Origin of the sequence: uncultured Chitinophaga sp., from assembly GCF_902168175.1 — a bacterium.
Taxonomy (GTDB): Bacteria; Bacteroidota; Bacteroidia; order Chitinophagales; family Chitinophagaceae; genus Chitinophaga.
Genome location: NZ_CABHOU010000021.1, coordinates 115343 through 230685, shown reverse-complemented (window position 1 = coordinate 230685; position 115343 = coordinate 115343). Strand labels below are relative to the sequence as shown.

93 protein-coding genes and 2 tRNA genes (2 of these 95 running past the window's edge) are annotated in these 115343 nt (G+C 47.6%); 59 read left to right on the top strand and 36 right to left on the bottom strand.

Translation table 11 applies throughout. The features are described from left to right. A protein-coding gene (locus QZT80_RS03070) for an OmpA family protein (protein ID WP_295117473.1) crosses the window boundary here: on the bottom strand, positions 1-199 show its 5' end (the start). It extends 920 nt beyond the left edge of the window; the window shows 199 of its 1119 coding nt (coding positions 1-199); its start codon is at positions 197-199; its stop codon lies beyond the left edge, outside the window. A gap of 90 nt (positions 200-289) precedes the next feature. Then, the gene (locus QZT80_RS03065) at positions 290-844 is read right to left on the bottom strand and encodes a hypothetical protein (protein ID WP_295117471.1); all 555 of its coding nucleotides are present in this window, start codon (positions 842-844) and stop codon (positions 290-292) included. 67 nt (positions 845-911) lie between these two features. On the opposite strand from QZT80_RS03065, the gene QZT80_RS03060 reads away from it, so the two are divergent. The 7 genes from QZT80_RS03060 to QZT80_RS03030 all read left to right on the top strand — a co-directional run bounded on the left by QZT80_RS03060 (position 912) and on the right by QZT80_RS03030 (position 12447). Beyond that, positions 912-2759 carry a sensor histidine kinase gene (locus QZT80_RS03060; protein ID WP_295117469.1) on the top strand — a complete coding sequence of 616 codons (1848 nt, stop codon included), beginning with the start codon at positions 912-914 and terminating at the stop codon, positions 2757-2759. A 96-nt stretch (positions 2760-2855) separates the two neighbouring features. Continuing rightward, on the top strand, positions 2856-3491 hold the full coding sequence (locus QZT80_RS03055; protein ID WP_295117467.1) for a response regulator transcription factor: 636 nt from the start codon (positions 2856-2858) through the stop codon (positions 3489-3491). A 220-nt stretch (positions 3492-3711) separates the two neighbouring features. Continuing rightward, positions 3712-4299, top strand: coding sequence for a sigma-70 family RNA polymerase sigma factor (locus QZT80_RS03050; protein WP_295117466.1), 588 nt, complete (start codon positions 3712-3714; stop codon positions 4297-4299). A gap of 72 nt (positions 4300-4371) precedes the next feature. After that, positions 4372-5523: a FecR family protein gene (locus tag QZT80_RS03045; RefSeq protein ID WP_295117464.1), complete on the top strand. Its 1152-nt coding sequence runs from the start codon at positions 4372-4374 to the stop codon at positions 5521-5523. A 246-nt stretch (positions 5524-5769) separates the two neighbouring features. Beyond that, positions 5770-9030 carry a TonB-dependent receptor gene (locus QZT80_RS03040; protein ID WP_295117461.1) on the top strand — a complete coding sequence of 1087 codons (3261 nt, stop codon included), beginning with the start codon at positions 5770-5772 and terminating at the stop codon, positions 9028-9030. 11 nt (positions 9031-9041) lie between these two features. Further along, a complete protein-coding gene (locus QZT80_RS03035; protein WP_295117459.1) occupies positions 9042-10487 on the top strand; it encodes a RagB/SusD family nutrient uptake outer membrane protein in 1446 nt (481 codons plus the stop codon). Between the two features lie 10 nt (positions 10488-10497). Continuing rightward, entirely contained in the window at positions 10498-12447 is a 1950-nt protein-coding gene (locus QZT80_RS03030; RefSeq protein ID WP_295117457.1) for an FAD-dependent oxidoreductase, read from the top strand. Between the two features lie 110 nt (positions 12448-12557). On the opposite strand, the gene QZT80_RS03025 is transcribed toward QZT80_RS03030, so the two are convergent. From QZT80_RS03025 to QZT80_RS03015, 3 genes are all read right to left on the bottom strand, one after another. After that, the gene (locus QZT80_RS03025; RefSeq protein ID WP_295117454.1) at positions 12558-13493 is read right to left on the bottom strand and encodes an ornithine cyclodeaminase family protein; all 936 of its coding nucleotides are present in this window, start codon (positions 13491-13493) and stop codon (positions 12558-12560) included. A 65-nt stretch (positions 13494-13558) separates the two neighbouring features. After that, a complete protein-coding gene (locus QZT80_RS03020) occupies positions 13559-14383 on the bottom strand; it encodes an acyl-CoA thioester hydrolase/BAAT C-terminal domain-containing protein (RefSeq protein ID WP_295117450.1) in 825 nt (274 codons plus the stop codon). Positions 14384-14446: 63 nt separating this feature from the next. Next, entirely contained in the window at positions 14447-15022 is a 576-nt protein-coding gene (locus tag QZT80_RS03015) for a Crp/Fnr family transcriptional regulator (protein WP_295117448.1), read from the bottom strand. A gap of 159 nt (positions 15023-15181) precedes the next feature. Between QZT80_RS03015 and QZT80_RS03010 the strand changes: the two genes are divergently transcribed. Continuing rightward, positions 15182-16180 (top strand): helix-turn-helix transcriptional regulator, encoded by a 999-nt coding sequence (locus QZT80_RS03010; protein ID WP_295117445.1) that lies wholly within the window; start codon positions 15182-15184, stop codon positions 16178-16180. Positions 16181-16192: 12 nt separating this feature from the next. On the opposite strand, the gene QZT80_RS03005 is transcribed toward QZT80_RS03010, so the two are convergent. Both QZT80_RS03005 and QZT80_RS03000 read right to left on the bottom strand, forming a co-directional pair. Next, positions 16193-16753 (bottom strand): hypothetical protein, encoded by a 561-nt coding sequence (locus QZT80_RS03005; protein WP_295117442.1) that lies wholly within the window; start codon positions 16751-16753, stop codon positions 16193-16195. 145 nt (positions 16754-16898) lie between these two features. Further along, positions 16899-18158, bottom strand: coding sequence for a hypothetical protein (locus tag QZT80_RS03000; protein ID WP_295117439.1), 1260 nt, complete (start codon positions 18156-18158; stop codon positions 16899-16901). A gap of 122 nt (positions 18159-18280) precedes the next feature. On the opposite strand from QZT80_RS03000, the gene QZT80_RS02995 reads away from it, so the two are divergent. The 8 genes from QZT80_RS02995 (at position 18281) to QZT80_RS02960 (ending at position 31879) form a co-directional block, all read left to right on the top strand. After that, positions 18281-19459: a hypothetical protein gene (locus QZT80_RS02995; protein ID WP_295117437.1), complete on the top strand. Its 1179-nt coding sequence runs from the start codon at positions 18281-18283 to the stop codon at positions 19457-19459. A 1025-nt stretch (positions 19460-20484) separates the two neighbouring features. Then, positions 20485-20634, top strand: a complete 150-nt coding sequence (locus QZT80_RS02990; protein WP_295117434.1) for a hypothetical protein — start codon at positions 20485-20487, stop codon at positions 20632-20634. 221 nt (positions 20635-20855) lie between these two features. After that, positions 20856-22226 carry a sulfatase gene (locus QZT80_RS02985; protein WP_295117432.1) on the top strand — a complete coding sequence of 457 codons (1371 nt, stop codon included), beginning with the start codon at positions 20856-20858 and terminating at the stop codon, positions 22224-22226. A gap of 88 nt (positions 22227-22314) precedes the next feature. Then, positions 22315-22911: an RNA polymerase sigma-70 factor gene (locus tag QZT80_RS02980; RefSeq protein ID WP_295117430.1), complete on the top strand. Its 597-nt coding sequence runs from the start codon at positions 22315-22317 to the stop codon at positions 22909-22911. A gap of 60 nt (positions 22912-22971) precedes the next feature. Further along, on the top strand, positions 22972-24021 hold the full coding sequence (locus QZT80_RS02975; protein ID WP_295117427.1) for a FecR domain-containing protein: 1050 nt from the start codon (positions 22972-22974) through the stop codon (positions 24019-24021). Positions 24022-24204: 183 nt separating this feature from the next. Then, positions 24205-27594, top strand: a complete 3390-nt coding sequence (locus QZT80_RS02970) for a SusC/RagA family TonB-linked outer membrane protein (RefSeq protein WP_295117424.1) — start codon at positions 24205-24207, stop codon at positions 27592-27594. Between the two features lie 11 nt (positions 27595-27605). Further along, positions 27606-29072: a RagB/SusD family nutrient uptake outer membrane protein gene (locus QZT80_RS02965; protein WP_295117421.1), complete on the top strand. Its 1467-nt coding sequence runs from the start codon at positions 27606-27608 to the stop codon at positions 29070-29072. A 53-nt stretch (positions 29073-29125) separates the two neighbouring features. Beyond that, the gene (locus QZT80_RS02960) at positions 29126-31879 is read left to right on the top strand and encodes a hypothetical protein (RefSeq protein ID WP_295117418.1); all 2754 of its coding nucleotides are present in this window, start codon (positions 29126-29128) and stop codon (positions 31877-31879) included. Between the two features lie 55 nt (positions 31880-31934). Here QZT80_RS02960 and QZT80_RS02955 read toward each other — a convergent pair whose 3' ends face one another. Continuing rightward, on the bottom strand, positions 31935-32666 hold the full coding sequence (locus QZT80_RS02955; protein WP_295117415.1) for a hypothetical protein: 732 nt from the start codon (positions 32664-32666) through the stop codon (positions 31935-31937). Positions 32667-32893: 227 nt separating this feature from the next. Between QZT80_RS02955 and QZT80_RS02950 the strand changes: the two genes are divergently transcribed. The 9 genes from QZT80_RS02950 (at position 32894) to QZT80_RS02910 (ending at position 46731) form a co-directional block, all read left to right on the top strand. After that, positions 32894-34084 (top strand): TlpA disulfide reductase family protein, encoded by a 1191-nt coding sequence (locus QZT80_RS02950; RefSeq protein ID WP_295117412.1) that lies wholly within the window; start codon positions 32894-32896, stop codon positions 34082-34084. 312 nt (positions 34085-34396) lie between these two features. Beyond that, on the top strand, positions 34397-35014 hold the full coding sequence (locus tag QZT80_RS02945) for an RNA polymerase sigma-70 factor (RefSeq protein ID WP_367112846.1): 618 nt from the start codon (positions 34397-34399) through the stop codon (positions 35012-35014). Next, on the top strand, positions 35007-36134 hold the full coding sequence (locus tag QZT80_RS02940; protein WP_295117406.1) for a FecR family protein: 1128 nt from the start codon (positions 35007-35009) through the stop codon (positions 36132-36134). The genes QZT80_RS02945 and QZT80_RS02940 overlap by 8 nt, the downstream gene beginning before the upstream one ends. Positions 36135-36196: 62 nt before the next feature. Beyond that, entirely contained in the window at positions 36197-39835 is a 3639-nt protein-coding gene (locus tag QZT80_RS02935; protein WP_295117403.1) for a SusC/RagA family TonB-linked outer membrane protein, read from the top strand. Between the two features lie 24 nt (positions 39836-39859). Continuing rightward, a complete protein-coding gene (locus tag QZT80_RS02930; RefSeq protein ID WP_295117400.1) occupies positions 39860-41350 on the top strand; it encodes a RagB/SusD family nutrient uptake outer membrane protein in 1491 nt (496 codons plus the stop codon). 22 nt (positions 41351-41372) lie between these two features. Continuing rightward, positions 41373-42188, top strand: a complete 816-nt coding sequence (locus QZT80_RS02925; protein WP_295117398.1) for a hypothetical protein — start codon at positions 41373-41375, stop codon at positions 42186-42188. Between the two features lie 97 nt (positions 42189-42285). Next, on the top strand, positions 42286-44424 hold the full coding sequence (locus QZT80_RS02920) for a carboxy terminal-processing peptidase (protein WP_295117395.1): 2139 nt from the start codon (positions 42286-42288) through the stop codon (positions 44422-44424). A 59-nt stretch (positions 44425-44483) separates the two neighbouring features. After that, positions 44484-45668, top strand: a complete 1185-nt coding sequence (locus QZT80_RS02915) for a TlpA disulfide reductase family protein (RefSeq protein ID WP_295117392.1) — start codon at positions 44484-44486, stop codon at positions 45666-45668. A 79-nt stretch (positions 45669-45747) separates the two neighbouring features. Next, positions 45748-46731 (top strand): TlpA disulfide reductase family protein, encoded by a 984-nt coding sequence (locus QZT80_RS02910; RefSeq protein WP_295117391.1) that lies wholly within the window; start codon positions 45748-45750, stop codon positions 46729-46731. Positions 46732-47013: 282 nt separating this feature from the next. On the opposite strand, the gene QZT80_RS02905 is transcribed toward QZT80_RS02910, so the two are convergent. The 3 genes from QZT80_RS02905 to QZT80_RS02895 form a co-directional block, all read right to left on the bottom strand. After that, positions 47014-47400, bottom strand: coding sequence for a hypothetical protein (locus tag QZT80_RS02905; protein WP_295117389.1), 387 nt, complete (start codon positions 47398-47400; stop codon positions 47014-47016). A 60-nt stretch (positions 47401-47460) separates the two neighbouring features. Next, a complete protein-coding gene (locus QZT80_RS02900; protein ID WP_295117388.1) occupies positions 47461-47859 on the bottom strand; it encodes a hypothetical protein in 399 nt (132 codons plus the stop codon). Between the two features lie 343 nt (positions 47860-48202). Beyond that, complete coding sequence (locus tag QZT80_RS02895; RefSeq protein WP_295117386.1) at positions 48203-48685, bottom strand: group II truncated hemoglobin; 483 nt, start codon at positions 48683-48685, stop codon at positions 48203-48205. A gap of 276 nt (positions 48686-48961) precedes the next feature. Between QZT80_RS02895 and QZT80_RS02890 the strand changes: the two genes are divergently transcribed. After that, the gene (locus QZT80_RS02890; protein ID WP_295117384.1) at positions 48962-49513 is read left to right on the top strand and encodes a dihydrofolate reductase family protein; all 552 of its coding nucleotides are present in this window, start codon (positions 48962-48964) and stop codon (positions 49511-49513) included. A gap of 572 nt (positions 49514-50085) precedes the next feature. Here QZT80_RS02890 and QZT80_RS02885 read toward each other — a convergent pair. From QZT80_RS02885 to QZT80_RS02875, 3 genes are all read right to left on the bottom strand, one after another. Beyond that, a tRNA-Leu gene (locus tag QZT80_RS02885) sits at positions 50086-50171 on the bottom strand. A 61-nt stretch (positions 50172-50232) separates the two neighbouring features. Continuing rightward, positions 50233-50305: transfer RNA gene (locus QZT80_RS02880), tRNA-Gly, on the bottom strand. 142 nt (positions 50306-50447) lie between these two features. Further along, the gene (locus tag QZT80_RS02875) at positions 50448-51302 is read right to left on the bottom strand and encodes a hypothetical protein (RefSeq protein WP_295117382.1); all 855 of its coding nucleotides are present in this window, start codon (positions 51300-51302) and stop codon (positions 50448-50450) included. A gap of 147 nt (positions 51303-51449) precedes the next feature. Here QZT80_RS02875 and QZT80_RS02870 point away from each other — a divergent pair, with 147 nt between their 5' ends. Genes QZT80_RS02870 through QZT80_RS02855 form a run of 4 tightly spaced genes read left to right on the top strand, consistent with a single transcriptional unit; the run spans position 51450 to position 54466 of the window. Further along, positions 51450-52466: a DUF3667 domain-containing protein gene (locus QZT80_RS02870; RefSeq protein ID WP_295117380.1), complete on the top strand. Its 1017-nt coding sequence runs from the start codon at positions 51450-51452 to the stop codon at positions 52464-52466. 9 nt (positions 52467-52475) lie between these two features. Then, a complete protein-coding gene (locus QZT80_RS02865) occupies positions 52476-53255 on the top strand; it encodes an enoyl-CoA hydratase-related protein (RefSeq protein ID WP_295117378.1) in 780 nt (259 codons plus the stop codon). 29 nt (positions 53256-53284) lie between these two features. Continuing rightward, positions 53285-53917: a carbonate dehydratase gene (can, locus tag QZT80_RS02860; protein ID WP_295117376.1), complete on the top strand. Its 633-nt coding sequence runs from the start codon at positions 53285-53287 to the stop codon at positions 53915-53917. Between the two features lie 27 nt (positions 53918-53944). After that, the gene (locus tag QZT80_RS02855; protein WP_295117374.1) at positions 53945-54466 is read left to right on the top strand and encodes a hypothetical protein; all 522 of its coding nucleotides are present in this window, start codon (positions 53945-53947) and stop codon (positions 54464-54466) included. Positions 54467-54509: 43 nt separating this feature from the next. Here QZT80_RS02855 and QZT80_RS02850 read toward each other — a convergent pair whose 3' ends face one another. Continuing rightward, the gene (locus QZT80_RS02850) at positions 54510-56786 is read right to left on the bottom strand and encodes a Tex family protein (protein WP_295117372.1); all 2277 of its coding nucleotides are present in this window, start codon (positions 56784-56786) and stop codon (positions 54510-54512) included. 250 nt (positions 56787-57036) lie between these two features. Between QZT80_RS02850 and mazG the strand changes: the two genes are divergently transcribed. Both mazG and QZT80_RS02840 read left to right on the top strand, forming a co-directional pair. Next, the gene (gene mazG / locus QZT80_RS02845; RefSeq protein ID WP_295117370.1) at positions 57037-57813 is read left to right on the top strand and encodes a nucleoside triphosphate pyrophosphohydrolase; all 777 of its coding nucleotides are present in this window, start codon (positions 57037-57039) and stop codon (positions 57811-57813) included. Positions 57814-57816: 3 nt separating this feature from the next. After that, complete coding sequence (locus QZT80_RS02840; RefSeq protein ID WP_295117368.1) at positions 57817-61566, top strand: HAMP domain-containing sensor histidine kinase; 3750 nt, start codon at positions 57817-57819, stop codon at positions 61564-61566. Between the two features lie 2 nt (positions 61567-61568). Here the strand turns inward: QZT80_RS02840 and QZT80_RS02835 are convergent, their stop codons facing one another. Next, positions 61569-62255: a YggS family pyridoxal phosphate-dependent enzyme gene (locus QZT80_RS02835; RefSeq protein WP_295117367.1), complete on the bottom strand. Its 687-nt coding sequence runs from the start codon at positions 62253-62255 to the stop codon at positions 61569-61571. Positions 62256-62428: 173 nt separating this feature from the next. Between QZT80_RS02835 and QZT80_RS02830 the strand changes: the two genes are divergently transcribed. Further along, the gene (locus tag QZT80_RS02830) at positions 62429-63574 is read left to right on the top strand and encodes an acyl-CoA dehydrogenase (RefSeq protein ID WP_295117365.1); all 1146 of its coding nucleotides are present in this window, start codon (positions 62429-62431) and stop codon (positions 63572-63574) included. A 67-nt stretch (positions 63575-63641) separates the two neighbouring features. After that, complete coding sequence (locus QZT80_RS02825) at positions 63642-64589, top strand: arginase (protein WP_295117364.1); 948 nt, start codon at positions 63642-63644, stop codon at positions 64587-64589. Here the strand turns inward: QZT80_RS02825 and QZT80_RS02820 are convergent. Next, a complete protein-coding gene (locus tag QZT80_RS02820; protein WP_295117479.1) occupies positions 64586-65581 on the bottom strand; it encodes a DUF3810 domain-containing protein in 996 nt (331 codons plus the stop codon). The genes QZT80_RS02825 and QZT80_RS02820 overlap by 4 nt on opposite strands. A gap of 91 nt (positions 65582-65672) precedes the next feature. Between QZT80_RS02820 and QZT80_RS02815 the strand changes: the two genes are divergently transcribed. Next, positions 65673-66551, top strand: coding sequence for a fructosamine kinase family protein (locus QZT80_RS02815; RefSeq protein ID WP_295117363.1), 879 nt, complete (start codon positions 65673-65675; stop codon positions 66549-66551). A gap of 117 nt (positions 66552-66668) precedes the next feature. Here the strand turns inward: QZT80_RS02815 and QZT80_RS02810 are convergent, their stop codons facing one another. After that, entirely contained in the window at positions 66669-69092 is a 2424-nt protein-coding gene (locus QZT80_RS02810) for a PAS domain-containing hybrid sensor histidine kinase/response regulator (RefSeq protein ID WP_295117362.1), read from the bottom strand. Between the two features lie 224 nt (positions 69093-69316). Here QZT80_RS02810 and QZT80_RS02805 point away from each other — a divergent pair, with 224 nt between their 5' ends. From QZT80_RS02805 to plsX, 3 genes are read left to right on the top strand one after another with little or no spacing between them, the layout of a single operon-like run. Next, complete coding sequence (locus QZT80_RS02805; RefSeq protein WP_295117361.1) at positions 69317-69853, top strand: DUF177 domain-containing protein; 537 nt, start codon at positions 69317-69319, stop codon at positions 69851-69853. A 32-nt stretch (positions 69854-69885) separates the two neighbouring features. Further along, complete coding sequence (rpmF, locus tag QZT80_RS02800; protein WP_295117360.1) at positions 69886-70080, top strand: 50S ribosomal protein L32; 195 nt, start codon at positions 69886-69888, stop codon at positions 70078-70080. A gap of 48 nt (positions 70081-70128) precedes the next feature. Then, complete coding sequence (gene plsX / locus QZT80_RS02795; protein ID WP_295117359.1) at positions 70129-71076, top strand: phosphate acyltransferase PlsX; 948 nt, start codon at positions 70129-70131, stop codon at positions 71074-71076. Positions 71077-71173: 97 nt separating this feature from the next. On the opposite strand, the gene QZT80_RS02790 is transcribed toward plsX, so the two are convergent. Together QZT80_RS02790 and QZT80_RS02785 are read right to left on the bottom strand one after the other, a co-directional pair. Then, positions 71174-71365, bottom strand: coding sequence for a hypothetical protein (locus tag QZT80_RS02790; RefSeq protein WP_295117358.1), 192 nt, complete (start codon positions 71363-71365; stop codon positions 71174-71176). 13 nt (positions 71366-71378) lie between these two features. Continuing rightward, on the bottom strand, positions 71379-71840 hold the full coding sequence (locus QZT80_RS02785; protein ID WP_295117357.1) for a hypothetical protein: 462 nt from the start codon (positions 71838-71840) through the stop codon (positions 71379-71381). 175 nt (positions 71841-72015) lie between these two features. On the opposite strand from QZT80_RS02785, the gene QZT80_RS02780 reads away from it, so the two are divergent. After that, a complete protein-coding gene (locus QZT80_RS02780; RefSeq protein ID WP_295117356.1) occupies positions 72016-73272 on the top strand; it encodes a TlpA disulfide reductase family protein in 1257 nt (418 codons plus the stop codon). A 67-nt stretch (positions 73273-73339) separates the two neighbouring features. Here the strand turns inward: QZT80_RS02780 and dcd are convergent, their stop codons facing one another. After that, positions 73340-73876 (bottom strand): dCTP deaminase, encoded by a 537-nt coding sequence (gene dcd, locus QZT80_RS02775; protein ID WP_295117355.1) that lies wholly within the window; start codon positions 73874-73876, stop codon positions 73340-73342. Between the two features lie 85 nt (positions 73877-73961). On the opposite strand from dcd, the gene QZT80_RS02770 reads away from it, so the two are divergent. From QZT80_RS02770 to QZT80_RS02735, 8 genes are all read left to right on the top strand, one after another. Next, entirely contained in the window at positions 73962-74579 is a 618-nt protein-coding gene (locus QZT80_RS02770; RefSeq protein WP_295117354.1) for a 4'-phosphopantetheinyl transferase superfamily protein, read from the top strand. 36 nt (positions 74580-74615) lie between these two features. Then, the gene (locus QZT80_RS02765) at positions 74616-75122 is read left to right on the top strand and encodes a shikimate kinase (protein WP_295117353.1); all 507 of its coding nucleotides are present in this window, start codon (positions 74616-74618) and stop codon (positions 75120-75122) included. Then, positions 75115-75501: a DUF423 domain-containing protein gene (locus tag QZT80_RS02760; RefSeq protein ID WP_295117352.1), complete on the top strand. Its 387-nt coding sequence runs from the start codon at positions 75115-75117 to the stop codon at positions 75499-75501. The genes QZT80_RS02765 and QZT80_RS02760 overlap by 8 nt, the downstream gene beginning before the upstream one ends. 5 nt (positions 75502-75506) lie before the next feature. Then, entirely contained in the window at positions 75507-76925 is a 1419-nt protein-coding gene (locus QZT80_RS02755; RefSeq protein WP_295117351.1) for an alpha/beta hydrolase, read from the top strand. A 44-nt stretch (positions 76926-76969) separates the two neighbouring features. Further along, positions 76970-79606, top strand: coding sequence for a DNA translocase FtsK 4TM domain-containing protein (locus QZT80_RS02750; RefSeq protein ID WP_295117350.1), 2637 nt, complete (start codon positions 76970-76972; stop codon positions 79604-79606). A 126-nt stretch (positions 79607-79732) separates the two neighbouring features. Further along, positions 79733-80398: an outer membrane lipoprotein carrier protein LolA gene (locus QZT80_RS02745; RefSeq protein WP_295117349.1), complete on the top strand. Its 666-nt coding sequence runs from the start codon at positions 79733-79735 to the stop codon at positions 80396-80398. Between the two features lie 179 nt (positions 80399-80577). Next, positions 80578-81984, top strand: a complete 1407-nt coding sequence (lpdA, locus tag QZT80_RS02740) for a dihydrolipoyl dehydrogenase (RefSeq protein WP_295117348.1) — start codon at positions 80578-80580, stop codon at positions 81982-81984. 108 nt (positions 81985-82092) lie between these two features. Further along, a complete protein-coding gene (locus QZT80_RS02735; RefSeq protein WP_295117347.1) occupies positions 82093-84285 on the top strand; it encodes a S46 family peptidase in 2193 nt (730 codons plus the stop codon). Positions 84286-84517: 232 nt separating this feature from the next. Here the strand turns inward: QZT80_RS02735 and QZT80_RS02730 are convergent, their stop codons facing one another. Together QZT80_RS02730 and QZT80_RS02725 are read right to left on the bottom strand one after the other, a co-directional pair. Further along, positions 84518-85414, bottom strand: a complete 897-nt coding sequence (locus QZT80_RS02730) for a class I SAM-dependent methyltransferase (RefSeq protein ID WP_295117346.1) — start codon at positions 85412-85414, stop codon at positions 84518-84520. Positions 85415-85519: 105 nt separating this feature from the next. Further along, entirely contained in the window at positions 85520-87067 is a 1548-nt protein-coding gene (locus QZT80_RS02725) for a methylmalonyl-CoA mutase (RefSeq protein WP_295117345.1), read from the bottom strand. A 130-nt stretch (positions 87068-87197) separates the two neighbouring features. Here QZT80_RS02725 and QZT80_RS02720 point away from each other — a divergent pair, with 130 nt between their 5' ends. Then, positions 87198-88121: a M23 family metallopeptidase gene (locus tag QZT80_RS02720; RefSeq protein ID WP_295117344.1), complete on the top strand. Its 924-nt coding sequence runs from the start codon at positions 87198-87200 to the stop codon at positions 88119-88121. Here the strand turns inward: QZT80_RS02720 and QZT80_RS02715 are convergent. The 6 genes from QZT80_RS02715 to groES form a co-directional block, all read right to left on the bottom strand. Beyond that, entirely contained in the window at positions 88118-88660 is a 543-nt protein-coding gene (locus tag QZT80_RS02715) for a hypothetical protein (protein ID WP_295117343.1), read from the bottom strand. The two genes, QZT80_RS02720 and QZT80_RS02715, sit on opposite strands and share 4 nt — an antisense overlap. Positions 88661-88747: 87 nt before the next feature. After that, a complete protein-coding gene (locus tag QZT80_RS02710) occupies positions 88748-90196 on the bottom strand; it encodes an L-serine ammonia-lyase (RefSeq protein WP_295117342.1) in 1449 nt (482 codons plus the stop codon). Positions 90197-90625: 429 nt separating this feature from the next. Then, the gene (locus QZT80_RS02705; RefSeq protein ID WP_295117341.1) at positions 90626-91126 is read right to left on the bottom strand and encodes an FKBP-type peptidyl-prolyl cis-trans isomerase; all 501 of its coding nucleotides are present in this window, start codon (positions 91124-91126) and stop codon (positions 90626-90628) included. Between the two features lie 41 nt (positions 91127-91167). Beyond that, positions 91168-91665 (bottom strand): FKBP-type peptidyl-prolyl cis-trans isomerase, encoded by a 498-nt coding sequence (locus QZT80_RS02700; protein ID WP_295117340.1) that lies wholly within the window; start codon positions 91663-91665, stop codon positions 91168-91170. Positions 91666-91793: 128 nt separating this feature from the next. Continuing rightward, positions 91794-93431 carry a chaperonin GroEL gene (gene groL, locus QZT80_RS02695; protein WP_295117339.1) on the bottom strand — a complete coding sequence of 546 codons (1638 nt, stop codon included), beginning with the start codon at positions 93429-93431 and terminating at the stop codon, positions 91794-91796. A gap of 65 nt (positions 93432-93496) precedes the next feature. Continuing rightward, positions 93497-93787: a co-chaperone GroES gene (groES, locus tag QZT80_RS02690; protein ID WP_367112847.1), complete on the bottom strand. Its 291-nt coding sequence runs from the start codon at positions 93785-93787 to the stop codon at positions 93497-93499. Between the two features lie 271 nt (positions 93788-94058). On the opposite strand from groES, the gene nusB reads away from it, so the two are divergent. The 4 genes from nusB (at position 94059) to coaE (ending at position 96537) form a co-directional block, all read left to right on the top strand. Next, a complete protein-coding gene (nusB, locus tag QZT80_RS02685) occupies positions 94059-94949 on the top strand; it encodes a transcription antitermination factor NusB (RefSeq protein ID WP_295117337.1) in 891 nt (296 codons plus the stop codon). 48 nt (positions 94950-94997) lie between these two features. After that, the gene (locus tag QZT80_RS02680; RefSeq protein WP_295117336.1) at positions 94998-95441 is read left to right on the top strand and encodes a DUF1573 domain-containing protein; all 444 of its coding nucleotides are present in this window, start codon (positions 94998-95000) and stop codon (positions 95439-95441) included. Between the two features lie 27 nt (positions 95442-95468). Further along, entirely contained in the window at positions 95469-95828 is a 360-nt protein-coding gene (yajC, locus tag QZT80_RS02675) for a preprotein translocase subunit YajC (protein ID WP_295117334.1), read from the top strand. A gap of 112 nt (positions 95829-95940) precedes the next feature. After that, entirely contained in the window at positions 95941-96537 is a 597-nt protein-coding gene (gene coaE / locus QZT80_RS02670; RefSeq protein ID WP_295117332.1) for a dephospho-CoA kinase, read from the top strand. On the opposite strand, the gene QZT80_RS02665 is transcribed toward coaE, so the two are convergent. The 3 genes from QZT80_RS02665 to QZT80_RS02655 all read right to left on the bottom strand — a co-directional run bounded on the left by QZT80_RS02665 (position 96538) and on the right by QZT80_RS02655 (position 99811). Continuing rightward, positions 96538-97731, bottom strand: coding sequence for a pyridoxal phosphate-dependent aminotransferase (locus QZT80_RS02665; protein WP_295117331.1), 1194 nt, complete (start codon positions 97729-97731; stop codon positions 96538-96540). It lies immediately after the preceding gene. Between the two features lie 111 nt (positions 97732-97842). Beyond that, positions 97843-98586: a DUF4397 domain-containing protein gene (locus tag QZT80_RS02660; RefSeq protein ID WP_295117329.1), complete on the bottom strand. Its 744-nt coding sequence runs from the start codon at positions 98584-98586 to the stop codon at positions 97843-97845. 25 nt (positions 98587-98611) lie between these two features. Beyond that, the gene (locus QZT80_RS02655) at positions 98612-99811 is read right to left on the bottom strand and encodes a serine hydrolase (RefSeq protein WP_295117328.1); all 1200 of its coding nucleotides are present in this window, start codon (positions 99809-99811) and stop codon (positions 98612-98614) included. A gap of 210 nt (positions 99812-100021) precedes the next feature. Between QZT80_RS02655 and secDF the strand changes: the two genes are divergently transcribed. Beyond that, positions 100022-103198 carry a protein translocase subunit SecDF gene (gene secDF / locus QZT80_RS02650; protein ID WP_295117326.1) on the top strand — a complete coding sequence of 1059 codons (3177 nt, stop codon included), beginning with the start codon at positions 100022-100024 and terminating at the stop codon, positions 103196-103198. Between the two features lie 238 nt (positions 103199-103436). Here secDF and QZT80_RS02645 read toward each other — a convergent pair whose 3' ends face one another. Beyond that, on the bottom strand, positions 103437-103754 hold the full coding sequence (locus tag QZT80_RS02645) for an iron-sulfur cluster assembly accessory protein (protein WP_295117324.1): 318 nt from the start codon (positions 103752-103754) through the stop codon (positions 103437-103439). 106 nt (positions 103755-103860) lie between these two features. Here QZT80_RS02645 and QZT80_RS02640 point away from each other — a divergent pair, with 106 nt between their 5' ends. Continuing rightward, positions 103861-106653, top strand: a complete 2793-nt coding sequence (locus tag QZT80_RS02640) for a hypothetical protein (RefSeq protein WP_295117322.1) — start codon at positions 103861-103863, stop codon at positions 106651-106653. Positions 106654-106696: 43 nt separating this feature from the next. Here the strand turns inward: QZT80_RS02640 and QZT80_RS02635 are convergent, their stop codons facing one another. The 3 genes from QZT80_RS02635 to QZT80_RS02625 form a co-directional block, all read right to left on the bottom strand. Further along, complete coding sequence (locus QZT80_RS02635; RefSeq protein ID WP_295117320.1) at positions 106697-107170, bottom strand: hypothetical protein; 474 nt, start codon at positions 107168-107170, stop codon at positions 106697-106699. A gap of 50 nt (positions 107171-107220) precedes the next feature. Continuing rightward, complete coding sequence (locus tag QZT80_RS02630) at positions 107221-109854, bottom strand: valine--tRNA ligase (RefSeq protein WP_295117318.1); 2634 nt, start codon at positions 109852-109854, stop codon at positions 107221-107223. A 557-nt stretch (positions 109855-110411) separates the two neighbouring features. After that, entirely contained in the window at positions 110412-111434 is a 1023-nt protein-coding gene (locus QZT80_RS02625) for a low specificity L-threonine aldolase (protein ID WP_295117316.1), read from the bottom strand. A 313-nt stretch (positions 111435-111747) separates the two neighbouring features. Between QZT80_RS02625 and QZT80_RS02620 the strand changes: the two genes are divergently transcribed. The 5 genes from QZT80_RS02620 to QZT80_RS02600 all read left to right on the top strand — a co-directional run. Continuing rightward, a complete protein-coding gene (locus QZT80_RS02620; RefSeq protein ID WP_012793808.1) occupies positions 111748-112605 on the top strand; it encodes an RNA polymerase sigma factor RpoD/SigA in 858 nt (285 codons plus the stop codon). A gap of 124 nt (positions 112606-112729) precedes the next feature. Further along, complete coding sequence (locus QZT80_RS02615) at positions 112730-113608, top strand: DUF4249 domain-containing protein (RefSeq protein WP_295117307.1); 879 nt, start codon at positions 112730-112732, stop codon at positions 113606-113608. Between the two features lie 36 nt (positions 113609-113644). Next, positions 113645-114595, top strand: coding sequence for a thioredoxin-disulfide reductase (gene trxB, locus QZT80_RS02610; protein WP_295117305.1), 951 nt, complete (start codon positions 113645-113647; stop codon positions 114593-114595). A 57-nt stretch (positions 114596-114652) separates the two neighbouring features. Then, on the top strand, positions 114653-115003 hold the full coding sequence (locus QZT80_RS02605) for a dihydroneopterin aldolase (protein WP_295117303.1): 351 nt from the start codon (positions 114653-114655) through the stop codon (positions 115001-115003). Between the two features lie 39 nt (positions 115004-115042). Further along, positions 115043-115343 carry the 5' portion of a hypothetical protein gene (locus QZT80_RS02600; RefSeq protein WP_295117301.1) on the top strand. The gene runs 455 nt beyond the window's last position, so 301 of the gene's 756 nt are visible here — the first part of the coding sequence; the start codon lies at positions 115043-115045; its stop codon lies beyond the right edge, outside the window.

Below are 115343 nucleotides of genomic sequence, written 5' to 3'. Positions count from 1 at the left end.
AAACAATGGCGCCATTGGCGTTGGTGTTCCAGTTTACGGGCAGTTCACCTACGGCATCGGAAGCAAAATCTTCGGCGTAGATCACTTTCTCGCCGGGCACGAAATCGAACTTGGAATACGTTTCGATCCGCTGCGCTGGTACCGTGTCAACTGGCTGCCATAAAGCGGCAGCCAGGGAGAGCATAATGAATGTTTGCATTGTATTTGGGGTTATACGATGCAAAGCTACCATCCACCGGCCCCTCAAACACCGGTAAAACGACTAAAATTGAAAATTCAGTGGTTCTACTTAATACTGGTCGGCATCAATGGAAAAGGAACCGGATATATCTCCTTTATATTCGGGTTGCTCTTCCACCCAGTTCAGCAGGAACTCGAAGCAGGGCTCCAGGTCTTCCCCTTCTTTTAACTGCCCGCCCAGCACACTCACTTCGTACCAGCCATTTTCCAGTTCTATCGTAGCCCGCTGCAGCCTGGCAATGTTCAGCGGCGACTCGCTGGTGAAACGCCTCAGATAAGGCATGGTAAACAAGTATATACGCCCGTGCTGTACACGCAGGATATAACCGTCTTTCCGCAGCTGCAGATCGTTGCCATCCTGCTCCAGTACAGGCGTACCCGATAAGTTGAAGATGATGGTGTAAGGATAATTGTTGACCCTGGCAAGCGGTATCATTATGCCCTGTTGCACCACCCGGTCGCCGGTTTCTTCTGTAGTAAACTCGGTCAGCAGGTCGTCGGGCAACTGGTGTTGCTGTTTATAGTCCAGCAGCAGTTGGGTGTCGGCCAGCAGGAAGTAGTCTACCAGGTCGTTCAGAATTTCATTAAACTTGTAAATAGCCATACGCGAATTTATTTATTATTTTTACGCCCCCGGTTCTCCCCGCCAAAAAACCGGCCCCCAACGGAACATGAAATTATATGCCACTTTAATACTCCTGTTGTTCGCCTCATTACGGGCAACCGCACAGTCGCCCAAACACGTTGATACGTTATTGCAACAGGCGCAAACTTATGCTGCCAAAGGCAATACAGACTCTGCCGAAATCGTTTTTCGCCAGGCCGGTGCCATGGCTAAAAAGCTGGACTACACCGATGGCTTATTCGAATATACCGGTAAATACGCAAACCTTTTATACATACAATCACGCTACCAGGAAGCGATGGACGTCAGTCGCCAGCAGCTCGACCTCGCCCAGCGCACCAACAACAAAAAGAAAATAGCACAGTCGTATAACAACATCGGTTTGCAATACCAGTCGCTGGGCGACCTGCGCACGGCGGCCGACTATTACATTAAAGCCCTGCAACTTTCCGAAGAACTGAGCGACCCCGTGAACCAGCAGAAATACAACACCAACCTCTCATCGGTGTTTTACGACATGCGCGATAAGGAGAAGAGCCTTTATTACGCCCGCAAAGGCTACGAGGTAGCTGTGGCTATTAAAGATACCGGCCGCATCACCCGCAGCCTCATTAACGTGATCATTAGTGAAGTGCTGAACGAGGATTTTACGGCGGCCATTGCACACTCCCGCGAGATTATCGATATGGGCAGCAAGGCCGATCCGGATGCATTGATGACGGCTTACAACAACCTGGGAGATATTTACCACCGGCTCAAAAAATACAACGAAGCGCTGGTAAACTATCGCCGGGCCTTGTCGCTGGTGCAGGAAACCGGTGCGGATGGCTATACTTCCTATATCTATTTCGGCATGGCCAATTCCTATACCGGCTTAAAAGACTATTTAAAGGCAAATGAGTATTTTAAGCTGATGGGTGATTGGGCGGAGCGGGAACTGCCGAAGGCCGATCTCCAGGATTATTACAAATTAGGAGCAGAGCTGAAAGGCGCATTGGGCGAATACAAAACGGCGCTCGACTTCTCCAACAAATACACCGTACTGCACGATTCCATTACCAACGCCAGTACACAAACCGCCGTACATGAAATGGAAACCCGCTACCAGACGTCGCAAAAGGAGAAGGCCATTGCACAGCAGAAACTGAAAATAAGCGATCAGCTAAACGAAATAAGCAGGAAAGATAAGTGGATATGGTTGTCGGTATCGGCAGTAATCGTGTTGCTGCTGGTGGTGTTGGTCATCTGGTTCAGTTATCAGCAAAGAAAAAGAACGGCCGCCATCGAACGAACGAACCAGTTATTACAGGCCAGCCTGAGCGGCGAAGAAAAGGCACTTTCCAAAACGGCCAAAGAACTGCACGATGGTGTGGGAAGTATATTAGCGGCCGCAAAAATGCACCTCTACACGCAGGAAGCCGAAGTAACGCAAAAGGTAATAGGGCTGGTAGATACGGCTTTACAGGAAGTGAGGCACATCTCCCATAACCTGTCGCCTGAAGTGGTGTTGTCAGGCGGACTGGAATACGCCGTGCGCAATTACTGTTCGCGTGTGAGTCACCCCGGCCTCACCATTGAATGTTACACCATGGGCGACCTGCCCAAAATGGGGCCCGATACAGGATTGATTATTTACCGGGTTGTGCAGGAAGCATTAACCAATATCCTGAAGCATGCTGGGGCTACACAGGTGATCGTGCAATTAAGTTACGACCGCGGACTGCTATCCGTAACGATAGAAGATGATGGTAAAGGCTTCGATATGCAGGAGGCCAAACAAAACGGCATTGGCATCGGTAATATGCACACCCGTGTGCAGTTACTGAAAGGCAGTTGCCAGGTAACCTCCGCGCCAGGGCAGGGTACTACGGTGTACTTCGAGGTAATGGTATAGTCGTAATTTTAGAAAATCAGTAATTCTACTTAGCTCCTACAGGCGGCTGTAATGCTTTACAGTATTATCTTTGAGGATAATAAACCCCTATAGCAAATGGCATGGAAAATTGGTATAGCCGATGATCATATCATGATCATTAAAGGCTTCGAGAGCATGCTGCAACACCTTGGAGACTGTACATTCATTTTTGGGGTGCTGAGCGGCACAGAGCTACTATCACAACTTGAGCACGAAACACCAGACATTTTATTGCTGGACATTAACATTCCCGGTATGAGCGGGGTGGAACTTTGTAAGATTATTTCTTTTAAGTATCCCGCTGTAAAGATCATCGCCCTCACCAGTCACGAGGAAACGATGTACGTAAAAAAGATGATGCGCAACGGCGCCTCCGGTTACCTGCTCAAAAGCATCGACCCGGAAACCTTTACAAATGCCATCCGTACGGTGATGGGCGGCAACCAGTTCATCGACATCCGCCTGCAACAGATTATGCTGGCCGAATCGATTTACGGCAGGAAACAAACGCCGGGCATGGTACTCACCAAACGGGAAGTAGAAGTGCTGGTGATGATCGCGGAGGAACAGTCGAACCAGCAGATAGCCGACAAGCTGTTTATAAGCCTGCGTACGGTAGAAACGCACCGCTTTAACCTGATACGTAAGCTGGAGGTGAAGAACACGGCAGGGCTGGTAAAGGAGGCCTATTTACGCGGATTGGTAAAATAAACGCCCTCCGCAACGTCTGAATTTGCGGCCAAATAACCGTTAATACCCGCCGTAACGCAAACCAGCGCCTCCGGAACTACCGGCGTAACATGATAAAAAGAGGGTCGCATAACAGGCAGCCCTCTTTCTTTTTTACGAACGGAGGTATTTCCCATCCAGTTTTTTATTACTTTTATCTAAGCAGTAGAAACAAAACGTACAGAACTCCCGGCCCAACAGTATGCAGAAAATTCCACATAGTGAAAGCGAATTGCTTTGCCAGCTTGCAGCTGGCAGCGAGCAGGCTTTCCAGGTAATTTTCGAACGCTACTGGGACGCTATCTACTCCACCTCCCTGTTATTGACCAAGTCGCCCGCCATGGCCGAAGATGTTGCCCAGGACGTGTTTACCATGCTCTGGGAAAAACGTGTGCAAATGGCCCAGGTGGAGAAACTGGAAGGATTTCTGTTTGTGGCCGCCCGCAATACCATTTATACCCGTTTGCGTAAAATAGCGTCCGGTAATGCTTACCGGCAGTATTTGCTTCATTGCTTTAGTGAGGGGGTGGCGGACGGGCAGGCGGAGTTCCGGGAACTGGAACAATCTGTACTCCGTGCCATACAACAGCTACCTCCCCAACAGCAGAAAGCTTTTAAGTTAAGCCGCTTCGAGGGTATGCGCCACGAGGAAATTGCCGTAACCATGGGCGTTTCGCGCATTACCATTAAAAGTTACATCGTACAGGCCATTGCCAGCCTCCGTAAAGCATTACCTAACCATGCCTCCGGCGCCCTCATCACCTTCTGGGCCTTTATTTTCCTGCGCTAAATATTTTTTTTAAGACAGGCACCTCCTATGCCGGGAGTTGCGCGTCTTTATGTTGTACCCGCAATTCACGTTATGGACCAACAAACATTTTCCAACTTACTGGAACGGTACCTCAGCGAAGACCTGAGCCGGGAAGAAGCCGCACTGCTGCTCGATTCCCTGCAGGACGATGCTATGCGGGAGCAATGGCAGGCTGCCCTCGATAACCTGCTCGCCAATAAATCCCTCCACGGCCTTTCCGATCCGGCACGTATGCAGGCCATCCGCCAACGCATCGTGAAGCCTAAAAAATACAGTCTGCTTAAGAAAATGGCGCCTTACGCCACTGCGGCCGCGGTATTAACAGCGGTTTTCACGTACGCCTACCGCTCTACCGGGCCTAAAAGCGTACAGGCTGCCCGTACCACACCACTTCACAACGTAACGCCCGGCGGCAATAAAGCCGTACTCACCCTCGCTGATGGCAGCCAGATAGCACTGGATAGCGCCGGTATGGGCGATATCGCCAGTCAGGGTAGTGTGCGGGTTATCAAACTGGATAGCGGTCAGCTGGCTTACAGGGCGCCTGGCAGCAACGGGGAGAGGCCCCCGGAGTTTAATACCCTGGCCACGCCGCGCGGCGGACAGTTCAGGGTCGTATTGCCCGATGGTTCCAAAGTGTGGCTGAACGCCGCTTCCTCCTTACGTTTCCCTACTGCATTTACCGGTAACGACCGCCTGGTGCAGCTCTCTGGTGAAGCCTACTTTGAGGTGGCGAAAAATGCCCGGCAGCCGTTTAAAGTGATGGTAGATGATCTGGCAGTTCAGGTACTCGGTACCAGTTTTAATGTAAAAGCATACAAGGAAGATGGAAAGATAAATACAACCCTGCTGGAAGGCGCTGTGAACGTACAACACGGGACACAGGTAATTCTTCTTAAACCCGGCCAGCAGGCGACTATGAACGATATTAACACGTTATCGCTGAAAGAAAATGTAAACATGGAAGAAGTGGTGGCCTGGAAAAATGGCTACTTCCAGTTTAACCACGAACCGCTAAAAGGGGTAATGGGACAACTGGCCCGCTGGTACGATGCCGAGGTGACCTATGAAGGTAAAGTACCCGAAAGAGAGTTTGGAGGGCAAATTGCCCGCAGCAGCAGCATTACCGATGTATTAAAGATGCTGGAGTTGAGTGATGTACACTTCCGCGTAGAAGGGAAAAAAATTATAGTGACACCATAGTTATTAGTTTCTGAAAAACGCAACGTTATGTAAAAAGATCAACGCACGCCCATAAAATGAAACCGGACCCGATGGCCGTCGGATCCGGAGGAAATTAGGGCAAACCAGCTGTTTAAATTGGTATCTCCACGTCCCTGGCTAAAGCCAGGCAGGAATTCTTTACCCTAACAAACCAAAATTATGCAATTTAGTTTTATTCATGCGCGGTATTTAAAACGGCGAAAATTAGCCCAAACACTGCTTGTTATGAAGATCACAGCCATTATTTTATTATCCGCATGCCTGCAGCTCAGCGCCAGGAGTTACGCCCAAAGCGTTACGCTGGCAGAGAAGAACTTGTCGCTCGAGAAATTGTTCCGCCACCTGGAAAAACAAACAGGGTACGGATTTTTCTATGATCATAAGCTGATAGACAAGGCGCCGCGTATATCCGTGAACTTTAAAAATATGCCACTGGAGAAGGCGCTGGACGAAGCGCTGAGGAACCAGTTGCTCACTTATTCTATAGTCGGCAAAAATGTAGTGATAAAAACAAAGGAGATGTTCCTGGCGCTGGGCCCGGTGAAGGTGTTGGTGCAGGATACGATGGTAACGGCTACTGGCAAGGTTACGGACGCCCAGGGTGTCGCTTTGCCAGGCGCTACCGTAGTCGTAAAAAACACGAATAACGGTACCGCTACCGATGCCAGTGGTAACTTTAAACTCCGGGTGCCGCGCGGTGCGCTGCTAACAGTGTCTTACCTGGGCTTCAAAACCCAGGAAGTGCAGGCGGCCAGCGATCAGGCGATCAACATCCTGCTGGAAGAACAAATGAACACTGCCGACGAGATCGTGGTAATCGGTTACGGTACTGCCAGGCGAAGTGACCTTACAGGTTCTTTATCGCAGGTAAAGGCGAAAGACCTGGCCTCTTATCCTTCCACCAACGTAATGCAGGCCCTGAACGGTCGCGCGTCGGGTGTGAGGGTAATGCAGAACGGTGGCTCTCCGGGTGGTGCGGTAAGTATCCGCATCAGGGGTACTAACTCTATTTTGGGTGGTAACGAACCGCTGTATGTAATTGACGGTTTTCCTTACAATGGTAATCCTACCTTTTTGCAGAACTCCGATATCGCCAGTGTGGAAATATTGAAAGATGCTTCGTCTACTGCTATCTACGGTTCCAGGGGCGCAAACGGCGTAGTGATGATCACCACCAAAAGTGGTCGTAAAACCGGTGGTACTACGGTAGACGTTGAGGCTGGGTATACTACTCAGTCGGTGACAAAAAAGATGGACCTGATGAATGCCCAGCAGTACGCACTGTTATATAATGAGCAGGCAAAAAACGACGGACTGGCGGCTTACTTTACACAGGCGCAGATCGACAGCCTGGGTGGCAATGACGGTACCGACTGGCAGGACCAGGTGCTGCGTAATGCGCCTATTTACCAGTTAAGCGCTACGGTGAACGGCGGTTCGGAAAAAACAAAGTTCTCCCTTTCCGGCGCGGCTTATCTCCAGGATGGTATTATTAAATCCAGCGATTACAAACGATACAGCCTCCGTGCTAACATCGATCATGATATCAATAAAGTAGTATCCGTGTCGATGAATACGATCCTGACACGTATAAACAGTGCAAGACAGAACTCGGGCCTGGGTAACAGGGGCAGTGATCTTATCTCCGCGATGCTGATGGCACCACCTTCTTTGTCGCCTTACCTGCCCAATGGCGCGTATCGCAGGCTGAACAATGCTTATCCTTTTATTTCCAATGTAATTGTAAACCCGCTGGTGTTCATCAACGAGCGCAGGGATGATATTAAGGGCGACAGGGTGTTTGCCAATGGTGCTGTTACCATTAAGCCGATAGAAGGCCTTAGCATCAAGATATCCGGTGGCATAGAAAATATCAACGACCGGGTGGATGCTTACTCGAACATCGAACCTTCTACCGACTCCCGCGGTTCTGCCTCTGTGTCTACCACGCAGCAAACAGGTTTCCTGAACGAAAACGTGGTGAATTACCAGAAGGTGTTCGATAAAAAGCATTCTGTTTCTGTAATGGGTGGGTTTACTTACCAGGATAATGTGACCACTACGCTTGGTGGTTCGGGCATTGGTTTCTTAAGTGATGTGACCGGAACGGGTAACATCGGAAGTGCTGCTACACCAGGTGTTCCCAGCAGCGGTTACTCTAAATGGGTGCTGCTGTCGTACCTGGCCAGGGCGAATTACGGCTTTAATGATAAATACCTGTTCACTGCCAGCATCCGCCGCGATGGATCTTCCCGTTATTCGAAGGAAAACCAGTGGGAGAATTTCCCTTCTGCGGCCTTTGCCTGGAAAGCGTCTAACGAACCTTTCCTGAAGCAGTCTACTGTTATCTCTGATCTTAAGCTGCGCGCCAGCTACGGGTTGTCCGGCAATACGGGTATCAGCCCTTACCAAACACTCACCCAGTTGGGTTCCAGCAATGTGATTTTTGGAGATGCGTTGTATGTAGCGTTTGCACCTAACACCACTTTACCCGGCGATCTGAAATGGGAAATTACCCGCCAGTTCGACATCGGCGCTGAAGTAGGCCTGCTGCACGACGACTTACGCATCACCATGGACTACTATCATAAAAGAACGGTGGACCTGTTGAACACTGTGAGGTTGCCAAGATCTACCGGTTACGAAACTACCGTGCAGAACGTTGGCGAGGTGGAAAACAAAGGTATTGAACTGGGCATAGATGCAAACATCCTGAAAAATGAAGTAACCTGGAATGTGAACGCTAACATTTCTTTTAACCGTAACAAGGTGATAAAACTTTATGGCGGACAGGATATTTACGGCGCTGCATTTTACACCGGTTCTCTTAACGACGTGGTAAACCTGCTGCGCGAAGGCCAGCCGATGGGCGTTTTCTACGGTTATAAAGAATCGGGTTATTCCGCTACCGGCACCCTGCAGTACGAGGACATTGTGAAAGACGGTACGATTACGACAGCAGATAAAACTTACATCGGTGATCCTAACCCGGATTTCATTTATGGACTGAACTCTGTACTGGGTTGGAAAGGGTTTGAACTCACGTTGTTTATCCAGGGTTCTCAGGGTAACGACATCTTTAACCTGAACAAGGCATCTTCACTGGATTTGGGTATGGGACTGAACCTGCCCAAAGAAGTATTTACCAATCACTGGACACCGGAAAATCCGAATGCGAAGTATCCGAAGATCAGCAGGACGGTAAACGGTAACCTGTCCGACAGGTTTGTGGAGGATGGTTCTTACCTCCGCTTTAAGAATATCCAGCTGGCGTATAACCTGCCGGTGAAAGAAAAGGGCTGGAAAGGTTTCAGATCGGCACAGGTATACGCCAGTGCGCAGAACTTTATCACCTTTACCAAGTACTCCTGGTACGATCCGGAAGTGAACGCGTATGGTGGAAGCAACTCCATCAACCAGGGTATCGATTATGCCATTTATCCAACCAGCAAGTCTGTTACTTTCGGTATCAGGTGCGGATTCTAAATTACTTACACATGAAACAGTCTATCTTCATCATACTTGCCGCATTACTGCTCACTTCCTGCTCCGATATGCTGGAAGAGAGTCCTAAGTCTATTGCCGCAGAAAACTTTTACAACACCCCGGCCGAAGTAGAAGCCGGCCTGAATGCCATTTATACACCCATCCGCGCAGGCGGTACCCTGGGTGCGTTATACGAATGCCAGCAGGAAATATATACAGAATACATGATCGGCCGTGGCAGCCATGCCCCGCTGAACGACTACGCTGGTCTGGATAATACCAACATCACGCGTGTAGGAGATATGTGGAGTGCCTTTTACCAATCTATCCGTAACGCCAACATCGTGGTAAAACGGGCCCCTCTGGGCAAACAACTGACGCCAGCGGAGGTACAGAAATATGTGGGTGAAGCGCGGTTTATGAGGGCATTGTGTTACTTCTACCTGGTGCGTAACTGGGCGGGCGTACCCTTACGTACAGAAATTACCATGGATTCTATCAACCTGGCACGTTCATCAACAGAGGCAGTATACAATTATATTGTAGACGATCTTTTGTTCGCAGAACAAAACCTGCTGGACGCACCCCGTTTAGTAGGTACACCTTCCAAACTGGTGGCCAAAGCGGTGCTTACCGATGTATACATGAACCTGCACCAGTACGATAAAGCACGTGATAAAGCGCTGGAGATTATTACCACTAACAAGTTCTCCCTGGTACCCGTTACGGTAACGGCGGATTTCGAAAAGCTGTTTGGCGCCGATATAAATGGTACTCCTGAAGAAATATTTTACCTGAAGTATGCGCGTATGCCGGTAGGACAGGGCTTTCCGTACCTCGACTACTGTTACTATCCCAACTCCGGTTATTATAAAGGCAATGCTTACTACACGTTTTACGCCGATTCGGAAACGAATTCTTTCATGAAAGCCTGGGATAAAAACGATTTGCGTTATAAATTCAACTGGTATTCCCAAACCTTTGGTCTTGGCCCTACCACTATATTGTTGAAGAAGTTTACCGATAAAGATGCGCAGTATGCCGCCAACGACTACCCTGTATACCGGTATGCCGACATCTTATTATTTTATGCAGAAGCGGTAGCCCAGGCCGAAAGTGCTCCTACAGCCGATGCGATGGAGAAATTGAATATGGTACACCGCAGGGCTTATGGTAAACCCGCTACTGTACCCGATGTTGCAACAGATTTTAACCTCGCTGATTATGCAGGTAAGCAGACGTTCATAGATTTGGTGGTGAAAGAAAGAGGATATGAAAACTGCGGAGAAGCCAAACGCTGGCTCGATCTCAAACGTCTGGGTATTGCACAACAGGTGGTGAAAGCGGTGAAAGGAAAAGATGTAGCAGCCCGCCACATGCTCTGGCCCATTCCACAGGCAGAAATCAATTACAATAAAGCAATAGACCCGGTAAAAGATCAGAACCCTGGTTATTAATCCACTATTTATGAAAATGAAACTATTAGTCGGCCTCCTGCTACTCTCGGGCAGCATGATGGCACAACAGGTAAAACAAGTTGATATTTGTGTTTACGGAGGATCTTCAGCGGGTGTGATAGCAGCGTATACGGCAAAGAAGATGAACAAAACCGTGGTAGTGATCGAACCCGGCAAACGCCTGGGTGGCCTCACTTCCGGCGGACTCGGCTACACTGATATCGGTAACAAGTATGCCATCACTGGTTTGTCGCGCGATTACTACCGCCGCATCGGTAAACACTACGGCAAGTTTGAGCAATGGATATTCGAACCCAGCGTAGCGGAACGTACCTTCCATCAGTATGTGAAAGAGGCAGGCCTCGATATCATCTATGATCATCATCTTACCAGTCTTAAAAAAGAAAATGGAAGGGTAACCGAAATACAGGCAGGTGATGTAACCGTGCGCGCCAAGATGTTTATCGATTGCTCGTACGAGGGCGATCTGATGGCGAAGGCTGGCATTTCTTACATCGTAGGCCGTGAGGCAAATGCTGATTATAATGAAACCTATAACGGCGTGCAGATGCTGGATAAACACCAGTTTCCCGATGGTGTTGATCCTTACAAGGAGCCGGGTAAACCTGAAAGCGGCCTGGTATGGGGCATCAGCAGTGCAAAACTGGCCCCGCAGGGTAGCGGCGATAAAATGGTACAGGCCTACAATTTCCGCATCTGCCTCAGCGACGATCCTAACAACCAGGTACCCATCACACAGCCTGAAGCTTACGATCCTTCGAAGTACGAGCTGCTGATCCGTTACATCCAGAAAAAGACACCCGGCGATCTTTGGGGTTTCCTGAAGTTCGACCTGATGCCGAATCATAAAACAGACATCAATAATAACGGGCCGTTTTCTACCGATATGATCGGTATGAACTACGATTATCCCGAGGCTAGTTTTGAAGAAAGAGAGAAAATCTTTAAACAGCATGTGCTGTACACGAAAGGTTTGCTCTACTTCATCGGCCACGATCCCCGTATGCCTGAACACCTCCGTAAGCAGATGCTGAAATGGGGTTATCCAAAAGATGAATATACCGAAAGCGGTAACTGGTCGCCACAAATGTATGTACGTGAAGCCCGCCGGATGGTAGGTGCTTACGTAATGACACAGGCGAACTGCGTAGGTAAAGAAGTGGTAAAAGACGGTGTGGGTATGGCCGCATATACCATGGACTCTCACAATACCCAGCGCGTGGTGGTTAACGGTATGGTGAAGAATGAAGGAGATGTGCAGATTGGCGGTTTCGGTCCTTACCCCATCGCTTACCGCTCTATCATCCCTAAAGCGGAAGATTGTAAAAACGTATTCGTACCGGTTTGCCTGTCGGCCACCCACATTGCCTACGGTTCTATCCGTATGGAGCCCGTGTTCATGGTGTTGGCACAATCATCTGCCGTAGCCGCAGCCATGGCGATCGATAGCAAAAAAGCAATACAGGATATAGATGTAGCCAAACTGCAGGAGCAACTGCGCCTGAAACCTTTGGCCACCAATGCTACTGCTGAAATTTTGGTAGATAACGACGATAAAGCGAACGTAGTAGTAACCGGCGACTGGAAAAGGGAAACCAAAGGCGCTTACGGTCCTTCCGTATTACACGCGAAAGATGGTAAAGCAAGTATCCGTTTCGTGCCGCAGGTAGTACGCACCGGCAATTACCGGGTGTATACTTATGTGCCTAAACAGGCAGGCCTCTCCGCCAAAACAATGATCAATATCTCTTCAAACGGTAAAGTAACGCCTGCATCTTATACTGCCGAGTCAGTAAAAGTGGTAGGACAAACTTCCGGAGAGTGGGTAGATTTAGGTGTGGTGAAACTGGAGAAAGGGAAGAAGTCGTACGTGGAAATTACGAACGATGGTGCTAATGGCGTTGTGGTGGCAGACGCGGTGTTATTTATGCCGGAGTAGTTATAGTGTTTTTTATAGAGATGGCCGGGCGTTTGCCTGGCCATCTTTTTTTGCGTAAAACAATAAGGGCCGTACGTGAGTGCGGCCCTTACCATTTTATCAGCATAAAACTATTTAACCTTGTTATACACCAGCAACGCCGCCGTCAAATCTTCTATCGCCAGTCCCATCGACTTGAACAACGTGATCTCATGCGCTGCGCTTCGGCCATGATGTTTGCCTGAACACAGTTCCACTATGTCTGCCTCCACATCTTCTGCCTCTATTAATCCATTTTTAATAGGTTCACCTAACTCGCCTGATTCGTGTAGGGCACCTGCACGTGAATCTACGAACAGTGAGCTGCTGAGAATTACCTGGTCGTCGGCCTCACGCATGCCGGGTTTGTAAGAGCCTACCAGGTCGAGGTGCTGCCCCGGATGCAGCCATTCGCCATGGATGATGGGTGTTTCGGCCATGGTGGAGCAGGATATCACATCGGCTGCTTTAACGGCTTCTTCGAGGTTGGTCACTACTTCTGTTTCGTGGCCGCTTTGCTGCAACAATGCCTGCATGTCGCGGGCGCGTTCTTCATTACGGCCCCATATCATCACCCGTTCATAATTCCTTACGCTTTTGTGTGCGGGCACCATGTGGCGGGCCACTTTGCCCGTACCGGCCACTAATAAAGTCTTGGCATCCTTCGCGGCCAGGTAATCTGCTGCCAGCGCAGAAGTACAGGCTGTTCTGATAGAAGTGAGCATGGCCGCGTTCATCATGGCCAGGGGCACGCCGGTGCGGGCGTCCAGTATCGTGTAAAGGGCGTGGATGGAAGGTAACGACTGGCTGGCATTGCCGGGCGCTACGATCACCTGTTTAATGCCCATATATTCGTTGTTCCACGATGGCATCAGGATAAGGGTATTATCAATGCCGCCAGGCAGGGAATAGAAATGATGGTGCCGCAATGGCATCGTGAATTCGGAAGAAAACATATCCCTCAACGCTGCAATAAGCGAAGGGCAGTCGAGCGACTTTTCGATGTCGGTGTTACTGATCTGAAGCATGCCCGCAAAGATAGTTTTATTTTTCACCCGGTATTTAACAAGGACTGCCCGGTTTTTAACCTGCCTTACCGCGCTTTAAAGTGCTGGTCTAAAAATTTATAGACCGTATCAAAATGTTTTAACGGCTCGGCATGTTTGCCGTCGTAAGCTATATGCCTGGCATCTTTCCGTTTCAGTTGCTGTATCATCTTTTCGCACATCGGGGTGGATGGACAAATCTCATCGCTTTTGGCAGACAGCAGTAATACCGGGCCTTTGATATTTTGCACAGGTATTAACGCCGTACGCTCGGCTGCGGTATCCTGTAGCATAGCCTCAAAAGCGCCCCTTAAATCGCGTTTCATCAGGAATGGTACGGAGGCTTCGTTTACCGGAACAAACGGCAGGTCGCGGCCTTTAAACGTCCAGGCGGGTGTGCTGAAGTGATCGGTGTGACCGGGAAAGGTAACATGGCTGGGAACGATGGCTACCACGCAACTGATATCCGGATAATAGCTGGCCAGCAGTAAGGCGAGGTCGCCGCCGCGGGAACCACCGATGATGGCGATTTTACGTTTGTTGATGCGTGGGTTGGAAGCGGCTTTAAGAATGGCATCATGCACCGCATCGATGGAGATGCGGTTGAGTGTATCCGGTGTACCGGGCGCGCCGAAGTAACCGAGGGCCAGGAAGGCGTAACCTTTGGCGAGAAAGGTGTCGCGGGTAGCCTTCCAGTGATCACTGCTCCAGGCATTGCCGCCTTCGGAGCCGCCAAGGCCTACGAGCAGCGGCTGGTTGTCGCCGGGGCCGCTGTATAAAATGCTGTTTACCTGCGGTGTTTGAAGGGTTTGCTGGGCGGAGAGGCCGCCGGTGCAGCAAAGAATTGCAATAAGACTGATGAAAAAGCGCATGGATGATATTTTTTAACAAAGCTCTGCGTTTTCAGTACGCGATTATTTGATATGGATCAAAAACTACTTTTCGGCCCTGATGCGGCTTAAGGTTTCCTGCGTAATGCCCAGGTACGAAGCGATCATGCCCAGTGGCAGCCGGTGGCAGATGTCGTGGTACACGCTGCGGAAGTGTTCATATTTCTCTTTGGCCGTTGTAAACCGCATCGATGTAATACGCTCCATGAAATGCCCGAACAGTATGCCCATCGTGAGCCGCGAGTACCTGTCCATTTCGGGGAAATGGTCGAAAAGATATATGAGGTCGCGCACCTGCAGGCAGTACGTATCCGTATCTTCCAGCGCATCAATGGAGTAAATGTCTTGCTGCTGCTGCATAAAACTGCGGGGCGAATTTACCCACTCGCCCTCGGCACTAAAATATTCACTGATCTCTTTTCCATCTTTCTCAAAAAAAACTCTCACCAGCCCCTTTTGAATAAAGTGACTTTCACTGCAAACATATTTTGCATCGTGCAGTAACTGACCTTTCTTAAACGACCGGATGCGGATGCGGCTTTCCAACTCCTGCCGCAGCGGAGTGGAGAGGGGAATGTATGTTTCGAAGTGTTGGAATAACGGGTTGAGGGTGGATGACATGTACTAAAGTTATGGGAAAGTTTTGTGTTGCGGAAATGTAGTTATATACATAGAATCAGGGAATATTTTGCTAAATAATTAGCAATACTTATCTTAGTAGTAGCCTATTATTATTTAAACCGTTTTGGCAGTTTATTATAAACACCAAAACTGAACTACATGGAATTTGTATTGCCATCACATCAGGAAGATGTGGCAATTGATTATTTACCGTCACCACACAGAGATCCGGCATTAATAACCTATATACCCGCTAAGGTAACCAGCGGCCCCTTTGGTGCCATACTGCACCAGGAGGAAGAGGGCACGCATAGCGGGTATTTTCGCGATCATATCCGGCTCGACGAGCCGAAGACGCTGTATTATATCATCGCTGAACCCACGGTGCTGATCTCCTATGTTATCAAAGGTAATCCTACCTGCCTGGTCAAGCCACGAACGCTTCCGGAAAACACTTATCACCTGTATTATTTACCTGCCGGCCAGCATGGATTAAGTTTGGCCGTTGGGGAATACACGTTATGCCATTTTGCACTAAGCCTGAAAATGCTTTCGGATATGCAGCAGGACTGCGCGGAAATTGACGCAGTAACGAAACATTTGGTAACTACCGCGACAGAAGGCGTGAGGCAGGTATCGCTGCCTGTCAACAGGCACGTATACAACGTATTTGAACGGCTGCGGAAAAATAATTTAACGGGCTGGGTGCGTAAGGTGGAAGTGGAAAAACAGATTTGTGAACTGATGAAAGAATACGCGGGCGCGGTTAAAAAAACAGATAAACATTTTAAGTCGAAATACAGGACTGGTGCTGTGGATAGCCAGGTACTCTCTGAAATAACACTGTCGTTAACCCGCGTTGGTAACCCACAGGGCGCCGTTAAAAAAATGTCGAAAAAGGCGGGTGTTGGTTACCGGCATGCCTGCGACGAGTTCAGGGTAAAAACGGGTATTACGTTAAAGGATGCCAGACCGCTGGCAAAAATCGACAAAGCGCGGGAATTATTGTTAACTACACGGTTACGGGTGAAAGAAATTGCCCTGGATGTTGGTTATGCTAACCCCAGCATATTTACCGCCACCTTTAAAAAAGTAACAGGCTATAAACCACTCGAATACCGAAAAATAAACCGGGGCCCACATGAGCCCCGGTCCTGAAACTAATAAGCCTTACAGCAACACTTCTTTCGTGATAGCATTGCCTGGCAGGTCTTTCACGGTTACTACCACCCTGGTGCCGTTCGGTGCCGGGTTTTCGGTAGTAGCGGTGTAGCGGTAACTGTTCTTTGAGTACTCCTGTGCGGCTCCGCTTTCCAGCAAATCGCCGTTGGGATTGAACAATTCTACGATCACCGAATCGATCTTAACATCGTCCTGGGCCAGCACTACTATCTGGCCTCCCGGGACCCCCGTATAGTTAAGACTCCTGACCAGTTCCACCATGGGTACTGAAAGGAAGTCGTTAATGGCGGCCTGGTAGATATTACCTTTTTCTCCCACCGCCATCACGTAGGGTTCCTGGTTTTCCGGGGTCGACATAATCCATTTACCCCAAAGTGTAGCCTCTGTAAAACGGTCCTGTACCTCCTGTTCTTTCTGGGTCAGCTTACGTTCTTTTTTAGGCTTTGCGATCGTGATCGTTGTTTTGCCATTTCGTTGAGCGTACACGATTTGCTCGTCGAATTTTCCGCTTGCACCATGTGTGGTGGCATTGAATTTTTTCTGATACATTGTTAAAAGTTTTTAAAGTGATATAATTAAAATAACACTTCAAAGGTGGCGGATTTGATCGGGGAAAAATGTCGTTTTGGGTAGAAAAAATGTCGTTTTGGGTAGAATTTTGGGGAGAGATAAATGTTGCTTCCGGGAGATGGGCCTACTTCATTTCGTGCGCATTACCATTAGCGGTAAACCTCGTGTCTTTCACCGCAGCAGCGCCATTAAACCTGTATTGTACACCCACAATAGCAGTGGGTTTATTCGGAAACGTTAATGTATATGCTGGCCGATCATTAACGTAAATACTGACCTTACCTTTAACTGCTTCTACCCTCAGTGTTGTCCATTGCGTAAGGTCGCAGCCGAATCCCGAAAGATCGGCCGATTTGCTTTGTATCCACGTTCCGCAGTAATAGAGTGACAGGTCGCCCACGCATGACTTCGCAGCCAGCGGAATAAAGATCATATCGTCTTTACACTGTATCAGCACCTGGCTGGCGTGGCAGGCGTTACGGCCATCGTCAAAGGTGTTTTTAACGGTGGTTTCAAATACAAAGTTGTCATTCATTAACTCGCCCATGTCGCGCTGGTTAAAGAAACGCACTTTCGGCACCGGCGATGTATGAAGGTATGGGGCCAGCATGGCGTCGGTTACTTCAATAATGCCGTTTTGTTCGTATTCTTTTTTGGGAAGATAAACGGGGAAGGGCTCTTCTTCCAGCAAACATAACCAGCCCGCAGTCGTAATCCATATATCCTGTGTTTTTACTACCTGGGTATCGGCTATCAGTTTTGCTTTAAAGAAACCGGGATAATAATAGATGGCCGAGTGTGCATGTTTATCGGCCGGTACCTGCACCTTGCGCGACATATCCCAGGTTTGCACGATGAACAGGGAGTCTGGTTTAGCGTTCGCGGTGTAATTAAATACCACTGAATTCGGTACGCCCTCTGCTATCATTTTATTAGCGCTGAATTCGAATTGGGCAGGTGTATAGGCCTTACGGCTTTTACCGGCAAACTGGAAGATCACTAGTAAACAGGCAGCCAGGATAATGCTGCCCGCCAGACTGGTCCATAACCATTTCGGCTTTTTGGCGGGAGGAAGAGGAATGTTAACCGTCGTTTCTAACACCGCTTCGCCGGGCTGTGATTTAAACGCCAGCCAGTCGGCATGCCCGGCAAACTGCGCCAACGTATTAAGCGTGCTAAGCGTAGGCGCACTGTCATATTTCAACCGCCCGAAAATTCGCTTGAGGGTAGTAACGCTAAGGCGCACGTCCGTACGCTCGAAAATAGCGTCCGACAATTTGTTAAAGTCGTAGGGCGTCCAGTCGCTGGCGGCGCCTCTGTCAAATACTTCCCCGATTTGTTTAAGCAATTGGGACAGGTAAAATGCCTCGCCGTTGTTATTCATTATCAATGTTTAAGATAGTTGGCGCCAGCTTGCACAGCTTTGGCGCGTACTTGCACCACACCCGAAACGATAGCCGGTTTAACTTACCGCCATCACTTCTAAAGTTAAAAAAATTACGCGCTATGACATTGATTTTAAAGAAAACATCCATCTCGCTGCTGTCGTTGTTCCTGTTTACGCTGGGTACTGTTGCGCAGCAAAAAGCTAAAGTTATCAACGTGCCCATGGAGCCGGCGTACTGGCAGTACGACCCTGCTGCCGGCATTAAATTTATCATGCACAAGGGTGTTAAGGCCGTATATGTAAAAGCGGGCGAACCCCTGCTGCTAAAGGACCAGCAATTTTCGGACGGCACTATCGAATACGATGTGGAATTTGGTTTTGGGTTTCCTGGTATTACCTTTCACCTGTCGGCCGATGGTAAAACGGGGGATAACTTTTACCTGCGCTATTTTAAAGATGCGGCTCCGGCCAAACGCACTACGCTGCAATATACCGCGATGGTCGATAGCACCAATCTGTGGGACCTCGCCGACGAATACCAGGCCGGTGCCCGCCTGAACATCCCGGGCTGGAACCATATTAAACTCGTGGTATCCGGCAAACAAATGAAGGCTTACGTAAACGATATGACCCGTCATGCCCTGTTAGTACCATCGCTGGAAGGCGGGGTGAAAAACGGTGGCATTGCTTTTTCGGGCGGTGAGATCACCATCGCCAATATGGTGATAAAACCGGGAGCTGTGGAAAACCTCGACCCCTCACAGGGGTATATCCCTGTGTACAATGATACCCGTTACCTGCGTAAATGGCAATGTAGCCCGGCCATCGAATTCCCTTTCGGAAAAGAAATAGCGGCACCCTTGCCTTACCTCGGCGGCAAACTCATTTGCCCCGAATACCCCGATAGCTCCACCAAATGGACACCCCTCGTTACCGAAGATCGTGCGCTGCTAAACCTTACTCGTGCTTTAGGCGGTACGCCCTTTAAAACCCGCCGCCTGGCCTGGGTAAAAACCACTATTGAATCGGACAGTGCGCAGGAGCGCAACTTACACCTGGGCTTCAGTGATGAAATCTGGCTATTTGTAAACGGACAGGCGGTATATGCCGATAAGAATCATTTCGGATCACCGGGACAGAAGTTTCCTTCCGGAAGGTGCACGATTGAGAATACAGTAGTGAGGCTGCCGTTGCAAAAGGGTAGGAACGAGGTACTGATAGCAGTTGCGAACTACTTTTACGGCTGGGGCATAATTGCCCGGCTGGATGAGATGGAAGGTGTTCGTTTTCCTGAATAAATACGCATGCAGGTACATGTATATGTTCCACCATGGTTTCGTTATCGGGCAGGTCCATCGCCCTTACTTCAATGCGACAGGCGGTGGATGACACAAACCTGCTGTCAAAGTCCCACTCATCGCTGTTGCATCGCTGCACGGCCGCACCGCTTTCGAGCAGGTCGCCTGCCTCATTATAAATCTTCACCGTCACCGATTTCACCATAAAGTTATCGGTGGCGGTAATGGTAATCAGCTGCTCATCTACCTGGATGTCGTCGATTTCCGGCGCCTGATAGAAGTCGGAAATGGCCAGGTTCTGCACGTTCCTGGGGCCGGATAGTTTGGTTTTGTAGTAGTCGGTCAGCTCCGGTATCACGGCTACCAGCTTGGCGTACACCCCTGCCTGGCGAAACTTCTCCTGCGCCGCCAGTTGCTTTTTCGTCCCCTTATTGCCCCGCTTCGGCGGATGTTTGCAGATCAGTACCTGCCCGTAGCGGTGGCGTACCACTACCTGTTTATCGAAGCCGCCGGTGGCCCCGGCTAATATGGCATTGTATTTTTTCTGTAGCATGTTTTTTTTAATACAAATCTCCGGAAACAGGCTCGCAGAAAATGTCGTTTTGGGTAGAAAAAATGTCGTTTTGAGTAGAATTTTAGGGGCGGGGGCTATACGAATGCCGGTCAAGTGCCGGTCGAGTGCCGGTAGAATAAGAGGGCCGGAAGGGATGGAAGCTTTAACGGAAATGATTAACTTCAGGTATGACCGATAAGTTTTCGACCGCTGTCAATATCCGGTGTACCCCCACGTTACTTTGGAAAGCCCTCACGCATCCCCCGTTAATGAAACAATGGATGGGCGATGAGCATATGAAGATCAGCATAGAACCAGCTGGCAAACCGGTACGCCTATTTTTATCCGTGGTTTCCATCACGGCATTTTTGAAAACAAGGGTGCCATTCTTCAGTATGAAAAGGAGCGGGCCCTGAGTTATAGCCACCTCAGCTCTGTATCACGGCTGCCCGATGTGCCTGGCAATTATACTGTGCTCGAGTTTATTATCACGCCTTTTGAAAGCCATACGGAGCTGGCACTCTATATCAGCAATTTTCCTACGGATGTGATCCGTAAACACCTGGAGTTTTACTGGCGTGGCACGATGGGGAAGATCAGGGTGTTGCTGGAAGGACATTAATCTTTTAAAGCCCCCGAAATATCTTTCTCCATATCCGACAGGGCGGCATCGTTGGTGTTCGTGAGGATCACAATGAACTGATCTTTCTCTCGCAGTGGTGGATGTTAGCGGGTGGCCGATAGTCATAGATGTGAAAAAGCATACAATCAATCCCCTCCACGTATTATATTTACCGCGGGGATCATCATATCCCGCGCATCCACCACGTGAAAAATGATCGTATGAATCTATCTTATCTGAAAGGAATGGCAACGGCTTTTACCCTGCTGTTCGCCGCTGCCCCGCTTGCCGCTCAAAAAAAACGTCCTAACGTCGTGATCATTATGGCCGACGACCTTGATACACGCCAGTTAAGCTGCTATGGAGGTAAAAACATACGCACCAAGTACATCGACCAGCTCGCGGCAGAGGGACTGAAGTTCAACCAGATTTATGCTTCCCATGCCACGTGTGTGCCTACACGCGCTTCGCTATTCACTGGACTTTACCCGGTAAGGCATGGCTCTTTCCAGAACCATAAACCTGTTTATAATGATGTAAAGAGCGTGGCGCATTACCTGAGCGAACAAGGGTACAAAGTAGGTTTAACAGGGAAAGATCATATGACCAAACCGCAATCTATATTCCAGTTCGATATCATCGAAGGCTTTCAGCCCAACTGTGTATCGAGCAACGATGAATATACATTAGCCGGGATAGAGAAATATATGACGGCGGGCGATAAACCCTTCTGCCTGTTCGTGATGAGCATCAATCCGCACAAACCCTGGGACACCGGCGACCCTTCTGAATTTAAGGCCGGCCAGCTGGTATTACCTCCCAATATGGTAGATACTAAAGAAACGCGCGAGCAGTACTGTAAGTACCTGGCGGAAATCCGCAGGCTGGATAACCAGGTGGGCGATGTGATGGGTCTGCTGAAGAAAACAGGGCTGGATAAGAACACTATCTTCATTTTCCTGGGTGAACAAGGCCCGCAGTTTCCCGGTGGTAAATGGACGTGCTGGGATTACGGACAGAAAAGCTCCATGATCGTACGATGGCCGGGTGTGGCCAAACGTAAAAAGACCACGGAGGCCATCGTGCAATACGAAGACATCACCCCAACCCTGGTAGATATTGCCGGCGGTGTGCCTGATGCCAGGCTCGACGGCAAAAGCTTCCTCTCTGTGATCAAAGGTGTTACCAAATCAGCCCGCCCCTACGCATTTGGTATGTACAACAACATCCCCGAAGGCCCGGCCTACCCAAGCCGTAATGTGCGCGACGACCGCTATAAATTAATCCTGAACCTGACGCCGGACAGCACCTACGCGATCAAGTGGTATAACAATCCGGGCGATTTGGGTGTGTGGAGTTCCTGGCAGGAAAAGGCGAAAACAGACAGGAAGGCAGGCATGCTGGTGTACCGCGTGAGCAACAGACCTGCAGTGGAGTTTTACGATATAAGAAAAGATCCCTACGAGCTAAATAACCTGGCCGACCAGCCGGCTTATGCCAGGTACGTAAAAGAATACACAGCGGTACTGAAACAGTGGATGGAACAGCAGGGCGACAAAGGGGCGGAAATAGACCGGGTTTACAAGAAATAATACACCGCGTATTTTCCTTTTCAAAAAAAAGTGTACTTTGATAAGGGACACAGATTTCACGTTTATCTATCCAAATTAAATAACCTTTTTGCTAAATACGCCACGTAATACAAATGAGGAGCCGCAAGTAGACCTTCGTCTGATCGCGGACGGTGACGAACAGGAGTTCCGCCGCTTGTTCCGGTATTACAGTCCGCGCCTCAACCAGTTTGCCTGCTCCATCGTTAAAACCAACGAAGCAGCAGCGGAGATAGTAGACGATGTATTTATCCGCTTTTGGAAACATAGGGAAAAGGCGTTGGCGATCGCCAATCTTCGTGTATACCTGTATGTAGCGGTCAAAAACGGTTCCTTAAATTACCTGTCGGCCAAAGCCCAGCGGCAGATCACCGAACCCTTTGAACATTTTGATATCGAGCAAAGCCGCGATCAGGCGCCCGACCAGAAGATGATCAGTGCGGAGATACAGGCGAAAATAACGGCCGCAGTGGAATCCCTGCCGCCCCGGTGCAAAATGATCTTTAAACTGGTGAGGGAAGACGGGCTGCGGTACAAAGACGTGGCCGAGATACTGAACCTCACGGTAAATACCATAGACGCCCAGATGGTGATTGCTGTGAAACGCATCTCCGAAAAGGTACAAACCCACTTTACCGCATTTCCCCAAAAGGCGGTTAAAAAATAATTTCCCTTTCTTTTAAGGTCATCTCTTCAATTTCTTGTCTTTATCATTAACCAAGGTTCAATGGATAAAGAAAAAATTACCCGGCTCATAGCCAGGAAACTGTCCGGGGAGGCCACTCCTGAGGAAATAAAAGAGCTGGATGACCATCTAAGGGAGCATCCGGAAGATGCCTATTTCCTTTCTATAATGGACGATTACTGGCCGGGTGCGGTGCCTTCCCTCAAAGATGGTGATGCGGACGGAGAAGCCCATTTTCAGCACATATTAGCCACTGCCGCCCGGGAAGAGGACGAAGTGCCGGCTCCACAGGAAAGCCGGCGTTATTACCTGCGCAAAACGCTGGCAGCGGCAGCCGTGCTTACGGGCCTGGTTTGCGGCGGCTGGTGGTACTTCCGTAACAAGCCTGCGGCGGAAACATTAATGACCGAAACGGTGGCCAAACCCGGGGCAAAGTCCAGGGTGTTATTGTCTGACGGCACCATAGTATGGTTAAATTCAGGCAGCCGCATTGTGTATCCTACACGTTTTAGTGACTCTGTAAGGGCGGTGGAACTGGAAGGAGAAGCCTATTTCGATGTCGCTAAAATGCCCAATCGCCCGTTCCTCGTTCGTACCCGCGATCTCCATGTGCGCGTACTGGGTACCGTATTCAACATAAAATGTTACCCCGACGATCTGCGGTCGGAAGCCACGCTGATCAGCGGTGCGATACAGGTATCCAAAACAGGAGAAACCCAGTCGGCATTGTTACTGCATCCGCATGAAAAAGTAGTAGTAGACCGCCAGGCCGTTGCTGTGGCAGCCAATACACCTGCACAACCTTCCATGGTGATCAAACATATTAAAGTGAGCATACCCGACACCTCTATGGTGGAAACCGCCTGGGTATACAATAAACTGGTGTTTGACGGAGAAGATTTCCGGGAGATCGCCACGGAAATGGAAAGATGGTATAATGTAAAAATAACGATCAATGATCCCGCGGTGGCTGCATACAGGTTTCACGCGAAGTTTGAGAATGAGCGGATGGAAGAAGTGTTGGAAGCCCTGCAACTGTCATTGCCCTTCACTTTTAAAATCAATAACAATGAGGTAAATATCTACAAGTAACAACCAAAAAAATCGGGAAATGCTGCAAACATTCCCCGACGAGTCTAATGTATCAGAAACCTTTCCGATCGGCAAAATCTACAGGTTTCTTCTTTTTTAAACCGTAAATCCAAAGTTATGAAAAAAAACGTACCTCCTGCCCGGGGAGTTATGACGTCACGTCTGCTTAAATTCCTGCTATTTATGAAGCTTTCCGTGTTAATAATCCTGTTTACCATTACCCAGGCAAGTGCCGAAAAGGTATTCAGCCAAACCATCACAGCCAGCTTTGAAAAGGCGGAACTTCGCACTGTGCTTACTGCGATAGAGAAAAAAGCCAAAGTGAGGTTCATCTATAACTACGATCTTAACCTGCTGACCAGGAAGATAGATTTTGCCGTAAAGGACGCCAGCCTCTCCGATGCGCTCGATAAACTGTTTGAGAATTCCGGTTTGCGCTACCGTAATATGGGTAACAACATGATCGTTATTTCTGCCGGCCGGGGCGTGGAATCGCTGGTGCAGGCGCAGGTGCCTGTAAGCGGTGTGGTTACCGACGACAGGGGGCAGCCGCTGCCTGGTGTGAGCGTAAACGTGAAAGGCACTTCTCTCGGTGTTATGACCAATGAAAACGGGCGTTTTACCCTGAACGTGCCCTCTGCCAACGATACTTTGCTGTTTACTTATATCGGCTTTTCTTCACAGCAACGGGCACTGGCAGGCCGCACATCACTGAACATAACTTTGGTGGCGTCGTCCAGTAATTTGAGTGAAATGGTGGTGATAGGATACGGTACCCAGAAGAAACAAAACGTAACCGGCGCTATTGCATCCGTACCGATGCAGGAGATCCGCGATATGCCGGTGTCGAACGTAGCTACGGCACTGCAGGGTAAAATAGCCGGTGTGGTGGTGCAACAGAACTCGGGAAGTCCGGGCCGCACACCTGCTATCAAAGTAAGAGGTTTCGGTTCTATTTCGGCAGGTACCAGCCCGCTGATCGTAGTAGATGGCAACATTGTTTCCTCTGCTGTGTTCGGGTTATTTGATTCGGAAGAAATCGATAAGATCGATGTGCTGAAGGATGCTTCGTCTGCCGCCATTTACGGCTCCCGTGGCTCCAACGGCGTAATACTCGTAACCACTAAAAAAGGCGTGTCCGGTAAAGCCCGCATGAGCCTCAATGTATACACCGGCTTCCAGCAGGTAACAAAAAAACTGGACGTATTGAATTCGCAGGAGTTTGCGGAATTCGGCAAGGAAGCGGCTAACAACGCTTATCTCGACAACGTGCCCGGTGCGCAAATCACGGACCCGAACAGTGTAAGGCCTTCTAACTACCTGCGTTACCGTTATCCGCGCGGCGACCTGTTTGACTGGTTCAATTATGATGACCCGGCTAAAGTAGCCGCGCTGCCCGATTACAACTACCAGGACCGGATCTTCCGCACGGCACCGATTAGCAATTACCAGTTCTCCGCGATGGGCGGTTCCGAAAAGGTACAATACTCCGTAAGCGCAGGTTACCTGTCGCAGAAAGGTATTATTAAAAAATCAGCCATGGACCGCTATACCCTGCGGGCGAATATCGACATCAGACCTACGTCGAAGTTATCGATGGGTGTGAATATCAATCCATCCTACAGGATAACCGACGAAGTGCGGTCGGACGGGCACTGGGCAGATGGCAGTATTATCAATGCCGCACTCTCGGCTATGCCTATGGCACCCATTTACAGCGATAACGGCGCCTATTCTTCCCAAACCGCACTGGCCGCGATGTACAACTTCCCCGGTATTACCAACCCGGTGGCTAATATCACTGAGTATAACTCCAAATTCCACCAGATTAACCTGTTATCGAATGCCTGGGCCGAATACAGCTTTCTGCCGAATTTAAAATATCGCCTGTCCGGTAACGCCAACCTGTACGCCAACCGGAGGAACGCTTACGTTACTTCCAAAATGCCGTTGAACCAGCAGTTGCCGCCTACCGCCGCAGTGGGTTCCAACTTTTCCGAACAGGGGGTGAGCTGGCTGGTGAACCAGGTATTGAGTTATAATGTATCGTTCCGCGAAGTACATAACCTGGAAGTACTGATCGGCACGGAGTCGAACAAACTGCAATACCAGAGCGCCAACGCGGGCGGCGGCATCTTTGCTAACGATATCGTACAAACGCTGAATGCGGCAGGACAACCCACCTCGGTGAGTTCGCAGATTACGGAGAACGCTACCGTATCTTACTTTGCAAGAATAGACTATAACTATAAGGCCAAATACCTGTTGAAGTTATCGGTACGCCGCGATGGTTCTTCTATTTTCGGCCCGGATGAAAGGTTTGGTACCTTCCCCGCTGCCTCTGTTGGCTGGAGGGTGACCGAAGAATCGTTTATGAAAGATATTCCCGTATTGTCTGAACTGAAGCTGCGCGTGAGCTACGGCCTGTCGGGCAACAACTCCTTCAGCAACTACTATCCGTATGTGGGTAGCGTGGGCACCACCAACTATGCTTTCAGCGACAACCTCGTAACCGGCCTGGCTATTAACTCACTCGGCAACTCTGGCCTGAAATGGGAACGTAACCAGCAACTGGACCTGGGTTTTGACCTGGGGCTGTGGCAGAACAGGCTTACTTTCTCCGCAGACTATTACGACCGTGTTACCAGGGATTTGCTGTTGTCGGTGAACGTACCCACCCTTACAGGATTTGGATCCGCGTTTAAGAACATTGGCCGCATGAATAACAAAGGTTTTGAATTTAGTGTAAACAGCTACAACTTCACAGGAGCTTTCACCTGGAACACCAATGCCAACCTCTCGTTCAACCGGAACAAAGTACTGGCGCTCGGGCCCACCGGCGATCCGATCCTGAACGGCAGTGGCGTAGGCGAAACCAACATTACCATGATTGGTCACCCGATCGGTAGCTTCTATGGTTACGAGCAAATTGGCATTTTCAAAGATGCGGCAGACCTGCATACCAGTCCGCACGACAATACCACGCGCCCCGGTGATGTGAAGTACAAAGATGTAACCGGCGATGGCATTTTAGATGCGAAAGACAGGACGATCATCGGTAATAACCAGCCCGATTTTATTTACGGTTTGAACAACAGCTTTTCTTACAAGGGTATTGACCTCGCCATTTCCCTGCAGGGTACACAGGGCGGACAAATCCTGAACCTGAGCCGCCGTTTCTTCGACAACCTGGAAGGCGGTGGTAACAACCTTGCGATTGTAAAAGACCGCTGGCGTTCGCCCGAAAATCCGGGTAACGGTAAAGTGCCGAGGGCCAATGCGCGCACCACAGGTAACAACAACGCCGTTTCTTCCCGCTGGGTAGAAGACGGATCCTACCTGCGCATTCAGAACATCAGCCTTGGCTATAAACTCCCGGCAGCGATTGTAAACCGTCTGAATTTACAGGGGATCAGGATCTATGCATCCGCACAAAACCTGTACACCTGGACCAAGTACCTCAACTTCAATCCTGAAGTAAGTAACTATGAAGGGCCGCTCACAGGTGGTGTAGACTATGGCAGCTATCCGCTGGCGAAAACAGTAACATTCGGTATTAACATTGGTTTCTAAAATTGATCCTCATGAAATTTAATCATCTCACGATATACAAGGCAGCGTTTATTGTAATAGCGCTATCATCCTGCGGCAAAGGGTTTGTAGACCTGAAGCCCATTTCTTCCATTACCACCGGTAACTTTTACCAGACAGAAGAAGATTTCAAAAACGCTGTTAATGGCGCCTATGCCGCCCTGCGCTCGGGTGGCACTTATGGTGGCGACAGTTATATATTTGGCGAAGTCCGGTCCGATAACTCCATGCCGGTGGCCTCTGGTTCTGTAACCGATCAGGATGAATTCGACCGGTTCTATATCCGCACGACCAACCCTTACATCAATAACCGCTGGAGCAACAGTTACACCGCCATTGCCCGCTGCAACGCCATCCTGGACCGCATTGGTGCTATCACCATGAGTGATGCGTTAAAAGACAGGTATATTGGTGAAGCCAAGTTCCTGCGCGCCCTTTATTACTTTAACCTGGTACGTACTTTTGGAGATGTGCCCCTTGTGCTGAAAGAAATTACCAATCCGGATGAAGGATACGAATATGGCAGGGCACCAAAGGCAGATGTGTATGCACAAATAGAAAAAGATCTCACCGAAGCAGAAGCAGCATTGCCTCCAAATTACACGGCGGCGGCAGACATAGGCCGTGCTACAAAAGGCGCCGCCAAATCTATCCTGGGCCGTGTATTGCTGGCACAGAAGAAGTTTGCGCCTGCTGCCATCCAGTTAAAAGCAGTGATCGACTCGAAAGTGTACGACCTGGTGCCAGTGTACGCTGATTTTTTCAAAGTAAATAACAAGAAAAATATAGAAGCTATCTTTGATGTGCAATACAAATCAGGTGGCGTAGGACAGGGGAATGGATGGCCCAATTCTTTTGCACCGCAGAACTCCGGCAATGCGGTAATTATGTTTGGCGGCGGTGGTAACAACATTCCCAGCGACGACCTGATAAATGCCTATGAAGCCGGCGATGCGCGCAAAGCTGCCACCGTTGCCACGTCTTACGTAAATGCAAGTGGAGCTACTATTCCGGGCAACTTCGTAAAGAAGTATTTCGATGTGCCGGCCCTTGCCAATGATAATGCCAATAACATTCCCATCATCCGTTATGCAGATGTGTTGCTGATGTACGCAGAGTGTTTGAACGAGGCCAGTTATGTACCAGATGGGGATGCTTTCGATTACCTGAACGACGTGCGCGATCGTGCCGACCTTGACCCGCTTACCGCCATAGAAGTACCCGATCAGCAGTCGTTCCGCCTGGCTATAGAGCAGGAGAGGAGAGTAGAATTTGCATTTGAGAACCTGCGCTGGTACGACCTTGTAAGGACGGATAGGGCCATTACGGTGATTAATGGAAAAGCAGCACAGATCAACCTGGTAAACCCGGTGACCGAAAACAACCTCGTGTTCCCGATCCCGCAGAGCCAGGTGGACATTAATAAAACAAAGATTACGCCCAACGAGGGGGCCAACTAAATACCGAATGCCTGCCAGTATGAAGCTGGCAGGCATTTAATCAACCTTTCACTATGACGATAATAGCACGGTTAAGCCTCTGCCTGGCACTTTTACTTACGATTGATATTCATGCACAGTTAAAAGTTCCCGATACCGCCAAATTGAATGGCAGTCACGATCTTCGCCTACCTTCCTGGGGCCCATATTCCAAAAAGTACGCAGGCATTTCTCACATCCCTGATATAAGAAGCGGTATGCGCTTCGACTTTTCTGTGTTGCCAGGCTATTATCGCAACAAACTCCTTGTACCCAACGTACGTTTCGAATCGCAGTACTTTCCCTGGAACGTGCAGCGCGACCTGCGTACGATTACCTATCGCTATGAGCTGGAGTGGAAAGACCAGGTATACACCGACGTTACTTACACGCTGGTAGATACATCGTCGGTACTGGTTTCCATGCGTTGTGTCAATAATACCGCATTGCCACAGAATCTTTCGCTCAATCTTATTGCATCAATTGAATACCCCGATAACTATGGGGAGCGGAAGTTGACGTATGGCGAAGGGACTACATGGTACAATGCAGTGGATTACCGCAACATTTCGTATGCGCTCAGGCAACCCGATACCGATCTTGTTTACGATGGATGGATGCGCGGAGAAGTGCGCAGTGCAGGCCTTATTAACGGCCGTGGAGTTGGGAAGGATTTTGGCAGGCGGGCAGGTGATAAGATCGATTATGATGTGCGTATCCCTACAGGTATGAAAAAGGGCAGGCTGCTTTTTGTTTATAACCTGAAGAACGCGTCGGCATCTGCGGTGCAGCTTTCCGGGCTGGTAAACCAGAAAATAACTTTCAAACAAAGCGATACACTTGCCGTGCTGGATGTTCCATTTGAGGTGACTGGTGTTGATCGGCAACGTTTAAGTCTTACGTCCCTCGGTGGTGGCGGTTTATTGTTGAACGGGTTTGTGATTACAGGCGACCAGTCGGCCCATCCCTTCACCATCGCGCCAGCGCCCATGCTTAAAACACCTGCCACCGAAGAAAACCCCGCTGCCCGTCAACTGCTGCTGAAATACCAGGACGTTCCATCGTATTACGGTATTACCTGGGACGCGGAGCCATTCAAGGTGCGCAGCATAAAGAATGATGAACTGGATATCTTTTTACGGAATGAAACCCATAACCATGTGGCCAAAGTGCTGAATGGCAATGGGAGAGGAGATTATGCCAACGTGTTTATCCGTCCGGTAGAATTAGCGCCGTTCTCCTCGCAAACATGTACCGCCCTGCTCAGCAGCGGCGCGCGTGAACAGGTACTGACCGTTCTGAAACAAAACACTCCGTTAAAAACACATTTCGCCGCACAGCTGAACGATACCGTGCAAAAGGAACAGGGAATACTGGCCGCAGGGGAGCAATATCTTTTCAGCCAGAACATGCTTAAAAGCACCTTACTATCGAATGTAGTATACCCGGTGTATACACAAAACCAATACATCCGCCATTTTACACCCGGCAAGTGGTGGAACAGCCTGTACACCTGGGACCTTGGCTTTATTGCGCTCGGTCTTTCACAGGTAAATCCTGAGCTGGCAGTCGATTGCATCAATGCCTATCTAACACCGCCTGGTAGTCAGTCCGCATTCGTTCATCACGGCTCACCCGTACCAGTGCAGATGTACGCGTTCCTGGAGCTTTGGAATAAAACACAGTCGAAGGAGTTGCTCAGTTACTTCTATCCCCGACTTAAACAATACTATGAATTCCTGGTAGGCCGTCATGGGAGTTCTTCCACCAATACTTTATCCTCCGGCCTGTTAAAAACCTGGGATTACTTCTATAATTCCGGTGGATGGGATGACTATCCTCCGCAGGTGGGCGTGCATAACAAGGGGCTCCAAAAACAGGTAACACCTGTAATCACCACCGCCCACGCCATACGGGTGGCCAAGATACTGAGAATGGCTGCACGTGCGCTGGGCAAGGCGTCAGACATTAGAACATATGACGGAGATATCAGCAGGCTGGGCGCCGCGTTGCAAAAGTATTCGTGGGACGGGGAGGCTGGTTATTATTCCTATGTTCAGCACGACAGTGCCGGGCGGGCTGCCGGATTTTTCAAAGACCCCGTATCAGGTGCCAACTTCAACATGGGCCTCGATGGCGCGTACCCGTTAGTATCAGGCATATGTACACCTGCTCAGCAGCAAACACTGACAGATAAGATATTTTCATCCACCCATATGTGGAGCCCCTCCGGCATTTCCGTAGTAGATCAATCCGCCCCCTACTACCGCACCGATGGTTACTGGAACGGCTCCGTATGGATGCCCCACCAATGGTTCGTCTGGAAAACCATGCTCGACATGGATAAAGCCGACCTGGCCGGCAAAGTAGCCGTCAAAGGCCTCGACGTATATAAAACAGAAACAGACGCGTCCTACTACACCTTCGAACATTTCCTAGCCGCTTCCGGCAGGGGCGCTGGCTGGCACCAGTTCTCCGGATTGTCCACCCCAGTGCTGGCCTGGTTTGCCGCCTATTACAAAATAGGCACAATCACCCCCGGTTTCGAGATATGGATCAACGAGCAGTCGTTCAACGAAGGTTTTACATCTTACAATGCAAACATTTCATTCGACCAGGCAACGCCGCCGCACAAACGTGCGATGCTGGCGGTAATGGACCCTTCGTTTGCGTACAAAGCACGGTTTAACGGTAAGCCTGTCGTGGTAAAAAGTATGGGTAAAGGAATGTTGGAGATCACGTTACCTGCGACGAATGAAACCGGGACATTGGTAATTTCACAGTTATAACAATAGATGGAAGGCTGTATCGTGAGGGGTCAGCCTCTCCTCTATATATGCGATATTAAGTCAAGGGCAATGCTGCAAACCACCTTGCAACCGGATCTAAGAACGTTAAAGGGATTTCGAAGATCAGGATGGAATACACAATGATGTCGATCACCAGGAATGAAGGAAATAACCATCTTCCGCTTTTTTGTTTCCTTTCAAGAACAACCAGGGTTGTGAGCAAAGATAAAATAAGGAACATGGCAGCGAAAGCAGCTACAGGTCCCATATCTTTGAATATCATATGGTTAAAAAAACGGAACAGCGCAGGCTCTATAAACACCAGGCCAGTAATGATCATGGCCCGTGCGTGAATCTGGACATTTTGGCGATACCTGATCGCTATAACAAATGCGATGATCAACAACCAAAAATCCCTGAAAGGAAAAAGCATCATATCGAAACTTATTTTATCCGGGGGCACCGCGTTCAAAGCGCTGTGCAGTATCAGCAATACCGATAACAACATCACGGGCATCAAAATATAAGAAAGTTTACCAAGCCGCTTGTGAAGATGCAGCTTCTTGTTACGGACCAATATCGGCTGGATGATCAGCAGAGAAACCCATAGCACCATCATCACCGCATGAAAATGGAAATAGAAAGAGGTGTCATTTATTCCGGTGACGAACTTCGAAAAGTAAGATTGCCAGAAGCCTAAAAAAGCCAGTATAAGTAGCGCGATGAAGAAATAACCCGACTTGTCGAAAGTCATTTTTTTAATTGGGGATGTTTTAACTGCTTCCATGATATAAAGAAAAGTTGATAAAACTAATTTACTGGTACAAAAAGCCGGATACATCAACATTGCTTACCGGTGGGGCATAATCAAAATAATGAAATTAATTGGAGATACAAATTCATGCGTATAAGTTGGACTGCCCAACAGTTCGTTTACTCATACTCGTAACAGGCACAATTATTTTGATATAATATCTACGAGTAATTCGTAGATTGTTGTCCTAAATAATCACCATGATAAGAAAGATTACCATCCTGTTGTTAAGCATACTAACCTATTTTCAATCGTTCTCCCAGATCAAAGCCGGGGAAACCGCACTCCCGCTCAATATCACCCACTGGATCAGCAATGTGCCGGCCGACAAAAACCTTAAGGGGAAGTTCCTGGTCATTGATTTCTGGGCTACCTGGTGTGCGCCATGTATTGCCGGGGTGCCACACTTCAATGAGATTGCGGATCATTACAAGCAGGATAAGCGCCTGCGTTTCCTTTCCCTCACCGATGAAAATGAGGTCAAAGTGAAAAAGCTGCTCAGCAAAGTAACATTTACCACTGCCGTAGTTTCCGATACCACCGGCAAAACATTCGACAATTTCGGTATCCAGTTCATTCCCTTCTGTGCACTCGTAGACGATCGCATGGAGGTGCAGTGGGCAGGAGCTGCCTATGAACTTACGGAGGGCATGGTAGCCGACTTCCTGGCCCGTAAAGAGGTAGTTGCACCTCCCTCAGACGATCTGGCCGTTCGCACTACACCCATCTATGATTCTTTAAAAGTCGCATTCCAGGCCGTGCAGAATAATGCGGATATTAAAGAGTATTTCAGTGTTGGGCCACTGGAAAGCGTTCCATATGGTGCTAGTAGTTTTTATATACGTCCAGGTGAGTTATATAATGAAACCAGGGTGGGCATCAATACCCAACAGGTTTTTGCCCAACTGATGAAGTTGAGCAATATACAGGTAGTATTACCAACCGCTATAGCCAACTCGTACATCTCCTATTGTTACAAAAGCATAACGAAAACAGAGGCCTCCCACGTACTGGACACCCTGATGAAGAATTTCGAACTAAAGTGGGAGACCCGCGACAGTCTGTTAGAAGTATTAACATTAGAAGTAACGGATACAACTAAACTGTTAACCAACCTCGCTGACCCTCAGGCGGAGCTCAGTAAGATGAGTGAAGGCGATGGCGTTGTTTCGCTGGAAAATCAGCCCCTTTCGGCTATGGTTACACCATTGCAGGAGCCGTTTCCCGGGCTGGTCGTCATTAAGAATGGCGAACGATTCCACAGCCGGAAGTTCAATCTGACGATATTCACTAATGACCTTGCTAAGTTACGGGAGTCGTTGGCCCCGATGGGAATTACGGCTAAGCGCGATATGCAGAAGCAGAAGGTTTATTATTTGCGGTATAAGTAACGTAGTGTTAGAAAAATAGGTTTGGGGCTGACCAGGAAGCAATGGTCGGCCCTTTTTTGGGCATATATGCGTTTAAAGCCATTTCTGCCCTATTCCGACGTTGGTGTGATCATTAAAAACCCTTGTCCATAGTTAGTTTGAGAAAAAAAGTAGATTTTTTTGAAAAAAACACCCATTCCCCTTCACCCTTTTTTCACCTTTTTCCGCCTGTTGTTTAACAACCAGGTAGAACGACGGATTGTCATGTGGAATAATATGTAGAAAATTATCAGGTAATTGTCAGCACTCATGTGCATAGCCAGCGGATAGCCGATGAACGTAATAAATCCGGAATATTTCATACTTTGTACAGCTGAGAAACACAGCACAAAGGCACTTATGCATCAACCAAGATCAAGTGAGGTTGTTTCCTTTGAGGAACAATTCAGGGTTCATTATATGTTATTGTGCACGGTGGCATTTTATATCGTGGAGGATAATAACGCTGCGCGCGACATCGTGCAGGACTTTTTCCTGTACTGCTGGAATAAGCGAAATGATATCAATATTACACACGATTTTAAAAGTTATGCCGTACGTGCCGTGAAGAATGCTTCGCTCAGTTACCTCGAGAAGTCTGGGAAGGTACAGCTGGAAGAACTGACGGTAATTGAAAAGCTGACCGGATATTTTCCGCAGGAGGAAGGAGACGAACAGGATTCGCGCAACGCCGCACTATGGGCAGCCGTTTCCAGGTTGCCGGAGCAGCGTCGTAAGATCTTTTTGATGAGCAGCCAGGAAGGCCTCCGCTATAAAGATATCGCCGCCAACCTGGGTATTTCCATCAACACCGTGAAAACGCAAATCAAACTTGCTCTGCAGTTTTTGCGCAGCGAATGTGGTTGGATGATCAAATTGTTAGCTCCCCTAATTTGTTTTTTTTATGCTTGAGAATAACGACGATAAAAATATTGATTGGGATAAGCTGACAGATCTGCTAGACGGGCAAAGGCCCCTTGCGGATTTAACAGAAGAAGAGTTACGTATAGTGGCCGCTGCGCGGGAAATGAAAGCTCGCATGGCCCAGCCGGGCGTTTCTGTAGAAGACGGTTGGCAGCGATTTGATGCACAAAGGAGAAAAGGACGTGTGGTGCGGATGACTAAGCTGGCTGCTGCGGCAGTTGTAGCAGTGGCCATTGGTGCGGGCATCTGGATGATGCAGCCTGCGAAACAAGGTACACAACCGGTGCAACTCGCCAACGCGAGGCCTTCGGGCAAAGTAAAGCTGAAACTGGGCGATGGCCGCAGTATCACTTTAGGCGGAGCGTCACAAACGATACAGCATGGCAACGAGGCCACGATTCAGGCTGGCAGCACATCGCTGGCCTATGCGGGCGGCAAAGCCGATGGGCCGGTAGTTACGATGGATACGCTGGATGTGCCAAGGGGCCTTCAGTTTAGCCTGAAACTGGCGGATGGAACGCAGGTATGGCTCAACTCCGATACGCGACTGAGTTACCCGGCGGTTTTTGCAGGCAAAACCCGCGAGGTATACGTAGAAGGGGAGGCGTTTTTTGACGTAACAGCCAATGCTTCGCGACCGTTCATTGTACACGCAGGCAATAATGCCCTCAAAGTATTAGGCACCTCTTTCAATGTAAACACATTTGAGGAAGCTATTACTACAACACTCACTTCAGGACGTCTGCTGGTGGCAGCAGATGAACAACAGCAGTTGCTCAATCCCGGTGAACAAACCAGTTATAGTGGCGGACTGCTGGGTAAACAAACAGTAGACACGCATATTTACACGGCCTGGAAAGACGGCGACCTCTTTTTTGAAGACGCCACGCTGCTGGATATCAGCCGCTACCTGGCCCGCAACTATGATTATAATATCGAATTTACAGATACATCACTGAAATCGCTAAAACTTACGCTGGATTTGCGCCGGCCCGCAGACCTGCAGGATGCGCTGGAACTTATTCAAAAAGGCTTAGGCAATATCAGCTTTAGTGTGCATAACAAAACGGTACAGATCAGTAAGCTGTCCGGCGGGAAGAATCAATAATAAACAGAGGAAACTCTCAACCAAAATTTGCACGAGTAACTACTAAAAATCAGCATTCGTATATGATGAAACGTATGGGTTTAATCTTTCTGCGGAAAGACAGGATGTTCCATGCCCCGTTATTAAGATTTGTATTGCTGCTCGGCTTTTTGCTGGCTGCAGGCAACGGTTTCGGGCAAAACGGAGGAGTGCTTTCCCAGAAAATCACCTTCAGGGCTAATAAGGCGTCTATAAGTAATGTGCTGAAACAGGTGCGTAGTCAGACGAAGGTGCGGTTTACTTACAACAGTGAGTTAGTCGGCCGTCAGCAGCCGGTTACCATCAACGTTACAGAAGTTACGCTCCGCGAGTTTCTGCAACAACTGTTATCTAACACGGGCTTGCAGTTTGCCGAGGAGATGGGTGGTATTCTTATTTATGAAAAGAAGGAGGAGACCATTGCTCCCGGTAGTAAGTTAACAGTGGTAGTGCGCGGCCGTGTTGCCGATGAAAAGGGCGATCCGCTCGCGGGTGTAAGCATCCGCGGGCTGGAGTCGCAGGAGATGACCACTACCGGCGCGGACGGACTATTCATGTTAATGGTAAATGAAAAAGAAACGGTGAGCTTTTCCCTGATCGGCATGAAAACCTACGCGTACAAAGCGCTGACCACCAACAATTCGTTACTGCAAATTAAAATGGACCCGCAGGTAAGCGACATACAGGAAGTCGTGGTGAACGGGTACCAGAAAATCGATCCCCGGTTATCAACTGGCTCTTACCTGAAACTCACGGCCGCTGAAATATTACAACCCGGCGCACCTTCCATCGACAGGATGCTGCAGGGCAAAGTGCCCGGTCTGATGATCCTCAACACTTCGGGCGGGGCTAATGCCAAACCCACCATGCGCATCCGCGGTACCTCCACCATCATGGGGAATGCTGCGCCGCTGCTTGTGATAGACGGTATGATCCGCCCCGATCCTGCAAAGATCAATCCTGCGCAGCTCACCAATATTATGAACGACGCAGCTTCATCCAACTTCGACATGCTGGGCAATGCCTTCAGCGGTCTTAATCCCTTCGATATTGAAAGCGTGAACTTCCTGCGCGATGCAGCCGCCACTGCTATTTATGGTACGCGTGCCGCCAATGGAGTGATCGTGGTAACCACCAAACGTGGAAAGGCCGGTAATACGCAAATTACTTACAATGCCAACGCATCATTCCAGTCGAGACCCAGCTATCGTAATCTGGAACTGATGAACTCTAAAGAAAGAATATTGCTGACGAAGCAACTGATCGACGATAATGTACTTTTTTTAGCCACCACCAGTGGTTTTGACGAAGAGTATTCTTACGCCGGCCTGCTAAGAGCAATGTATGGCAGAAGAATTACAGAAGACGAGTTTTATCAGAAAGTAGGCGAACTGGAGACAAAAAATACCGATTGGTTCGGTGAATTATTTCGTAACCAGATCAGCACGCAACATTCATTGAGTATGAGCGGGGGCATAGGAAAAACAACTTATTATTTGTCTGCGAACTACGGCGCTAATAATGGTGCCGCAAAACTGGACGGTAATAAAAAGTACGGCGCCAACCTGAATATACGCACCGAAGTGGGTAAAAGAATAACCCTGGATGTTAGCCTTGCCAGTAATGTACTCAACACGACCGGCTATTATGGAACTGTAAACCCGCTTACCTATGCATTGCAGACCACCAGAACGATAGATGCCGATCAAATGTACCCGATTGGCAGGCAGGCGGCTTTGGGAACCAGTACCGCAGATCTTACGCAGTACCCCAACCTGTATTATTTCAATATGAACAACGAGATCGCGCATTCTGAAAATAATGCCGCTCAACGTTCTACCACCTTAAACGTTTCGCTGGACTATAAGATCGGGAAAGGGTGGTATTTCAGAAATTTATCCAGCATCATATACGATAATATGAATGGGTTTACGGCGGCCGATGAGCAAACAACGGCTATGAGCCAGATAAGAAGCTGGGCTTATGGCGACACGCCAACGCCTTTTCAATTTCAAGTTTCGAAGTTGCCTGCCGGCGGTATTGCCCAGATGACCACGCAAAGCAACAGGACCTGGAGCACGCGTAACAGTCTGGATTATTCAAGATCGCTTTTTAAAGATCGTGACCAACTGAACTTTACCCTTGGTAATGAAATACAAAGTCATTTTTCTGAGAGTTTCCTCTCCATACAACCAGGATACTTCCCTGAGCGTGGAAAGGTTTTTTATGCAACAGACCTCTCCCGCCGCGAACTAAGCAAAACCAGGCTCCTGGAAGAATTAAATAACACGGTATCTTATTACGCTACGGCCGCTTATAGCCTGATGAACCGTTACGTGCTCAGTGGTACAATAAGGTCGGATGGATCTAACCGCTTCGGGCAGTATTCTAAATCTAAATTCCTGCCTAACTACGTAATATCCGGCCGTTGGAATACGGAGGCCGAAAAATGGTTCCCTACCAACGGGCCATTGAGTGGTATGCAGGTAAGAGTTTCATGGGGTACACAGGGCAACCTCGTAGAAGACGTGGGCCCCGACCTGGTGGCTACTTACGAGGAACAGGGTAATGCCACTTCAATATCCGTGGTGCCGCTCCTGCGTATCAAATCGCTTCCATATCCCGATCTCAGGTGGGAGAAAACCTACCAGCTGAACGTGGGTACCACCCTCGCTTTTTTTAACAACAGAGTAAGACTGGGATTTGAATACTATGATAAAAAATCGGTGGATGTACTGGAGAATGTAAAGATTCCCTATGAGTACGGGCAGAATATGATGTACAGGAACGGCTCTGAACTCTATAACAAAGGAGTGGAAGCGATGCTTAACATGGATCTGATCAGGAAGAGAACTACTACCTTGAGCGTCACGCTGAATACCAGTCGGAACCTCAACAGGAAGGATGAAAATAATGTGAGTGATGATTACTATTCCTTATTTACTGGCGCGGGAAGCCTGGCCGGAAGACCTGTGAGCGGTTTCTATTCTTATGTCTTTAAAGGATTGAACCATAACAGTGGCCTGCCAATGTTCGATAAATTGGACCGTGCTACTAAAACGACGGATCCTAACGAATTCCTGGTTTATTCCGGTCAGCGGCAGCCGAAAGCCAGCGTAACAATGATACCAACCTTCCGGTATAAATCGTTTACCGTCAACATGCTGGTTTATGTCAGCCTCGGCAGCACCAAACGCCTTAATACACCATTTGTTCAGACCAACTCCACTAATAATGTCCCGGCGCCCTTTGCCAACGTAGGCAAGGCATACCTCGACAGGTGGCGGAAACCAGGGGATGAAGCACACACGAATACCCCGGTTCTTATCGATCGGGTACCAATGTCCGAATATCTCCAGATCCCTTATTACGCAGGGGAAACGGTCTATGGGTATAGTTATGATATCACGGTGAACCCGATGACGGCCTATGCCAGTTCTGACTACTTCGCCGTTAAAAACAACTATCTCCGTTGCAATTATATCAACCTGGGGTACAACGTGCCCGGTAAAAGGCTTATGGGTAGTGGAATTAAAAACCTGGTGGCGGGATTTACCGTCAATAATCCTTTCGTCATTGCCAACAGCAGGCTGAAAGGACAAGATCCAGAAATCGACGGGGTAGGAACAACCGCTTTGCCCATTACCCGGCAATATGTGTTAAGCATAACGGCAGGATTTTAATAATACTCTTTTCAATCATTCTATATGAAGAAATTGATTTTAATAGTTTTGGGGGTATGTGGTCTGGCATCCTGCAAAAAGTTTCTGAGTGAATACTCACAATCAGATGTAAAACCTAAAACGACTGCCCATTATGGTGAAATATTGCAGTCCGATGGTTATCCCGGTCGCCTGGAAACATTGCAGGCCTGGGCTATTTTCCTGGATGATGATGTGGAAAGTTATAGCGGCCCTACGTTAGCAGGTAGTGGCCTGGAGCGCCAGCCATCCAGTATTTACCAATGGCAGCCGAATATGTCGACCCGTGCCCCGGCCGATGGCTTCGGAGCGAGTTTTAATACCTGGGCCAACTACTACGAGTTACTGCTTGGCGCCAATGTGGTATTGCAATTTATTGATGATGCAGAAGGCCCCCGGGAGGAAAAGGACCGGCTGAAGGGACAGGCGCTTACATTACGGGCGTTCTACCATTTTATGCTCGTAAACTTCTATGCCCGTCCTTACAACGATTCTACTACCACGCCAGATAAAATACCAGGCATTCCCATCAGGACATCTGCTAACCTTTCTGAGGCATTGCTGACCAGAAATTCGGTGAAAGAGGTATACGATCAGATTGGAAAAGACCTGGATACAGCAGTTTTGTTGCTCGATAAATATAAAATCGTTGAGAAAAAGACAGTAATCTCGCATGTAGCTGCTCACCTGCTGGCTAGCCGCGTGGCGCTTTATACTGAAAACTGGGAAAAGGCCATTTTTCATGCAGACAAAGTGTTGGCAGCCTCTCCTCAGCTGATGGACCTTAATACCTGGGGTGGTTTTCCGAATCCTGAAGAGAAGCCGCTGGTAGGGCCGTCTAACGTAGAAAGTATCTGGTGTTATGGTTCTTACCTGGAGAAAACAATATCTCCGTTTGCCGAGGCTTATGACATCTCGCACAGCCTTGCAAATACATTTGACCCGACAGATCTGCGAAGCCTTACAGGTTTCTATGTGAATCCTCCTGAATTTAAATTTCTGTTTGCACCCGATTTTACGCAACAGAAGGATCTGCCTTCTTACGTGACTTCAAAAATGGACTACCTCAATTCATGGAGAAGTTCAGAAGCCTACCTCAACAGGGCTGAAGCATATATTCAGTTGTATAAAAAAAACGGAGACGCAAATGCAGCCGCCCAGGCGCTGAAGAGCCTCAATACCCTCCGAGCCAACAGGATAGAACGCAGTGCCTATCAGGACTGGACAATGATGCCTGCCGATCAGCTTTTGCAGCAATGCCGGGAGGAACGCCGGCGGGAATTATACCTTGAGGAAATGCATCGGTGGTTCGACCTGCGCAGATATGGGATGCCTGCTATTACACACGTGTACCGGCCCGACGAGCTTACAACCCTGCAGTACGTACTGGAGAAAAGAGACTTGCAATATGTGATCCCGATCCCGCAGGAAGTAATGGAGCGTAATCCCAGGCTAACACAAATACCGCAACTCACAGGCGAGCGTTCACCGAAATAACCATCACATTTAAAAGCGTTTTATGAGACTATATTTTTTGATGATCATATCGGTGGTGATGCTGTCCTGTAACAAGGAAGCAGCGCTTACGCCATCAGACTTCGGCAAGTTATATACCCTTCCGCAGGGAAATAACAGCTATGACGATTCCATAATGGCCTGCTATAACAAGTACCAAACTTATATTTTGTACAAGTTCACTCAGCAGGACTACGTCTATAACTACATCGAGCTGAAAACAGACAGCGCGTTTGTGGCGAACCCGTTGTATATCAGTGCGGCGCTGCGTTTCCTGCATACGGAATTACTGAATGTATATCCCGAAAGTTTCCTGCAAAAAACAATGCCTTTTAAGATTTTGCTGGCCGCTTACCTTGGCTCGGGAACAAACAGAAATCCGAAAGGATTTGCCAGCACAATCAGTATGCTGGCCATAGGGTGGGCAGATAGTGCACTGGCCCAAAAAACACCTGCAGAACTTAAACTGCTGCGGGGCTATATGCATCGCTATTATAATGAAAGAGCTTACCGGGTAGATTTAGTGAAAGTGCCCGCAGAATTTGCCGCACTGGCACCCGCGCTCTACGGCTCTGTTAATGCCGCTAACAAGTATAGTTTGGGCGTACTGGATCCGCACGGCAATGACTTAAACCTGGCCAGCGATTTCCTGAGTTATATAGAAGTTATTACCAGCCAGAGCAAGGCGCAACTCGAAGCGGGCATCCTGCGTCCTGCAGTGGATACCAAAGGACTGATCAGGAAGAAATATAACATAGTGCTCAACTATTTCCAGACAGGATTTGGTGTGGACCTGCAGGCAATTGGTGAGCGGCCTTAATTTCCGTTCATCATTTTTCCGCCATCACCTTCACCCTTTTTTTAACTTTTTTCGCCTGTTGAATACACACTGATTATTTCGATTTAATTCTTTGCATATGAATAAGCTTAAAAGAGGTAAATATCTCTTAATGACCGCGTATGCCCTGTCGGCAGGGTTTTATGCCGCCGCGCAGTCGCCCGAAGATCCGAAAGCAGTGCCTGCCTATCGCGGTGCCGTGATCAGTTCCATGATGGACAGGATAGAGCAAAAACATTTATATCCAAAGCCGGTTGATGATACATTCTCGGCAAACGTGTGGAAACGTTTTCTGTCTACACTCGATCCCAATAGTGACATCCTGTTACAGGAAGATGTGGACATGCTGGCAGCCTATAAAACGCAGATCGACGATCAGTTGCGCGCTGGTAAGCCCGATTTCTTTGAAGCCGCCTGGAATGTCTATCGCAAACGTCTTATGGAGGCGGAGGTGGATTATAAAGAGTTGATCGCCCACCCATTCTCCTTCGATAAAAAGGAAACGGTAAAGCACATTCGTAAAGAGGAAGCGTTTTCAGTTGACAAAGCAGCAAGAAAAGAATTGTGGCGCAAACTGCTGAAGTATTACGTGCTTCGCAATTACATGGAGATTTCCATCGCTGCCGACAGTGATGCACTGGCAAAGTCCTTCAACAGGGAAACCGAAGTTAAGGCACGCGCTAAGGTGAAAAAATATTACGATGATATCTTTCACGATGCGCAGTCCAAACGTACGGCTGATGAAAAATTCGACCTGTTTATGAACGTAGTGGCCATGGAGTTTGACGCACATACGATGTTCACCGGTCCTAAAGATCGTACGTTCAACGAGATGATCAATAAGCGCTACTTCGGGCTGGGTATAGAACTGGAGAATAAGGAAGGCGAATACTATGTGAGGCGCCTGTTGCCTGGAGGTCCTGCCTATATGAGCGGCGTCGTAAAAGAGAGTGACCACATCTTATCCATTTCAAATGCCCAGGGTGAAATGATGTCGATAAGCGGTATGCCTAATATCGCGGTAGTGAATATGATTCGCGGCGAGAAAGGTACTTCTGTAAAAATGCAGCTGCAACAGGCGGGCGAGCAGGCCAGAACCGCAGTGGTGAGAAGGGATGAGATCATTGACACGGAAAATAAAGCGAAAAGTGCGGTAATCGAGAAGAATGGTAAACGTTTCGGCTTTATCAGGCTGAACGATTTTTACTTCGACGAAACCGGCAATCCCATGGAAGGATCTGCTGCTGATATATCCCGTGAACTGACTAAGTTGAGAGACGAAGAAGTAGAAGGCATTATCCTTGACCTCCGCAGCAATGGCGGGGGGGCGCTGAACGAGGTTGTTAAAATGTGTGGTAGCTTTTTGCCCGGATCGGCCATATCATGGCTCAGAGGCAAAACGGCACTTAACAGATATGGTACCGCTAATGCCCAGGCATTTTATACAGGGCCGTTAACGGTGATGGTAGACGAGTCAAGCGCATCTGCATCGGAAATTTTCGCAGCGGCTATCCAGGATTATAAAAGAGGGCTCATCGTAGGTACAAAAACCACTTTCGGTAAAGGTACCGCCCAGCAAATGGTAAACCTTGGTAAATTGGGAGATTCCACCCGGGGTACCGAAGACGTACGGTATGGCAGTATGCGCCTGACTATAGAGAAGTTTTACCGCACCTCCGGCAGCTCAACCCAGCTTAAAGGCGTTAGCTCCGATATAATAATGCAAAGCCGTATGAACTGGCAGTCTGTAATGGAAACGGATTATCCTTCCGTAATGTCATATGACAGTGTGAATGTATTGCCATATATACCAGTAAAACCTACCACTGATTTTGCTGCCGTTATTCAGAAAGCCCAGGCGCGTATTGCGGCCAACCCAATGTATGCAGGTGTAGAAGAAGCTAATCGCCGGTTGAAAGCACTTACGCAGGAGCCGGCTGCGCTGGACCTGGAAGGCTTTAAAGCACAACACCGGCAATGGTACGATAATACCAAAAAAATACAGGCGCTGCGCGAATTGCCTGCTGATAAAACGCTCCAGGTGATGCTCACCACAAATAGGAATATTAATCCGTTACTGCGGAACGATGCGGAAAGAACCAAAGTTAACAAGGACTGGTTACAGAAGATCGCAAAAGACGTATACGTGGCGGAAACAATTTCCATACTGGAAGATATGATTGCGAACCCTGTACCAGCAACAATAGAAAACAAATAGGAACTGTATCACTTTCACCTTACAGGCCGATACGCTTGTAAATAAAAAATGGATTAACAATGAAGAAAGTATTTGTAGGCATACTCTGCCTGAGCAGCACGGTCGCTTTAGCCCAGGATAAAAAAACAAAATTCAGTACACAGAAACCTGAACCCGCAGCGGTGATCACTGGCTGGCTGGAGCAGGCGCCCAATGACTCTATCGTGGCGCTGTATGAACCTTATTCGGGCGACACGGCCTCTGCCATCATTAAAGATCATAAGTTCCAGTTGCGCATGCCGATGAGCAAAGGTGGCAGCATGTACATTCTGCAGATTGGCAACAACATCGAAAAGACCGGTATGGTCCTTTACCTGGAAGATGGTAAAATGGATATTAAAGGAAAGGGGGATAATTTTAAGACGGCTAAATTTTCCGGGGCCAAATACGTGAAGGAATGGCAGGAAGTAGGTGCTATTACAGATCCCTTCAGCGGGGATGGTAAAAAGCTGGCGGACCTTGAAAAAAGATACCATGACGCCGTCGCCGTGGGCGATGAGGATGTATCTTCCGCGTTAAAGGAGCAAGCCAATGTTGTGGACGCCAGGATGAAAGACACATTAAAAAGGTGGATAACCGCACACCCTAATTCTGGTGTTTGCGGCTATATCCTGACAGCTTATTTTTTAAACGATAAAAAATTCATTGACTCTGTATACGACAAGCTGGGTGAGCACGCGCAGATGCAAAGAGTTATGCAACGTTATAAAAAGCCGGGCTTAATAGATCCTTCGCCAATTTCAGTAAAAATGGGCGATGATGTGGCCCCGGAAACACTTGGAAAGGTGAAAAAAGGAGCGCCTGCGCCTGACTTTGAAATCAAAGACCTTGCCGGTAATACAGTGAAGCTTTCAGACTTTAAAGGCAAGTATGTGTTCATCGATTTTTGGGCCAGCTGGTGCGCTCCCTGCATCGCTCAGGTTCCACACATGAAGGAAGTAAATGAGAAATTTAAGAATAAGAATTTCCTATTCATGGGCGTGTCGTTGGACACTAAACATGAGGGCTGGGAAAAATCGGTTAAAAAGAATGAGCTTAACTGGTTGAACGTTTCTAACCTGAAAGGCTGGGCAGAGCCGGTAGCAACGTTGTACGGCGTTCGCGCCATTCCATCCAATGTATTGATTGATCCTGATGGAAATGTAGTAGCAAATGATCTGGCCGGCGATGCACTGATCAAGAAACTGGAAGAATTACTTAAATAGTTAATGGTCAACCTTCGGCAACAGCACATTTTACGTGCTGTTGCCTTTTTTTTGCTTACCGGTTAAATTGTAAATCAATATGAAACGCATCATACAACTTTTACTGTCGCTGATGCTGCCACTATGCAGCTTTGCCGGCGATGGATTTATTATCAAAGGAAAGGTAACCGGCATTATCAGCGGGTATGTATCTGTGATAGTAAATAACCGTGCGGATGGTTCACCAGTGCATCCACCAATGCCGGAAAAGGTACGTATTGTAAACGGCGAATTCACATATGCCGGCACAATAGACCGGCCCGATTGGGTGACACTGAAGATCAGTACCAAAAGCATACCGGTATTATTGGAAAATGTCAATTACGAGATTAATTGCAGCTTTGATTCCCTTAAGGCAGACAAACTGAAAGGCGGTTTGATGAATGATCATTTTCAGGCTTACCAGAAAAGTTTGAAGAAACCGTTGGAGTACGTACTGGAACATCCCGATCTGGAATTTTCGGCCTGGATGGCTTACTTCTATCTCACGTCGCTGGAAGATTGTACGATGGCGGAAAAGGCATTGTCATTCCGCGCAAAAGCCAGTCCCAATGGTCAATTATTTATGTACAGGATGGAGACTTTCAGAAAAACGGCGGCAGGTACAACTTTTCCGGCCCTGAAAATGACAGGTACGGATGGTAAGGCGTTTAATGTCGCCGATATGAAAGGTAAGGTAGTGGTGCTAGATTTCTGGGCGTCGTGGTGCACGCCATGTATTGCTTTTATTCCGAAGTTGCGTGAGCATTACAGGAATTTTAAAGACAAAGACGTAGTATTCGTAAGTGTTTCGGTAGATGATGATGTGCGCAAATGGCAAAACGCCATGGCAGAGCAGGCGATGGAATGGAACCAGGTATTGGCCGACGGTGCATTCAGAAAAGGTGAGGGAATTCAGCAGATGTTTAACATTTCCAGCATTCCATATGTGATTATAGTAGACAGGCAAGGTAAAATCGCCGCTTCGCTGGATTACATCGGCAAAGAAACGCTGAAAGATGTGTTAACGAAGCTTATTCAGTAAATGTAAATTCGATAATTGAAACGCGGGCCTTTTTACAACTTAAACTGCCTGTAGTATTCAAGTTTTTAAAATAAAAGGCTTCCGCGAGGGAAGCCTTTTTATTTTGCTCACAATCCCGGCATACCGGATTAATGGTGTATTTGCTGGATTTAGTGATCTTCCAGACTGATTGTCTGGTTATATGCTTTAGTTAGCAAACTGCTTTGCGAACTTCACGAATGGGAGTAAGTGCGCGTTAAAAAGCAGGCATAAACTTCACGTTCCATGCCTGCTTTTTTACAATCATGTGTGGCCAGTCATGTAGCACTGGTTCATCGTGTCGATGTAAAAATAGTATAACACACCGCCGATGTTGATGTTGTAAGTTACAAAAGGTGTGAGCGGGGTGGCCGGTACCCAGTAAGTGTTGGTTACTGTTGTTGGATTAAAGTACTGCGTGTTCCCCTGGAACGTAAATGCTACAGGGCCTAATCCGGGCAGGCTGAAGTTCGTCCAGCTCAGGGTAACTACACTGCCGGCCATAAAACTGATGTGCCAGTCGATGCCGCGGGGAAAGTCAATAAATGCAGCGCTTTTTGTTGTAACCGGTGCTGATTTGGCGTGAGCAAAGGACGTATTGCTAACCGCCAGGCACGCAAGCACCGTCATAAGGGCAAGGGTCTTTTTCATTCTTGGCTGGATTTTAATCTGTAAGGAAATCTTCTTCTGAAGTCAATGGAAATGCCGGGATCAAGTATGGCCGGTAATAATGCAGGGACCTGAACCGCTTGACGGCAACTGGAAATAATAGATCACGCTGCCAATGGACAGTGAGTACGTAACACCGGTGGTAAGCGTATAGCCAGCCCAATAAATGGAAGTGGTGCTTGTAGGTGCAATGTACTGTGTACTACCCATGAAGGTGAACGTCACAGGGCCTAGTCCGGGCCAGGTCAGGGTGGGCCATGTTAAAGTAACCATTTGCGTGCCTGACATGTACCCGATCGTCCAGTTGATGTCGCGCGGGAAATCGAGCACTCTTTTAGCCGCAACTTCGGTTGCTGCAGGTTTAGGTTTGGAGGGAGCAAAGGACATATTGCTCATCGCGATGCACGCCAGTGCCATCGATAGGATAAGGGGTTTCTTCATACGTGGTGAGTTTTTAATGTACCTCGAACTTAGATCAATTATCCGGATATCGCATACACGAAATAACATTATCCATGACTATGATAAAATTGTCCACAAGGTCTTCAGGGAATACTTTTTAGATCCTATACTGTATTATGTTTGGGTGATCTGTGCACGACATTTATTGAACGGGGCGCGATAGTTTAAAGAGTATATTTTAGATGGGAATTGACAATTTTTTCCTTTCTTAGTCGGTCTGTTTAGTGGCGTTGAAATTGTTTCGTTTGTTAGTAAGCGTTAGCCATACAATAGCCTCCGGTATGCCGAAATTACTGTTGATAATCTGTAGGGTTATTTATTGTTACTCACCGGTATAGGGCCCACCGGGTACGCCCCAGCCCCATTCAGGCATTGGCATCTGTTCGTCTCCGTTCACCGAATCAAATTGTGAGTTAATGACTGCGATACGCGTGCCCCATTCCAGATAGGCCAGAAAAGCCGAACGAAACTCCGGATCGTCTGGAAGAATCAATTCGTCGGCGGTTTCCAGCAGAAGTTCCATCCAACGTTTACGATGCTCTTGCGTTAAATGTTTGGAAAGATGTTTACTGATCATCTTAAAATGGCTGCCACCTTCTTCACTATACAGCTTGGGGCCTCCAAGAACTTCCGCAACAAAATGTGCTACATGTTGCCGGTGTTCTGGCGACATGTGCCTGAACACTGGTTCTAATAATGGATCTTGCAGTACTTTATCATAAAATTTGCTGAATAACTGTTCAAAAGCAGGCATGCCGCCGGCCCATTCAAATAAAGTAGGTACAGATGTGTTTTTAGATTCCATATATAGCGGGGCTTTGTACTAAAATAGTGATAATCCGCTAATTTGACTGTGTCAATCTGATGTTTCAGTGCCCGCGTGTTTCTTTTGGTGATACTCCTCATTTGACACGGCTTTTCAGAAGATGGTATATCGGGCAATACGAGTCTGTAATTGCCAATCACCCGCGATGATATTATAACACTTACGGTAAAGACCCCTTTTTTGTCGCGGAATACCCTCATAATATTTACATCATGGCTTATTTTTGGCTTATAGTTGTAACAAAAACCAGTAAAAATGAGAACTGTAACATTCGGCATGAACATTAGTATAGATGGCTACTGCGACCACACTCTTTTTAGTCCTCGTGAAGATCTTCATGATTATTTTACAGAAATGATGGACGGCGTTGACCTGTTCTTTTTTGGCCGTGTCATGTACCAGCTCATGTTTCCCTATTGGAGTGATGTTGCGAAGGATCAATCTGGCACAGCCAGTGAAAATAGATTTGCCCAACGGATTAGTGCTATCGACAGAGTTGTTGTGTCGCGATCATTGGACAGAGGAGACGAAAAAACGCGTATTGTTCGTGGCAACCCTGCGGCAGAACTCCTGAAACTGAAGCAGCAACCCGGAGAAAAAATCTCCGTTGACAGTGTAAGTATGCTTCCAGAGCTGATTGCAGCAGGCCTTATCGATGAATTTAACCTCGTTGTCCATCCGGTGATCTTGGGAAAAGGACGGCAATTATTGGATGCGAACAGCCTTCAGGATAAACTTGATCTTAAGTTAGCCGATACTATAAATTTCAAATCCGGTTGTGTAGCGCTTCATTATGTGAAGCAATAAAGGGAGTAGGGGAGGCGGAACGCTGGCAATTTGTTGTATTTATTTCACTTTGTGATAGCTGATGGTAATAAACTGATGTAAAACAAAAAAGCCCACCTTTCGATGAGCTTTCTTCTATTGTAATTTCTGTGTACCCGGGATAGGGGCATTATTTGACCATTTGATGGAAGCTTTTTTAAGCATTACCTCTTTTATTAATGCCACTTAAGTCAGCTTCTATCTAAGTTTAACCGCATATCTTTTACGAACATATTTACTTATAAAAGAGTTTAGTCCGCTACCATGAATTGCCAAGGTCTTCATTTTTTCTACTTCACTCATGCCAGGAGTTGAATAGTCGTAGCGATAAATTGACCCATCACGAAACTGTACATTTATAGACGCTGCGCCAATTTCGAATGCTAATACGCCGGAGTCGCCGCCAAGATTCATATACGATTGCATACTTTTTTACTTAGAAGAGAATGCAAAGCCTAAAAATGGGTGAGTTTATCAACAATCGTTGATGTAAGGAAGTAGGGAACAAACGAAATAAAAAAAGGCCTCCTTCCGGAAGCCTTTTAATTTCTGTGTACCCGGGAACGGAGTCGAACCGTCACTCCCCTTGCGGAGAACAGGATTTTAAGTCCGGCGTGTCTACCAATTCCACCACCCGGGTGTACCAGAGTAAATGTAAACAAAAAATCCAAACCGACATTCAGTTTGGATTCTCCATTTAGAGCGGAAGACCGGGCTCGAACCGGCCACCCCGACCTTGGCAAGGTCGTGCTCTACCAAATGAGCTACTTCCGCATTATTCTGTAAGAACTTTCCCTTTTACTCCAAACCGTTTCGCTTGTTTTTCATTGGGATTGCAAAGATAATGATTGTTTTGAATTGACAAACTTTTTTTCAAAAAAAATAGAAGGGTTCGTTAGAACCCCTCTACTGTAAGCTATTTGGCATACTCGTAACGGTAGCTGATCATACCCAGCAACTCGTTTCCTTTCGCATAACATTCTTCTTTCTGTGGCAAACCTTTCGCATCATAGGTGTACTTCCAAACGGTGTAGTCGGAAGTGGTTGCATTGATGGTGGTCATCTGCTTTAACCTGCCCTGCGCATCGTACTCAAAAATGTAGTCGGGTAGCATACGCTTTTTGGATGGCTGATAACGTAATACATCTGTAAGGCGGCCCTGTGCGTCGTAATTGTAGTAAAACCGCTGACCACGGATGTATTTGCCGGTTTCCAGCTCCTCCGTTACCCGACCTGCTGTGTCCAGCTTGAACAGCACCAGGGTAGAGTCGGCCGATTTGTTCTTGCGCCGTACCATCTGTACCGGACGAAGGCTAGAATCGTATTGGTAGTTGCGGGTTTCGGTCATTTTGAACTTCTCGTCCCGGTCCTGCGACTGGGTTTCGATGCCCACAAGCGTTTCGTTTACGTAACGGTACAGGGTGGTGTTGATGCTGCTCTCAGTACTGTCCACTATTTTGTTGAGCAGGCCTTTGGGGCCAAAGGTGGAAGTAAGGATAGAAAGACCAGTGGCGCGGCTTTTCGTAACAGAACGCATGTTCCGGAAATTGCCCGTGATGGTGCGTACACACATAAAGTCCGCATCGCGGTTAAGGCTTGCGTCCAGGCTTTGCACGGTTTGGCTGGCCACATTATTGGCCTTCAGTACCTGCATATTGGCCACGGTTTTCTGGGTGTTATAGATGTCCTGCAAATAATACTGGGCCTGTGCCCTGTTCACCGTTATTACCGCAAATGTTAGCGCCAGCAGCGCAAAGCCTCGTTTTTTCATGAGAATAAGTGAAATGATGCACGTTTTATATAAACAAAAATACTAACGTTCTAGCTAATTCAAAACGTATACAGCGCCTGCAATTACCGAAATTTTAAAATATCTTTAACCGATTTTCAATAATTCAGCCCAGAATCTACCGAGTTTATGAGTGTTCATCACCTGAGAAAAGATAAAACATGCCTCAATTGCGGCCAGGAAGTGCGGGAACGCTATTGTACCCATTGCGGTCAGGAAAATACCGAACCGCACGAAACTTTTGGTCACCTGGTGAGCCATTTCTTTCAGGATGTTACCCATTATGACTCTAAAGCCTGGATCACTATCCGCGATCTGATGCTGAAGCCGGGGCTGCTTACAAAACTATATATGGCCGGGAAAAGGCAGAGTTTTGTAAACCCGATCAGGATGTACATATTCACATCGTTCGTGTTTTTCCTGGTGCTGGCTTATATTGGCCCGCACTACGACCCTTATGAGATGCGTTTGCCTGGCGAAGACACTGTACGGGTGGCTTACGAACAATCTTTGGTGACGATCGACGAGCGGGCAAAGGATTCTACAGTTTCGCTGAAGGGTGGTAGTTCCGTTACCAGTTTTTCTGTAGACACTACTTTTACCGGTATACTTAGAGGTACGATCGGTAACCCTAAAGAGGCGGTGAGGCGGTACGACTCCCTGCAGGCCACAAAACCACTGTCCAAAAGAGACGGTACTGCCGGAAGGTTCTTCGCTCGCTCAACGCTGTACATGAATGGTAAGTATGGCAGCAACGCACCGCGTGTTATGCTGGATAAACTCCAGCATAATATTCCCAAACTGATGTTCATTTTGCTGCCTTTATTCGCATTGTTCATGAGCTGGATGTATCGTGGTAAAAAGTGGTTTTTTGCCGATCATGCCATTTTTACAATTCACCTCCATACGTTCCTGTTCCTATTGGGAATTCTCGCTTTCCTGTTCGACCATCTGTTTCACACGAACTGGTTCTCGTTCTTTGCTTGGATCATCTCTATCCTTTACTTTGTACTGGCGCTTAAAAAGGTGTACGGCCAATCCACGGGCAAAACGATCCTGAAGGCATTTCTAATATTCGTGACCTACTCATTTAGCATACTGTTGATTATTGTTTTGTATGTACTCAGTATCTTAGCATTACTTTAAAATTGAAACATGCGCCCCGAACTGATAATTGTACACCAAAACGTTGCGCCCCACGTTGCGCACATCAGCCTTAACAGGCCAAAGGAATTAAATGCGCTCAATCTCCAGCTGATGGGAGAATTACGTGATGCACTGAAGGCATTGGATGCCGATGACGAAGTACGAGTGATCGTACTCAGCGGAAACGAAAAGGCATTCGCGGCCGGGGCCGACATTAAAGAAATGTCGAACAAATCGGCTATCGATATGTTAATTACAGACCAATTCAGCACCTGGGACACGATCAAAAAAATAAAGAAACCTATTATAGCTGCGGTTAGCGGATTTGCGTTGGGTGGTGGCTGTGAGCTTACCATGTTATGCGATATGATTGTAGCCAGCGAAACAGCACGGTTTGGCCAGCCTGAAATTAAAATCGGCGTAATGCCCGGCGCTGGCGGTACACAGCGGCTTACAAGGGCGGTGGGCAAAGCCCTGGCCATGGAAATGGTACTCACCGGAAGGTTCATTACTGCGAATGAAGCACATAAAGCGGGATTAATCAACAAAGTAGTACCGGTTGAATTATATTTGCAGGAAGCTATTAAGCTGGCATCGGAAATCGCCACATTAAGTCCTCTCGCGGTCAAAATGGCCAAGGAGGCTGTGTTGAAATCTTTCGATACTTCTCTCGAGGAAGGCCTGCACTTTGAACGAAAGAACTTTTACATGTTATTTGCTTCGGAAGATCAGAAAGAAGGCATGCAGGCTTTTACAGAGAAGAGAACACCGGTGTTTAAAGGCCGGTAGAACCGATTTATCAAACTAAAAACTTTCCCATGCACCCTTTTGATGAATTGCTCGAGAATAACAAAAAATGGGCCCATGAAAAAGTAACGCTGGACCCCGATTACTTTAAACGCCTTTCGGAACAGCAGGCGCCTAAATTCCTCTGGATAGGTTGTTCCGACAGTCGCGTACCCGCAAATGAAATTACAAATACGGAGCCCGGCGAAATTTTCGTACACCGTAATGTGGCGAATATGGTAGTACACACCGACCTGAACCTGATTACGGTTATGGAGTACGCAGTAAACATCCTTCAAGTCGAACATGTGCTGGTAGTAGGCCACTATGGCTGCGGTGGGGTGAAAGCCGCGCTTACGAACCACAATTACGGCATCATTAACCGCTGGCTTAAACATATTAAAGATGTGTACCGCTTCCACCGCGATGAAATAGACGCAATTCCTACGGAAGAAGGCCGCACTGATCGCCTGGTAGAACTGAATGTAATTGAACAGGTCATGAACCTCGCCAAAACAACAACGATCCAGGAAGCCTGGCATAAAGATAAACGCCCGCACCTGCACGGATGGGTGTACGGATTAAAAGACGGGCTAATCAACCCGGTATTCCACATGGAACCAGGTTCGCATATTGACCCGATTTTTGAATACAAAATGGAGTAATTTCATTTCCCCCGAAATACTATTCCCATGAAGAAATTTATGTTGATGGCGGTGTTGTTGCAGGGTAGTATATGCATCTCCTGTACAAACAAGTCTAAAAAGGAAACCGCGCGGCGACGCCCTGATTCTGTAACAATGGTTAGTACCGATACAATGATTCAGGCAACAGATACTAACGTAGTTGCAATGCCAGCGCAATCCTGGGGTGCTTTTGAGACCTTTAACGGCAAGTACGCGCATGATGTGAGTCTGTTTGATCAACCGCCTTTAAAAGACCGGTTTAAGCGGCTTTTAGGGAAAGATGCGAAAGCGTTCCTCGACCGGCACCAGGTAACACCGCCGATCGATATTGAAAATGCAGTTTTATTTACCGAAGGCTGTCGTCCGCACGACTGTACCATTGAAGAATCGGCCCTGGTGGTAGACTTGAAAAAAGATGAGGTGTATGCAGGAATAGCGGTAAAAAAACAAGTGAGGATGTTTAGTGAGAAGGGCGATACCGCCTGGCCCGCGAAGCTGTTGGAATGGAAGAATAAATTTTCTGAATAAAATAAAAACGCCGGAACGCTAAGCTCCGGCGTTTTTTATCTGCCTAATCGAACTTTTTCTTTAAGGCCAGCAGTTTGGCCTGGAAGTCGTTCAACGGCGCCTCTTTCTTCGGCTGTTTGTTGTTATTGTTTCCTCCGCCACGGTTATTATTCTCCCTGCGCTGACCGCCGCCACCTGATTGTGCAGGCTCGCTGTCTTTCATGGAAAGAGAAATACGTTTACGGGCTATATCTACTTCCAGTACTGTTACCATTACTTTTTGGTTCAGTTTTACTGCTTCGCTCGGGTTGCTCACGAATTTGTTCGAAAGGTGTGAAATATGCACCAGTCCGTCTTGTTTAACACCGATGTCTACGAAAGCACCAAAGGCTGTGATGTTGGTCACTACGCCTGGCAGTTGCATCCCCGGTTTCACGTCTTCCATCGATTTAATACCTTCTGCATATTCAAAGATAGATATCTCATCACGAGGGTCGCGGCTGGGTTTATCCAGTTCTTTCATGATATCCTCGATAGTAAGCAGGCCTACTTCTTCGTTGATGTATTCTTTCGGGTTGATCTTCCTGCGAAGTTCTTCGTTCGCTATCAGGTCTTGAACGGTACAGTTTTGTTTGGTGGCCATTGCCTCAACCACTACATAACGTTCGGGGTGTACTGCAGAGTTATCCAGCGGGTTATCGCCATTTTCAATACGGAGGAAGCCTGCGCACTGTTCAAAAGCTTTATCGCCTAAACGGGTTACTTTCTTCAGTTCCTTACGGTTCTTGAAAGCGCCGTTCTCTTTACGGTATTTCACAATGTTTTCTGCCAGGGAAGGGCCGAGGCCGGAAACGTATGCCAGCAGATGTTTGGAAGCGGTGTTAAGGTTTACGCCCACATTGTTCACGCAGCTGATCACCACGCGGTCGAGGCTCTGTTTCAACTGACTCTGGTTTACGTCGTGCTGGTACTGACCTACGCCTATCGCTTTCGGATCGATCTTCACCAGTTCTGCCAGCGGATCGATAAGCCTGCGGCCGATAGATACGGAGCCGCGCACGGTTACGTCGTGGTCGGGGAATTCTTCGCGGGCTACTTCGGAAGCTGAGTACACAGAAGCACCGCTTTCGTTCACCATAAATACGATCACCTTTTTACCGAAGTCGATCTTCTTCACAAATTCTTCGGTTTCGCGGCCTGCGGTACCATTACCTACGGCAATAGCGGCCGTATCGTATTTCGCCACCCATTTCTGCAAAAGGTGTTCTGCATCGTCGCGTTTATAATTCTTTTCAAGCGGATAAATCACATCGTTGTCCAGCATGTTGCCCTGATCATCCAGTGCTACCACTTTACAACCGGTACGATATCCGGGATCGATGGCGATAACAGCTTTAGGGCCGAGAGGCGCTGCGAGCAGCAACTGGCGGAGGTTGTCGGCAAATACATCGATAGCTTCGGCATCTGCACGCTCTTTGGCCTGGGCGCGGAACTCGTTTTCGAGTGATGGACGTAACAGGCGTTTGTAAGCATCGGTGCCGGCTTTCGCCATCTGCTCGCCGGATGGTGTATTTCTTTTTTGGATGAACTGGTCATTGATAATGTCCAGCGCATCTTCCTCTACCGGTGAAATGGTACCGTACAGGAAACCTTCGGCCTCGCCGCGCAGGATAGCCAGTACACGGTGCGAGGGGATAGAGGTGATATCTTCATTGAAATCGAAGTAGTCTTTGTATTTCACGCCCTCTTCTTCTTTACCTTCAATCACTTTAGCCGCGAATTTGGAGGTATTGTTAAAGAGTTTACGCATTTTATCACGCAGTTCTGCATTTTCGTTCATGCGTTCTGCGATGATGTCGCGGGCGCCCTTAAGCGCATCTTCGCCGGTAAGTACCTGCTCGTTCAGGTAGGTTTTGATAATCTCATCCAGCGCTCCGGTTTCCTGCTGGTCCATAATAAGATTGGCCAGTGGTTCCAAACCTTTTTCGATAGCCGCCATTGCGCGGGTTTTACGTTTCGGTTTGTAGGGGAGATAAATGTCTTCCAGCTCATGCAGCACCCAGGTTTGCTCAATCTTCTCCAGCAGTTCCGGCGTCATTTTATCCTGCTCGGTGATGGTCTTAATGATAAAAGCGCGTCGTTCGTCTACTTCCTTATAACGCTTCTGAAGGTCTTCGATCTTTGCAATCTGTACCTCGTCCAGGCTGCCGGTCACCTCTTTACGATAACGGCTGATGAAGGGCACGGTAGAGCCTTCGGCCAGCAGGTTCATGGTGTTCTCCGCCTGCTTCTTCGCAATTCCCAGTTCTGAGGAAATCAGGTCGATGTGTGTCGCGTTCATAATAATATCAATAAGTTATTCAATTTTTGGGTAGAAGGAAGATGGTTTAAAGCATTTCCTCCGGGCCGCAAAGCTAATTAAATTGGCTTATCTGCCAAGAAAAAGAAATTAACAGTTTTTTACATATCGGCAAGGCCCGGAATTTGCTATAAAACGCGCATTATCAAAGGATTTCCTATCTTTTCGCCAGGAAACAAAATTTGCCCGGCAAATACTTTGTATTTTGCCGCCTATTCCTAATATCGTGTGCATGGAAAATAAACACTCTTTTGCCAGCCTGCTGGAAATTATGAACGACCTCCGGGAAAAATGCCCCTGGGACCGTAAACAAACGATTCATAGCCTCCGGCAGCAAACCATCGAGGAACTTTACGAACTCACCGACGCCATTACCGGATCGGATTGGAAGTCGATTCGTGAAGAACTTGGCGACCTGCTGCTGCACATTGTTTTTTATGCAAAGATAGGGGCAGAGCAAAATCAGTTTACCATCGATGATGTTATTAACGGTATTTGCGAAAAACTTATTTCCCGCCACCCGCATATTTATGGCGATGTAAAAGTGGAAAACGAGGAACAGGTAAAGCAGAACTGGGAAAAACTGAAACTGAAAGAGGGCAAAAAATCTGTGCTAAGCGGCGTTCCCGGTTCGTTACCGGCCCTTGTTAAAGCGATGCGCCTGCAGGAGAAAGCCAAACAGGTGGGTTTTGAGTGGGATAACACTGGTCAGGTACTGGATAAGGTGCGGGAAGAGATGGAAGAATTGAAAGAGGCAATGGTAACAGGCAATCAGGACGAAATAGAGGAGGAGTTTGGGGATGTAATGTTCTCGCTCGTGAACTACTCGCGCTTTTTAAAGATAGATGCCGAAAATGCGCTGGAGCGTACCAACAGGAAGTTTATCCGTCGGTTCCAGCAAATGGAGCAGCTGGCGGAAGAACGTGGACTTAGCCTCCACGACATGTCGCTGGAGCAGATGGATGGTTTATGGAACGATATTAAAAAAACGGAAAAAGGACAATTATAAACTTTGGCCAGGTTCGACTTTAAAGAGATACGGTTTTTCTTCCTGCGTAATGGTTATTTACTGATCATTGCCGCATGGCTGTTCACTTTTTCCTTTCTCTTCAATAATTTCTGGTCTTACTATTCTTCTGAAGAAGGTGTTCGGCAAACTTTACAAAGCAGTATCCATAGCAGGCAGCGCGCGTTCGACCGCATTGCTGCTGATACGGCGCTGATACCCAAACTCCTGAACCGCAGTTACTCCGAACAGGATCTGCAGCGCCTATACCACAAAAACCTGTACTTCTTCGCCTTCGATAACCGCGGCGGCGAATCGTGGGAAACCTTCTGGAGTACTAACACTGTTAAGCCACAGGACCTACCCAACAATCCGCGCCCCGGCAGTAGTTTCGTAAAGCTGAATAACGGCGATTATGTAATGACCTGTAAAGAGGTGGCGCCGGAACAGTTCCTGGTAGGACTTATTCCTGTTAAAATGGAATACCAGATAGAAAACGATTACCTGGTAAACAGTTTCTTCAAAAAGCCCGCCATTAGTGACGAATATTCCATACATACAAGCGGTCCGGGCAAGCCTGTGCTGAGTTACGATACGAACCGTATTCTTTTTTATCTCTATCACGATATTGGCGGCACTGGTTACCCACCCAGTTGGATCAGTATAGCGTTGTGGTGTATCGGGTGTATATGTATGCTCATTTTCATCAACCAGTTTGCGACGTTGCTGGCCCGTAAAGTAAGCCCGTTGTGGGGATTTACGTTTCTGCTGGTGGTTGTGGTTTGCGCCCGTATCTTCACTTATATCTACCCTTTTCCAATAGATCTGCGTACCCTGCAGCTTTTTGATGCAACGATCTACGCGCGCGATGACGTATTTCGTTCCCTGGGCGACCTGTTGCTCAACGTAATGCTCACTTTCTGGCTCATCCTGTTTTTCAGGGAGCATGTAAGGACTATCAAACCACCCGCTGTAAAAGAACCCTGGCAACTCTGGCTCATTATTATCCTCTCCGGTTTGCTGATGTTCATTGTAGGCCAGTTCTATTCTGATCTCATACAATCACTGGTAGCCGACTCGCAAATCTCCTTTGATGTAACTAACGTATTCGGCCTGGATGAATATAGCGTAGTGGGCTCGATAGTATTGGGCTTTATCGCCATTAGTTTCCTGTTCTTTTCCCAGATTGTTAACTACCTGCTAAACCAGCTAACCGATTTTAATTATCGCAGTAAGTACTTGTTCCTGGCTATTGTTGGGCTGATATGGCTCGCCGTTAATATTTACAATAACGAGCGTGTGTACGACGTGGCGTTTATGACCTGGCTGCTCGCCTACGTCATCCTGCTCGACCTGCTGGCGCTCCGTTTTGAAGATACGCCATCGTCGGTGCCTTTCCTTTTCTGGATGCTGGTAATGACCGTTACAACGTCTGCCGTACTGGTATATCATAACAACCAGAAGGAGCGGGGCAACCGTGTAAAAGTAGCCGAAAAGCTGTCGAAACGTAAGGATGTTGCGCTGGAGTCGTACCTGAAAGACGTGAATGAGAAGTTGTCGAAAGATGCGATGGTGCAGGCGTTTTTCAGGTTCCGGACCCGTGCCGCCAAAGATGATCTCAGGCAGCAACTCGATCAGAAATACTTTACCGGCTCCTATAATAATTACCGTATTGATCTGTATACATTTGACCAGAATGGCACACCGCTTTTTAATGATAATGCTGAAACGATCGATGAGTTTGACAGTTTTAAAAGCCGTACGGAGAAGCCGCTGATTGCCGATAAAAACCTGTATTACGAAGAGCGCAGTTTTAACGATTATAGTTACATCGGAACGCGGGAAATACGAGAGGACTCTATCTTGTTTGGTTATATACGTTTTGTACTCACCCCGCTGGTGGCCCAACCGGAAAGACCTTTTCCAAGTTTGCTGGTAGAGGGTATTAAAACGGGTGAAAACGATATTAGTTCTATCTATTCTTACGCCGTATACGATAAAAATGTACTGGTAAATAACAATAACGATTACCCTTTCCCTGTAAAGCTGTATGGTACTGACATTCCAATGTTGGTGGATAATATGATGTACAAGGACGAAGATGGTTATTCCAGGTTCTATTATCGCCCGACACCGGAGAAGCTGGTAATCATTGTAAAAAAGGACCGTAGTTTTGTAGAGTTCGTGACGCTGTTCGCTTATATGTTCTGCCTGTTCCTGATCATTATTGCCATCTACGCGGTATTCGATTTGCTGATAAAGGCCCGCATGAGGCGCAGTCAGTTAAAGGCATTACTGAACATCAACATCAGGAAAAAAGTACAGGGCACCATTATTTTCGTGGTGGTGTTTGCCTTTATTGTATTGGGTGTAACAACCATCCTGTTCTTTATCAACCGTTACCAAACGGAAAATGCAGAAAGGCTTAGTAAGAAAATAAATGCTGTTGCCCACGACCTGCAGGCTGTGTTTCAGCATAGGTTGGAGTTTGATGAGATGGAGATGATCTACGACTCATTGTATCGCTCTGTAAACAAGCTGGCCGAGAATCATGATGTGGACCTTAACCTCTACGACCGCGACGGCAACCTGCGTCTCACTACGCAGCCACTGTTAATCGAAAAGGGCCTGATCGCGCCGAAGGTCGATCCTATGGCCTATTTCCAGCTTACAAGGCTTAATAAAATTCAGTTTATTCAAAATGAGAAGATAGGGAAGATGTCATACCTGTCCGGATACATTCCTATCCGCGATGGGGCCAATGTACTGGCTTATCTTAACGTACCTTCTTTCGCTACCGAAACAGAATTGAATAACCAGATATCCAACTTCCTGGTGGTGCTTATCAACTTTAATGCCCTCATCCTGCTAATTGCCGGGTTGCTGGCGCTGTTTATTACCAATACCATCACCCGCTCGTTTTCTCTCGTTACCAATAAACTTCGTAGCGTAAACCTTGGGCAGCATAATGATGAAATTGAATGGGAGAAAGATGATGAGATAGGCGTTTTGGTGAGGGAATATAACAAGATGGTGCGCAAACTGGAAGTAAGCGCCGCCAAACTGGCTAAGAGCGAGAGGGAAGGGGCCTGGAGAGAAATGGCGCGGCAGGTGGCGCATGAGATCAAGAACCCTTTAACGCCGATGAAGCTGAGTATTCAGTACCTGCAACGTGCCATCGCCAACGATTCGCCCAATGTGAAAGTGCTGTCGCAAAACGTGGCCAATACCTTGGTGGAACAAATCGAACACTTATCTAACATCGCGTCAGACTTCTCCGCATTCGCTCACATAGGGCAGTCGAATAGTGAAGAGATGTTGCTTAACGAGTTGTTGTATTCTCTTACAGGTCTTTACCAGGGTCAGCCAGGTTGTGAAATAATTTATGAGCAACCTGAAATGCAGTACCAGATTTTTGCCGATAAAACCCAAATGAACCGTTTGTTCACCAACCTGTTGCAAAACGCGATACAAGCTATGCCAGAAGGTAAGCAGGACGGTCGCATTACTATCGGCCTCACGCCTTCCAAATCGGGCTACGTAACAGTAAGTGTGCGTGATAACGGCCATGGTATTCCGGAAGAAGTGCAGCCTAAAATATTCGTGCCCAACTTCACCACAAAATCTTCAGGCACCGGTTTGGGACTGGCTATGTGTAAAAATATAGTGGAACAGGCCAGGGGGGAAATATGGTTTGAAACCGAAGTTGGCCTGGGTACCACGTTTTATGTAAAGCTGCCGCTGATAGAGGAGTAGCGTCACTTGTTGTAGTTGCGCGCACCAAACAGCATGCTGCCAATTCTTACCAGGGTAGCACCGGATTCCAGTGCCAGTTTATAGTCGCCGCTCATGCCAATAGACAATTCTTTAAACGAGTCTTCGTTGGCGAAATGTGCCGCTTTTATACGTTCAAATAATTGTTTAAGCTGATGAAATTCTTTGGATATCTGCGCTTCGTTATCCGTATTGGTGGCCATGCCCATAAAGCCGCAAATGCGTACGCCGGCAAACTTGTCCGGCGATTGGGCTAAGGTGGCGAGCAGTTCATTCAACTCATCTTCGTTCAGTCCGAATTTGGTCTCCTCTTCCGCAATATGGATCTGCAACAGGCAGTCGATCCTTCGTTGGTTTTTAATTCCCTGTTTACTGATCTCCAAAAGCAGCTTACCGCTGTCGATACCATGTATCATACTCACAAACGGCGCGATGTACTTCACCTTGTTCGATTGCAGGTGGCCAATGAAATGCCATTGTATATCGCCCGGCAATACCCCTTGTTTCTCCAACAGCTCCTGCACATAGTTCTCCCCGAAAATACGTTGTCCGGCATTATACAATTGCATAATATCGGATGCAGGTTTGATTTTGGAAACGGCTACAAGGCTTGCGCCAAAGGAGGAAAGTTCGCCGGTGATGTGTTGATATGCGGATAAGTTAACTGCCATAATACCGCAAAAATAAAGGAATTGCGGTATTTGAGGCGAAGGGCTATGGATTCATTCAATAATTTTAGAGGAATGATGGATAACATTGAATTTTACGCATAGCATTTTTTTACATGCCTTTTTATAAATAGGTTTGTAAACACCACAATCCCCGTTATAAAACATTTTACGGTATGAATTTTCAATTAACTGAAGAACACCTGATGATTCAAAAAGCAGCGCGTGACTTCGCTGTAAGTGAGCTTTTACCCGGAGTGATAGAACGTGATGAAAAGCAGCAGTTTCCGGCCGAACAGATTAAAAAACTCGGTGAGCTTGGTTTTTTAGGGATGATGGTCGATCCGAAGTACGGTGGTTCCGGTATGGATACCGTTTCTTACGTTCTGGCCATGGAGGAGATCTCGAAGATAGATGCTTCTGCCTCTGTGGTAATGAGTGTAAACAATTCCCTGGTTTGCTGGGGACTCGAAACTTTCGGTAACGAAGAACAGAAACAAAAATACCTGGTGCCCCTGGCAAAAGGCGAAGTAATTGGCGCCTTCCTGCTCAGCGAGCCCGAAGCTGGTTCTGATGCCACCTCGCAACGCACCACTGCTATCGAAGATGGCGATCATTACATTCTTAATGGCACCAAAAACTGGATTACCAACGGCAATTCTGCCAGCACTTACCTGGTTATTGCACAAACGCATCCGGAAAAAGGCAGCAAAGGTATCAACGCCTTTATCGTAGAAAAAAACTCGCCCGGTATATCTATCGGTGCAAAGGAAAATAAACTGGGTATCCGCGGCAGCGACACGCATAGTGTGATGTTCCAGGATGTTAAGGTGCCAAAGGCTAACCGTATTGGAGAAGATGGTTTCGGGTTTAAATTTGCGATGAAAACATTAGGTGGCGGCCGTATTGGCATTGCTTCGCAGGCGCTTGGTATTGCGAGCGGTGCTTACGAACTGGCACTCAAATACTCCAAAGAACGTAAAGCCTTCGGAAAGGAAATTTGTCAGCACCAGGCCATTCAGTTCAAACTGGCCGATATGGCCACCAAAATCGAATGTTCCCGTTTGTTATGCCTTAAAGCCGCTTTCCAGAAAGACAACCATCTCGATTATACGCTGGCCAGTTCTATGGCCAAAGTTTTCGCCTCTGAAACTGCCATGTGGGTAACCACAGAAGCGGTGCAGGTACATGGTGGTTACGGCTATGTAAAGGAATATCATGTTGAACGCTTAATGCGCGATGCGAAGATTACACAGATATACGAAGGTACTTCTGAAGTACAGCGTATAGTCATTAGCAGGGCTATCCTGGATAACCGTTAATTAGCAAATCCATAATGTGCCACTGTACATATAGTTTCAGCTAATTGGTGTAGATTGCCAATATATTATGAAGAATATTAAGATAATAGAAGTGAAGTCGGAAATCGGCGCTGGTACCCGTGGGGCAAGCCTTGGGGTGGATGCGATCAAGATTGCGGCGCTCGATTTCATGAGCAACTTCTTCGTGCATTTCCCATCCGAGGAAATTGAAACGGAAAATAAACTGTTATTTGAACCCATCGAATCTCCTTTTGCTAAACGCATAAAGGGTACTATCAACATGTACGAGCGGGTAAGCAAAAGTGTGTACGAAACCGTTAAAGCCAACTGGTTTCCGGTGGTGCTTTCGGGTGATCATAGTACTGCCGGTGCTACCATTGCCGGTCTTAAATTAGCCAAACCCAAGGCGAAGTTAGGGGTGATATGGATCGATGCACATGCGGACCTTCATACGCCTTATACCACACCTTCCGGTAATATGCATGGGATGCCCATCGCTACTGCTATTGCGGAGGATAATTTAGATTGTAAGGTGCACGAGCTGGATGAGAACACGACGAAGTTGTGGAATCAGCTAAAAAATATAGGAAAAATCGCTCCCAAGGTGTTGCCCGAAGACATAGTATTCATCTCCCTTCGCGATTATGAAAAGGAAGAGGAACATCTTATTAAGAAGTACGGGATGAAGGTGATTTCCACCAACGAGGTACGCCGCAAGGGCCCGGAAGCGATAGCCCGCTCCGTGTTCCGCTACCTCAGCGATTGTGAACAGATTTATGTCTCTTTTGACGTAGACAGTCTTGATGCGTCTATTTCCAGGGGAACGGGTACGCCGGTGAGCAATGGGCTGCGTGAGAGAGAAGCGCAGGACCTCATCTCCAAATTCATGCAGCATCGTAAAATTTGCTGTTTCGAGATAACAGAGGTAAATCCTACACTCGACCGCGAGAACCTGATGGCCGAAATAGCGTTTGATATCCTGCAGCGTAGCGTTAACGTGTTGCTGTTGAACTAATTTTTCCTGAAGTAGGCGATGAGCCAGCCAACTACTTCGCTGTAACTGCGAATACCCTTTTCCTGGTGGTTGGCTTTCAGGTACTGGTCGTACACCGCGGCCGAGTAATCGTCGATTGGTCCCTGGAACTGGTCATAGAATTCCATCAACCTGTAATAGTCTTCCCGCACAAGTGGATTTGCTTTTTGCCAGATCAGCCGGGTAAGAGAGGGATCTCGTCTGGCCAGGTGCCGGATGCTGTATAAAAACATCTCAAAGTTAGCTGCATACCGGAAACGTACATCATTGGCACCCGAAGCTACAAGGTAGCCAACGAAATTTGCGTCTTCTTCAGGCGCATATCCTAGCTGGTGAGCAATTTCATGACAAGTGGTAAAGGGCTGTACAAAGGCCGGCACCGTGGTATTCACCTGGGCCTCGTTCGTAAAAGGGTTGAGATAACCCGTTACGCCGATATAATTCATCCACCTGCCAAATAACGTAGCCTTCACCGATTGGTTTTTATAAAGTAAGGCGGGCCATTGCTCTTTTGCCCTTGCATAACCTGCTGTGGCCATATGGAAAAGTTGTTTGTCAGAGAGGGCGGGCATGTGGCGTACTGCATCACAGTCGCGGTTTACCAGCTTTAGCAGCGTATCGCTCAGCAAATAGAGGTCAGCCCGGACGTATTTTTCTGGCACATTCAGCTCAATGTCATCGGCCAGCGTTTTACGCTGATAGTTAACACCCCAGAACAAAAGGAATACGAAGTAAATGGTTAACAGTGCATTAATTCCCTTAAGAAATTGAAATAGCAGCAGTTTCCACTTTCTTTTTATGGCAGTATATATTAGTTTTGAGAAAAAAATAATGGATGCTATCACCCATGTTATATAAATTACATCGCCTATGCTAAAGGGAATTAGGCCCAGTGCGCGCCTGAGGAATGTGCTGAGAGGAGTATACCACCTGTGAAAATAAAAATCCGAGAAGCCCGAGCTCACTGTCAACATCCCTTTTATCAGTACAATTAAAAGTACCGTCAATGCTATCTGGAAAATCTTCTTTTTTATCCTGGAACCGGCCTCCAAGTCATTATCAAACATGATCGACGAAGTTTTACAAAGAGAATTATCTACCGTACTATCCGCACAACTGAGAGTGAAAATACAGATTAATCAGTCAGAAAGGATACACGGAGGAGATATAAATGAAACTTACCGCATTCAAACGAACGAGGGTACCTGGTTCCTTAAGCTCAATGATGCCCGTCGTTATCCTAATATGTTTGCCCGTGAATTTGATGGTTTGCGGGAGTTACGGAATAAAAAAGTAATTGCCGTACCGCAACCTCTTTGTACGGGCGAAGTAGCCGGTCGTGCTTTTCTGGCAACGGAATTTATTAGCAAAGGGATGGCGCAACAGGATTTCTGGGAGAACTTTGCGGGGTCTGTGGCACGTTTGCACCAGCAAACGCAACCGTTTTACGGGTATAAGGATTCCAATTACATTGGTTCTATTAAACAATATAATACGCCTTATAAAAGCTGGCCGGTGTTTTATGCTTTTAACCGGCTGATGCCGCTTACGCGCATGGCATATGACCAGCAATCGTTATCACCGGCTGATAAAGAACAGATTGAGCGCCTTTGTAAACGATTACCTGAATTATTCCCCGAGGAGCCGCCAGCATTGTTGCATGGTGATCTGTGGTCGGGCAACTTTATGGTAGGGGCTAACGGTAAGGCCTGTATTTTCGATCCCGCTGTCTACTATGGTCACCGTGAAATGGATATGGCCATGACCCGACTTTTTGGCGGCTTTGATACCCGTTTTTACTACACTTACCAGGCCATTATGCCGCTGGCACCAGGCTGGCAGCAACGTATAGGCTTATGCCAGCTTTACCCGCTGCTGGTACACCTCGTGCTTTTTGGTGGCAGCTATTACAACGATATAAAGGAAATACTGCAGGGATTTTAGCGCATTGCTTAAAAAGCAAAACGTGCCAAAGGGTGAGTGTTTCACCCCGGCAACGTTTTTTAAACAGTATCTTAAGGAAAGACGTGGGCCAACAGGAAGGCTTAGAGAAGCCTCTGTTTATTCGTTTACCTTAATAAAGTCCTGCATTTTGCGAAGTTCTTCCTCTACTATCGGGAAAAACGTGTTTACTTCACTCACTACCTCGTCCAGCAGTTCCGGAAGTTTATCCATTCCGTTGTTATGGCGCAGCAAACCTTCCAGTGTTTCCATTTTGGCGGTTACCCAGGTAAGGCCCACCATAGAAAAGTTAGGTTTAATTTTGTGTACCTGGAAACGTAACTGCTCCCAATCCTGAGCGGCCGAGATCACGTCCAGCTTTCTCATTTCCTCCCTTATGTTAAGCACAAATATCTCGAATAGGTCTACGGCATAACCGATATTGCTTTCATAGAGAGTGTTGAGGTATTTTACATCCAGTCCCGAATGGAACTCATAGCCGCTGATGTTTTGTACTTCCATTATTAGTTCAGTTTCGTCTTCGTTCAGATATTTATTAAGCACCTGTAGTAACTGGTCAGGTGTATAAGGTTTGGTGAGTATGTCGGTAATACCAATTGACCGGGCGAGGTTGATGGTACTGGGCATTGCGGCAGCAGTGGTCGCAATTACCGGCGTTGCTACATTAGGTTTATCTTCGTCTTCACGGATCTTTTTCGCGAGTTCGAATCCGTCCATACCCGGAATGCGGATATCCATCAGTACCAGGTCAAAATGTTTCGAATTAAGGAAATATAGTGCATCGTGCCCATTGGTAGCCAGCTGGTAATCGACTTTGTACTTTTCCAGTAAGCTGATGATGTACTTGAGGTTCATAGGGTTATCCTCTACCACCAGTACTTTGGAGGTGCCAAAATCAATCTTCGCATATTTGTTATCCGGCTTCTCAGGCATACCTGGGCGTATCGGTTTTCTAGTATCAACAAACGGCAAGTTAAAACAAAAGCAGGTATGATAAACGGGATCATCTTCAATACCGATCCTGCCCCCCTGTAATTCTACAAGTTGCTTCGCTATGGCTAGTCCCAAACCGGTTCCGCCATATTTTTCCCTGATGCCTTTTTCTGCCTGCTTATAGTTCTGGAATACTTCTTCCAGTTTGTTTTTCTCTATCCCAATACCTGTATCGCATACCTTAAACTGCAACCAAAGTACATTTGCCTGAACGTTTTCTAATTCTACTTTCAGGGCGATCTCGCCTTCGCGGGTAAACTTTTCAGCATTACCCAAAAGGTTCATCAGCACCTGGTTCAGGATCATATCGTCGCCCATTAACAGCGTGTTGAGTCTTTTATCGAACTGAACGGTTAATTTAATGGGGCGTTGGGCCAGTTTATGCTGAAACGAATCTCTCATGGAATTGACCAGTTTTGTGAGGTCGAACTCCCTGGGGTTCACTTCCAGCTTGCCGGCCTCAATTTTCGAGAGGTCCAGTATATCGGTAATGAGGCCGTGCAGGATATTAGATGAGTGTTTCAGTATCTTTATATACTCCTTTTGCCCATCACTCAGATTTGTTTCGTCTAACAGGTGGGTCATGCCGATGATGGCATTTAAAGGTGTGCGTATTTCATGGCTCATGTTGGCCAGAAATTCCTTTTGCGACTTTTGTGCCTCTTCCGCGTTCTGTTTGGCCCGCTCCAGTTCTTTCTGTAGCTTTTTTTGCTCTGTGATGTCCATATGTATACCTACGCCGCCAACGGTGTTACCATCGCGATCGTAGAGGTTGCCCGAACTGGCAAGTACCCATTTCCGGGATCCGTCTCTCAGCACAATTTCAATATCATATAGTGTAGGAACATCTTTTTCAATGCGTTGCCGGCGCAGCCGCCTCGCTTTTTCACGGTCGCGTTCGTCTGGTACGAACAGGTCAGTAATGTTTTTGCCGATCACTTCCTCCTTCGAATAGCCTGTTAGGCGGGGAAAACTGTCGTACACCTTGGTAATGTTCCCGTCCAGGTCGGTTTCACATACCGCTGCGTTCAGGTTATCGAGGATAATACGGTACTTTTCATCTGTCCGCTTCACTTCTTCCTGCCACTGGCGATGTTTGGTTACATCTATTACCTGCCAGATGCAACCGCGGTATATATCATTGTCATAAACCGGAACATAACTCACTTCCCGTATATGTCCTGTTTTAAATACTACCTCCCAGCCAAAAAGCGGTTTTTCGCGCAGGCGTAATTCTTCCATTTTATCCCTGAACAGGTCCGGTTCCACTGTTTGGTCGCTCAGGAGTTCTACCAGGGTGGAAAATGGAATATTCAACTGCTGGTCGTTAAGCGGACTGTTTTCAAAATATGCTGAGAATACCTCATTTACCCAAATAAAATGATGGCGTTCGTCCGATACCAGTACGCCGGCATTGGTGTTATTAAGAAAAGTGGAAAGGGGGAGCGCAAAAATAGAAGGCAGTTCCTCCCGGGTTAAGGCGGAGGTACGGCGCTTTTCAACTCGTTCTATTCTCGCTTTTGACGTCATACGTTTTTCGGGACAGGGGGTATTTGAGGATTTCATAAGAAAATACCAGGAAATTTATAGCATTGCTAAGGTTATTGGTTTCTCACAACTCGCTAACAGTAAATATCTGATATTTTTATTTATTTTTTTATATAAATCTCCTAGACAATCAACAAAGTTAGGAAATTTTTGCTTTTGCAAATATTTGTATACCTTTGCATCCCTCTTAAAGTGAGGATTTTGTTATGAAACAGCTCCGCGAATTCGATATTGCCTTTGTAGGACTGAAGCCCGGAGTTCATACGTTTCAGTACCAAATTACGGATAGTTTCTTTGAAAACTACGGTCCGCAGGATTTTACGAACTGTAATGCCACTGTGAAGTTACAATTTGATAAGAAAAGTAACTTTTTTATGTTGAAGTTTGAGGTAGGAGGTTCTGTTACAGTTACTTGCGACCGGTGTGGCCAACCTTTTGAGATGCAATTGTGGGATGATTTCGACCAGGTAGTAAAACTGGTAGAAGCACCCGGAGAGTTGCAGGTAGATGAAGATCCGGAAGTTACCTATATAAGTAAGACCGAATCTCATTTCAATGTGGGAGGCCTGATCTATGAGTTCATCAATCTTAGTATACCTATGCAGCGTATACATCCGGTTGATAGTGAGGGGAAAAGCAGTTGCGATCCCAAGGTACTGGAGATGCTTGATAAAATGAACTCCCAGGAACAGGATAAGACAAACCCGATCTGGAAAGGATTGGAAAAATTTAAAGACAATTAATTAAACAAGGACAAATTTAAAAATTAAATAAGATGCCAAATCCGAAACGCAGACACTCCCAGCAAAGATCAGCTAAGAGAAGAACGCACTACAAGGCTTTCGCTGATACGCTTAGCACAGACAGCGCTACTGGCGAAGTTCACCTGAGGCACCGTGCACACTGGGTAGAGAATAAACTGTACTACAGAGGTAAAGTTGTACTGGAAAAACAGGCCAACACTAAATAAAAAATTTTACTATTTTTACACCCGAGCTAACAGACAAATTATAGTTGCATGAGAATCGGGCTTGACATGATGGGAGGCGACTTTGCCCCCGTTGAAGCAGTAAAAGGAGTAAAATTATTTTTAGAGAACGTTGCCTCAGATGCGCACCTGGTTTTAATAGGGGACGAGCAAGTCTTGTTGCCATTATTGACCGATGCGGGTCTGGACCAATCACGATATTCAGTTGTTCATTCATCCCAGGTCATTGGGATGAATGAACATCCTACCAGAGCGCTTAAGGAAAAGCAGCATTCTTCCATCGCTATCGGCTTCCATCTCCTTCAGAACAAAAAGATAAACGCTTTCATCAGCGCGGGTAATACCGGAGCAATGATGGTGGGTACTTTTTATTCTATTAAGACGATCGAAGGTATCCTGCGTCCAACTATCTCTACCATATTGCCGCGTCAAGACGGAACTTATGGATTGTTGCTGGATGTAGGCATCAACGCCGACTGTAAGCCGGAAAACCTGGTGCAGTTCGCCATTCTCGGCTCTCTTTACTCTAAACACATCCTGAAAGTAGATTCGCCTAAAGTAGGCCTGTTGAACGTAGGAGAAGAAGAAGGAAAAGGGAATCTGTTGGCGCAGGCCACTTATCCGTTGCTGAAAGAGAACGATCTGGTTGACTTCGTTGGTAATATCGAAGGAAGAGATTTGTTCACACGAAAGGCAGATGTGGTAGTTTGCGACGGCTTTACCGGTAACGTGGTACTCAAACTGGCAGAATCCTTTCATGGGATTGCCAATTCGAGGAACATTAAAGATGATTACTTTGATAAGTTCGACTTTGAACGCTATGGCGGTACTCCCGTTCTTGGTGTTTCCGAACCGGTAATTATAGGTCACGGAATATCTGAAGGCCCGGCCTTTAAAAATATGATCCAACTGGCTCAACAAATGATCGAAAGCAAGCTGCTGGAAAAGATTAAAGAGAGTTTTGTAGTTGTGAAATAAACAGCAGGCCCTGCCTAATAATAACGTATTGACCGCTCCGGAGTTCCGGGGCGGTTTTTTTATATCAACTTAGTTTGCGCATCAATCTATCTTTTCTTTAGTTTGGATTAGCAGGTGACGTCATTTCTGGTACACCAACTTTTTTCAGGAACGCTCCTGCATCCCGATGCTTTTTGACAAAGTATGGATATAGTCTGTAATCAGGCATAGCCGCATTAATAGGAACATTTTCCTGCATCAGGCTTTTTATCAACTTTTCCTTTCTATTCGAACGCATTGTTACCTCCATGTTCATAACTAATTTAACCAATTTTTCTTATAACTAAAAACGCTTCAAAGTTAACACCGGGTCTAAAATCTGTCCATCTGCCGTTCGCCCAGCCTTTCACCCAAAACATGCTTTTTATCTCCGCCCAGTGCATATTTAACCCCATTTGATATAGCCTGGTTCTGGCAGGTGTGCTGCCCATTGCCATAATTACCGGACTTCCATGTTTGACGCAATACAATATAATTGTTGACGCAACGGTCGCCAGCACTTTATCCCGGTCGCTATTATTTGATCTGCTATAATCATCAAGATCATTTTTGTCGTTGTTCCAGTCACCGAAAGCGATGTTTACAATTTGTCGTCCATCCGGTGTCTTAATTTGTGTTGGCTGATAGGTGATTACTTTGGGCACAACTCCATTCGGACCTGTGCTTTTAAAGGTAAAAACGTGGTAATTGTATCCAGCCTGAAATTCATATCTGTCAAGATTCATTTCTCCGGGTTAATTCAAACAATGACCAAATCTACCCCGTTTTTTAATTCCATGTTTCTCACTTTGCCATCTGCGGTGTATAGATGTCGCAAGCGTATTTTTTGACTGCACCGTGACATTACATCAGTCTATACGTTCGGTAGAGTATGTCGCTGTTTTCACCTACTTTTGCTAAATGAAAAAGATACTTTCGCTGGCCGTGCTAACCGCAGGCCTTTGGTCTTGTAAATCATCAGCACCGGCATTACAGAATGGGGCCTGGCAAGCCCGTCTTCACAGGGCAGACGGGGCAAACATCGTATTCAACTTTGAAGTAACAGATAGCGCGGAAAAAAAGGTCCTCCATATAATAAACGCGAAAGAGCGTTTGCTGGTCGACAGTATCCGCCAGGAGGGCGATTCGGTATTTATCAGGATGCCATTTTTCGATTCTGAATTTAAAACCGCCCTGCAACCTGACGGCAGCCTTAAAGGCCAGTGGATCAGACATCTCGCTAAAGAGGACGTAGCCATTGAATTCAGCGCCGAGCCGGGTAAACGGGAACGTTTTAGCGCTCCTGCCTCATCACAGCTCAATATCAGCGGCCGCTGGCCTGCCTATTTTACTTCGCCGGAAGGCAGGGACAGCTCCTTCGCCATCGGTGAATTTTCGCAGCAGGGAAGCCGCGTAACTGGTACTTTCCTTACCAGCACCGGCGATTACCGTTTCCTGGAAGGTGTTATTGCCGGCGATACCCTTAAACTCTCCACTTTTGATGGCTCACACGCCTACCTGCTCACCGCCAAAGTGGAAAACGATTCTACGATCTCCAATGGTATTTTCTATGCAGGCATATCTGGCAGGGAAATCTGGACGGCACGTAAGGACGACAGAGCGGCGTTGCCCGACGAAAGATCACTTACCACCGTAAAACCCGACTCCACCCGGCTCGACTTCCGCTTCCCGGATATTAATGGTAACCAGGTGTCCATCCGCGACGACCGGTTTAAAGGAAAAGTGGTGATCGTACAACTGGCCGGCTCCTGGTGCCCCAACTGTATGGACGAAACGGCTTACCTCAGCGAATGGTATCGGAAAAACAAAGATCGTGGTGTGGAGATCGTTGCGCTGGCGTACGAACGCACTACCGATGAGGAGAGATCGCGAAGGGGTGCATTGAGCTTTATTAAACGTTTTAACCTGGAATATCCGGTGTTGCTTACCGGCGTAACACCTTCTGATAAGGAGCGTACCGAAAAAACGCTCCCACAGCTTACGCCTGTCAAAGGATTTCCGACGACTATCTTTTTAGATAAAACAGGTAAAGTAAGAGAAGTGCATACTGGTTTTAACGGCCCTGGCACCGGGGTACATTACGAGGAGTTCCAGCAGAACTTTAACCGGCTCGTAGATCAGCTGCTGGCGGAAAAGAGCCCTGAAGGTATATTGTAATTGAATCGCATAAAAAAGGAGAAAGGCGTACAACCTTTCTCCTTTATATTTTAAAATGAGCGAACGGTTAGAATACGTTCTTCCACATCATACTTTCCACTGGTTTCTCCGTACGGCCATTATACTTGGCATTCCCTTTCTTGTTATAAAAGGTTTCGATGTCGCCTTCCACTGCGAAGTAGATCAGCTGGCCAATAGGCATTCCCGCATAGATACGTACCGGTTGCGCGCAGGATATTTCCAGCGTCCAGGTATTGCAAAATCCTACATCGCCTTTGCCCGCAGTTGCGTGAATGTCGATACCGAGCCTGCCCGTACTGCTTTTTCCTTCGAGGAAAGGCACGTGGGCGTGGGTTTCGGTATATTCGGCCGTAACGCCTAAATAAAGTGTGTTTGGCTGCAATACAAAACCATCTGCAGGTATCTCGAAATGGTCGATTTCGTTGTGTTCACGGGCATCCAGTACCCTGTTCCTATACGTGGCCAGGTATTTACCCAGGTGCACGTCATAAGAATTAGTACCGAGGTATTTTCGGTCATAAGGTGATATTACTATCGTGCCCTTTTCAATTTCCTCGAGGATACGCTTATCCGACAAGATCATACTGGAACGTTGTTTTGGTTAGTTTTAGGTGATCGGGTTAATATTAATTCTATTACTTTTGATCACTTAATTAATGGGGCAAGATATGCCAATAATACGTACCATACAAATTGATGAGGATACAAAGCTGGGCGTGTGGAAAATTGGTGAACAAGAGGCCTTTTTCCGCTCGAAAGTAGCGATAGAACCCGAAATTCATCACCCGCACAAACGTTTACAGCATTTTGCGGGCCGCTACCTGTTGCTGGAACTGTTCCCGGATTTGCCGGTAAACGATATCCGCGTCATGGAAAGTCGTAAGCCCTACCTTCCGGATCACAGCTATCATTTCTCGATTTCCCATTGCGGCGACTATGCAGCGGCGATTGTAAGCCGTAAAGCGGCTGTAGGGATTGATATTGAGCTGGCCCAGCCGAAAATCGAAAAGATATCACATAAGTTCCTCGGGCCGCAGGAACTGGCGTTTATTGACCCGGTAAGGTCTTTGCTGCACAAATCGGTTTGCTGGTCGGTAAAGGAGGCGGTATACAAATGGTACGGGTTGGGAAGTGTCGATTTCAGGGAACATATGCAGTTGCAGCCGTTTCCTTTTATGCCGGCGGGAATGCTGACCTGCGATTTTCTTAAACCGGATAAAAACACACGCTTATATTTGCACTACCTCATGGACGGCGAAATGTGCCTTGCATGGGTGGTGGAATGATATATGTCATTGGACAACTCCATAAAACTATTCAACTTGAGAGTATTTCTGTTAGGCTTCATGGGAGCCGGTAAAACATACTGGGGAAAGCAACTTGCCGAACACCTGCAATTGCCCTTTTTCGACCTGGACGAGGTGGTGACGGAGCGCGAAGGGATGTCGGTAAGCGATATATTTGCGGCCAAAGGCGAAGATAGCTTCAGGCAGATGGAGAAAGATACATTGCGCGAACTGGTGAAAGAACAGGAGAAGTTTGTGATCTCCTGCGGCGGCGGCACCCCATGTTTTCACGATAACATCGGGTTCATGAACGATTCAGGCACTACCATCTGGCTAAACCCTTCTGTTGATGTGATGGTAGACAGATTGAAACGTAAACGCGGCAAACGGCCGTTGTTAAAAGACTTGTCTGATGAGGAACTGACGGCATTTGTAGAAAAGAAACTAATGGCGCGTGAACCGGTATATGAGCAGGCCAAGGTGATAATTGTGAGTGATGATATAACACTGGAAACATTTGAAAAACATTTGAAAGATGCATAAGACTTTTCTCGTTTGGGGCGCATTGTTAGGCGCATTGGCTGTGGCTTTCGGCGCATTTGGCGCACATAAACTTAAAGAACTGGTACCTCCGGAAACAGTGAGTACCTTCCAGACTGGCGTTACCTACCAGTTTTACCATGTATTTGGTTTGCTGGCTATCGGCATCCTGTACGCTAACTTTCCCGGCCCGCTAATGACCTGGGCTGGCAGATGTTTCCTGTTAGGTATACTGCTTTTCTCCGGATCATTATACCTGCTTACCATTTTTAAAGCAACTGAAACCGTTGGTATGAGCAAGTTTGGCATCATTACTCCATTCGGTGGTTTGTTCTTTATTGCCGGCTGGATTTGTATGTTGCTGGCATTCATCAAAAAGTAGTTGATATGCATTTTACCCGTTTCTCTCTTTTTATATTGATTTTTTGTGCGGTTTCTGTTGGTGCAAGTGCGCAACAGCGTGATATTACAGGCGACTGGTATGGCGTTTTTATGAAGGCCCGCGCCGTGCTGGTTATTAAGGATAATGCCGGCGACCTGCACGGTGTTTTTAAATCGCCTGACCAAACAGCGCAGGAGTTTAGGATGGATACGGTAAGTATTAAGGGAGATACACTTTCTTTCGTTGTTAAATCACTTTCGCTCCGCTATTTCGGTGTGTGGAAACAAGATTCAGCTGAGTTTGAAGGCTACTTTTTACAAGGTGGTCAGCAATTGCCGCTTAACTTTTCACGCAAAAAACTGGATAAGGAGGATATGGTGGCGAAGCGGCCACAGGAGCCTAAACCGCCGTTCGATTATGAGATAGAAGAGGTGCAATTCAGGAATACGAAAGATTCGGTAACGCTGGCAGGCACTTTTACTAAACCTCGCGGCGCAGGTAAGTTTCCGGCAGTGTTGCTGATAACCGGATCGGGCCCGCAGAACAGGAACGAAGAGATATTTGATCATAAATTATTCTGGGTGCTGGCCGACCAGTTTACCCGTAACGGCATTGCGGTTTTACGTTACGACGATAGGGGCGTAGGCAAATCAACCGGCAACTTCGCCAAATCTGACGTATACGACTTTGCAAGAGATGCCGCAGCCGGTTATGAATGGTTGTTGCAACGTGCCGATGTAGATAAAGCCAGGGTTGGTTTGTTAGGGCATAGTGAGGGTGGAATTGTGATACAGGTGATTGCAGCTGAGAACAAATCCGTCGCATTCCTCGTGTCTATGGCGGGTGTTGGGCTTGATGGCGTAACCTTGGGCGCAAAGCAAAACTATGCCGTGAACTTGTCGTCCGGCATGCCCGATTCACTGGTGAAGAAAATATCTGTAGAAAATACGCGTTATCTGCAATTACTGGCCTCAGAGAAAAACGTGGACAGTTTAAGAAGAAAGGCGGTACCGATGATCAACAGGATGTACGATATACTACCTGCCCAGTATCGCAGAGGCCTTGAACGGCCTGCATATACGTTTCAGGTAATTACAGGCAGTACTACACCGTCTATGTTATCATTGCTGCGGTTTAAACCGGAATTGTATCTTCCGAAAATCAAATGCCCTGTATTGGCCATTAACGGAAGCCGCGATATTCAGGTGAGTGCAAAGGAAAACCTCGAAAGCATTAGTAGCCTGCTGAGGGCAGGAGGGAATAAGGATGTAACGGTACGTGAGTTCCCCGGCCTTAACCATCTTTTCCAGGAATGTAAATCCTGCACTGTGGCAGAGTACGCAAGCCTGGAACAAACCATATCGCCCGAAGTGCTGGAAGTATTAACAAAGTGGATACAACAGCATACTGGCCTGCAGAAATAAAAAATCGCCGAATGCCGGGCAATAGTTAATTTTGGTACCATATTATGGCAGGAAACAAACTGAAAACCGAAAAGAAAAAAGCAGATAAAAAACCGCAAGCCAAACCAGATCCAGATGTGCTGAAGCCGGATAAAGAACCGGAAGTGAAGATGAAGGAACTGGTAAAGGATGAACGCACCCATAAAGTTTTGGGCGTTACAATGCTTTTACTCTCCCTTTATTGTTTTATCGCCTTTACCTCGTACCTGTTTTCCTGGGAAGAAGACCAGGACAAGGTGTTTCGCTATTCTGCCCGCATCCTATTCAGCGATGATGTGGAAGTAGATAACCTGCTGGGCCGCCTGGGTGCGTTCGTATCACATTGGTTTTTCTACAAAGGTTTTGGACTGGCTTCATTCCTTTTTTGCTACTTCTTTTTCATTTTAGGTATAAACTATATTGTTGGCCGTCGCGTATTCCGCGTATGGCGCAACATCAAGTATATTTTATTCGGACTGCTGTTCATCAGTACCGCGCTGGCCTTTGTATCCGGGAAAGCAGCTTTTCCCTGGGGCGGCGCTATGGGTACTGCAATTACCAAATGGACGAGTGGTTTTGTTGGTAAGGCTGGTATGGGGCTCTTGCTGCTGGTGGCCGGTTTAAGCTGGCTAATCTGGAAGTTTAACATCGACTTTAAAATGCCGGAACGCAAGCCTAAAGTAAAGCCTGTTAAGGCCGGGCAGGATGGCGCTACTTTACATATTGATGAAGAGGTAGAACCGGAAGAAGATAAGATCGCGGACGTGCCTTTACGTAAAAACGGCCTGCGTGAAGATGGGACTAATGGCATCACCGTAATTCAGCCTATGCAGGAAGAGGACTACGATCAGGGACTGCAGCTGGTAGAACGTGAAGATGCGGGAGTGATGGCGGAGCATATCACCTATATCCCCCCAATTGCCCCTCCTTTGCCGGAAATGCCGCTTGTGGAAGAACCGCTGGAAGAGGATGAGCCGCCATTTGATATGACGGAAATTACCAAACCGGAGGAACTGGAAATACCACAGGAACCGGCAAACCGTAAGAACCGCAATGTTCCCGAAGTTACTTTTGAGATCAAAGCACCTGTAGAAGAAACACTGCCGGATGAAGATGTACATGTAGGTCCATTGCCGGTACGCGAGCATGTTACAGCAGATCCTTACGAGCCTACGCTCGATCTGCGTGACTACCAGTATCCTTCGCTGGAAATGCTGGAAAATCATGGTTCTGATAAAATCGTGCAGGATACCGGTGAACTGGAAAAGAACAAGAACCAGATCATTGATACGCTGAAGAACTACGATATCCAGATCCAGAAGATCAGCGCTACGGTGGGTCCTACCGTGACGCTTTACGAAATAGTACCAGCCGCAGGTGTGCGCATCTCCCGTATCAAAAACCTGGAAGATGATATCGCACTAAGCCTGTCGGCCCTCGGTATTCGTATTATTGCACCTATTCCGGGCAAAGGCACCATCGGTATTGAAGTGCCGAACGTGAAGAAAAGTATTGTATCGCTGCGAAATATGCTGGCGTCGGAAAAGTTCATGAACAGTAACATGGACCTGCCGGTTGCCATTGGTAAAAAGATCGATAACGAGAACTTTATAGCCGATCTGGCCAAGATGCCGCATTTGCTGATGGCAGGTGCTACCGGCCAGGGTAAGTCAGTGGGTATCAATACACTACTGGTTTCGCTGCTCTATAAAAAGCATCCTTCTCAACTTAAATTTGTATTGGTTGATCCTAAAAAGGTAGAGCTTTCGCTATATAAACTCATCGAAAAGCACTTTTTGGCCAAATTGCCGGGTGAGGAAGATGCAATTATCACTGATACTAAGAAAGTAATTCATACTCTTAACGCCCTCTGTATTGAGATGGACGTGCGTTATGACCTGCTGAAAGAGGCCGGTACACGTAACATCCGCGAGTACAATGGTAAATTCACCGCCCGTAAGCTTAACCCGCTAAAAGGTCACCGTTACCTGCCATTTATCGTGCTGGTGGTCGACGAGTTCGCTGACCTTATCATGACAGCAGGCAAGGAGGTGGAAATGCCTATCGCACGTTTGGCCCAGTTGGCCCGTGCAGTGGGTATTCACCTGATCATTGCCACCCAGCGCCCATCCGTAAACATTATTACCGGTACCATTAAGGCGAACTTCCCCGCCCGTATAGCGTTTAAAGTATCCTCAAAAGTGGATAGCCGCACTATCCTGGACATCGGCGGTGCCGAGCAGCTGATAGGGCAGGGCGACATGCTGATCAGCTTTAACGGGGAACTGGTGCGTTTGCAGTGTGCCTTCGTAGATACACCCGAAGTGGAAAAAGTAGTAGAATTCATTGGTGAACAGCGCGGTTACCCCGATGCCTTCCTTTTGCCCGAGTATGTGGATGAAAAGGATATGGAAGGCAAGGACTTCAGCCTGGCCGATCGCGATCCGCTGTTCGAAGAGGCGGCCAGGGTAATCGTTCAAAATCAGCAGGGATCCACTTCCTTGCTCCAGCGACGCATGAAACTGGGCTATAACAGGGCCGGACGCCTTATGGACCAGCTGGAAGCCGCGGGCATAGTAGGCCCCAACCTGGGTAGCAAGGCCAGGGAGGTGAACGTGAAGACCGAAAGCGACCTCGAGGAAATTCTTAATGATTTGTTATAATTCCGCATATTGCGTCTGCTCATTTCTTCTTTTGGCCGAAAAAGCGATTTTTGCATTCCATTAAACCTATCAGGCACAACATTTGTCTTATACCTTAAAACCTAATAACTGTTATTAAAATTCAAGATGATGAAGAAATCGATACTTATAGGCGCTCTTTTGTGTGGAATGGTATCTGTAGGCACAGCTCAGTCAAAGGGTGGTCAAAACGACCCTAAGGCGAAGGCGGTACTCGACGGAGTGAGCAAGAAATTCAAATCACTTACTTCTGTAGTGGCTAATTTCATACTTAAGATAGAAGGTTCGAATAACAATGTATCTGATACTAAAAAAGGTACTGTTTATCTGAAAGGCGCTAAATACAAAGTAGCACTGGACGGTCAGGAAATTATCAGTGATAACAAAACCTCCTGGACGTACACCAAAGATGCTAACGAGGTAACTATCAATACTGTTGACCAGAGCGCGGGCACGATGACGCCGGCCAAACTGTTCACCAATTTCTATGATAAAGATTACCTGTACCGCCTGGATGCTGAAACTACAGAGAAGGGTAAAGTACTCCAGAACATCGAACTTACTCCTACAGACAAGTCTAAATCTATGTTCAAGGTGCTGGTATCTATCGACAAAAAGAACCAGACAATTGCACGGATGAAGATGTTCGAAAGAAACGGTAATAAAGTAACTTACGAGATCACCAACTTTACGCCAAACGCCAGTGTGAATGAAGCTACGTTTACATTTGACGCTAAAAAATACCCCGGTGTAGAGGTTGTAGACCTCCGCTAATAAAGAGCTTTTCGCATAAGCAAAAGAACAAAGCCCATTGATCTGAATACGTTTAGATCAATGGGCTTTTTAGTGCCCGGAAGGCTCTTGAAATCAGGCCTGTAGCCCTATGGAAACGTATGCATATAACTTCCGCATTTTTCACTACCTTTGGCAAGTTTAATTAAAAATCCAACAATATGGCATACGACGTAATCGTAATTGGAAGTGGCCCTGGCGGCTATGTGGCCGCTATCCGTGCTTCGCAGCTGGGACTTAAAACAGCTGTGGTGGAGAGGGAAAGCCTGGGAGGCATCTGTTTGAACTGGGGTTGTATTCCCACAAAAGCGTTGTTGAAATCGGCACAGGTATTTGAATATATTCAGCACGCCAAAGATTACGGTATCTCCGTAAGCAGCGCTGAAACGGACTTTGCAGCGATTGTTAAACGCAGCCGCGGTTCTGCCGATAAGATGAGCAAAGGCGTGCAGTACCTCATGAAGAAAAACAAGATCGATGTACTTTCTGGTAATGGTAAGCTGAAAAGCAAAACCCAGGTAGAAGTGACCGATAAAGACGGTAAAGCTACTGTACACGATGCTAAATATATCATCCTCGCCACCGGCGGCCGCGCCCGCGAACTGCCTAACCTGAAAATGGACGGCAAAAAAGTGATCGGTTACCGCGAAGCCATGGTACTGCCTCAGCAGCCTAAATCCATGATCGTTGTTGGTTCCGGCGCTATCGGTGTTGAGTTTGCCTACTTCTACCACAGCATTGGCACTAAAGTGACCATCGTTGAGTTCATGCCGCGCATCGTTCCGGTAGAAGACGAAGACATCTCTAAAGAACTGGAAAAGATCTACAAGAAGAAAGGCATTGAAATAATGACCAATGCTTCTGTAGAAGCGGTTGATACATCTGGTGCAGGCGTTAAAGCGAAAGTAAAAACGGCTACCGGCGAAATCACCCTCGAAGCAGACATCGTACTGAGCGCAGTAGGTGTTAGCGCTAATATCGAAAACATCGGACTCGAAACTGTAGGTGTTAAAACCGACAAAGGACGGGTGCTGGTTGATAAATACTACGCAACCAACGTTAACGGCGTATTCGCTATCGGCGATATCGTTCCTGGTCAGGCACTGGCGCACGTGGCAATGAAAGAAGCGATCGTTTGTGTGGAAGCTATCGCGTACAATGAGAAGAAATTCCATCACAAACCAGAGCCGGTTGACTATAACAACATCCCTGGCTGTACTTACTGCTCTCCTGAAATCGCTTCTGTAGGTTATACCGAGAAAGCGGCTAAAGAAGCAGGTTACGAAGTGAAAGTGGGTAAATTCCCCTTCTCTGCTTCTGGTAAAGCTACCGCCGCAGGCGCTACTGAAGGTTTCGTAAAAGTGATCTTCGACGCTAAATACGGCGAGTGGTTAGGTACACACATGATCGGTGCTAATGTTACCGAGATCATTGCTCAAACTGTTACTGCACGTAAACTGGAAACTACTTACATCGAGGCCCTGGATGCCATTATGCCGCATCCAACCATGAGCGAAGCTGTGAAAGATGCGATCGAAGTAGCTTACGGCGAAGCAATTCACCTGTAATACTTACTAACAGATTATATAAACAGCCGGGCAGCATTTGTTGCCCGGCTGTTTTTTTTCTTTAAATTGCTCTTTTTACACCAAACATCAACACGTATGTTGCAACGAATGATAAAGTGTGCAATGCTTCCGGCCTTGTTCATTTTGATACAGTCCCGCGCCATGGCCACCGAAGGTATGTGGCTACCACATCTCCTCTCCAACATGAATGAAAAAGAAATGAAGGGGATGGGGATGAAGATCAGTGCGGCGGACATCTACAACGTAAACAAAGGCAGTTTAAAAGATGCTATTGTTAGCCTCGGAGGCTTCTGCACGGCGGAACTTATCTCTTCCCAAAGTTTGTTGCTTACCAACCACCACTGCGGTTATGCGTCTGTTCAAAGCCATTCGTCGGTTGAGCATAATTATCTTGATAATGGCTTTTGGGCCAAAAGCAGGGAAGAAGAGCTGCCCAATAAAGGCCTCTTCGTCACTTTCATCGTACGTATTGAGGACGTAACGCTCCAGGCCATGCAGGGCATTAACCGCAGCACCCCGGAGAAAGACAGGCAGAAGCTGATAGATGCCAATATCGCGAAGATCAAAGACAACGCTAAAAAGGAGCAATTCCAGGAAGCGCTGATCAAACCTTTCTTTGAGGGCAACCAGTTCTACCTGTTTATTACGGAAACATATAAAGACATTCGCCTGGTAGGTACACCACCATCTTCGATAGGTAAGTTCGGATCTGATACGGATAACTGGATATGGCCGCGTCATACAGGCGATTTCTCGCTGTTTCGCATCTATGCTGGTAAGGATAATCGTCCGGCCGAATATTCTAAGGATAACGTGCCTTTAAGGCCCAAACACTTTCTGCCGGTATCGCTGGACGGCATCGCTGAAAACGATTTTACGATGGTGTTCGGTTTCCCGGGTCGTACGCAGCAATACCTGCCCTCCGAAGCGGTAAAGCTGACCGTAGAAGGGCAGGACCCCGCCAAAGTGAGCATGCGTGATGCTTCGCTGAAAATTATCGACGGTTTTATGCGCCAGGATGAGAAGATCAAAATACAGTATGCCGCCAAGTATGCCAGCACGGCAAATGCCTGGAAGAAATGGATAGGAGAGATGCAGGGCGTGCAACAAACAAAAGGTATAGAACGTAAAGTTACCTACGAAGGCGAATATACCAAACGCCTGGAAGCCAATACCACGCTGAAAGCGAAGTTCGATGGCGTACTCGACTCCCTTAATACGCTGTACCGCGGGTATGCGCCTTTTGCCATTAACCGCGATTACTACGCGGAACTGACCCGCAATGTAGAACTGCTCTCCGTTTCGGATAAGATCATTACACTGATGAATGATGTGCGCGAAAAAGGAGAAGATCAATACCCGGCATTACGCGACAAACTGGTGGGCAGCCTGGAAAGCTTTTATAAGGACTTTAGTCCCAGGGTAGACCGCGATGTAGCGGCAGCCCTGCTCGATATTTACTTTAAAGAAGTGCCCACACGTTATATTGGCGGAGAGGCCGTACAGATATGGATGGAAACGAACAAAAGTGGTAAAGTTACTGCTGATAAATACTACAGCAACTCCGCCCTTATCACCTACGATAAATTAAAAGCCTTCCTGAATCAGCCTTACCGCGACCTCAACACCGCGTTATTCAAAGACCCCGTAACGCGCTTCGGTATTGCCTTACGCAATGGCTTTATCCAGAACGTGAACAACCCGGCAGTAGCCATTAACAATGATATTATGAGGTTACAGCGCGTATACATGCAGGCGCAGATGGAAGTGATGGACAACAAACGTTTTTATCCCGATGCCAACAGCACGCTGCGCATCACATACGGCAAAGTAAGCGGCTACAAACCTGCCGATGCTAAAACCTACGACTACTCCACCACACTCGACGGTGTTATGGAAAAGTATAAACCAGGGGATTATGAGTTTGATGTACCGGAGAAGTTACGGTCGCTGTACGCACAAAAAGACTATGGTCAATATGGCGTAAATGGTAAGATGCCCGTATGTTTCATCGCCTCTAATCATACTACTGGCGGTAACTCCGGGAGTCCTGTACTGGATGCTTATGGCAACCTCGTGGGCCTTAATTTCGACCGCACCTGGGAAGGTACGATGAGCGATATTAACTACGATGCGTCCATTTGCCGCAACATTATGGTCGATATTCGATATGTACTGTTTATCGTTGATAAGTTTGCCGGGGCCAAAAACCTGGTGGATGAGATGAAGCTGGTGCATCCGAAGAAAGCGGCGGTGAAGCCCGTGCAGAAAAGAGCTTAGTGTAAGATATATATTTGTGAACGGAAAGGTCGGTGTATACACCGGCCTTTTTTATTGATGAAGGATATAGGATGCCCGGGGAGCAAAAACGCAGCTGATCCTGGCTAAGTAGTTCGGTGTGTACACCGTCTATCATTCACCGCACCACGCTATCTGCCTCAATGAAAAGCCTGCCCCAACAGCAAGCGCACTAAAAGCAAAAGGGCCGGTTCGTCACCAGCCCTTCCATATCTTAAGAAAACTTACATTCATACACGATCGAACTACACACATCTACATTCCGCATTGCCTTACTGTACGACCGGAAACCATTCCAGAACCCGCCAATTAGACCGCTACCTCCGTTCTTGTATTTCTCACTTAACAAACTCACATAAAACGCATCAAATACCATCGGATGCTTTTTTACGATGCTGATGCCATGCGCCTGCAACATATTTTGCATAGAGGCAGGGGAGAAGTGGTAAAGGTGACGCGGAACGTCATACGCTGCCCAATACTCGCCATAATGCTGCGCATCTTTGGAGGTATAGTTCGGCACAGCGATGAGCAGGGCGCCGCCTGGTTTAAGTACGCGTTTGATCTGTTCGAGATAACCGTGCAGGTTGTGTACATGTTCCAGCACATGCCACATGGTTACCACATCAAATTGTTGCGCTTGTAATGTAAAAAGCTCGTCGGACGGCAAAGCGTTGAGCTTGTACAACGCTTCGGCATTGGCCCGCGCGTCCGCATCGGGTTCCAGGCAGGTTACCTTCCAGCCTGTTTGCTGCATATAATGCGCAAACGCACCGGTGCCGGCCCCTATGTCCAGCAAACTGCCTTCCTTGAGCTTTACGGCCGATTTTACCCAGTTCTGTTTGGAACGGAGCGTAATCTTACGCGCGCTGTGGTACAGGCGGTTTACAATACCTTCTTTGGTTTCTGAATGGGAAATATATTCTTCCGACTTGTAATACGCACCAATGTTGGCGCCATCGGGTACATGCTGCGTAAAACGGCCGGTGCAGTGCGCACAATGCCATATTTCGAAATCGGATTTCGACACGGTGTAATCCTTGGCGCTCAACGCCTGGTTAACTTTGTCGGACCCGCATAAGGGACAGTGTTGGTAAAAAATACGGCTCATGTTGCTTGTTCCGGTTTACTGAAGCCTAAGGCCGAAAGACCTATGGTCATGACCGGCGAAGTTAATTGTTGCAATCCGTTTTTAGTAGATGGACTGGTTATTTTTTTAGCGGTATTCGCCCCATACTTTACGAAGGGTATCTGAAATTTCGCCAAGTGTGCAATAATGTTCTACCGCTTCTATCACCAGCGGCATCAGGTTTTCGGTCGTTTTAGCGGTGGCTTCTATCCGGGCCAGCAGCTGTTGCGCCTTGTCATTGTCGCGGCGCTGGCGCAGCGAGGCCAGTTTTTCGGACTGTATGCGGCGAATGCTGTCGTCTACCCGAAACACTTCCGGTGCTTCTTCCTGCTGTACGGTGAATTTGTTAACACCCACGATCACTTTTTCTCCGTTTTCTATCTGCTTCTGGTAAGTGTAGGCGCTACGGGCTATCTCGTCCTGTATAAATCCCTGTTCAATAGCGCTCACCGCACCTCCCATCGCATCTATCTTATCTATCAATTGTTGTGCCTTTTGTTCTACTTCGTTGGTCAGCGCCTCTACGTAAAACGATCCTGCCAGCGGGTCCACCGTATCGGCCACCCCACTTTCAAAGCCCACGATCTGTTGCGTACGTAACGCTATACGGGCGGCGGCTTCTGTGGGTAGCGACAATGCTTCATCGTACCCATTGGTGTGCAGCGATTGTGTGCCTCCTAAGGTGGCGGCCATCGTTTGTATGGCTACCCGTACGATATTATTGTGCGGCTGCTGCGCTGTTAACGTGCTGCCGCCTGTTTGTGTGTGGAAACGTAACATTTGTGCCTTCGGATCGGTGGCGCCCAGCTCTTTTGTAATGTGCGCCCACATGCGACGGGCGGCGCGGAACTTGGCCACTTCTTCAAAAAGGTGATTGTGTGCGTTAAAAAAGAAGGAAAGACGTTTTGCGAATACGTTGATGTCGAGTCCCTTTTCCTGTGCCGCTTTCAGGTAAGCCTTACCATTGGCCAGCGTAAAAGCGAGTTCCTGCACGGCATTGGCCCCGGCTTCGCGTATGTGATAGCCGGATATGGAAATCGTATTCCATTTCGGCACTTCGCGGCTACAGAAGTCGAAGATGTCGGTGATCAGGCGCATGGAGGGTTTGGGGGGGTAAATGAACGTTCCCCTGGCTGCATATTCCTTTAAGATGTCATTCTGAATAGTGCCCGATATCTTTTTGATATCGGCGCCCTGCCGTTTGGCCAGGGCTATGTACAACGCCAGCAGTATGAAGCCCGTGGCGTTAATCGTCATAGAGGTGGAAATGTTTTCGAGCGAAATGCCCTGGAACAGTATTTCCATATCTTCCAGCGAATCGATGGCCACGCCTACCTTTCCTACTTCTCCCTCTGCCATGGCATGATCGCTGTCGTACCCGATTTGTGTGGGCAGGTCGAATGCCACACTTAGGCCCATTACGCCCTGACTTAACAGGTAATGATAACGGCGGTTGCTTTCTTCAGCGGTGCTAAAGCCCGCGTATTGGCGCATCGTCCAGAGTTTATCACGGTACATGCTGGCATGTACACCCCGGGTAAAAGGGAAACTGCCGGGCATTTCTTCCATCGGTACAGGTGTAGTGTACAGTGGTTGAATAGCGATACCGGAATCTGTTTTTATCATTTTTTCCATAATATAAGCTGTTTACAATGTTACAATTATTTTAGCCATCTGGCTAAACAAGCACGGCACAGTTTATGCCGCTGTTAACATCCAGTTTACATTGAATACGATAATTTGTGATAAAATTCGAAGTCCGGCTATGATTAACTATGTTCTGTTGTCTATTACCATTATCCTGGCCCTATACAGTTTACGCCTCGTTTACACCGCTTCCCGAAAGCCCTTGCCAGATGCGGGTTTTCAGGCTGCGCTTTCACTGGCTTTAGGTTTGTTTATTTATCTTTACGGCACCTGGGTATACCTGAGTATTTATATCCGATATGGTTTTGGTATCCTCTATTTATTACTGGCATTGTACGCGTTGTTACGCCGCCGGAAAGATCAGCCCTCGGGTAAAAACCTCGCTACCTGGCGTAAAGTGAGCCTTAGTTTTTTTACGGTGCTGATGCTGGTGCTTAATACCCTGTACTTCACCGGCACTACCGGTACACCCGATACGGTAAACATTGCTTTCCCTTTTAAAACCGGCCGTTACTTCGTACTACAGGGTGGTAAGGGTTTACCGAGCAACTTCTTCCACTTTAGTATTCGCGGTGCCATTTACGCGATGGACATTGTGCAGCTGACCAAATACGGAGGACGCGCCAGTAGCGTGTTTTCGCACAATCTCAGCGACTACGCCATTTTCGGTGATACCGTGTATGCACCCTGCAGCGGCCGCGTGATACGCGCCGAAACTGATAATCCCGATAACATTCCACCTAACATGGAACGCGGACCTAAGAATACGAATATGGTGGTGATAGAAACCGATACCTATACAGTATTTCTCGCGCACCTGAAAAAGGGCAGTGTGATGGTAAAAGAAGGCGATGTAATAGGGCAGGGGCAACCACTGGGATGTGCAGGTAATTCCGGCTTTAGTGCCGAGCCTCATCTGCACATCCAGGTGCATGCCAGGGAAGAGGGCAAACCCTGGTACCGCTCCAAACCGTTATACATCCTGTTTAACGGGCGGGGATACCTTTTTAATGAAGTGATTAATGCCGAAAAGGGCTACTAATTCATCAGCTTTTTAGCTTCAGCATTGATAATACGGGCAGCTATATCTGCGGGCGATTCGCCGGCCTGCAGGAATATTTCCAGGATACCTTTGTTCAGGGTCATACCGGGCGCATCGGCTGGCAGTTTGCTGGCCACCTGAATAACTATGGAGGTAACCTGCTCTTTAACCGTTTTTACGGCTTCCCAGGCCTCGGCCGATACATAGATCTGCTGGGAAATGTTATGCTCGAATTCCGCCTTAATGGTCTGTATAAGACCAATCTGCATGTCCGACACGGTAAGCCCCTGCTGGTAAACACGGGTAATGAGGTTTTGAGGGGTGATGCGCTCTACAAAAAGTACGATCCTTTCGTAAGCCTGCAACTGTAATGGCAACGCCGCATTCGCAACACCGCTTTGTGATGCCGGGCCGGGATTACTTTTTTCTCCCTTGTCACCTTTGTCCTTCTTTAATAAATCCTTGATAGTAACGTAAACTAACACAATAGCACCGATGGTGATGACTGCGTACAATAGGTCTCGACTGGAAAAGTTCATTGTCGTATTAATTTTAACGGCACAAACATAACAAGTAATTATTATATTTTCTGCACTTATCCTGAATGATTAAAGAAAAATATTTTCTTAACACTCTGGAAGACTGATCGGTATGTTTACTGCCAGGCCGCCATCGGACGTTTCTTTGTATTTGGAGTTCATGTCCTGGGCGGTGTCCCACATGGTCTTCACCACGGCATCGAGCGATACTTTTGCCAGTTCGGGGTTGCTTTGCAGGGCCAGTTGGGAGGCCGTGATGGCCTTGATGGCACCCATGGTATTGCGTTCGATGCAGGGGATCTGTACCAGTCCGCCGATAGGATCGCAGGTAAGGCCGAGGTGGTGTTCCATTGCAATTTCTGCTGCCATTAGTACCTGCCGTTGCGAGCCGCCAAGGCATTCGGTAAGGGCCGCCGCTGCCATAGCCGATGATACGCCTATCTCTGCCTGGCAACCACCCATGGCGGCCGAAATAGTGGAGCGTTTTTTAAAGATGCTGCCTATTTCGGAAGCCGTAAGCACAAAGCGGAGGATCTTTTCGTCCTCATATCCGTCGCAGAAGGTAATGTAGTATTGCAACACGGCTGGTATAACACCGGCAGCACCGTTTGTAGGGGCAGTTACCACGCGGCCGAAGGAGGCGTTTTCCTCGTTCACGGCTAATGCGAAACAGCTTACCCAGTCGAGTGTATAGGCAAAGTGACTGCCACCTTCGCGGATGGCTTTTACCCAGCTTTCGTAATCGTTGTAAGTTCTGCCTTTGAGCAGTTTGGTGTTAAGCGCCGCCGCCCTGCGTGCTACCTGTAAACCACCGGGTAACTCGCCGGAGGTATGGGAGCCACGGTATATACACTCTTTCATCACGCGCCAGATGTTCATCACACCTTTACGTGTTTCTTCTTCAGGCCTCCAGGCTATCTCATTTTCCATCACCACTTCAGAAATGGAATAGCCGGTTTTAATACACCATTGCAGCAACTGGCGTGCAGTGTCTATAGGGAAGGGCAGGTCTACCTGCATGCCCGAAGCATTTTCTTCTCCCTCTTTTACCACAAAACCGCCGCCAATAGAGTAGTAGGTCGATGCGATCTGCTCCCCGTCCGCCATCGTTACCAAAAACGTAAGGGCGTTGGGGTGGAACGGCAGCGATTCTTCGTACAGGAAGTCGATATCTTCTACCGGGTCAAAATCTATTTCATGTTTGCCCGCCAGCACCAGTTTCTTCATCCGCCGGATGTCGGTGATCTTTGGGGTAATGTTGTTTACGTTGAAAGTAACCGGATCGTCGCCGGCCAGGCCGAGCTGCACGGCCACATCGGTACCGTGTCCGTAACCGGTTTTGGCGAGTGAACCGTAAAGCAGCACCGTAACGTGGGTAATGTTAAAAAGCTGTCCTTTCCCCTCCAGCTCGTGCAAAAAGCGCATAGCCGCCCGCCATGGGCCAAGCGTATGTGAACTGGATGGTCCTACACCAATCTTAAATATATCGAAAACCGAAATGCACTCGTGCGCCACAATAATGAGTTTAGTCTTCAAAAGTAAGGAAAGATAAGGGATAGCTGTTTTTATCCCCTTCACCAAATGACGAATGCGTGAGAAAGTTAATATGGGACAGGCAGCAGTTCACTCCCCAGCCACCGTTGTGTCACACTCTTCAGCGGTTGTTCAACATTGGGCTATGTTTAATTCTTCCATAGCGCCAGGGTCACTTTCTCCGGGGTCGGGAAGGGGATAGTACGGTCGTGGTGGCCTGATCTTACCCTAACTTTCCGGCATTTGTCCGCATTTGTTCGACTCCCCCCAATTTTTGCTCCTATGGCTGTGTTCGTAAAGAGGAGGGATAGTATGTACTCTTCTGTATCCAATACATAGGCACTATTCATCCGCGGACATCTACGGCCCTGTTCGCCTCAATAAAAAAGCACTCCGCAATGGAGTGCTTTCTACAATATTATATGTTGTTAATTAGTTCAGGTAAACCTCCACTAAAGTCATGTCGAAAATCAACACCGAGTTGGCGGGGATTTTCGCGGAAGAACTTTGGCCGTAACCTAAGCCGGAAGGAATGATCATCAATACGCGGCCGCCCTGGGTGGTTTTGCGTAAACCGTACTGCCAGCCTTTCACCAGTTGCATGAGCATCGCACCATTTAAAGTGGAGGTGGAGTCGCCGGTGGTGTCAAATATAGTTCCGTTCATCAGTTTACCAGTATACGCTACCTTCATTTTAGAAGTCAGTTTCATGGTATCGGTACCGGTGCCGGGCGTCAGTATTTTGTAGTACAGGCCGGTGGAGTCGCGGATCATGCCTTCGATATTGGCGGTGTCGATGTAGTTTTTAATGGCTAACTCATCTTTCGCTGCTTGTTCCGCTGCGTTAAACTTCTCCTTGTCCTCTTTTTTACAGGCTGTTACCAACAACACCAGGCAAACTGCGGTCAGGCTTAAAAAGTGCTTCATCTTCATGTGTACGTTATTGAAATTGAGAATAAAAGTAAGAATTTCTGCTAGTCTTTGAAGTCAACGAGGTCTATTTCGCAAACAAGCGGTGAATTAGGTGGTACCAGGTTGCTGATACCGGCACTGCCGTAAGCGAGCGCAGAAGGAATGAAAAGCATGATCCGGCCACCCTTTCCGATTTTTGGGATCCCTATTTGCCAACCGGGAATATGTTCTTTTAACATGCGGCCGTCAAAATTGGTGGGTAAGCCCTGGGAAGATTGTACCACTTTGCCGTTGAGCAGTTTGGTGGTAAATATCACGGTAGGGACGGAGGTCGGTTTAATGGATTCAACGGAACCTGTTTTCTGGATGCGGTATTTCAGGCCCGAGGGATCGCGCCAGATGCTATCGATGTTTTTTTCGGTAAAATAGTTCCTGAACAGCGAATCCTCCTGAAGGTTTTGTACAATGCCATCGAGCGCTTTCTCAGACGTTTCCTTGGTACAGGCAGTAAGTGCCAGTATTGAGCAGAGTATTGTTACAATTGCAGATCTTATCATCATAATTAAAAACCGGCTGGTGGTGTTACAGGTAAAACGGTTGAGGCTGGGCAAAGTTACAGGTGGCAGGGCATAAAAAAAAGAGGCTGCCTGTCCGGCAACCTCTTTCATATGGGAATTTCCGTATTTGACTAGTAATCCATACCCATACCACCAGCGCCTGGGTGAGCGTGGCCACCTGCAGCTTTAGGTTCTGGTTTGTCGGCGATCACACACTCAGTGGTTAACAGCATACCTGCGATAGAGGCAGCGTTTTCCAGTGCAATGCGGGTCACTTTAGTAGGATCGATAACACCTGCAGTGAGGAGTTTCTCGAAAGTTTCAGTGCGGGCGTTGAAGCCAAAGTCACCTTTACCTTCTTTCACTTTCTGAACAATGATAGAACCTTCGAGACCACAGTTAGCGGTGATCTGACGGAGAGGCTCTTCTACGGCGCGTTTAACGATCTGGATACCAGTCGCTTCGTCTTCGTTGGAACCTTTCAGTTTCTCCAGACCTTCGATAGCACGGATGTAAGCAACACCACCACCAGGAACGATACCTTCTTCAACGGCAGCGCGGGTAGCGTGGAGCGCGTCATCAACGCGATCTTTTTTCTCTTTCATTTCTACTTCAGTAGCAGCACCAACGTAAAGTACCGCAACACCGCCGCTCAGTTTAGCGAGGCGCTCCTGTAATTTTTCGCGGTCGTAATCAGAAGTAGTTACTTCGATCTGAGCTTTGATCTGACCGATACGGCTCTGAATGTCAGCTTTTTTGCCTTTACCACCTACAACAGTAGTATTGTCTTTATCGATAGTGATAGATTCTGCGCGGCCCAGGTAAGTCAGGTCGGCATTCTCCAGTTTGTATCCTTGTTCTTCGCTGATAACGATACCCGCAGTAAGGGTAGCGATATCCTGCAGCATTTCTTTCCTTCTGTCGCCAAAGCCAGGAGCTTTAACAGCAGCAACTTTCAGCGTACCACGCAGTTTGTTTACCACCAGGGTAGCCAGTGCTTCACCTTCCAGGTCTTCAGAGATGATCACCAGGGGAGCGCCCTGCTGAGCAACTTTCTCCAGGATGTGCAGGATGTCCTTCATCGTGCTGATCTTCTTGTCGTAGATCAGGATATAAGGGTTCTGCAGTTCAGCCTGCATTTTTTCGCTGTTGGTAATGAAGTAAGGAGACAGGTAACCGCGGTCGAACTGCATACCTTCTACCACTTCTACAGTAGTGTCGGTACCTTTCGCTTCCTCAACAGTGATAACACCATCTTTGGTTACTTTCTTCATTGCTTCTGCGATCAGTTTACCAATAGCTGCATCGTTGTTTGCAGAAATGGTAGCAACCTGCTCGATCTTTTTATTATCGTTACCTACTTTTTCAGACTGTTTCTGGAGGTTCTCAACAACTGCTTTAACAGCTTTGTCGATACCACGCTTCAGGTCCATTGGGTTAGCACCTGCAGCTACGTTTTTCAGGCCTTCGCCGATGATTGCCTGAGCCAGAACGGTAGCAGTAGTAGTACCATCACCTGCAATATCTGCAGTTTTAGATGCTACTTCTTTCACCATCTGAGCACCCATGTTCTCGATAGCGTCTTCCAGTTCGATTTCTTTAGCTACAGTAACACCATCTTTAGTAATGGAGGGAGCGCCGAATTTCTTTTCGATCACTACGTTACGGCCTTTGGGGCCCAGGGTAACTTTCACCGCATCTGCCAGGGTATCTACACCCTTCTTCATCTTATTGCGGGCGTCGATGTTGAAGAAAATTTGTTTTGCCATATAAATGGAATTGTACTTGTTTTTTTAAAGTTTGTTGTTCAGTTGTTCTTATACCGGAATGTAAATTAAACTACAGCCAGGATGTCAGATTCACGCATGATCAGGTAATCTTCACCTTCGAGGCTGATTTCAGTGCCGGAGTATTTGCCGTAAAGAACAGTATCGCCCACTTTAACGGAAACTGGTTCGTCTTTTTTACCAGGACCAGCTGCGATTACAGTACCTCTCTGCGGCTTTTCTTTAGCCGTATCCGGGATGATGATGCCGCCTGCTGTTTTTTCCTCTGCTGCTGCGGGTTTAACGATTACCCTGTCAGCCAATGGTTTAATACTTAATTTAGACTTAGCCATGGTTATTGTAGTTTAAAAAGATTGTAAGTTTAGTGCGATTCCAATTAACGAGAATTATGCCAATAGCCCTTTTGGGTCAAAATTGCAGGTTGCGAAGATAAGTAACTGGCAACAGACTGTCAATAATGTCAATTTTTCAGTTAAGTGGCAGCGCGCCTACCTGGAATGGCAGTGTTTGGCAGGCGCCCGGAACAAATTTCGGCATGTCCTCATAAAAACGTAGATTTGCCGCCATTTTGCATGCATGATTAGTAGAAGAAACATTAGAGTAAAGGTAATGCAGACGCTGTACACCCTGGACACCATGGAACAGGTTAAGCCTGGTACAGCCACAGGTCTGCTGAATGAGAAGTTGGACCAGACAAGCCAGGTATTTACTTACCTGCTGTACATGGTAACACAGGTGGCGCAATATGCCGAAACCGACGCTCAGACGCGCTCGTCCAAGCACCTCCCTTCGCAGGAGGACCTGAACGTAAGCACGAAGATCGCCGGTAACGAATACCTGTACCAGATCATTAATGACACGGGGTTTAAGGTAAACCTCGATCACTGGAAGCTTAAATACATTCCAGACCAGGAATTGCTGCGTAAACTGTATAACTCGCTGGCCGATACGGATACTTATAAAGCATACATCGCTGAAGAGGGCCGTAACAAAGCCACCGAGAAAAGTATCCTGGAGTTCATTTACCGCGAGATACTCAGCAAAAGCGAGCTTTTCCTCCAGCATATGGACGATAGCTTCCTTAACTGGGGCGACGATGCTGAAATGATGAACCTCCTGATCGGCAACTACTTCGCCAAACCACAGCTGTTCAACTTCCTGCAGCTCATCAGCAAAGAAAAGCTGGAATATGCCAGAGAACTGCTTCGCACGGTTATAGATAAAAAGGAATACTGCCTGGAGTTGATCAAACCCAAACTTCAGAACTGGGATTCGGACCGTATTGCCTCTGTAGATATGCTGCTGATGGAAATGGGCGTATGTGAGTTCCTCTATTTCCCGACGATCCCTACAAAAGTGAGCATCAACGAATATATAGACCTGGCCAAAGCCTATAGCACGCCGCAAAGCGGGCAGTTTGTGAACGGTATCCTGGATAATATTCTGAAAGACCTGGAACAGGCCGGACAGATCCAGAAAACCGACCGCACAAAAAAATAGGAAAGCTCAGGGGAAAAGCTATTTTTACGTCAAACTCCCGTATTGTATATGAAGAAATTGTTGTATATCCTGGCATTAGGCATACTAACAGCGTCCTGCAATAACCAGGGCAAAACAGAGGAAAAGCAGGGCGGAGCAGCACTTTCGGCCGGCGAAAATAAAGGCGAACTGCCAGTTATTACTTTCGAAAATGCGGTGCATGATTTCGGGAAGATCCAGGAAGGCGAAGTAGTGGAATACTCCTTCAAATTCACTAACACTGGTAAAGGCAGTCTGCTCATCCGCAACGCTTCCGCCACCTGCGGCTGTACCATCCCTGAATGGCCTAAAGAGCCCATCAAACCAGGAGAAAGTGGTTATATGAAAGTGGTATTTAACAGTAAAGGCAAACCGGAAGGTTTTACTGAAAAGGAAATTACTATCGAAGCAAACACCGAACCTCCGTACGTGAAAGGACCTAAAGTTCAGTGTACGATCATTAAAAAAGCATAAATCGTAAAACAATAAACACACAATAAGATGTACATTAATTTATTAAACTCACTGCTGATGGCTCCTCCCGCTGGTGGGTCAGGTGGCGGAAGCAGCGTTATGAGCTTCGTTTTTATCGGCGGTATGGTGTTGGTAATGTGGTTATTCATGATCCGTCCTCAGACTAAAAAAGCTAAACTGCAGAAACAGTTCGGTGAAAGCCTGCGCGAAGGTGATAAAATCGTTACTATCGCAGGTATCCACGGTAAAATCACTAAGATTAACGATATCGAAAAAACTATCGTGGTAGAAATCGCTGTTGGTACCAAAGTTACCATGGAGCGTTCTGCTATCAGCATGGAGTACTCTCAGGCGCTTAACAAGCCTGAAGCTGAAGTTAAAAAGTAATTCGTTTAACGATATTATTTACAAGGCCTGTTCAGTTGATGAACGGGCCTTGTGCTTTTTGGAATATTCCATGTTAATACCGACATTACAAACGGAACAAGACACTTAAGTTATGATGATTATCGGCCTTACGGGTGGTATCGGATCAGGAAAGACCACTGTTGCCAGGATATTTGAGTTACTAGGCATCCCCGTATATTACGCAGACGATCGTGCGAAAGTACTGATGACACAGGACGAAGCCCTGGTGGCCAGTATAAAAGAGGCTTTCGGTGAAAAGGCATACCTCGAAAACGGAGAACTGGACCGGAAGTATATCGCCAATATCGTATTTAATGACCCGGAAAAATTACAACTTCTTAACTCGTTTGTACACCCCGCCACTATCCGCGATTCGCTTGCCTGGGCAAAGGAACAGCAAACGCCTTACGTATTGCGCGAAGCCGCACTGATGTTCGAAACAGAAGCGTTTCATCATGTAGATAAGGTGATCTGTGTGTACGCGCAACAAGCGCTCCGTATTCAACGCGTAATGAAGCGCGATAATGTTACCCGCAACGAAGTGTTGGCCCGCATGCACAAACAGATCGACGAAACGATCAAGATGAAATTATCCGATTTCGTGATCTTCAATAACGAGCAACAGTCTGTGATCGGCCAGGTAATGCAACTGCATCCCAAACTGCTTGATCTGGCAAAACAGCAGTAATTACTGTAGTTTTTCCAGGCCCTCTTTCAGTCTTTTTAAACCTTCTTTTAGTTTGTCCATGGAAGTAGCGTAGGACATACGCAGGCAGTCGGGCTGTTCAAACGCGGCACCGGTAACCAGCGATACGTTTGCTTTGTGCAACAGGTACATGCAAAGCTCGTCGGCATTGTTGACGGTAAAGCCTTCGGCCGATTTGCCGAAGAAGGCACTCACGTTCGGGAACATGTAAAACGCGCCATCGGGTTCGTTTACCACCAGGCCTTTAATTTCTTTCATGGCATTGTACACAAATGCCCGGCGGTTGCGGAATTCTGTTACCATAGCATGCGCTGTGTCCAGATCGCCTGTAAGCGCTGTTACTGCTGCTTTTTGGGTGATGGAGCAGGTGGCGGAAGTGAACTGGCTTTGGATTTTATCAGCCGCTTTGGCAATGTGCAGCGGAGCAGCCAGGTAACCCAGGCGCCAGCCGGTCATTGCAAACCCCTTACTAAGGCCGTTAATAATGATCGTGCGCTCCTGCAGGTCGCCAATGCTGGCAATACTGGTGTGTTTGCCAACGTAGTTGATGTACTCGTATATTTCGTCGGAAAGAATGTAAACCTGTGGATGTTTTGCAAATACTGCTGCCAGCGCTTCCAGTTCTTCTTTAGAATAAACGGAACCGGTAGGATTGCAGGGAGAGGAGAACATGAACAGCCTGGTTTTAGGCGTGATGGCTGCTTCCAGTTGTGCGGGCGTAATTTTATAAGTGTTCTCGAAGCTGCAGGGAATAAATTTAACCACACCCTGGCAAAGTTTTACCAGTTCGGAGTATGTAACCCAATATGGAGTAGGGATGATCACCTCATCACCCGGATTGATAATGCTCAGTACAGCATTCGCAATGCTCTGTTTAGCACCGGTAGATACGACGATCTGCTCTGGTGTATAAGTAAGACCATTGTCGCGCTGCAGTTTTAATGTTACCGCTTTCTTTACTTCGGGATAACCGGCTACGGGAGTGTAGTGTGTAAACCCTTCATCTATCGCCTTTTTAGCCGCCTCGCGTATATGCGCCGGCGTATCAAAATCGGGCTCGCCGATACTAAGGTCTACGATGTCTATTCCCTGTGCCTTCAACTCACGGCTCAGTTTGGCCATTTTAATCGTCTGCGGTTCGGATATCCTCGAAAGTCTTTCTGCTAGTTGTAACATAGAATTATATTTTGGCTGGATTGACCGCGGCAAACCTACATAAAAAAACCTTGAGGAAAAAGAAAAGGGAGCATAAGCATGCTCCCTTTAAGTATCTGTATAATATTAAGCCTAGTTCAGGTAATATGGATTGTGCCAGTAAACAGACAATGCAACTTTACGCGGATCAGTGCCGGCTATATTCACCAGGCCACTTAAATAAATGGTGTATACATTACCATTTGCTACCTGGTCTGTTTTAGATGCAATAACGGTAGTACCATCTGCCGCCCTTGCCTCGAATTTAATAGCGCCGGTGTTGGCCGCTGTGTAGGAACGGTAGCTGCTGCTGCCCACGAAGTCGGCGTAGGTACGGTTAGCATGTACTTCCACGTCGTTTACGAAGAACCTTACAATGCCGGCATCCGGGCTAAGGTGGAAGAAGCGGATGTTAGCTTTGGTAGTTTCAATACCGGTGTAGTTTTCGATAAGGTTTGCCAACTGAACAGAGCTGTCAGTGCTACCTGGTGAGTAGTTGTTATACAACACCAGTGTATGCCATGCCAGGGTGTCATACAAAGCCAGGTCAGAATCCAGCGTGCTGTCGGAGCCGAATTTTCTGAAGCCGAATTCCTGTGTACCCGGATCTATCTGCAATAAAGCGTATTTGCCGGAAGCAAAAGCGCCAGTGGTTATCTTTTTTGAATTCTGATATACGTCTACAGAACCTGGGTGTACAGCCGCGTTTAACAGGGCCAGTACAGCGTAGGGTTTAGCAGGAGCGTTGTCTCCTTTTTTAAGACAGGAGGTTAGTCCTGCTGTCATCAGTGCGGCTACTGCCACCAGCGTCCAGAGTCGGTTCGTTCTTTTTAGCATGCTCTCTTGTGGTTTATGGTTTATTTTATTGTTTTTCATAATCAACTTTATAACGTGAAAGGTCTGGTTTGTATTTTCTTTCCCTTTTTAATTCTTGCTGGTAAACTACTTCGCCCAATGCTTTGAGGAAAGGCTCACCCACCGTTTTAAAGTCATATTTGTCGTCGCCTATTACCCCGTCGCGATTTACGTAGATGGTGGCAGAGAGCAGGAATTCTACATGATTGTCGAAGTCTGCAATGTAGGCCACATCTGTTAAAAATCCGTACGCCCAGCCCGGTTTGTTAAAAATCCTCAGTCCGGCGGGCACCTTTGCTGCTTTATCGGCCCCAAACAGCAGGAATTTTACATATGTGTGATGAAATTCCGATGTATCGTAAGCCGGGTAACGCGTTTCAGTTGGCAACTGCGACATATAACGGTACAAAAACCGGTAATCGTCTTCCATTAAACGGAAGCGGGCGGCAGAAGTTACATTTTCCGGAAAAATAATGCTTTTCAGCATCTGGTGCAGGTCGGGCAGGGTGAGGCGGTTGCGGAGGCTAAAGTCGAAAGGAGTGCTTACTAACTGGCCGTTTTTCATATGACCTTTGCCAACGGCATCGTTGCGGAGCGGAAAGGCCAGGCTGCTGTAGCGCTCGGGCTGTATGTACAGCAATTTGCCCTCTTTTTCGAAGCGTACGCCGTTGGTATGGCGGTTGGCTTCGGGACTAAGCTGCGGCATGTCAAGCCGGTGGCGGATTTGCGCGTCGGTGTAGCCCTTTTTCCAGAGGTTTTCATTCAGTTCCTGCTGACCAACAAATTCATACAGCCGGTTGGCTGCGTCATTATCGCTTACCAGGAATATCTTTTTGATATAATGCGCTATGGAGGGCATGCCGTTTTCGGCGGTAGAATCGGCCGTGACGGCGGTATTGACGTTTGGCAGACCATCGGTAAACATGGTCGTGTATTTTGTCAGGCCGGGGATGCGGAGATCGTTGATTTTCTCCAGGGCGGCCAGCGCAATCGGCATTTTGACGGTAGAGGCAGGGTAGAAGTACCGCGCTGTATCTACATCGTAGCGGAATTCCGTAAAATGCGGCTGGTTGTGTTCGTCGCGGTCGATGCGGGTATAAATTACCTGCAGCCGGTACTCCGCCGGACTGTCCAGAACGGGTTTCAGGCGGGGATCGCTGCGTAATATTTTCGCAAAAGATGCGTCCTCAGGGCTGTTTTTTCGCATATTTTTCGTAGTATGGCAGGCTGCCGCCAGTAAAAGTATAGTTGCAAAGCAAGCATGACGGTATGGCATAGAAAAAATTGTTACGGTCAAAATCCATTCAAAATCAGGCAGATAAAGGATTTGCAAGAGTTTTGAACGGGACTTTAATATATCAATTTAAATTCTATCTTTGCAACTCTTAAAAAAATTATATTATAAACCCGAATCAACATGCAACTTAAAGGACTGGTTAGATTTTTTGCTGTCGCACTAATCCTTATCTCTTTGTATCAATTGTCCTTCACGTTTGTGGTGCGGAACTATGAAAAGAAGATAGATCAGCAGGCTAACGACTATGTGGCCAAACAGTATCCTTCCGCGGATAAAAAATATCCCGGAAACAAGGAACTGCAGGAGCGCTATCAGGACGACACGCTGAAAGGCTTATTCAAAGCAAGGAGACAAGAGATTATTGACAGTACCAGCAGTGAAGAAATTGCGGGTTTTCCCTGGTTTACCACCTATGCCAAAGCGAAAGAAAGAGAACTTAATTTAGGTCTCGACCTCCAGGGAGGTATGAACGTTGTGCTGGATGTAAGCGTGGAAGACGTGATCCGCTCCCTCTCAGGCCATTCTAAAGACGTAGCCTTCAGTCAGGCACTCGAGAAAGCCAGAGAAATGAAGAAAACAAGCCAGTCCGACTACGTTACGTTGTTCGGCGAAGCCTATGCACAGATTGCCCCACAGGGCCGCCTGGCAGCTATCTTCGCTAACGCCAGCCAGAAAGACCTGAATTTCAATTCTTCTAACGAACAGGTATTGAACGTGATCCGCCGCGAGGCAGGAGCTGCTATCAAAAATACCTACCTCGTACTTCAGAGAAGGATCGACAAGTTTGGTGTAGCGCAGCCTAACATCAGCCTGGACGAAAACAAAGGTATCATCTCTGTGGAACTGGCAGGTGTGGACGACGCAGAACGCGTACGTAAATATCTGCAGGCCAGTGCAAACCTGGAGTTCCGCGAAGTACATAAAAACAGTGAGCAGTTCTTCGTAACTACCCTGCAACCAGCGAATGAGGCGATTAAAACATACCTCGGTTACGCTAAAGTGCAGGATACTACCGCTACTAAAGATTCTGCTGCCTTAGCTGCCACCGCTACCCCGGCCGCAGCTACCCCGGGCGACACTTCTAAGAACGCAAGCATCGAGGCCATCCTGGCAAAAGACAGCGGTACCAACAAACTGGATTCCGCTAAAAAGAACCAGGCGCAAATGCAGGCAGACTTCCAGAAAGAAAATCCCCTGTTCAGCATCATGATCCCCATGATGGACCAGGAAAACAGGATCGTTCCTTCTTCTGCTATCGGCCAGGTGAATGTAAGAGATACTGCTACCCTCCGTCGTTACTTTTGCCTTCCTTCCGTGAAAGCAGTCCTCCCAAGGGACTTCGTACTGGCATGGGGTGCTAACGAACGTGCAGATGGAGCTAAGGGTTATATTATGGTGTATGGTTTGAAAATCAACCCCATCAACCCTAAAGCAAAAGTTACCGGTGAAATGGTGAGCGATGCAAGACAGAGCTTCGACCAGAACAACCGTCCTGAAATCTCCATGTCGATGAACGAAGTTGGTACCCGCGAATGGCGCAGGCTTACCAGCGAGCTGAAACCAGCCGACCCTAAAGACCTCACTACTTACAACTATGTAGCGGTGGTACTGGATGGTATAGTTTATTCGGCTCCTTCTATCCAGAACGAGATCCCGAACGGCCAGTCTTCTATCAGCGGCAGTTTCGAAATAGAGGAAGCAACTGACCTTGCCAACATCCTGAAATCCGGTAAAATGCCTGCTCCTGCCAAAATTGTACAGGAACAGATCGTTGGACCAACCCTGGGTGCTGAGTCTATTGCCGCTGGTGCAAAATCATTCGCCATCTCCTTCGCAGTGATTTTCGTGCTGATGCTGGTGTACTACAACACTGCCGGCTGGGTGGCTAACATCGCCCTGATCCTCAACCTGCTGTTCACCGTAGGTATCCTCGCATCGCTGGGCGCTACGCTCACCATGCCTGGTATTGCCGGTCTGGTACTCACCATCGGTATGGCTGTGGATACGAACGTAATCATATTTGAAAGGATAAAAGACGAACTGGACCGCGGCCGAACGTACCAGGAAGCTGTGAAACACGGCTACCAGCGATCCCTGGCCCCAGTACTGGATGGTCACATCACCTCCCTGTTAACGGCTATCATCCTGTTCTACTTTGGTCTTGGTCCCGTACTGGGCTTCGCAACTACCCAGATCATCGGTCTGTTGCTGTCCCTGTTCTGCGGTATCCTCGTTTCACGTATGGTTACCGACTTCTGGACTAACAAAAAACGTCATTTCCAATACTTCACGCCAATTTCCCGCAGGATATTCAAACATGCGAACTTCGACTTCGTTGGAAAACGTAAGATCGCATACGTTATTTCTGCTGTGGTAATGGTACTGGGTGTTGCTTCGTTCTTCAACGGTTTCGACCACGGTGTAGACTTCTCCGGTGGCCGTAACTACACGATCCGTTTCGACAACAAAGTAAACCGCGAAGAAGTAAGGGAGAAACTGGCGAAAGTATTTGAATCAGAGCCTTTCGTGAAAACAGTAGGTCAAACTACACAACAACTGAACATTACTACTTCTTATAAAATTGAAGACCTTAGCCAGAACGTAGAGAAAGAAGTTTCTCAGAAACTGTTCGAAGGTTTGCAGGCATACTACCCTACAGGTACCTCGTACGAATCGTTTATGGCCAGATACGTGGTAAGCTCACAAACAGTATCGCCTACTATCTCCGACGACCTTCGTAAAGGTGCGGTGAAAGCAACGGTATTGTCTATTATCGTGATCTTCCTGTACATCCTCATCCGCTTTAGCAAATGGCAATACTCGCTCGGTACTATCTTCGCGCTGCTGCACGACGTACTGGTTACCCTCGCGGTATTCTCCTTCCTGCGTAACGTGGTGCCTTTCCCGCTCGAAATTGACCAGCACTTCATTGCTGCCATACTGACCGTTATCGGTTTCTCTATGAACGATACCGTGATCGTGTTCGACAGGATCCGCGAATACTTCCGCAATGGTAAAGGACTTGACAGGAACCTGACTGTAAACAAAGCGATCAATGATACCCTGAGCCGTACGATCATGACCTCGTTCACCGTATTCCTCACGATCCTGATCCTGTTCGTATTCGGTGGTGAAGCTACCCGTGGTTTTGCATTCGCAATGCTCATCGGTGTAATCACTGGTACTTACTCTTCTATCTTTGTAGCTGCCCCGGTTCTTGTTGACTTCGACAAGAAAAACCAGTTGGCTAACGAGTCTGAAGCTGTTGAAATCGTAGAAAAAGCGCCTAAACTGTAAGGTTGGGACTTAAATAATCCGAAAGGGCCGGCGTATGCCGGCCCTTTCGCTTTTGGGGACAATACGCTGCGGTGTGTATACCTTCATTTCTGCCAGTACATTAATTGCAATAAGAGGGGCTGACGTTTTGCAGCCCGTTGTTCCGGGGAGATAATAAGCAGCGGTGTATACACTCCCGGGAACTAACAAATAAGGGCCGGCATCATGCCAGCCCTTATCTTAATCAGGTACTTATTGGTTATGCCAGCGGGTTATTAAACGTAAATCCCCGCCCTTTCTCATTATCCTGGTAACCTACTTCCATGCCCATCAAATGAAGCGCATGCGCTTTTTTAATGATCACAGGGATGCCTTCTACCTCGAAGTGCGCATCATCTTCCAGCGGGCTGTCAAATCCCAGCATATAACTAATGCCGCCACCAGAGCAGCCGCCTCCGCCTTTTACGCCTATGCGCAGGTGCTGGGTTGTATCAAAACCTTCCTGTTTCATCAGTTTTAGCAGTTCCTTTACCGCAGCTTCGGTAAGCAGTACCGGTGTGTGCTTTTTTGTGTCCATGTTTCCACCCAAAGTTTCGGCAAATTTACAAAATACTAAGATGTTGGCCCTGGGGGTAACAACTAATGCCCGGAACCATTAAATTTATATTTTATTACAACTGTATATGCGCCACATAACTGCTGTTTGTATAGCGATCCTTTTTTCCCACTATGCCAGTGCCCAGCAGTTCGGGGGCAATCCGCCCACTCACCGGTGGCGGCAGATCAATAACGACACGGTACGCGTAATATTCCCCGAGGGGATGGACAGCGTAGGCCAGCGTGTGGCTAATACCGTGATGTACATTAACCGCAACGCCCGTACCTCCATCGGTAATATGCAGCGGAAAATGAGTATCGTACTGCAAAACCAAACGCTCTCGGCCAACGGTTATGTACAAATGGCCCCTTTCCGCTCCGAATTTTATCTCGCTCCTCCGCCTAATTCTAATGATATGGGGGCTATGGACTGGGTAGATCAGTTGTCGCTCCACGAGTACAGGCACGTATTACAGAACATCAATTTCAACGTGGGCCTGTCGCGCGTGGTAGGTATACTGGGTGGTGAACTGGGACAAACTGCCGCCAATAACATTGCCGTGCCCAACTGGTACTGGGAAGGCGATGCGGTGCTGATGGAAACGGCGCTCAGTAACCAGGGGAGAGGGCGTTTACCGGCCTTTTTCGATGGTTTCAGGGCCTTATCGCTCGCCGGTAAGGACTACCGCTACATGAAGATCAGGAATGGCTCTTATAAGGACTACGTGCCCAATCATTACCCGCTCGGTTATATCATGAACAGTTACGGCCGTTATGAGTACGGGCAAACCTTCTGGAAAGACGTGACGGACGATGCCGTGCGCTTCAAAGGGGTGTTTTACCCGCTGAGCCAGGGTATTAAACGCCGTACCGGGAAAAACATCACTGGTTTTTACAACGCCAGCATTAACTGGTACCGTGAGCAATGGAAGGCGGATCAGCAAAAGACCCCTTACAACGACACGGCCATCATCAGTCCCAATACTAAAACGGTAACAGATTATAAATACGTATACACCACCACGAACGGAGAGCTGCTGGTGTTGAAAAGCTCTTACAAAAAGATCCAGGGCTTTTATCTTATAAAGAAGGATGGCTCCGAACATAAACTGTTCTCGCCCGGCTTCGGCTTCGACGATTACTTCAGTTACCGTAACGAACGTATTGTATGGACCGAAGGCCGCTACCATCCCCGCTGGTCGTGGAAAGATTATTCGGTGGTGATGGTGCATGAAGCGGGGAAAAAACGCCAGCTCACGCTTAAAACACGCTACTTCTCCCCGGATATATCGCCTGATGGTAAACTCATCTGCGCTTTGTCATCCTCCACCGCCATGAAGTACAGCCTCGATCTGCTGGATGCTGCTACCGGTAACATTACTAAGTCGTTGCCGAACCCCGGTAACTGGTATTATACCTATCCCAAGTTCACTGAAAACGGGCAGTCGATAATAGCGGGTGTACGCCGTAAAGATGGAAAAATAGCCCTGATACAACAGGACATTAGCAGTGGTGAAACCAAAGTGCTGGTGCCCTGGAATACGCAGGTATTGGGTATTCCGGCTATTCACGGGGATACCGTGCTTATTACTGCCAATTATGATAATGCAGATAATGTGTACGCGCTTAATACTATTGATGGCTCGCTGATGCAGGCCACCCACGCCCGCAACGGTGTACAACATATGGACTTGCAGGACGGGCAGCTGGTGTTTACCGAATTTACGGCTAACGGTTATAAACTCTTCCGCACACCTTTACAACTCACTAAAGTCCACCCGCAGCAAAGTGCCTGGCTACAGCCGGACTTTAAAGAAGGCGGTAATATTTTGACCAAAGTACCGGATGTAACCAATCCTGTAAAGAAGTACTCACAACTCCATGGCCTATTCCATGTACATAGCTGGGTGCCGACTTTCAGCGATCCTGAATACAGTCTTACAGCCTACAGCGATAACATCCTGAACACAGTGACCGCTGCGGCTACTTATACTTACAACCGAAACGAAGGCAGCTCGCAAATAAGCGCCGACCTGCTTTCCGGTACCTTATTCCCTTACCTCACCACCGGCGCTGCCTATACTTTTAACCGCAGTTTATTCGTAAACGATACCGTACAACTATACTGGAAAGAAATGGACTGGCATGCGGGCTTCTCCATCCCATTGCAGCTTTCCCGTGGTTTATATGGCCGTGCTTTAACGATTGGCGGTAACTATACTTACAAACAACGGGTGAAAGATGCGCAGAGCAAATACATGTTCCGCGACCGGGAATTCCAGTATGTAACTACTTACCTGAGTTTCGTAAACCAGCGTGCAAAAGCCCGCCAGCAAATCAATTCGCCGTTTGCACAGTCGCTGTACCTGGAGTATCGCAAGTCGGTAAACAATGTGCCGGCAGAGCAACTGATGGGCCGTTTGGATTTGTACCTGCCCGGACTTTTTCCCACTCACAGCCTGGTGCTGCAAAGTGCCTACCAGCAGCGCGATACCCTGCTGCGGTATGCGTTTACCGACAACTTTTCGTATGCCCGCGGGTATAACGAACCGTTTTACGAACATATTTATAAACTGGGCGCAAACTATCACTTTCCGATTATGTACCCCGACTGGGGTTTTGCGCATATTCTTTATTTCATGCGGATACGCGCCAACCTGTTTTACGATCATAGCATGGCGTATAACTTCCGCACCAAACGTGATAGCCGCTTCGCCTCCACAGGCGCCGAGCTATACTTCGATACTAAAGTGGGAAACACGATCCCGTTCACGTTCGGCGTACGTTTTTCACACTTGTTAGATGTAGATCCGCAGGACCCGGGCAGGAAGGAGTATGTGCAGTTTATATTGCCTTTACAACAGTTATTCAGCTTCTAAAGCATAAAAAAGGCCTGCGCGTTGCAGGCCTTTTACATATCTTTTATCTTACAAAAAACTTCAACGGCGGCACGCGGTACAACTTATCTTCCGCATACTTTACGATGATGTTGTTGAAGTACAGCACATCACCTGGTTTCAAAGTTTCTTTCACATGTTTGCTCCACAACGGCGAGAGGCGATCGGTCTTAAACACTTCGCCGGTAAAGTCGCTGTAAATCACCGGTTTGTTCGTGGTATCGTTAATGCCAACTTCACGGCTTTCGTAAGTGAATTCAAAAGCGATGACGGGGTATTTATTGTTTTTCTGATCCCACACTACCAGCGGCGAATCGGCTATCTTTAAGATGTTGGGCCGGGGAATGGAGTCGCTGAGGAAGTTGCTCCAGGTAGTACGGAAACGAAGTGCTGTTTTAGCGGCAGCGGGCGTTGCTGGCTGCTTTACGGGAGGCTTGTTCTGCGCAAAGGCAGGGATAGAACCGGCAAAACAGGCTATTAAAAAGAGTTTTCGCATCATAGTGTAAAAAAAAGAACGTCCGGTTTATAAACGCCGGACGCTCTCTAAAATTATAACAATTTCAAACTTTCCTCTATCGCTTTGATCTTATCTTCTGCATCTGCCTTCTTTTGCCTTTCTATATCCACGATCTCCGGTTTAGCATTTGCCACGAAGCGCTCGTTGCTGAGTTTTATCTCTACCGACTTCAAAAAGCCTTTCTGGTATTCCAGGTCTTTCTGCAATTGCTCTTTCTGATTAGCGGTATCCAACACCGTTTCGGTGCGGATGTAACACTTATCTTTCTGTATTACCAGTGCAATAGTGCCGGTTACGGCTTCTTTGGTATAAGTAACGGCGCTCGCATTTACCTGTTTGGCCACTATCTGCTCAATACGTTTAAACGCAGCTTCGTTGCTGGTTTCAAAATGCAGTTCAACCGGGTCTTTCGGTTTGATCTGGTTTTTGTTACGGCTGTCGCGGATGCTGGTAATCACTTCTTTGGCCAGTTCGCCATCGGCAAGTATCGCTGCATTCACAGCTCCGGGTGTAGCAAACTGTTTAATCGTAAGGTCGTCGCCTTCTGCGCGCTCTTTCAACAGGTGGTAAATTTCCTCTGTCACAAAAGGCATGAAAGGATGCAGCAGTTGCAGCAGTCGTTCGTAGAAGCCGATGGTTTGTTTATACACCTCGGCATCGATCGGTTGCTCAAAACCAGGTTTGATCCATTCGAGGTACCAACTGCAATAGTCGTCCCAGATAAGGCTGTAAATGGTTTTCAGCGCTTCGCTCAGGCGGAAGTCTTTCATCAGGTTTTCCACTTCGGCGTGTGCCTGGTTCAAACGGCTTTCGAACCACTGTACGGCAAAGTGCGGGGTGGTATTACCTGTTTCTTCGATCTTCCACATTTTCAACAGCTTCAACGCATTCCACATCTTGTTGTTGAACATACGGCCCTGCTCACAGCTGCTTTCATCAAACAGCAGGTCGTTACCGGCAGGAGAAGAGATCATGATACCAAAGCGAACCGCATCGGCACCAAATTTCTCTATCAGTTCCAGCAGGTCGGGCGAGTTGCCTAATTGTTTACTCATCTTACGGCCCTGCTTATCGCGCACCATACCGGTGAAGTATACATCGCTGAACGGCTTCTCTTCTTTATATTCCAGGCCCGCCATGATCATACGCGCTACCCAGAAGAAGATGATATCCTGACCCGTTACCAGTACATTGGTAGGGTAGTAGTAATTAATGTCTTCGTTGTTCGGACGGCTAATACCATCGAACACCTCTACAGGCCATAACCAGCTGGAGAACCAGGTATCGAGGCAATCCTCGTCCTGCTTCAGTGTTGATTTTGGCTCGCCGAACTTCTCGGTATATGCCCTGATAGCCGATTCCTGTGATTCGGCTACCACGAAGTTGCCGCTTTCATCGTACCAGGCCGGTATACGCTGTCCCCACCAAAGCTGGCGGCTGATGCACCAGTCCTTCACGTTTTCCATCCAGTACTTGTAAGTAGCCATGAAACGGTCGCCGGGATGTATGCGTACATCGCCGCTGGTAACCGCTTCGAGCGCAGGTTGCGCCAGGTCGGCCATTTTCACGAACCACTGGGTAGAGATACGCGGTTCTACTACGGTGGTAGGGTTACGCTGACTGTAACCGAGTCGGGTGGTATATTCCTCTTCTTTTACGAGCAGGCCCTTTTCGTCCAGCAGTGCGATTACTTTTTTACGGGCCACGAACCTGTCTTCGCCCACAAATACAATAGCAGCGGCGCTGAGGGTACCGTCGTCGTTAAGCGTGTCTACAATTTCCAGGTTATGTTTCAGCCCCAGGTTGTAGTCATTGATGTCGTGGGCAGGCGTTACTTTCAGGGCGCCTGTACCGAACGATTTATCAACATACTCATCGAAAATGATGGGCACTTTGCGGTCGATCATCGGTACCAGGGCGAAGTGGCCTTTCAGGTGAGCATAACGCTCATCTTCCGGGTTTACGCAAATGGCAGTATCGCCCATGATCGTTTCCGGACGCTGGGTAGCGATGGTAATGAACTCGCCTGTTTTTTCGCCTGCCGCGTTCACGATAGGGTATTTAACATGGTACAGCTTACCGGTCAGGTCTTTATATTCCACTTCCTCATCGCTGAGGGCGGTTTTAGCCTTGCTATCCCAGTTAATCATACGGGCACCGCGGTAAATCAGGCCTTTATGGAACAGGTCAACGAACACCTTAATAACGGCCTCGTAGTAATGGTCGTCCATCGTAAAGCTAACACGGTCCCAATCGCAGGAGCAGCCCAGTTTTTTGATCTGGTGGTAAATAATGCCACCATATTTATCTTTCCACTCGTACGCGTGTTTCAGGAACTCTTCGCGGCTGAGCTGTGATTTTTCGATTCCTTTTTCTCTTTTGAGCATATCTACCACCTTAGCTTCGGTGGCAATGGAGGCGTGGTCGGAGCCGGGTACCCAGCAGGCGTTAAAGCCGCTCATACGGGCTTTACGCACCAATATGTCCTGTACCGTTTCGTTGAGCGTATGGCCCATGTGCAGTACGCCGGTAACGTTAGGGGGCGGTATTACAATGGTAAATGGAGGTCGGCCATCTGGTTTGGAGTTAAAGTATTTTTTGTCCATCCAGTGCCCGTACCATTTGTCCTCTGTGCCGGACGGTATATAGTTCTTCGATAATTCCATAATAGCGTCTTAAAAACGATTGAAGCGCAAAAATAACCAGAATGCGCTTAATTCCCAATTAGGGGTTGGGCCAGGCGACAGGAATACTATTTAGCCCCCGTTGCGTCGCACTCTTCAACAGTAAACCGCTGGCCGGGCAGGGAATTATATCAACATTTTTGTTGTCACCAACCGACGATGAACCGACGATGAACCGACGAAACAGGCTTTACACTGGCTTTACGCAGGCTTTAAGCAGGTGTCGCAAAGTCAATATTATATTACAGTACTGTTTCAACGGACAGCCACTTCCCTTCGGGCAATGCCCTTAAACGAGCCACCATGGCGAACATCTTTACCGAAGGTATATCGATCCTATATCCATCCTATAATACCCGTCACCACCAGCAAGGGTTTCAGCGAATTTGGATATAGGATGGGTATAGGATCGATATAGGATGCCTATAGGAAGGAATAGGGTGGAGTGATGTTTTATTACCCTGTTTGGTAAAGAAACGGCCGCCGAAGGGAGTGACACAACGGCGGCCGGGTAGGGGACTGATGTTAGTCCAATTATATTAACATGTCATTTCAGCAATTACCGCACAAACATGGTCGGTCTGCGCTTCGCTAATGTCCAGGTGGGTAACCATGCGCACCTGTGTGGCAGAAATGGCCATGGCCAGGATGTTATGTTTTTTAAGGTGTTCGGTAAAGGTAACCGGCGTCCAGTCGCCCTTTACGTCGAAAATAACGATGTTTGTGTCTACCGGCAGCATGTGGCCGGTAAACTCGCGCTTCAGCAGTGCGCGGGCAATACGTTTGGCATTGGCGTGGTCGTCTGCAAGTCGGGCGATGTGATGCTCCATGGCATAAATGCCGGTTGCCGCCATATATCCGGCCTGGCGCAACCCTCCACCAAACTTTTTACGTATTCTTCTTGCCTGTTTGATGTAACCGGTGCTTCCCATGAGTACCGATCCCATAGGGCAGCCCATGCCTTTGTTCAGGCAAACCGAGATACTGTCGAACAGTTGGCCGTACAGTTTAGGGTTTTGGCCGGTGGCTACCAGTGCGTTAAACAGGCGGGCACCATCCAGGTGCAGGGCGAGTTTGTGCTGGTCGCATACCTCGCGGACGTGCTCCAGGGCTTCCTGTTCATAACAGCAGCCGCCTCCGCGGTTCGAGGTGTTTTCGAGCGAAACGATGGAGGTACGGGCTTTATGTACATCATCGGGGTTAATAGCCGCGATGATATCCGCCGCTGCCAGCATACCGCGGTCGCTGTCCACGGTGCGTACCTGTACGCCTGAGTTAAAGGCAATACCGCCGCCTTCGTATATATACACATGGGAGTGGTCGCCACAAATCAGTTCGTCGCCCGGCTGGGTATGTACTTTTATGGCAATCTGGTTGCTCATTGTGCCGGAAGGGCAGTAAAGGGCCGCCTGCATGCCAAAATGTTCTGCCATCATGGCCTCTAACTGGTTCACCGATGGGTCTTCGCCAAATACGTCGTCGCCGGTGTGTGCCTGTACCATTGCTTCCATCATACCGGGGGTAGGTTTGGTGAAAGTGTCGCTTCTTAAGTCTGTAATCATTGAAGAATTTACAATAAGAGTATTAATAAATTAGAGATCTTGTTAATTTAAAGACCGTTCTTTTTCAATTGTTAAAATTTATTTAAAGCACTAAAAATACTTAATAAAAGGCTATAATTTTACGTTTTGAATTAGTATTTTGTTATTAGCTGGTTAGCGAAGATAGATAGGAGTGAAGTTATTTGGAAACGTGTGGGATTAGCACGATCTTTGCAGGCTTTTTACAGCAAATTGTAAGGTATAACATTTAAATAATTACAACAAAATTTTTTTTCGAGTGTTATACATTTTTTTAAACCAATACTTTTAAAATATGAGGCAACTTAAAATTGCCACCCAGATCACCAATCGTGATTCGCAGGCGGTAGAAAAATACCTGCAGGAAATCTCGAAGATCCCTTTGTTAACTCCGGAGGAAGAGACTGTGTTGGCTCAACGCATCAAAATGGGCGATCAAAAGGCTCTTGAAAGATTAACCACAGGCAACTTACGTTTCGTTGTGTCCGTTGCTAAACAATATCAGCACCAGGGGCTCAGTCTGAGCGACCTGATCAACGAGGGTAACCTCGGCTTGATTAAAGCAGCCCAGCGTTTCGATGAAACCAAAGGTTTTAAATTCATTTCCTATGCAGTATGGTGGATTCGCCAATCCATTCTGCAGGCGTTAGCTGAACAGGGTCGTCTTGTTCGCCTGCCGCAAAACAAAATTGGCACTTATAATAAAGCTAACAAAGCTTACATGGCTTTCGAACAGGAAAACGAGCGTGAACCTTCTACCGAGGAACTCGCAGAAATCCTGGAAATGTCAGAATCGGAGATCAACAATATCTTCCAGAGCAACACCCGCCATATGTCACTGGACGCACCAGTACATGAAGCCGAAGACGTAGCTATGGGCGACCTGCTGGAAGGTGGAGATATTACCGATGATGATGTGATGCGTGATTCTCTTCGCGAAGAGATCCGCAGGGTGCTGAAATCACTCAGCCCCCGTGAAGCCGAGATTGTGAACGCGTATTTTGGTCTGGATGGAGAAAACGGCGCCACTATCGAACAGATAGGGCAGAAATATGATCTGACAAAAGAAAGGATTAGACAAATCAAGGAAAGAGCGATTAAACGCCTCCAAAAAGCGCGCTATAGCGGTGCACTTAAATCCTATCTGGGTTAATACATTTATATCAGAAAATATTTTAATGGTTTAAGCGCCGGCCTGTTTTTACATGGCCGGCGTTTTTTAATGGTCAATATTCCCATTTCTTCTCAATACCCGTTATTTTTGCAGACTTATTGTTATGCGAAACCTTAGTTTCATACTGCTTTTTATTATCTTTTGCCCCGCCTGCGAACGCACGGTGGAAATCGACCTGTTAGACAGGGAGAGCAAACTGGTAGTGGAAGGCACGATTGAAAGCGGGCAATACCCAAGGGTGCAGCTAAGCAGAAGCCTCGACTTCTACTCGAAAATTACACCCGAAATGCTGGAACAGTCCTATATCCATGGCGCCAAAGTGACCGTCTCAAACGGTACCCGCACGCACCAGTTAAAGGAATATACAGTGAAGGTGAGCGATTCGCTGACGGTGTTTTATTACTCCATCGATCCCCTGGCCGCCAATACGGCATTTCGTGGAGCCTTTAACACCAGTTATACGCTGAAGATAGAAGCTGAAGGTAAAAGCTACGAGTCGGTGACTACCATTCCCGGTAACGACCTGAAGGTCGATTCCATGTGGTGGATAAAAACCGAAGGTAAAGACACGACGAAGGCGCGGGTAATGGTAAGGGTAACAGACCCGCCGGTAAGGGGGAATTACGTTCGCTACTTTACCGCCCGTAACAGGAAAGGTTATTTACCTGGACTGAATTCCGTAGTAGACGACCAGGTGGTGAACGGCACCACCTTCGATATTGCGATGGATGCGGGGTACGACAGGAGCGAGAAGCTGGACTTTGATAATTACGGTTTCTTTGAGCGCGGCGATACCGTTACGCTGAAGTTCTGTAATATCGACAAGGCTACGTACGACTTCTGGCGCACACTGGACTTTGCCTTTAGCAGTGCGGGCAATCCTTTTACTTCGCCAACCAAGGTATTGGGTAATGTGGACGGGGCATTGGGTTACTGGGGCGGTTACGCGGTAGACATCAAAAACATTATTATACCACGATAAACCAACCAATCATTTAAAAATTATTCAAACGACAGCATGGAAACAAACACGCAAAGTGAGCATGTACATCTCCTTATCATCGGTTCCGGTCCTGCCGGGTACACAGCAGCTATCTACGCTGCAAGGGCGAACCTCAAACCAGTACTGTACCAGGGCATACAGCCCGGTGGTCAGTTAACGATTACTACCGAAGTAGAAAACTACCCCGGTTACCCCGAAGGCATTCAGGGCCCGGAAATGATGGTGGATTTCGAGAAACAGGCAACCCGTATGGGTGCTGATATCCGTTTCGGCATGGCTACAAAAGTAGACCTGTCTAAACAACCCTTCACCGTTACGATCGATGAAGAGAAAGTGATCACCGCCGATGCGCTGATCATTGCTACCGGTGCTTCTGCCAAATGGCTGGGTTTACCGAGCGAGCAACGCCTCAACGGCAGCGGTGTTTCCGCCTGTGCCGTGTGCGACGGGTTCTTCTTCCGTGGTAAAGAGGTAGCGATCGTAGGGGCGGGCGATACCGCGGCCGAAGAAGCGCTGTACCTCTCCAAACTGTGTTCGAATGTACACATGATCGTGCGTAAGCATGAAATGCGTGCATCTAAGGTAATGCAGGACAGGGTACTGAAAGCGTCCAACATCATGGTGTACTGGAACTCCGAAACCGACGAGGTAATAGGCGATAAAAAGGTAGAAGCGGTTAGGCTGGTAAACAATCAGACCAACGTGAAAACGGAAATCCCGGTGAGCGCTTTCTTCGTGGCTATTGGTCACCAGCCTAACTCCGGCATTTTTGCCGGTCAGCTGGACCTGGATGAGCAGGGTTACATTAAAACTGTACCTGGTACTTCCAAAACCAATATCGAAGGTGTATTTGCCTGCGGCGACGTACAGGACAAAATATACCGCCAGGCGGTAACAGCAGCAGGTAGTGGTTGTATGGCCGCCTTGGATGCAGAACGTTACCTTTCTGCTAAAGAACATCATTAATTTTTGATAGAGGAAAAGGCCCCGGCCTTTTCCTTTCTTTTTAAACTTGCCTGCATTATGCTCACGGTGGCACTGGAACAGTTACGTTTTTTCGCTTATCACGGTTATTATGCCGAAGAGGGTGTGCTGGGCAATGATTTTTACCTCGACATCTACGTTAGTTTTCCTGAGCCCGATGAGGTGGAGGCGCTCGCCGAAACCGTTAACTACGCCTCGCTGTACGACATAGCCCGGGAAGCTATGGTGGTGCCCCAGCCCTTGCTGGAACAGGTGGTGTACGATATATCGTTCCTTATTCACCAGCGTTTCCCCAATATAACTTACACCAAAGTAGCTTTAAAGAAAATGAACCCGCCAATGGGGGGCGAAATCCGCAATTCCCTGGTGGTGTTGGAAAAGAATTACTAATAGTCTTCGTATATTTATTACCGTTAAAGAACCCGTCCTATGTTTAAAAAGATTAGTAGCTTATTAATATTGCTCGCGGTTGCATTTAGCGTACATGCGCAAACCGTAGAAGAGTTGCAGGCCGAAGCCCAAACGCTGGAGAAGCAGATGAAGGAAGCCGATGCACTGGCGAAATACCGCGATATACTGAAGATACAGCCTGCCAATGTGCCGGCGATGGTACAGGCCAGCCTGCTGGCGGTGCGCGAAGGGTATCGTCAAAAGGACAAAGCAGCCAAACAAACTTATTATACAGAGGCAAAAACGCTGGCCGAACAGGCACTGGCCGCCGATGCTTCTA

Excerpts from the sequence above, each read along its gene's own strand:
- QZT80_RS02915 (WP_295117392.1), top strand. The coding sequence starts at position 44,484 with ATGAAGAAAGTATTTGTAGGCATACTCTGCCTGAGCAGCACGGTCGCT.
- QZT80_RS02715 (WP_295117343.1), bottom strand. The coding sequence starts at position 88,660 with ATGAACTTTTCCAGTCGAGACCTATTGTACGCAGTCATCACCATCGGT.
- QZT80_RS03045 (WP_295117464.1), top strand. The coding sequence starts at position 4,372 with ATGGACCAACAAACATTTTCCAACTTACTGGAACGGTACCTCAGCGAA.
- yajC (WP_295117334.1), top strand. The coding sequence starts at position 95,469 with ATGTACATTAATTTATTAAACTCACTGCTGATGGCTCCTCCCGCTGGT.
- QZT80_RS02850 (WP_295117372.1), bottom strand. The coding sequence starts at position 56,786 with ATGAACGCGACACACATCGACCTGATTTCCTCAGAACTGGGAATTGCG.
- groL (WP_295117339.1), bottom strand. The coding sequence starts at position 93,431 with ATGGCAAAACAAATTTTCTTCAACATCGACGCCCGCAATAAGATGAAG.
- QZT80_RS02935 (WP_295117403.1), top strand. The coding sequence starts at position 36,197 with ATGATGAAACGTATGGGTTTAATCTTTCTGCGGAAAGACAGGATGTTC.
- QZT80_RS02665 (WP_295117331.1), bottom strand. The coding sequence starts at position 97,731 with ATGTTACAACTAGCAGAAAGACTTTCGAGGATATCCGAACCGCAGACG.
- QZT80_RS02865 (WP_295117378.1), top strand. The coding sequence starts at position 52,476 with ATGCGCCCCGAACTGATAATTGTACACCAAAACGTTGCGCCCCACGTT.
- QZT80_RS03000 (WP_295117439.1), bottom strand. The coding sequence starts at position 18,158 with ATGAATAACAACGGCGAGGCATTTTACCTGTCCCAATTGCTTAAACAA.
- QZT80_RS03030 (WP_295117457.1), top strand. The coding sequence starts at position 10,498 with ATGAAAATGAAACTATTAGTCGGCCTCCTGCTACTCTCGGGCAGCATG.
- QZT80_RS02625 (WP_295117316.1), bottom strand. The coding sequence starts at position 111,434 with ATGATTACAGACTTAAGAAGCGACACTTTCACCAAACCTACCCCCGGT.
- QZT80_RS02925 (WP_295117398.1), top strand. The coding sequence starts at position 41,373 with ATGAGACTATATTTTTTGATGATCATATCGGTGGTGATGCTGTCCTGT.
- QZT80_RS02655 (WP_295117328.1), bottom strand. The coding sequence starts at position 99,811 with ATGCGAAAAAACAGCCCTGAGGACGCATCTTTTGCGAAAATATTACGC.
- QZT80_RS02960 (WP_295117418.1), top strand. The coding sequence starts at position 29,126 with ATGACGATAATAGCACGGTTAAGCCTCTGCCTGGCACTTTTACTTACG.
- QZT80_RS02975 (WP_295117427.1), top strand. The coding sequence starts at position 22,972 with ATGGATAAAGAAAAAATTACCCGGCTCATAGCCAGGAAACTGTCCGGG.
- can (WP_295117376.1), top strand. The coding sequence starts at position 53,285 with ATGCACCCTTTTGATGAATTGCTCGAGAATAACAAAAAATGGGCCCAT.
- secDF (WP_295117326.1), top strand. The coding sequence starts at position 100,022 with ATGCAACTTAAAGGACTGGTTAGATTTTTTGCTGTCGCACTAATCCTT.
- QZT80_RS02605 (WP_295117303.1), top strand. The coding sequence starts at position 114,653 with ATGCTCACGGTGGCACTGGAACAGTTACGTTTTTTCGCTTATCACGGT.
- nusB (WP_295117337.1), top strand. The coding sequence starts at position 94,059 with ATGCAGACGCTGTACACCCTGGACACCATGGAACAGGTTAAGCCTGGT.
- QZT80_RS02745 (WP_295117349.1), top strand. The coding sequence starts at position 79,733 with ATGATGAAGAAATCGATACTTATAGGCGCTCTTTTGTGTGGAATGGTA.
- rpmF (WP_295117360.1), top strand. The coding sequence starts at position 69,886 with ATGCCAAATCCGAAACGCAGACACTCCCAGCAAAGATCAGCTAAGAGA.
- QZT80_RS02725 (WP_295117345.1), bottom strand. The coding sequence starts at position 87,067 with ATGGAAAAAATGATAAAAACAGATTCCGGTATCGCTATTCAACCACTG.
- QZT80_RS02910 (WP_295117391.1), top strand. The coding sequence starts at position 45,748 with ATGAAACGCATCATACAACTTTTACTGTCGCTGATGCTGCCACTATGC.
- QZT80_RS02615 (WP_295117307.1), top strand. The coding sequence starts at position 112,730 with ATGCGAAACCTTAGTTTCATACTGCTTTTTATTATCTTTTGCCCCGCC.
- QZT80_RS03060 (WP_295117469.1), top strand. The coding sequence starts at position 912 with ATGAAATTATATGCCACTTTAATACTCCTGTTGTTCGCCTCATTACGG.
- QZT80_RS03035 (WP_295117459.1), top strand. The coding sequence starts at position 9,042 with ATGAAACAGTCTATCTTCATCATACTTGCCGCATTACTGCTCACTTCC.
- QZT80_RS02970 (WP_295117424.1), top strand. The coding sequence starts at position 24,205 with ATGAAGCTTTCCGTGTTAATAATCCTGTTTACCATTACCCAGGCAAGT.
- QZT80_RS02835 (WP_295117367.1), bottom strand. The coding sequence starts at position 62,255 with ATGGCAGTTAACTTATCCGCATATCAACACATCACCGGCGAACTTTCC.
- QZT80_RS02855 (WP_295117374.1), top strand. The coding sequence starts at position 53,945 with ATGAAGAAATTTATGTTGATGGCGGTGTTGTTGCAGGGTAGTATATGC.
- QZT80_RS02890 (WP_295117384.1), top strand. The coding sequence starts at position 48,962 with ATGAGAACTGTAACATTCGGCATGAACATTAGTATAGATGGCTACTGC.
- QZT80_RS02785 (WP_295117357.1), bottom strand. The coding sequence starts at position 71,840 with ATGAATCTTGACAGATATGAATTTCAGGCTGGATACAATTACCACGTT.
- QZT80_RS02645 (WP_295117324.1), bottom strand. The coding sequence starts at position 103,754 with ATGGACACAAAAAAGCACACACCGGTACTGCTTACCGAAGCTGCGGTA.
- QZT80_RS02620 (WP_012793808.1), top strand. The coding sequence starts at position 111,748 with ATGAGGCAACTTAAAATTGCCACCCAGATCACCAATCGTGATTCGCAG.
- QZT80_RS03065 (WP_295117471.1), bottom strand. The coding sequence starts at position 844 with ATGGCTATTTACAAGTTTAATGAAATTCTGAACGACCTGGTAGACTAC.
- QZT80_RS03040 (WP_295117461.1), top strand. The coding sequence starts at position 5,770 with ATGAAGATCACAGCCATTATTTTATTATCCGCATGCCTGCAGCTCAGC.
- QZT80_RS02985 (WP_295117432.1), top strand. The coding sequence starts at position 20,856 with ATGAATCTATCTTATCTGAAAGGAATGGCAACGGCTTTTACCCTGCTG.
- QZT80_RS02870 (WP_295117380.1), top strand. The coding sequence starts at position 51,450 with ATGAGTGTTCATCACCTGAGAAAAGATAAAACATGCCTCAATTGCGGC.
- QZT80_RS02790 (WP_295117358.1), bottom strand. The coding sequence starts at position 71,365 with ATGGAGGTAACAATGCGTTCGAATAGAAAGGAAAAGTTGATAAAAAGC.
- QZT80_RS02810 (WP_295117362.1), bottom strand. The coding sequence starts at position 69,092 with ATGACGTCAAAAGCGAGAATAGAACGAGTTGAAAAGCGCCGTACCTCC.
- QZT80_RS02815 (WP_295117363.1), top strand. The coding sequence starts at position 65,673 with ATGATCGACGAAGTTTTACAAAGAGAATTATCTACCGTACTATCCGCA.
- QZT80_RS02895 (WP_295117386.1), bottom strand. The coding sequence starts at position 48,685 with ATGGAATCTAAAAACACATCTGTACCTACTTTATTTGAATGGGCCGGC.
- QZT80_RS03020 (WP_295117450.1), bottom strand. The coding sequence starts at position 14,383 with ATGCGCTTTTTCATCAGTCTTATTGCAATTCTTTGCTGCACCGGCGGC.
- QZT80_RS02930 (WP_295117400.1), top strand. The coding sequence starts at position 39,860 with ATGAAGAAATTGATTTTAATAGTTTTGGGGGTATGTGGTCTGGCATCC.
- QZT80_RS02750 (WP_295117350.1), top strand. The coding sequence starts at position 76,970 with ATGGCAGGAAACAAACTGAAAACCGAAAAGAAAAAAGCAGATAAAAAA.
- QZT80_RS02720 (WP_295117344.1), top strand. The coding sequence starts at position 87,198 with ATGATTAACTATGTTCTGTTGTCTATTACCATTATCCTGGCCCTATAC.
- QZT80_RS02825 (WP_295117364.1), top strand. The coding sequence starts at position 63,642 with ATGAAGAATATTAAGATAATAGAAGTGAAGTCGGAAATCGGCGCTGGT.
- QZT80_RS02760 (WP_295117352.1), top strand. The coding sequence starts at position 75,115 with ATGCATAAGACTTTTCTCGTTTGGGGCGCATTGTTAGGCGCATTGGCT.
- QZT80_RS03050 (WP_295117466.1), top strand. The coding sequence starts at position 3,712 with ATGCAGAAAATTCCACATAGTGAAAGCGAATTGCTTTGCCAGCTTGCA.
- QZT80_RS02955 (WP_295117415.1), bottom strand. The coding sequence starts at position 32,666 with ATGGAAGCAGTTAAAACATCCCCAATTAAAAAAATGACTTTCGACAAG.
- QZT80_RS02770 (WP_295117354.1), top strand. The coding sequence starts at position 73,962 with ATGCCAATAATACGTACCATACAAATTGATGAGGATACAAAGCTGGGC.
- QZT80_RS02660 (WP_295117329.1), bottom strand. The coding sequence starts at position 98,586 with ATGCTAAAAAGAACGAACCGACTCTGGACGCTGGTGGCAGTAGCCGCA.
- QZT80_RS03010 (WP_295117445.1), top strand. The coding sequence starts at position 15,182 with ATGGAATTTGTATTGCCATCACATCAGGAAGATGTGGCAATTGATTAT.
- QZT80_RS03055 (WP_295117467.1), top strand. The coding sequence starts at position 2,856 with ATGGCATGGAAAATTGGTATAGCCGATGATCATATCATGATCATTAAA.
- QZT80_RS03015 (WP_295117448.1), bottom strand. The coding sequence starts at position 15,022 with ATGTCATCCACCCTCAACCCGTTATTCCAACACTTCGAAACATACATT.
- plsX (WP_295117359.1), top strand. The coding sequence starts at position 70,129 with ATGAGAATCGGGCTTGACATGATGGGAGGCGACTTTGCCCCCGTTGAA.
- trxB (WP_295117305.1), top strand. The coding sequence starts at position 113,645 with ATGGAAACAAACACGCAAAGTGAGCATGTACATCTCCTTATCATCGGT.
- QZT80_RS02780 (WP_295117356.1), top strand. The coding sequence starts at position 72,016 with ATGAAAAAGATACTTTCGCTGGCCGTGCTAACCGCAGGCCTTTGGTCT.
- mazG (WP_295117370.1), top strand. The coding sequence starts at position 57,037 with ATGGAAAATAAACACTCTTTTGCCAGCCTGCTGGAAATTATGAACGAC.
- dcd (WP_295117355.1), bottom strand. The coding sequence starts at position 73,876 with ATGATCTTGTCGGATAAGCGTATCCTCGAGGAAATTGAAAAGGGCACG.
- QZT80_RS02905 (WP_295117389.1), bottom strand. The coding sequence starts at position 47,400 with ATGAAAAAGACCCTTGCCCTTATGACGGTGCTTGCGTGCCTGGCGGTT.
- QZT80_RS02735 (WP_295117347.1), top strand. The coding sequence starts at position 82,093 with ATGATAAAGTGTGCAATGCTTCCGGCCTTGTTCATTTTGATACAGTCC.
- QZT80_RS02640 (WP_295117322.1), top strand. The coding sequence starts at position 103,861 with ATGCGCCACATAACTGCTGTTTGTATAGCGATCCTTTTTTCCCACTAT.
- QZT80_RS02830 (WP_295117365.1), top strand. The coding sequence starts at position 62,429 with ATGAATTTTCAATTAACTGAAGAACACCTGATGATTCAAAAAGCAGCG.
- QZT80_RS02900 (WP_295117388.1), bottom strand. The coding sequence starts at position 47,859 with ATGAAGAAACCCCTTATCCTATCGATGGCACTGGCGTGCATCGCGATG.
- QZT80_RS02635 (WP_295117320.1), bottom strand. The coding sequence starts at position 107,170 with ATGATGCGAAAACTCTTTTTAATAGCCTGTTTTGCCGGTTCTATCCCT.
- QZT80_RS02995 (WP_295117437.1), top strand. The coding sequence starts at position 18,281 with ATGACATTGATTTTAAAGAAAACATCCATCTCGCTGCTGTCGTTGTTC.
- QZT80_RS02875 (WP_295117382.1), bottom strand. The coding sequence starts at position 51,302 with ATGAAAAAACGAGGCTTTGCGCTGCTGGCGCTAACATTTGCGGTAATA.
- QZT80_RS02940 (WP_295117406.1), top strand. The coding sequence starts at position 35,007 with ATGCTTGAGAATAACGACGATAAAAATATTGATTGGGATAAGCTGACA.
- QZT80_RS03025 (WP_295117454.1), bottom strand. The coding sequence starts at position 13,493 with ATGCTTCAGATCAGTAACACCGACATCGAAAAGTCGCTCGACTGCCCT.
- QZT80_RS03005 (WP_295117442.1), bottom strand. The coding sequence starts at position 16,753 with ATGTATCAGAAAAAATTCAATGCCACCACACATGGTGCAAGCGGAAAA.
- QZT80_RS02705 (WP_295117341.1), bottom strand. The coding sequence starts at position 91,126 with ATGAAGATGAAGCACTTTTTAAGCCTGACCGCAGTTTGCCTGGTGTTG.
- QZT80_RS02820 (WP_295117479.1), bottom strand. The coding sequence starts at position 65,581 with ATGTTGACAGTGAGCTCGGGCTTCTCGGATTTTTATTTTCACAGGTGG.
- QZT80_RS02700 (WP_295117340.1), bottom strand. The coding sequence starts at position 91,665 with ATGATGATAAGATCTGCAATTGTAACAATACTCTGCTCAATACTGGCA.
- QZT80_RS02950 (WP_295117412.1), top strand. The coding sequence starts at position 32,894 with ATGATAAGAAAGATTACCATCCTGTTGTTAAGCATACTAACCTATTTT.
- QZT80_RS02920 (WP_295117395.1), top strand. The coding sequence starts at position 42,286 with ATGAATAAGCTTAAAAGAGGTAAATATCTCTTAATGACCGCGTATGCC.
- QZT80_RS02945 (WP_367112846.1), top strand. The coding sequence starts at position 34,397 with ATGAACGTAATAAATCCGGAATATTTCATACTTTGTACAGCTGAGAAA.
- QZT80_RS02630 (WP_295117318.1), bottom strand. The coding sequence starts at position 109,854 with ATGGAATTATCGAAGAACTATATACCGTCCGGCACAGAGGACAAATGG.
- QZT80_RS02755 (WP_295117351.1), top strand. The coding sequence starts at position 75,507 with ATGCATTTTACCCGTTTCTCTCTTTTTATATTGATTTTTTGTGCGGTT.
- QZT80_RS02805 (WP_295117361.1), top strand. The coding sequence starts at position 69,317 with ATGAAACAGCTCCGCGAATTCGATATTGCCTTTGTAGGACTGAAGCCC.
- coaE (WP_295117332.1), top strand. The coding sequence starts at position 95,941 with ATGATGATTATCGGCCTTACGGGTGGTATCGGATCAGGAAAGACCACT.
- QZT80_RS02730 (WP_295117346.1), bottom strand. The coding sequence starts at position 85,414 with ATGAGCCGTATTTTTTACCAACACTGTCCCTTATGCGGGTCCGACAAA.
- QZT80_RS02680 (WP_295117336.1), top strand. The coding sequence starts at position 94,998 with ATGAAGAAATTGTTGTATATCCTGGCATTAGGCATACTAACAGCGTCC.
- lpdA (WP_295117348.1), top strand. The coding sequence starts at position 80,578 with ATGGCATACGACGTAATCGTAATTGGAAGTGGCCCTGGCGGCTATGTG.
- QZT80_RS02965 (WP_295117421.1), top strand. The coding sequence starts at position 27,606 with ATGAAATTTAATCATCTCACGATATACAAGGCAGCGTTTATTGTAATA.